The 113,756-nt window shown below is 69.8% G+C and carries 103 protein-coding genes and 3 tRNA genes (1 of these 106 running past the window's edge); 49 read left to right on the forward strand and 57 right to left on the reverse strand.

The features are described 5' to 3' along the window. Positions 1–45: 45 nt before the first annotated feature. From ACWGJ5_RS08195 to pdhA, 3 genes are read right to left on the reverse strand one after another with little or no spacing between them, the layout of a single operon-like run. Complete coding sequence (locus tag ACWGJ5_RS08195) at positions 46–1,431, reverse strand: dihydrolipoamide acetyltransferase family protein (protein WP_453308945.1); 1,386 nt, start codon at positions 1,429–1,431, stop codon at positions 46–48. Then, positions 1,431–2,435, reverse strand: a complete 1,005-nt coding sequence (locus ACWGJ5_RS08200; RefSeq protein WP_453308946.1) for an alpha-ketoacid dehydrogenase subunit beta — start codon at positions 2,433–2,435, stop codon at positions 1,431–1,433. Before ACWGJ5_RS08200 ends, ACWGJ5_RS08195 begins: the two co-directional genes overlap by 1 nt. Next, positions 2,432–3,586, reverse strand: coding sequence for a pyruvate dehydrogenase (acetyl-transferring) E1 component subunit alpha (gene pdhA, locus ACWGJ5_RS08205; RefSeq protein WP_453308947.1), 1,155 nt, complete (start codon positions 3,584–3,586; stop codon positions 2,432–2,434). Before pdhA ends, ACWGJ5_RS08200 begins: the two co-directional genes overlap by 4 nt. A 190-nt stretch (positions 3,587–3,776) precedes the next feature. Here pdhA and ACWGJ5_RS08210 point away from each other — a divergent pair, with 190 nt between their 5' ends. Continuing rightward, positions 3,777–4,295, forward strand: a complete 519-nt coding sequence (locus tag ACWGJ5_RS08210; RefSeq protein WP_453309170.1) for an Lrp/AsnC family transcriptional regulator — start codon at positions 3,777–3,779, stop codon at positions 4,293–4,295. A gap of 24 nt (positions 4,296–4,319) precedes the next feature. Here ACWGJ5_RS08210 and ACWGJ5_RS08215 read toward each other — a convergent pair whose 3' ends face one another. Together ACWGJ5_RS08215 and ACWGJ5_RS08220 are read right to left on the reverse strand one after the other, a co-directional pair. Then, positions 4,320–4,907, reverse strand: a complete 588-nt coding sequence (locus tag ACWGJ5_RS08215; RefSeq protein ID WP_453308948.1) for a TetR/AcrR family transcriptional regulator — start codon at positions 4,905–4,907, stop codon at positions 4,320–4,322. Next, a complete protein-coding gene (locus tag ACWGJ5_RS08220) occupies positions 4,904–6,421 on the reverse strand; it encodes a 3-hydroxyacyl-CoA dehydrogenase (RefSeq protein WP_453308949.1) in 1,518 nt (505 codons plus the stop codon). The genes ACWGJ5_RS08215 and ACWGJ5_RS08220 overlap by 4 nt, the downstream gene beginning before the upstream one ends. A 160-nt stretch (positions 6,422–6,581) precedes the next feature. Here ACWGJ5_RS08220 and paaN point away from each other — a divergent pair, with 160 nt between their 5' ends. Beyond that, entirely contained in the window at positions 6,582–8,273 is a 1,692-nt protein-coding gene (gene paaN / locus ACWGJ5_RS08225; protein WP_453308950.1) for a phenylacetic acid degradation protein PaaN, read from the forward strand. Here paaN and ACWGJ5_RS08230 read toward each other — a convergent pair. The 3 genes from ACWGJ5_RS08230 to ACWGJ5_RS08240 are packed head-to-tail and all read right to left on the reverse strand — an operon-like array spanning position 8,270 to position 11,177. Next, entirely contained in the window at positions 8,270–9,025 is a 756-nt protein-coding gene (locus ACWGJ5_RS08230) for a TrmH family RNA methyltransferase (RefSeq protein ID WP_453308951.1), read from the reverse strand. The genes paaN and ACWGJ5_RS08230 overlap by 4 nt on opposite strands. Then, the gene (locus ACWGJ5_RS08235; protein WP_453308952.1) at positions 9,022–10,251 is read right to left on the reverse strand and encodes an HTTM domain-containing protein; all 1,230 of its coding nucleotides are present in this window, start codon (positions 10,249–10,251) and stop codon (positions 9,022–9,024) included. Before ACWGJ5_RS08235 ends, ACWGJ5_RS08230 begins: the two co-directional genes overlap by 4 nt. After that, on the reverse strand, positions 10,248–11,177 hold the full coding sequence (locus ACWGJ5_RS08240; protein WP_453308953.1) for a DUF5819 family protein: 930 nt from the start codon (positions 11,175–11,177) through the stop codon (positions 10,248–10,250). Before ACWGJ5_RS08240 ends, ACWGJ5_RS08235 begins: the two co-directional genes overlap by 4 nt. A 359-nt stretch (positions 11,178–11,536) precedes the next feature. Between ACWGJ5_RS08240 and paaA the strand changes: the two genes are divergently transcribed. The 6 genes from paaA to ACWGJ5_RS08270 all read left to right on the forward strand — a co-directional run bounded on the left by paaA (position 11,537) and on the right by ACWGJ5_RS08270 (position 16,543). Beyond that, a complete protein-coding gene (gene paaA / locus ACWGJ5_RS08245; RefSeq protein WP_453308954.1) occupies positions 11,537–12,604 on the forward strand; it encodes a 1,2-phenylacetyl-CoA epoxidase subunit PaaA in 1,068 nt (355 codons plus the stop codon). Then, the gene (gene paaB, locus ACWGJ5_RS08250; RefSeq protein WP_014673816.1) at positions 12,601–12,888 is read left to right on the forward strand and encodes a 1,2-phenylacetyl-CoA epoxidase subunit PaaB; all 288 of its coding nucleotides are present in this window, start codon (positions 12,601–12,603) and stop codon (positions 12,886–12,888) included. The genes paaA and paaB overlap by 4 nt, the downstream gene beginning before the upstream one ends. Beyond that, positions 12,885–13,616, forward strand: coding sequence for a 1,2-phenylacetyl-CoA epoxidase subunit PaaC (paaC, locus tag ACWGJ5_RS08255; protein WP_453308955.1), 732 nt, complete (start codon positions 12,885–12,887; stop codon positions 13,614–13,616). The genes paaB and paaC overlap by 4 nt, the downstream gene beginning before the upstream one ends. Then, positions 13,610–14,161 carry a 1,2-phenylacetyl-CoA epoxidase subunit PaaD gene (gene paaD, locus ACWGJ5_RS08260; protein WP_453308956.1) on the forward strand — a complete coding sequence of 184 codons (552 nt, stop codon included), beginning with the start codon at positions 13,610–13,612 and terminating at the stop codon, positions 14,159–14,161. Before paaC ends, paaD begins: the two co-directional genes overlap by 7 nt. Continuing rightward, the gene (locus ACWGJ5_RS08265) at positions 14,161–15,225 is read left to right on the forward strand and encodes a 2Fe-2S iron-sulfur cluster-binding protein (protein ID WP_453308957.1); all 1,065 of its coding nucleotides are present in this window, start codon (positions 14,161–14,163) and stop codon (positions 15,223–15,225) included. The genes paaD and ACWGJ5_RS08265 overlap by 1 nt, the downstream gene beginning before the upstream one ends. A gap of 175 nt (positions 15,226–15,400) precedes the next feature. Next, on the forward strand, positions 15,401–16,543 hold the full coding sequence (locus ACWGJ5_RS08270; protein WP_453308958.1) for an acyl-CoA dehydrogenase family protein: 1,143 nt from the start codon (positions 15,401–15,403) through the stop codon (positions 16,541–16,543). Between the two features lie 30 nt (positions 16,544–16,573). Here ACWGJ5_RS08270 and ACWGJ5_RS08275 read toward each other — a convergent pair whose 3' ends face one another. The 3 genes from ACWGJ5_RS08275 to ACWGJ5_RS08285 form a co-directional block, all read right to left on the reverse strand. Then, entirely contained in the window at positions 16,574–16,903 is a 330-nt protein-coding gene (locus tag ACWGJ5_RS08275; protein ID WP_453309171.1) for a rhodanese-like domain-containing protein, read from the reverse strand. Between the two features lie 66 nt (positions 16,904–16,969). Further along, positions 16,970–17,776, reverse strand: a complete 807-nt coding sequence (locus ACWGJ5_RS08280) for a hypothetical protein (RefSeq protein WP_453308959.1) — start codon at positions 17,774–17,776, stop codon at positions 16,970–16,972. Positions 17,777–17,954: 178 nt separating this feature from the next. Further along, entirely contained in the window at positions 17,955–19,388 is a 1,434-nt protein-coding gene (locus tag ACWGJ5_RS08285) for a DUF2252 domain-containing protein (RefSeq protein WP_453308960.1), read from the reverse strand. A 412-nt stretch (positions 19,389–19,800) separates the two neighbouring features. On the opposite strand from ACWGJ5_RS08285, the gene ACWGJ5_RS08290 reads away from it, so the two are divergent. Beyond that, complete coding sequence (locus tag ACWGJ5_RS08290) at positions 19,801–20,589, forward strand: Fpg/Nei family DNA glycosylase (protein ID WP_453308961.1); 789 nt, start codon at positions 19,801–19,803, stop codon at positions 20,587–20,589. A gap of 611 nt (positions 20,590–21,200) precedes the next feature. Here the strand turns inward: ACWGJ5_RS08290 and ACWGJ5_RS08295 are convergent. Then, positions 21,201–21,284, reverse strand: a tRNA-Leu gene (locus tag ACWGJ5_RS08295). Positions 21,285–21,933: 649 nt separating this feature from the next. Here ACWGJ5_RS08295 and ACWGJ5_RS08300 point away from each other — a divergent pair. From ACWGJ5_RS08300 to pknB, 6 genes are all read left to right on the forward strand, one after another. Beyond that, on the forward strand, positions 21,934–22,812 hold the full coding sequence (locus ACWGJ5_RS08300; protein ID WP_453308962.1) for an FhaA domain-containing protein: 879 nt from the start codon (positions 21,934–21,936) through the stop codon (positions 22,810–22,812). A gap of 10 nt (positions 22,813–22,822) precedes the next feature. Next, positions 22,823–23,353, forward strand: a complete 531-nt coding sequence (locus tag ACWGJ5_RS08305) for an FHA domain-containing protein FhaB/FipA (protein ID WP_453308963.1) — start codon at positions 22,823–22,825, stop codon at positions 23,351–23,353. Between the two features lie 132 nt (positions 23,354–23,485). Further along, complete coding sequence (locus tag ACWGJ5_RS08310) at positions 23,486–25,033, forward strand: Stp1/IreP family PP2C-type Ser/Thr phosphatase (protein ID WP_453309172.1); 1,548 nt, start codon at positions 23,486–23,488, stop codon at positions 25,031–25,033. 27 nt (positions 25,034–25,060) lie between these two features. Further along, positions 25,061–26,512, forward strand: a complete 1,452-nt coding sequence (locus ACWGJ5_RS08315; protein ID WP_385318953.1) for an FtsW/RodA/SpoVE family cell cycle protein — start codon at positions 25,061–25,063, stop codon at positions 26,510–26,512. Next, on the forward strand, positions 26,509–27,987 hold the full coding sequence (locus ACWGJ5_RS08320; protein WP_453308964.1) for a peptidoglycan D,D-transpeptidase FtsI family protein: 1,479 nt from the start codon (positions 26,509–26,511) through the stop codon (positions 27,985–27,987). The genes ACWGJ5_RS08315 and ACWGJ5_RS08320 overlap by 4 nt, the downstream gene beginning before the upstream one ends. A 181-nt stretch (positions 27,988–28,168) precedes the next feature. Continuing rightward, positions 28,169–30,163: a Stk1 family PASTA domain-containing Ser/Thr kinase gene (gene pknB / locus ACWGJ5_RS08325; RefSeq protein ID WP_453308965.1), complete on the forward strand. Its 1,995-nt coding sequence runs from the start codon at positions 28,169–28,171 to the stop codon at positions 30,161–30,163. A 229-nt stretch (positions 30,164–30,392) separates the two neighbouring features. Here pknB and ACWGJ5_RS08330 read toward each other — a convergent pair whose 3' ends face one another. From ACWGJ5_RS08330 to ACWGJ5_RS08355, 6 genes are read right to left on the reverse strand one after another with little or no spacing between them, the layout of a single operon-like run. Beyond that, complete coding sequence (locus ACWGJ5_RS08330; protein WP_453308966.1) at positions 30,393–31,148, reverse strand: class E sortase; 756 nt, start codon at positions 31,146–31,148, stop codon at positions 30,393–30,395. A gap of 29 nt (positions 31,149–31,177) precedes the next feature. Next, positions 31,178–32,305 (reverse strand): class E sortase, encoded by a 1,128-nt coding sequence (locus tag ACWGJ5_RS08335; RefSeq protein WP_453308967.1) that lies wholly within the window; start codon positions 32,303–32,305, stop codon positions 31,178–31,180. Further along, complete coding sequence (locus tag ACWGJ5_RS08340; protein WP_228621612.1) at positions 32,302–32,940, reverse strand: aminodeoxychorismate/anthranilate synthase component II; 639 nt, start codon at positions 32,938–32,940, stop codon at positions 32,302–32,304. The genes ACWGJ5_RS08335 and ACWGJ5_RS08340 overlap by 4 nt, the downstream gene beginning before the upstream one ends. Further along, positions 32,937–33,098, reverse strand: a complete 162-nt coding sequence (locus ACWGJ5_RS08345; protein ID WP_453308968.1) for a hypothetical protein — start codon at positions 33,096–33,098, stop codon at positions 32,937–32,939. Before ACWGJ5_RS08345 ends, ACWGJ5_RS08340 begins: the two co-directional genes overlap by 4 nt. Positions 33,099–33,150: 52 nt before the next feature. Further along, positions 33,151–33,843, reverse strand: a complete 693-nt coding sequence (locus tag ACWGJ5_RS08350) for a class E sortase (protein WP_453308969.1) — start codon at positions 33,841–33,843, stop codon at positions 33,151–33,153. 36 nt (positions 33,844–33,879) lie between these two features. After that, a complete protein-coding gene (locus tag ACWGJ5_RS08355; protein ID WP_453308970.1) occupies positions 33,880–34,668 on the reverse strand; it encodes a DUF881 domain-containing protein in 789 nt (262 codons plus the stop codon). 153 nt (positions 34,669–34,821) lie between these two features. On the opposite strand from ACWGJ5_RS08355, the gene crgA reads away from it, so the two are divergent. Next, entirely contained in the window at positions 34,822–35,076 is a 255-nt protein-coding gene (crgA, locus tag ACWGJ5_RS08360; RefSeq protein ID WP_228621619.1) for a cell division protein CrgA, read from the forward strand. A 234-nt stretch (positions 35,077–35,310) separates the two neighbouring features. Here the strand turns inward: crgA and ACWGJ5_RS08365 are convergent, their stop codons facing one another. Both ACWGJ5_RS08365 and ACWGJ5_RS08370 read right to left on the reverse strand, forming a co-directional pair. After that, positions 35,311–36,201 carry a rhomboid family intramembrane serine protease gene (locus tag ACWGJ5_RS08365; RefSeq protein ID WP_453308971.1) on the reverse strand — a complete coding sequence of 297 codons (891 nt, stop codon included), beginning with the start codon at positions 36,199–36,201 and terminating at the stop codon, positions 35,311–35,313. 159 nt (positions 36,202–36,360) lie between these two features. Next, a complete protein-coding gene (locus ACWGJ5_RS08370) occupies positions 36,361–36,891 on the reverse strand; it encodes a peptidylprolyl isomerase (protein ID WP_453308972.1) in 531 nt (176 codons plus the stop codon). Positions 36,892–37,171: 280 nt separating this feature from the next. Between ACWGJ5_RS08370 and ACWGJ5_RS08375 the strand changes: the two genes are divergently transcribed. Beyond that, positions 37,172–37,900, forward strand: coding sequence for a DUF5324 family protein (locus ACWGJ5_RS08375; protein WP_453308973.1), 729 nt, complete (start codon positions 37,172–37,174; stop codon positions 37,898–37,900). Positions 37,901–38,372: 472 nt separating this feature from the next. On the opposite strand, the gene ACWGJ5_RS08380 is transcribed toward ACWGJ5_RS08375, so the two are convergent. Further along, positions 38,373–38,445 (reverse strand) — tRNA-Ala (locus tag ACWGJ5_RS08380). Between the two features lie 184 nt (positions 38,446–38,629). Between ACWGJ5_RS08380 and ACWGJ5_RS08385 the strand changes: the two genes are divergently transcribed. Both ACWGJ5_RS08385 and ACWGJ5_RS08390 read left to right on the forward strand, forming a co-directional pair. Then, entirely contained in the window at positions 38,630–39,178 is a 549-nt protein-coding gene (locus ACWGJ5_RS08385; RefSeq protein WP_385318966.1) for a helix-turn-helix domain-containing protein, read from the forward strand. A gap of 250 nt (positions 39,179–39,428) precedes the next feature. Continuing rightward, positions 39,429–41,036, forward strand: a complete 1,608-nt coding sequence (locus tag ACWGJ5_RS08390; RefSeq protein ID WP_453308974.1) for a serine/threonine-protein kinase — start codon at positions 39,429–39,431, stop codon at positions 41,034–41,036. Here ACWGJ5_RS08390 and ACWGJ5_RS08395 read toward each other — a convergent pair. Further along, on the reverse strand, positions 41,000–42,397 hold the full coding sequence (locus ACWGJ5_RS08395; protein ID WP_453308975.1) for a hypothetical protein: 1,398 nt from the start codon (positions 42,395–42,397) through the stop codon (positions 41,000–41,002). The two genes, ACWGJ5_RS08390 and ACWGJ5_RS08395, sit on opposite strands and share 37 nt — an antisense overlap. Positions 42,398–42,640: 243 nt before the next feature. Further along, positions 42,641–42,769 carry a DLW-39 family protein gene (locus ACWGJ5_RS08400; protein WP_003999697.1) on the reverse strand — a complete coding sequence of 43 codons (129 nt, stop codon included), beginning with the start codon at positions 42,767–42,769 and terminating at the stop codon, positions 42,641–42,643. A gap of 348 nt (positions 42,770–43,117) precedes the next feature. On the opposite strand from ACWGJ5_RS08400, the gene ACWGJ5_RS08405 reads away from it, so the two are divergent. After that, positions 43,118–43,465: a DUF6344 domain-containing protein gene (locus ACWGJ5_RS08405; RefSeq protein ID WP_453308976.1), complete on the forward strand. Its 348-nt coding sequence runs from the start codon at positions 43,118–43,120 to the stop codon at positions 43,463–43,465. A 153-nt stretch (positions 43,466–43,618) separates the two neighbouring features. After that, positions 43,619–44,437: a glycosyltransferase family 2 protein gene (locus ACWGJ5_RS08410; RefSeq protein WP_453308977.1), complete on the forward strand. Its 819-nt coding sequence runs from the start codon at positions 43,619–43,621 to the stop codon at positions 44,435–44,437. 1 nt (position 44,438) lies between these two features. On the opposite strand, the gene ACWGJ5_RS08415 is transcribed toward ACWGJ5_RS08410, so the two are convergent. Further along, on the reverse strand, positions 44,439–44,666 hold the full coding sequence (locus tag ACWGJ5_RS08415; protein WP_453308978.1) for a ferredoxin: 228 nt from the start codon (positions 44,664–44,666) through the stop codon (positions 44,439–44,441). Between the two features lie 215 nt (positions 44,667–44,881). Then, a complete protein-coding gene (locus ACWGJ5_RS08420) occupies positions 44,882–45,364 on the reverse strand; it encodes a hypothetical protein (RefSeq protein ID WP_453308979.1) in 483 nt (160 codons plus the stop codon). A 194-nt stretch (positions 45,365–45,558) separates the two neighbouring features. Between ACWGJ5_RS08420 and ACWGJ5_RS08425 the strand changes: the two genes are divergently transcribed. Beyond that, positions 45,559–46,128 carry a hypothetical protein gene (locus tag ACWGJ5_RS08425; RefSeq protein WP_453308980.1) on the forward strand — a complete coding sequence of 190 codons (570 nt, stop codon included), beginning with the start codon at positions 45,559–45,561 and terminating at the stop codon, positions 46,126–46,128. A 492-nt stretch (positions 46,129–46,620) separates the two neighbouring features. Continuing rightward, positions 46,621–50,700, forward strand: coding sequence for an nSTAND1 domain-containing NTPase (locus tag ACWGJ5_RS08430; RefSeq protein WP_453308981.1), 4,080 nt, complete (start codon positions 46,621–46,623; stop codon positions 50,698–50,700). Positions 50,701–50,899: 199 nt separating this feature from the next. Here the strand turns inward: ACWGJ5_RS08430 and ACWGJ5_RS08435 are convergent. The 9 genes from ACWGJ5_RS08435 to dnaA form a co-directional block, all read right to left on the reverse strand. Next, a tRNA-Ile gene (locus tag ACWGJ5_RS08435) sits at positions 50,900–50,976 on the reverse strand. Positions 50,977–51,109: 133 nt separating this feature from the next. Beyond that, complete coding sequence (locus tag ACWGJ5_RS08440) at positions 51,110–51,844, reverse strand: DUF3566 domain-containing protein (RefSeq protein WP_453308982.1); 735 nt, start codon at positions 51,842–51,844, stop codon at positions 51,110–51,112. An 18-nt stretch (positions 51,845–51,862) separates the two neighbouring features. Continuing rightward, a complete protein-coding gene (gene gyrA, locus ACWGJ5_RS08445) occupies positions 51,863–54,457 on the reverse strand; it encodes a DNA gyrase subunit A (protein ID WP_453308983.1) in 2,595 nt (864 codons plus the stop codon). Positions 54,458–54,499: 42 nt separating this feature from the next. Then, positions 54,500–56,608, reverse strand: coding sequence for a DNA topoisomerase (ATP-hydrolyzing) subunit B (gene gyrB, locus ACWGJ5_RS08450; RefSeq protein ID WP_453308984.1), 2,109 nt, complete (start codon positions 56,606–56,608; stop codon positions 54,500–54,502). 374 nt (positions 56,609–56,982) lie between these two features. Continuing rightward, a complete protein-coding gene (locus ACWGJ5_RS08455; RefSeq protein WP_228621644.1) occupies positions 56,983–57,531 on the reverse strand; it encodes a DUF721 domain-containing protein in 549 nt (182 codons plus the stop codon). After that, positions 57,528–58,649: a DNA replication/repair protein RecF gene (gene recF, locus ACWGJ5_RS08460; protein WP_453308985.1), complete on the reverse strand. Its 1,122-nt coding sequence runs from the start codon at positions 58,647–58,649 to the stop codon at positions 57,528–57,530. Before recF ends, ACWGJ5_RS08455 begins: the two co-directional genes overlap by 4 nt. Positions 58,650–58,739: 90 nt before the next feature. Beyond that, a complete protein-coding gene (gene gnd, locus ACWGJ5_RS08465; protein WP_453308986.1) occupies positions 58,740–59,615 on the reverse strand; it encodes a phosphogluconate dehydrogenase (NAD(+)-dependent, decarboxylating) in 876 nt (291 codons plus the stop codon). A 210-nt stretch (positions 59,616–59,825) separates the two neighbouring features. Then, complete coding sequence (gene dnaN / locus ACWGJ5_RS08470; RefSeq protein WP_228621647.1) at positions 59,826–60,956, reverse strand: DNA polymerase III subunit beta; 1,131 nt, start codon at positions 60,954–60,956, stop codon at positions 59,826–59,828. A 1,043-nt stretch (positions 60,957–61,999) separates the two neighbouring features. Further along, entirely contained in the window at positions 62,000–64,009 is a 2,010-nt protein-coding gene (dnaA, locus tag ACWGJ5_RS08475; protein ID WP_453308987.1) for a chromosomal replication initiator protein DnaA, read from the reverse strand. A gap of 396 nt (positions 64,010–64,405) precedes the next feature. Between dnaA and rpmH the strand changes: the two genes are divergently transcribed. From rpmH to ACWGJ5_RS08520, 9 genes are all read left to right on the forward strand, one after another. After that, positions 64,406–64,543: a 50S ribosomal protein L34 gene (rpmH, locus tag ACWGJ5_RS08480; protein WP_003956500.1), complete on the forward strand. Its 138-nt coding sequence runs from the start codon at positions 64,406–64,408 to the stop codon at positions 64,541–64,543. 21 nt (positions 64,544–64,564) lie between these two features. Beyond that, a complete protein-coding gene (rnpA, locus tag ACWGJ5_RS08485; RefSeq protein WP_079048889.1) occupies positions 64,565–64,936 on the forward strand; it encodes a ribonuclease P protein component in 372 nt (123 codons plus the stop codon). Next, positions 64,933–65,307: a membrane protein insertion efficiency factor YidD gene (yidD, locus tag ACWGJ5_RS08490; protein WP_228621650.1), complete on the forward strand. Its 375-nt coding sequence runs from the start codon at positions 64,933–64,935 to the stop codon at positions 65,305–65,307. The genes rnpA and yidD overlap by 4 nt, the downstream gene beginning before the upstream one ends. Positions 65,308–65,310: 3 nt before the next feature. Beyond that, entirely contained in the window at positions 65,311–66,591 is a 1,281-nt protein-coding gene (yidC, locus tag ACWGJ5_RS08495) for a membrane protein insertase YidC (protein WP_453308988.1), read from the forward strand. Positions 66,592–66,606: 15 nt separating this feature from the next. After that, positions 66,607–67,119 carry a Jag family protein gene (locus ACWGJ5_RS08500; RefSeq protein ID WP_453308989.1) on the forward strand — a complete coding sequence of 171 codons (513 nt, stop codon included), beginning with the start codon at positions 66,607–66,609 and terminating at the stop codon, positions 67,117–67,119. A 117-nt stretch (positions 67,120–67,236) separates the two neighbouring features. Further along, positions 67,237–67,953, forward strand: coding sequence for a 16S rRNA (guanine(527)-N(7))-methyltransferase RsmG (gene rsmG, locus ACWGJ5_RS08505; RefSeq protein WP_228621653.1), 717 nt, complete (start codon positions 67,237–67,239; stop codon positions 67,951–67,953). Positions 67,954–68,322: 369 nt separating this feature from the next. Next, the gene (locus tag ACWGJ5_RS08510) at positions 68,323–69,396 is read left to right on the forward strand and encodes a ParA family protein (RefSeq protein ID WP_453309173.1); all 1,074 of its coding nucleotides are present in this window, start codon (positions 68,323–68,325) and stop codon (positions 69,394–69,396) included. Beyond that, the gene (locus ACWGJ5_RS08515; protein ID WP_453308990.1) at positions 69,393–70,490 is read left to right on the forward strand and encodes a ParB/RepB/Spo0J family partition protein; all 1,098 of its coding nucleotides are present in this window, start codon (positions 69,393–69,395) and stop codon (positions 70,488–70,490) included. Before ACWGJ5_RS08510 ends, ACWGJ5_RS08515 begins: the two co-directional genes overlap by 4 nt. Positions 70,491–70,819: 329 nt before the next feature. After that, a complete protein-coding gene (locus ACWGJ5_RS08520) occupies positions 70,820–71,437 on the forward strand; it encodes a GNAT family N-acetyltransferase (protein ID WP_453308991.1) in 618 nt (205 codons plus the stop codon). Positions 71,438–71,566: 129 nt separating this feature from the next. Here ACWGJ5_RS08520 and trxA read toward each other — a convergent pair whose 3' ends face one another. The 7 genes from trxA to ACWGJ5_RS08555 form a co-directional block, all read right to left on the reverse strand. Then, positions 71,567–71,899, reverse strand: a complete 333-nt coding sequence (gene trxA, locus ACWGJ5_RS08525; RefSeq protein WP_228621656.1) for a thioredoxin — start codon at positions 71,897–71,899, stop codon at positions 71,567–71,569. A gap of 52 nt (positions 71,900–71,951) precedes the next feature. Beyond that, complete coding sequence (trxB, locus tag ACWGJ5_RS08530) at positions 71,952–72,923, reverse strand: thioredoxin-disulfide reductase (RefSeq protein WP_453308992.1); 972 nt, start codon at positions 72,921–72,923, stop codon at positions 71,952–71,954. Positions 72,924–73,084: 161 nt separating this feature from the next. Continuing rightward, positions 73,085–73,969, reverse strand: a complete 885-nt coding sequence (locus tag ACWGJ5_RS08535) for a hypothetical protein (RefSeq protein WP_453308993.1) — start codon at positions 73,967–73,969, stop codon at positions 73,085–73,087. Next, positions 73,966–74,691: an RNA polymerase sigma factor SigM gene (gene sigM / locus ACWGJ5_RS08540; RefSeq protein ID WP_453308994.1), complete on the reverse strand. Its 726-nt coding sequence runs from the start codon at positions 74,689–74,691 to the stop codon at positions 73,966–73,968. The genes ACWGJ5_RS08535 and sigM overlap by 4 nt, the downstream gene beginning before the upstream one ends. A 26-nt stretch (positions 74,692–74,717) precedes the next feature. Next, the gene (locus ACWGJ5_RS08545; protein ID WP_453308995.1) at positions 74,718–76,436 is read right to left on the reverse strand and encodes a protein kinase family protein; all 1,719 of its coding nucleotides are present in this window, start codon (positions 76,434–76,436) and stop codon (positions 74,718–74,720) included. 118 nt (positions 76,437–76,554) lie between these two features. Beyond that, the gene (murJ, locus tag ACWGJ5_RS08550) at positions 76,555–78,921 is read right to left on the reverse strand and encodes a murein biosynthesis integral membrane protein MurJ (RefSeq protein ID WP_453308996.1); all 2,367 of its coding nucleotides are present in this window, start codon (positions 78,919–78,921) and stop codon (positions 76,555–76,557) included. Positions 78,922–78,966: 45 nt separating this feature from the next. Further along, positions 78,967–81,348: a DUF6049 family protein gene (locus ACWGJ5_RS08555; protein WP_453308997.1), complete on the reverse strand. Its 2,382-nt coding sequence runs from the start codon at positions 81,346–81,348 to the stop codon at positions 78,967–78,969. 276 nt (positions 81,349–81,624) lie between these two features. On the opposite strand from ACWGJ5_RS08555, the gene ACWGJ5_RS08560 reads away from it, so the two are divergent. Next, positions 81,625–83,091: a CCA tRNA nucleotidyltransferase gene (locus tag ACWGJ5_RS08560; RefSeq protein WP_453308998.1), complete on the forward strand. Its 1,467-nt coding sequence runs from the start codon at positions 81,625–81,627 to the stop codon at positions 83,089–83,091. Positions 83,092–83,200: 109 nt separating this feature from the next. On the opposite strand, the gene ACWGJ5_RS08565 is transcribed toward ACWGJ5_RS08560, so the two are convergent. From ACWGJ5_RS08565 to ACWGJ5_RS08580, 4 genes are all read right to left on the reverse strand, one after another. Beyond that, complete coding sequence (locus tag ACWGJ5_RS08565) at positions 83,201–83,542, reverse strand: LppU/SCO3897 family protein (RefSeq protein WP_453308999.1); 342 nt, start codon at positions 83,540–83,542, stop codon at positions 83,201–83,203. Positions 83,543–83,818: 276 nt separating this feature from the next. Then, positions 83,819–85,081 carry an MFS transporter gene (locus tag ACWGJ5_RS08570; protein ID WP_453309000.1) on the reverse strand — a complete coding sequence of 421 codons (1,263 nt, stop codon included), beginning with the start codon at positions 85,079–85,081 and terminating at the stop codon, positions 83,819–83,821. Positions 85,082–85,235: 154 nt separating this feature from the next. After that, positions 85,236–86,318, reverse strand: a complete 1,083-nt coding sequence (locus ACWGJ5_RS08575; RefSeq protein WP_453309001.1) for an inositol-3-phosphate synthase — start codon at positions 86,316–86,318, stop codon at positions 85,236–85,238. A gap of 43 nt (positions 86,319–86,361) precedes the next feature. Further along, entirely contained in the window at positions 86,362–87,039 is a 678-nt protein-coding gene (locus tag ACWGJ5_RS08580) for a PadR family transcriptional regulator (protein WP_453309002.1), read from the reverse strand. A 786-nt stretch (positions 87,040–87,825) separates the two neighbouring features. Between ACWGJ5_RS08580 and ACWGJ5_RS08585 the strand changes: the two genes are divergently transcribed. Further along, positions 87,826–90,087 carry a transglycosylase domain-containing protein gene (locus ACWGJ5_RS08585; protein ID WP_453309003.1) on the forward strand — a complete coding sequence of 754 codons (2,262 nt, stop codon included), beginning with the start codon at positions 87,826–87,828 and terminating at the stop codon, positions 90,085–90,087. 129 nt (positions 90,088–90,216) lie between these two features. After that, on the forward strand, positions 90,217–91,761 hold the full coding sequence (locus ACWGJ5_RS08590) for a glycosyltransferase family 87 protein (protein ID WP_453309004.1): 1,545 nt from the start codon (positions 90,217–90,219) through the stop codon (positions 91,759–91,761). Positions 91,762–91,852: 91 nt separating this feature from the next. On the opposite strand, the gene ACWGJ5_RS08595 is transcribed toward ACWGJ5_RS08590, so the two are convergent. The 3 genes from ACWGJ5_RS08595 to ACWGJ5_RS08605 all read right to left on the reverse strand — a co-directional run bounded on the left by ACWGJ5_RS08595 (position 91,853) and on the right by ACWGJ5_RS08605 (position 94,503). Next, on the reverse strand, positions 91,853–92,884 hold the full coding sequence (locus ACWGJ5_RS08595; protein WP_228621671.1) for an alanine racemase: 1,032 nt from the start codon (positions 92,882–92,884) through the stop codon (positions 91,853–91,855). An 82-nt stretch (positions 92,885–92,966) separates the two neighbouring features. Next, a complete protein-coding gene (gene femX, locus ACWGJ5_RS08600; protein ID WP_453309005.1) occupies positions 92,967–94,088 on the reverse strand; it encodes a peptidoglycan bridge formation glycyltransferase FemX in 1,122 nt (373 codons plus the stop codon). Positions 94,089–94,191: 103 nt separating this feature from the next. Then, positions 94,192–94,503 (reverse strand): hypothetical protein, encoded by a 312-nt coding sequence (locus tag ACWGJ5_RS08605; protein WP_453309006.1) that lies wholly within the window; start codon positions 94,501–94,503, stop codon positions 94,192–94,194. Between the two features lie 272 nt (positions 94,504–94,775). Between ACWGJ5_RS08605 and rpsF the strand changes: the two genes are divergently transcribed. The 4 genes from rpsF (at position 94,776) to rplI (ending at position 96,518) form a co-directional block, all read left to right on the forward strand. Beyond that, positions 94,776–95,066 carry a 30S ribosomal protein S6 gene (rpsF, locus tag ACWGJ5_RS08610; protein ID WP_453309007.1) on the forward strand — a complete coding sequence of 97 codons (291 nt, stop codon included), beginning with the start codon at positions 94,776–94,778 and terminating at the stop codon, positions 95,064–95,066. A gap of 78 nt (positions 95,067–95,144) precedes the next feature. Beyond that, the gene (locus tag ACWGJ5_RS08615) at positions 95,145–95,735 is read left to right on the forward strand and encodes a single-stranded DNA-binding protein (RefSeq protein ID WP_351601012.1); all 591 of its coding nucleotides are present in this window, start codon (positions 95,145–95,147) and stop codon (positions 95,733–95,735) included. A gap of 81 nt (positions 95,736–95,816) precedes the next feature. Continuing rightward, entirely contained in the window at positions 95,817–96,053 is a 237-nt protein-coding gene (gene rpsR / locus ACWGJ5_RS08620) for a 30S ribosomal protein S18 (protein WP_003949403.1), read from the forward strand. Positions 96,054–96,071: 18 nt separating this feature from the next. Then, positions 96,072–96,518: a 50S ribosomal protein L9 gene (gene rplI / locus ACWGJ5_RS08625; RefSeq protein WP_189984877.1), complete on the forward strand. Its 447-nt coding sequence runs from the start codon at positions 96,072–96,074 to the stop codon at positions 96,516–96,518. A 138-nt stretch (positions 96,519–96,656) separates the two neighbouring features. Here the strand turns inward: rplI and ACWGJ5_RS08630 are convergent, their stop codons facing one another. Then, positions 96,657–97,994, reverse strand: a complete 1,338-nt coding sequence (locus tag ACWGJ5_RS08630) for an MATE family efflux transporter (protein ID WP_453309008.1) — start codon at positions 97,992–97,994, stop codon at positions 96,657–96,659. A gap of 481 nt (positions 97,995–98,475) precedes the next feature. Here ACWGJ5_RS08630 and dnaB point away from each other — a divergent pair, with 481 nt between their 5' ends. Both dnaB and ACWGJ5_RS08640 read left to right on the forward strand, forming a co-directional pair. Beyond that, positions 98,476–99,954 (forward strand): replicative DNA helicase, encoded by a 1,479-nt coding sequence (gene dnaB / locus ACWGJ5_RS08635; protein ID WP_453309009.1) that lies wholly within the window; start codon positions 98,476–98,478, stop codon positions 99,952–99,954. An 81-nt stretch (positions 99,955–100,035) separates the two neighbouring features. Next, positions 100,036–101,421, forward strand: coding sequence for a serine hydrolase domain-containing protein (locus tag ACWGJ5_RS08640; protein ID WP_453309010.1), 1,386 nt, complete (start codon positions 100,036–100,038; stop codon positions 101,419–101,421). 73 nt (positions 101,422–101,494) lie between these two features. Here the strand turns inward: ACWGJ5_RS08640 and ACWGJ5_RS08645 are convergent, their stop codons facing one another. Then, the gene (locus tag ACWGJ5_RS08645; protein ID WP_453309011.1) at positions 101,495–101,947 is read right to left on the reverse strand and encodes an N-acetyltransferase family protein; all 453 of its coding nucleotides are present in this window, start codon (positions 101,945–101,947) and stop codon (positions 101,495–101,497) included. Between the two features lie 9 nt (positions 101,948–101,956). Further along, positions 101,957–102,415, reverse strand: a complete 459-nt coding sequence (locus ACWGJ5_RS08650; RefSeq protein ID WP_453309012.1) for a MarR family winged helix-turn-helix transcriptional regulator — start codon at positions 102,413–102,415, stop codon at positions 101,957–101,959. Between the two features lie 139 nt (positions 102,416–102,554). Between ACWGJ5_RS08650 and ACWGJ5_RS08655 the strand changes: the two genes are divergently transcribed. Then, on the forward strand, positions 102,555–103,763 hold the full coding sequence (locus ACWGJ5_RS08655; RefSeq protein WP_453309013.1) for an MFS transporter: 1,209 nt from the start codon (positions 102,555–102,557) through the stop codon (positions 103,761–103,763). A gap of 99 nt (positions 103,764–103,862) precedes the next feature. Continuing rightward, positions 103,863–104,282 carry a GlcG/HbpS family heme-binding protein gene (locus ACWGJ5_RS08660; RefSeq protein WP_453309014.1) on the forward strand — a complete coding sequence of 140 codons (420 nt, stop codon included), beginning with the start codon at positions 103,863–103,865 and terminating at the stop codon, positions 104,280–104,282. 72 nt (positions 104,283–104,354) lie between these two features. Here ACWGJ5_RS08660 and ACWGJ5_RS08665 read toward each other — a convergent pair whose 3' ends face one another. Continuing rightward, positions 104,355–105,221 carry a GNAT family N-acetyltransferase gene (locus ACWGJ5_RS08665; protein ID WP_453309015.1) on the reverse strand — a complete coding sequence of 289 codons (867 nt, stop codon included), beginning with the start codon at positions 105,219–105,221 and terminating at the stop codon, positions 104,355–104,357. 151 nt (positions 105,222–105,372) lie between these two features. On the opposite strand from ACWGJ5_RS08665, the gene ACWGJ5_RS08670 reads away from it, so the two are divergent. Together ACWGJ5_RS08670 and ACWGJ5_RS08675 are read left to right on the forward strand one after the other, a co-directional pair. Continuing rightward, positions 105,373–106,005, forward strand: coding sequence for an HAD family hydrolase (locus tag ACWGJ5_RS08670; RefSeq protein ID WP_453309016.1), 633 nt, complete (start codon positions 105,373–105,375; stop codon positions 106,003–106,005). 321 nt (positions 106,006–106,326) lie between these two features. Then, the gene (locus tag ACWGJ5_RS08675) at positions 106,327–107,586 is read left to right on the forward strand and encodes a globin domain-containing protein (protein WP_453309017.1); all 1,260 of its coding nucleotides are present in this window, start codon (positions 106,327–106,329) and stop codon (positions 107,584–107,586) included. Between the two features lie 5 nt (positions 107,587–107,591). Here the strand turns inward: ACWGJ5_RS08675 and ACWGJ5_RS08680 are convergent, their stop codons facing one another. From ACWGJ5_RS08680 to ACWGJ5_RS08700, 5 genes are all read right to left on the reverse strand, one after another. Next, positions 107,592–108,074, reverse strand: coding sequence for an NUDIX domain-containing protein (locus ACWGJ5_RS08680; RefSeq protein ID WP_453309018.1), 483 nt, complete (start codon positions 108,072–108,074; stop codon positions 107,592–107,594). Between the two features lie 87 nt (positions 108,075–108,161). Next, positions 108,162–109,067, reverse strand: coding sequence for a LysR family transcriptional regulator (locus ACWGJ5_RS08685; RefSeq protein ID WP_453309019.1), 906 nt, complete (start codon positions 109,065–109,067; stop codon positions 108,162–108,164). A 214-nt stretch (positions 109,068–109,281) separates the two neighbouring features. After that, the gene (locus tag ACWGJ5_RS08690) at positions 109,282–110,439 is read right to left on the reverse strand and encodes a cystathionine gamma-lyase (RefSeq protein ID WP_453309020.1); all 1,158 of its coding nucleotides are present in this window, start codon (positions 110,437–110,439) and stop codon (positions 109,282–109,284) included. Further along, positions 110,436–110,927: a low molecular weight protein-tyrosine-phosphatase gene (locus ACWGJ5_RS08695; RefSeq protein ID WP_453309021.1), complete on the reverse strand. Its 492-nt coding sequence runs from the start codon at positions 110,925–110,927 to the stop codon at positions 110,436–110,438. The genes ACWGJ5_RS08690 and ACWGJ5_RS08695 overlap by 4 nt, the downstream gene beginning before the upstream one ends. A 7-nt stretch (positions 110,928–110,934) precedes the next feature. Continuing rightward, positions 110,935–111,312 (reverse strand): phage holin family protein, encoded by a 378-nt coding sequence (locus ACWGJ5_RS08700; RefSeq protein ID WP_453309022.1) that lies wholly within the window; start codon positions 111,310–111,312, stop codon positions 110,935–110,937. Positions 111,313–111,369: 57 nt separating this feature from the next. On the opposite strand from ACWGJ5_RS08700, the gene ACWGJ5_RS08705 reads away from it, so the two are divergent. The 4 genes from ACWGJ5_RS08705 to ACWGJ5_RS08720 form a co-directional block, all read left to right on the forward strand. Continuing rightward, complete coding sequence (locus tag ACWGJ5_RS08705; protein ID WP_453309023.1) at positions 111,370–111,687, forward strand: cupin domain-containing protein; 318 nt, start codon at positions 111,370–111,372, stop codon at positions 111,685–111,687. Between the two features lie 164 nt (positions 111,688–111,851). Then, positions 111,852–112,064 (forward strand): DUF5326 family protein, encoded by a 213-nt coding sequence (locus tag ACWGJ5_RS08710; protein ID WP_453309024.1) that lies wholly within the window; start codon positions 111,852–111,854, stop codon positions 112,062–112,064. 219 nt (positions 112,065–112,283) lie between these two features. Beyond that, the gene (locus ACWGJ5_RS08715) at positions 112,284–113,270 is read left to right on the forward strand and encodes a helix-turn-helix domain-containing protein (RefSeq protein ID WP_453309025.1); all 987 of its coding nucleotides are present in this window, start codon (positions 112,284–112,286) and stop codon (positions 113,268–113,270) included. 101 nt (positions 113,271–113,371) lie between these two features. After that, positions 113,372–113,756 carry the 5' portion of an SsgA family sporulation/cell division regulator gene (locus ACWGJ5_RS08720; protein ID WP_228621692.1) on the forward strand. The gene runs 53 nt beyond the window's last position, so the window shows 385 of its 438 coding nt (coding positions 1–385); it begins with the start codon at positions 113,372–113,374; the stop codon falls past the right edge of the window.

The following is a 113,756-nucleotide window of genomic DNA, read 5'->3' on the forward strand; positions in this document are numbered from 1 at the left end:
ACTCGTGTCTTCCGCGGGGGCCCTTCTTCGAGGGCCCCGTATGTGTCAGAGCGTGCGCAGAAGCACCGCCGGCTGTTCCACACAGTCCGCCACGTACCGCAGGAAGCCGCCCGCCGTGCCGCCGTCGCACACCCGGTGGTCGAAGGTGAGCGAGAGCTGTACGACCTGACGCACGGCCAGCTCGCCTTCGTGCACCCATGGTTTGGGGACGATCCGGCCGACGCCGAGCATGGCCGCCTCGGGGTGGTTGATGATCGGCGTGGAGCCGTCGACACCGAAGACGCCGTAGTTGTTCAACGTGAAGGTCCCGCCGGTGAGTTCCCCGGGTGTGAGCGTCCCGGTGCGGGCGGCCTCGGTGAGCCGGACGAACTCAGCGGTCAGCGCCTCGGCGTCGCGCGCGTGGGCGTCGCGGACGACCGGCACGACGAGCCCGCGTTCGGTCTGGGCGGCGAACCCGAGGTGGACCTGGTCGAGCTGGACGACCTCGCGGGCCTCTATGTCGACGTAGGAGTTCAGCTCGGGGAACCGGGCGAGCGCGGCCGTACAGATGCGGGCGAGCAGCGCGAGCAGGGAGATCTTCGGTCCGCCGGCCGCGTTCATCGCCGTACGCGCGCGCATGAGTTCGGTCGCGTCGGCGTCGACCCAGCAGGTGGCGTCCGGGATCTCCCGGCGGCTGCGGGAGAGCTTGTCGGCGACCGCGCCACGCACGCCCTTGAGGGGGACGCGGGTGCCCGCGACGCGCGTGCCCGAAGCGGCAGCGGCGGCTGCCGAGGGGATCGCGGCGGGGGCGTGTGCCGCCGTGGAGGGCGCCTCGGCCGTACGGCTGCCCACGACCGCCTTGGCCCGCAGGGCGCCCTCGACGTCCGCACGCAGGATCAGCCCGTCCGGGCCCGAGCCCGCCAGCTGCCGCAGGTCCACACCGCCCTCCCGGGCCAGTCGGCGGACCAGGGGGGAAATCACGGGCACCGGCCCTTCGGCGTGGAGCGCGTCCACGCGCGCGTGGGCCGTCCCGGCGTGCGCTGTTCCATTGAAGGCGAGCGTCCCGCTGTCCGCACCGGTGCTGCCGTTCGCGGCACCCGTCGTCATCGGCGTGGGCCGCACCCTCCGGCGCCGGGCCGGAGCCTGTGCGGTGCCGTATCCGACCAGGACGTTGCCCGATCCCTCGGTGTCCCCCGCCGGGGCCTGCGGTCCCACCGCCACCGTCAGCAGCGGCGCGCCGACCGGCAGTTCGGTGCCCTCCTCGCCGAAGCGGGCGGTGACCACGCCGCCGTACGGGCAGGGCACCTCGACCATCGCCTTGGCCGTCTCGACCTCGACGACCGGCTGGTCGACCGCGACGACGTCACCGACCTGGACCAGCCAGCGGACGATCTCCGCCTCGGTGAGTCCCTCACCGAGGTCGGGGAGCTTGAACTCCAGCACCTGTGCCATCAGCCCTCGGCCTCCCACTGCAGCCGGGCCACGGCGTCCAGGATGCGGTCGACGCCGGGCAGGTGGTGCCGTTCCAGCATGGGCGGCGGGTAGGGGATGTCGAAGCCGGCGACGCGCAGCACCGGAGCCTCCAGGTGGTGGAAGCAGCGCTCGGTGATCCGAGCCGCGATCTCGCCGCCCGGCCCGCCGAATCCGGTGGCCTCGTGGACGATGACCGCGCGTCCGGTGCGCCGTACGGCCGCGCAGACGGTCTCGTCGTCGAACGGCACCAGTGAGCGCAGGTCGATCACTTCCAGGTCCCAGCCCTCGGCCTGTGCGGCCTCGGCGGCCTCCAGGCAGACCGGGAGGGAGGGGCCGTAGGTGATCAGCGTGGCGCTGCTGCCCGGCCGGCGCACCGCCGCGCGGCCGATGGGCTCCACGTCGGTGGGGTGGTCGGGGTTCCAGGAGTCCTTCGACCAGTACAGCCGCTTGGGCTCCAGGAAGACGACCGGGTCGTCGGAGGCGATGGCCTGGCGCAGCAGGCCGTAGGCGTCGGCGACGGTCGCGGGCGTGACCACGTGCAGTCCGGGCGTGGCCATGTAGTAGGCCTCGGAGGAGTCGCTGTGGTGCTCGACGCCGCCGATGCCGCCGCCGTAGGGGACGCGGACGGTGATGGGCAGGGGCATCCGGCCGCGCGTGCGGTTGCGCATCCGGGAGACATGGCTGATGAGCTGCTCGAACGCCGGGTAGGCGAAGGCGTCGAACTGCATCTCCACCACCGGGCGCAGGCCGTACATGGCCATGCCGACGGCGGTGCCGAGGATGCCGGCCTCGGCGAGCGGGGTGTCGGTGCAGCGGTCCTCGCCGAACTCCTTGGCGAGGCCGTCGGTGACCCGGAAGACGCCGCCGAGGGTGCCGACGTCCTCACCCATGACGTGCACGGTCGGGTCGGCGGCCATCGCGTCGCGCATCGCGCGAGTGAGGGCCTGGGCCATGGTGGCGGGCTTGACGGCGACGGTGGTCATCGGGCGCCGCCTTCCTGCTCGCCGTGCCGCTCCTGCTCGGCTTCCAGCTCGGCCCGCAACAGGGCACGCTGTTCGCGCAGTTGGGCGGTGGTCTCGGCGTAGACGTGGTCGAAGAGGGCCATGGGGTCCAGTTCGGGGTCGCGGTTCATGCGTTCGCGCAGGGAGGCGGCCATCGTCTCGGCATCCTTCCGGGCGGCCTCGATACCGGCCTCGTCGAGCAGCCCGCGCTCGGTCAGCTCGTGCTCCAGCAGCTGGATCGGGTCGTGCGCACGCCAGGCCTCGACCTCGGCGTCACCCCGGTAGCGGGTGGCGTCGTCGGCGTTGGTGTGGGCGTCGATGCGGTACGTCACCGCCTCCACGAGGGTCGGTCCGCCGCCCGCGCGCGCGTGCCGTACCGCGTCACTGAGGACCTCGTGCACGGCCACCGCGTCGTTGCCGTCGACCAGCCGGCCCGGCATGCCGTACCCGACGGCCTTGTGGGCCAGGGAGGGCGCGGCGGTCTGCTTGGCGAGCGGGACGGAGATGGCGAAGCCGTTGTTCTGCACGAGGAAGACGACCGGCGCCTGCCAGACGGCGGCGAAGTTCAGCGCCTCGTGGAAGTCGCCCTCGCTGGTGCCGCCGTCGCCTACCAGGGCGAGCGCGACGACGTCGTCGCCCTTGAGGCGGGCGGCGTGCGCGAGGCCGACGGCGTGCGGCAGCTGGGTGGCCAGCGGGGTGCTGAGGGGGGCGACCCGGTGGGCGTGGGGGTCGTAGCCGTTGTGCCAGTCACCGCGCAGCAGGGTGAGGGCCTCGACGGGGTCCACGCCCCTGGCGACGACGGCGAGGGTGTCGCGGTAGCTGGGAAAGAGCCAGTCCCGCTCTTCCAGGGCCAGGGCGGCGGCGACCTCGCAGGCCTCCTGGCCGGTGCTGGAGGGGTAGACGGCGAGGCGGCCCTGCTTGGTGAGCGCGGTGGCCTGCGTGTTGTAGCGGCGGCCGCGCACCAGCTGGGCGTAGAGCCGGCGCAGCAGGTCCGGGTCGGCCTTGGCGGTCGCCTCGGTGCCGAGGACGCGGTAGGGCTCGGCGTCGGGCAGCAGCGGCGCGGGGTCCATACGGGGCTGCCAGGCGGGCGGCGGCGATGGCCGGTACGCGCCCCGCTGCTCCATGACCGTCATGACGGCACCTCCTCGTGGGAGCGGCTACGGGAGGCGCGTCGGCTGTGAGGCGCCTCACCAACCGATTGTTCGGTCGTTGGCACATTTTGGCTACAGGCCCCTCCAGGCTGTGGACAAACGGTTCTCCACAGCCTGGAATGAACGCAGGACGTCCACGGCGAGGGAGCGGGAGGCAATGGCAACTGAACAAATGGCCGACGGACCGCACGACGACACCACGCTCCCGCCCCCGCGCCCGCTGGACGGCGCCGCGCTGCCGCCGCCGCGCCCGCTCGACGCCATCGATCAGGACATCCTGAAAATCCTCCAGGCGGACGGCCGCGCCTCCATACGGTCCGTCGCCGAACGCGTCCACGTCTCGCGCGCCAACGCCTACGCGCGCATCAACCGGCTCGTCGAGGACGGGGTGATCCGGGGCTTCAGCGCGCGCGTGGACCACGAGCGGGCGGGGCACGGCACCTCGGCGTACATCACGCTGAACATCGTGCAGAACACCTGGCGCACGGTCCGCGAGCAGCTCAGGCAGCTGCCCGGCGCCTCCCACATCGCGCTGGTGGGCGGCGACTTCGACGTGCTGCTGCTGGTGCACACGCCCGACAACCGGGCGCTGCGCGAGCTGGTGCTCACCCGGCTCCAGGCGATCCCCGAGGTGCTCAGCACGCGCACGCTGCTGGTGTTCGAGGAGGAGGACCTGGAGCCGGAGGCGTGACCAGAGGCGTGCGGAGTCCTGACCTCAGCCCTGTTTGAGGCCCGCGAAGACCAGCCGGACCACCGCCTCGGACACCTCGCGTTCACCGGCGCCCCGCGGGTCCGGCCGGTACCACTCCACGATCGAGTTGATCATTCCGAAGACCAGCCGGGTGGCCAGCCGGACCTCGACGTCACCGCGTACGTCCCCGTCGGCCGCCGCGGCCTTCAGCAGTTCCGCAACCCGGTGGTCGAAGTCGCGCCGCTGCTCCAGCGCCCACCGTTCGGTGGCGGTGTTGCCGCGTACCCGCAGCAGCAGCGTCACGTACGGCAGCTCGCCTATGAGCACCTCGACCATGCGCCGTACGACGTGCTCCAGCCGGTCGACGGGCCGTCCCACGCGCGCGTGCTCCTCGTCCAGGATGGCGAACAGGCCGTCCAGGGCGCGGCTGACGGCCCGGCGCAGCAGCTCCTCCTTGCCGCTGACGTGGTGGTAGATCGACGACTTGGAGATGCCGGCCGCCTTGGACAGGTGCTCCATGGAGGTGCCGTCGTATCCGCGCTCGTTGAACACCTGGACGGCCACGGAGAGCAGCGTCTCGGGCGTGTACGTGTCGCGCTTGGCCGTGGTCATGACGTGCCCTCCCGCTTGTCGTCGATGGCGTACGCGTGGCGGTAGAGCGCGAGGGAGGGGGCGTAGCGTCCGGAGGGGTCGCGCTGGTGCATCTCGTCCAGGACGTCGAAGGCGAACTCGCGGCCGAGCCTGCGGTCCCACTCGAACGGGCCGAGCGGGTAGTTCACCCCGAGACGCATCGCCGTGTCGATGTCCTCCTGGGTGGCGACGCCCTTGGCGACGGCGTCGTGCGCGAGGTCGATGATCCGGGCGACCGTTCGCGCGACGATCATGCCGGGGACGTCGCCGATGATGCTGACGTTCTTGCCGAGGGCCTGGAAGAGGCCGGTGGCCTCGGCAAGGGTCTGCGGCGCGGTGTCCTGGGAGGCCGACAGGGCGACACGGGTGGCGGTGCGGTAGTCGAGGGCGAGGTCGAAGTAGACGACGTCGCGGAACTCCACGGACGTCTGGCCGTCGGCGAGCACCAGCTGGCCGCCGCCGGGCAGCACCAGGCGGGTGCCGTTGTCCTCGGCCTCCTCGCGGACCTGGATGCCCGCCGCGCGGATCAGCGTGAGCAGCTCGGCCGCCGGGCCGAGGCCGCCCTCGGCGACGACGTAGGCGGGCGGCTGCTCCTTGTCGGCTGTGTGCGGATCGGCCTTCTCGGCGCCCTCGGCGTGGTCGTACCAGCCCTGCCCGGTCTTGCGGCCGAGTCGGCCGGACTCCACCAGCCGCCGCTGGGCCAGGGACGGGGTGAAGCGCACGTCCTGGAAGAAGGACTGCCACACCGAGTGGGTGACGGACTCGTTGACGTCCTGTCCGATCAGGTCGGTCAGCTCGAAGGCGCCCATCCTGAACCCGCCGGACTCGCGCAGGACGGCGTCGATGGTGGCCGGGTCGGCGGCCTGGGCCTCGTAGACCGCGAAGGCCTCGGCGTAGAAGGGCCGGGCGAGCCGGTTGACGATGAAACCCGGGGTGTCGGCGCAGGCCACCGGGGTCTTGCCCCAGGCGCGAGCGGTCTCGTACGCGCGCGTGGCCGACGTGACGTCGGTGGCGAACCCGGAGACGACCTCGACCAGGGGCATGAGCGGTGCCGGGTTGAAGAAGTGCAGGCCCACGAAGCGGCCGGGCCGGCGCAGGGCACCGCCGATGGCCGTCACCGACAGCGAGGAGGTGTTGGTGGCGAGCAGGCAGTCCTCGGCGACGATGTCCTCCAGCTCGCCGAAGAGCTGCTGTTTGACGTCCAGCCGTTCCAGGACGGCCTCGACGACCAGCGTGCAGTCCGCCAGCTCGGTGAGGTTCTCCGCGGGCTTGAGGCGGGCGCGGGCCGCGTCCCGGTCGGCGGCGGCGAGCCTGCCCTTCTCCACGAGCCGGTCGAGGCGGGCGCCGATCGCCGCTGCCGCGTCCCGGGCACGCCCGGCGACGGCGTCGTAGAGCCGCACGGGGTGACCGGCGACCAGAGCGACCTGGGCGATGCCCTGGCCCATGGTGCCGGTGCCTACGACGGCCACAGGGCTGCTGAGGTCGAGTGCTGTCATGTGCGCGATCCTCCCGCACGGCGTTTTCCACAGATGCGGCAGGCCCCCTTGTCCCGACCGATCGTTCGGTTACTCTAGCTCTGACCGTCCCATCCCGCTGCTCTTTCTGCCAGGTCGATGGACTCGACGAAGAGTTCTCCAGACGAGGAGTTGGTCCCGTATGGCCGCCGAACTGACCGCGCACGAGCTGATCGCCAAGCACCGGCCCACGCTCGACCAGGCACTGGAAGCGATCCGCACGCGCGCGTACTGGTCCCCGCACCCCGAGCACCCGAAGGCCTACGGCGAGAACGGCAGCCTGGACGCGGCGGCGGGCAAGGCCGCCTTCGACGCCCTGCTGAACACCCGCCTCGACCTCGGCCAGCCCGGCACCGACGACTGGGTGGGCGACGAGGTCTCGCCGTACGGCATCGACCTGGGCGTCGGCTACCCGCACGCGGACGTGGACGTGCTGATCCCCGCGATGAAGGCCGGGCAGCGGGCCTGGCGCGACGCGGGCGCGGAGACCCGGGCACTGGTGTGCCTGGAGATCCTCAAGCGGATCAGCGACCGGACGCACGAGTTCGCGCACGCCGTCATGCACACCAGTGGCCAGGCCTTCATGATGGCGTTCCAGGCAGGCGGCCCGCACGCCCAGGACCGCGGCCTGGAGGCGGTGGCGTACGCGTACGCGGAGCAGGTCCGCACGCCGGAGACGGCCGAGTGGACCAAGCCGCAGGGCAAGCGTGACCCGCTGGCCCTCACCAAGCAGTTCACGCCGGTCCCGCGCGGCCTCGCCCTGCTCATCGGCTGCAACACCTTCCCGACATGGAACGGCTACCCGGGCCTGTTCGCCTCCCTGGCCACCGGCAACGCGGTCCTGGTCAAGCCCCACCCGCGCGCGGTGCTGCCGCTCGCGCTCACCGTGCAGGTCGCGCGCCAGGTGCTCACCGAGACGGGCTTCGACCCGAACCTGGTGGCGCTGGCCGCCGAGCGCCCCGGCGAGGGCATCGCCAAGACCCTCGCCACCCGCCCCGAGGTCCGGATCATCGACTACACCGGGTCGACGTCCTTCGGCGACTGGCTGGAGGCCAACGCCCGCCAGGCGCAGGTCTACACCGAGAAGGCCGGCGTCAACACGGTGATCGTGCACTCCGCCGGCGACTACAAGGGCATGCTGTCCAACCTGGCGTTCTCGCTGTCGCTGTACAGCGGCCAGATGTGCACCACCCCGCAGAACCTGCTCATCCCCCGGGACGGCATCCACACCGACGAGGGCCCCAAGACCTTCGACGAGGTCACCGCAGACCTCGCCCGCGCGGTCGCCGGCCTCCTCGGCGACGACGCCCGCGCGAACGCCCTGCTGGGCGCGATCGTCAACCCGGACGTCAAGGCCCGTCTGGAGGCCGCCGCCGGCCTCGGCGAAGTGGCCCTCGCCTCCCGGGAGATCAGCAACCCGGACTTCCCGGGCGCGGTCGTGCGCACCCCGGTCATCGTCAAGCTGGACGGCGCCAAGCCGGACGACGAGGCCGCCTACATGAGCGAGTGCTTCGGGCCGGTCTCCTTCGCCGTCGCGGTCGACTCTGCGCACGACGCGGTGGAGCTGCTGCGTCGCACGGTCCGCGAGAAGGGCGCGATGACGGTCGGCGCCTACACCACCGACAGCGAGGTGGAGCAGGCCGTCGAGGAGGCGTGCCTGGAGGAGGCGGCGCAGCTGTCGCTCAACCTGACCGGCGGGGTGTACGTGAACCAGACCGCCGCGTTCTCCGACTTCCACGGCTCGGGCGGCAACCCGGCGGCGAACGCCGCGCTGTGCGACGGGGCGTTCGTGGCCAACCGGTTCCGGGTGGTGGAGGTCCGCCGCGAGGCCTAGGAGACCGCAGGCGCGCCCCCGGTCGCGCTCCAGTGGTAGAGCGTCATCGCCACGCTGGTGGCGAGGTTGTAGCTGGAGACCTGGGGGCGCATCGGCAGCCGCAGCAGATGGTCGGCACGCGCGCGCAGCTGCGCCGACAGCCCGCTGCGCTCCGAGCCGAAGGCGAGGACGGCGTCGTCCGGGAGCTTCACGCCCCGGATGTCGTCGCCCTCGGGGTCCAGTGCGAACACCGGTCCCGGGGGCAGCTCGTCGACGCCCAGCCGCTCCACGGCCGTCGCGAAGTGCAGGCCGGCGCCGCCGCGTACCACTGTGGGATGCCAGGGGTCGAGGGTTCCCGTGGTGACGACTCCGGTCGCCCCGAAACCGGCGGCCAGCCGGATCACGGCGCCGGCGTTGCCCAGGTTGCGCGGGTTGTCCAGGACCACGACGGGCGCGGTGCGGGGCGTGTGGGCGAGCCTGCGCAGGTTGGCCTCGCGGGACGGCCGTACGGCGAGCGCGGCCGTGCCGGTCGGGTGGGGCCGCGGGACGAGCGAGGCGTACGTCTCCTCGGGCACCTGCGCCAGCAACGCGTCGAGCGCGTCGCGTACGTCCCCGGCCAGTTCCTCCGCGAGGGCGAGCGCCGCCTGCCGGTCGGTGGTGACCGCCACCGGGACCTCGGCCCCGAAGCGCAGCGCGTGCTTGAGGGCGTGGAAGCCGTCGAGCAGCACGGCGTCATCGGCGTGCTCGCGCCAGCGGGTCAGCGGGTCGGTCATGCGGTGAACCCTACGCGGCCCTGAGGACTCTCCTCGGGGCTCGCTTCGGGGGAGCGCGGCGCGGGCACCGTACGGCCGTCGGGCCTGCCCCGGCCGAGCCGTCCACGCGCGCGTGCGACCAGTGCGCCCAGCCGGCGCAGGAACGGCGTCGGCAGGAAGACCGCGTCCGCGGTGATCATCGCCAGCGAGAAGAACGGCAGGCCGAGCACGACCGCGATCACCGCGTGCTCGGTCATCATCAGCACCAGCAGGACGTTCTTGACCCGCCGGTTGAACAGGGTGAACGGGAAGGCGACCTGCACCATGACCGTGCCGTAGGCGACGGCCATCATGATCGTGCCGCTGGAGGACATCAGGTCCGCGAGTCCGGGCCAGGGCGAGAAGTAGTCCAGGTGGAGCGGGTAGTAGACGGCGGTGCCGTCCTGCCAGCGCGAGCCCTGGATCTTGTACCAGCCGGCCGTCGCGTAGATCAGGCAGGCCTCCGTCATGATCACGAACAGGGCGCCGTTGTGCAGGATGTTGGCGACGACGTCCAGCAGGATCCGCGGCTGCTGCGACTTCGCCCAGCGGCCCACGGCCCACCACAGGCCGAGCACGGTCCAGGCCGTCCACAGCAGCGCGGGAATCAGCCAGTCGTTGTCGAACCGGCCGGTGAACGCCGCCAGGAGCAGCGCCAGGCCGAACACCGCCCACAGGGCCGGACCCATGCGGTCGGCAGGGACCCGCTCGCCACGTGCGCGTGCCCTCTGCGCGTGCGCCGCCCGCCGCGCGTCCAGGGACCACACCTGTCCGCAGCGCGTGAACACGAGGTAGAAGGACATCAGGTGCAGGACGTTGTCGCCGCCGTCGCCCACGAAGACGCTGCGGTTCTGCAGCGACAGCACGCCCACCATGAACAGCACGGACGCCGTCCGGGTGCGCCAGCCGAGCAGCAGCGCCGCACTGGCGAGTATCGCCAGCAGGTAGAAGGACTCGAACCACAGCTGCCCGTCGGACCACAGCAGGGCCGTGAAGGCGTGGTTGTCGGCGGTCAGCTCCTTGGCGAGGTTCCAGCCCCAGGGCCCGGCCGGGCCGTACAGCTCCTGGCGGTGCGGGAACTCGCGCAGCAGGAACAGCAGCCAGGTCCCGGCGAACCCGATGCGGATCACGGCGCTCTGGTACGGCCCGAGAGCCGACTCGGTGACTCGGGCGATACCGCGCGAGAGGGTCAGGGAAAGCCTGTTCACCGCACACCTCCCGCTGCCTCGTCGGCCGTCACGGTCCACCAGGGCAGCACGCGGTAGACGGGCTTGTCGGACACGCGCTCATGGCTCCACTCGGGCGGCTGCACATTGCTGGTGCTCGAGCGGATCTGCACGCGCTGGATGACGCCGTCGCGGTCGGCCGGATAGGTGCGGTACAGGCGCATCACCACGATCCGGCGCAGGTACTGCTCGGAGAGGGACCCGCGCATACCCACGGCCCGGTTGTCGACGCTGTGCGTGGCGGTGAAGAAGTCCCAGGCGCGCCGCAGCTCGTTCTGCTGGGTGTGGCTCGGCACCGGGTTGCCGTCTATGGCGGCGCCGTCCTGGGCGGAGAGGTCGGTCCACCCGGTCGTGCGCAGCCCGCCCTCCTTCGCCCGCACCACGGCGCGCACCTGGACGGCGATGTTCTGCTGGAGCGGGTTGGGCGCGAACAGCTTCCAGTTCTGCTCGAACTCCGGGAACACCCACTCCTCGACGGCCTTGCCGTGCTGTTTGGTCACCGTGTTCGCGGGGGCGAGGCTGAGGAACACCATCAGCAGATGCACACAGGCGGCGACACCGATCACGGCAAGCGCCAGCGCCGCGGCGACCTGGTAGCGGGGGGAGAGGGCGGCCACGCCGGTGCGAGGCGCGGGGGGCGGCACGGGGGCCTCGGCCCCGGAGGCCGCGGCACCAGGACCGCCGACGGCAGCCGCGCCCGTCCGGGAATCCACGTCGGCTCGAGAACGCACATCAGCCGGGGAGTCCGCGCCAGACCGGCAATCCGTGTCGGCAGGGGAGCCGGTGTCGGCAGGGGAGCCTGCGTCGGTCGGGGAGCCTGCGTCGGTCGGGGAACCCTCCGTCAGACGCGCCCTGGCCGACCCACCGGGGTCGGGTCGGCCCCCCGGGTCCTCGTCGTACGCGTCCATTCCGCCCCGTCCCCCGTTTCGGATCAGTCGTTCGGTTCAGTGGTCCACCTCAGTGATGCTGCGCCTGCCACGAGCGCCCCACCCCTCACGTACGCCACTCCTCGGCGTCAGCACGAAACGGTACTCAGCCCAGGCTGCCGGGCGCAGCCCCGGGTACGAGCCACGGCCGTGGTCCTCGCCACGCGGTACGGCTCGGCACCCCGCTCCACCTGCCCTCCCGCACGTTGTCCACAGGCGGCCCGCCCGAGTTTTCCACAGCGGTTGACACCCCACGGCGGCCCGGCACACCATTGATGTCGCACGGACCGAACGATCGGTCGGGACAGTTCCACGGCAGAGCCCGAGGTCAGGGGGACCGCATGGCCACAGCAGCCGCGCAGCACACGGCCCGCACAGACGCGCACGGCGCACCGGACACCGCCGACACGACGGCCTTCCAGCACGCCTTCGACGCGGCCGTGGCCGCCGACGAACGCATCGAACCGCGCGACTGGATGCCCGACGCCTACCGCGCCACCCTGGTCCGGCAGATCGCCCAGCACGCGCACTCCGAGATCATCGGCATGCAGCCGGAGGCCAACTGGATCACCCGCGCGCCCTCCCTGCGCCGCAAGGCGATCCTCATGGCCAAGGTCCAGGACGAGGCCGGCCACGGCCTGTACCTGTACAGCGCGGCCGAGACCCTCGGCACCGGCCGTGACGAGCTGCTCGACAAGCTGCACAGCGGACGCCAGAAGTACTCCTCGATCTTCAACTACCCGACCCTGACCTGGGCCGACGTCGGCGCGATCGGCTGGCTCGTGGACGGCGCCGCGATCACCAACCAGGTTCCGCTGTGCCGCTGCTCCTACGGCCCCTACGCCCGCGCGATGGTGCGGATCTGCAAGGAGGAGTCCTTCCACCAGCGCCAGGGCTACGAACTGCTGCTGGCCCTCAGCAAGGGCACACCCGAGCAGCACGCGATGGCGCAGGACGCGGTCGACCGCTGGTGGTGGCCATCGCTGATGATGTTCGGGCCGCCCGACGACGAGTCCCAGCACTCCGCGCAGTCGATGGAATGGAAGATCAAACGCCACTCCAACGACGAGCTGCGCCAGCGCTTCGTCGACATCTGCGTCCCCCAGGCCGAGTCCCTGGGCCTCACCCTCCCCGACCCGGACCTGCGGTGGAACGAGGCTCGCGGGCACTACGACTTCGGCCCGATCGACTGGACGGAGTTCTGGGAGGTCCTCAAGGGCAACGGTCCGTGCAACGAACAGCGGATCAGCCAGCGCAGGCGCGCCCACGACGAGGGCGCGTGGGTGCGGGAAGCGGCCGCCGCCTACGCGGCCAAGCACACCGGTGGCACCACCGACACCACCGACACCACCGACATTGGTGAGACGGCACACGAGACAGGCCACGAGACAGAAGCGGAGCGAGCATGAGCACCACCGACTGGCCCCTGTGGGAGGTCTTCGTGCGCTCCCGGCGCGGCCTCTCCCACACCCACGCCGGCAGCCTGCACGCCCCCGACGCCGAACTGGCCCTGCGCAACGCCCGCGACCTGTACACCCGCCGCGGCGAGGGCGTATCCATCTGGGTCGTCCCGGCCGCCGCGATCACCGCGTCCTCACCGGACGAGAAGGACCCCTTCTTCGAACCGGCCGCCGACAAGCCCTACCGGCATCCGACCTTCTACGAGATCCCGGAAGGGGTGAAGCACCTGTGACCGCCACCGGCCCCGCCACCGTCCCGGTGACCGCCGCCCTCGCCCTCGGCGACGACGCCCTGGTGCTCTCCCACCGGCTGGGGGAGTGGGCCGGGCACGCCCCCGTCCTGGAGGAGGAGGTCGCCCTCGCCAACATCGCCCTCGACCTGCTCGGCCAGGCCCGGCTGCTGCTGTCCATGGCCGGCGACGAGGACGAACTGGCCTACCTGCGCGAGGAGCGGGCCTTCCGCAACCTCCAGCTGGTGGAGCAGCCGAACGGCGACTTCGCCCACACGATCGTCCGCCAGCTGTACTTCTCCACCTACCAGCAGCTGCTCTATACCGAACTGGCCGCAGGCGACGGCCCGTTCGCACCCCTCGCCGCGAAGGCGGTCAAGGAGGTCGCCTACCACCGCGACCACGCAGAGCAGTGGACGCTCCGCCTCGGCGACGGTACGGAGACCAGCCACGAACGGATGCGCCGCGCCTGCGGGGCCCTGTGGAAGTTCACCGGGCAGATGTTCCAGCCGGTGGAGGGCCTCGACGCCGACTGGACCCGCCTGGACGAACAGTGGCAGGACTCCGTCCAGGACGTCCTCGGCCGGGCCACGCTCCCCCTCCCCGAGGGACCGCGCACCGGCGCGTGGTCGGCCGGCGCCGGCCGACAGGGCCTGCACACCGAACCCTTCGGCCGGATGCTCGCCGAGATGCAGCATCTGCACCGCAGCCACCCGGGGGCGACATGGTGACCGCCACGGCCCTGGAGACGGAGCTGCTGGAGCTGGCGGGCTCGGTGCCCGACCCCGAACTGCCGGTGCTCACGCTCCAGGAGCTGGGCGTGGTGCGCGCGGTGCGGCTCCAGGGCCCCGGCACGGTCGAGGTCGACCTGACCCCCACCTACACCGGCTGCCCCGCCATCGAGGCGATGAGCGTGGACATCGAACGGGTGCTGCGCGCCCACGGCATGCACGAGGTGACGGTCCGCACGGTGCTCAGCCCCGCCTGGACCACCGACGACATCAGCACCGAAGGGCGGCGCAAACTCCGGGAGTTCGGCATCGCTCCCCCGCGCGTGCACACAGCCTCCGGCCCGGTCCCGCTGACCCTCGGCCCGACCCGGGCCGCCTCCGAGGCCGCGAGCCGCACCGAGGACGCATCCACCGAGCCCGTCCGCTGCCCGCACTGCGGCTCCGCCGACACCGAGCTGCTCAGCAGGTTCTCCTCCACCGCGTGCAAGGCACTGCGCCGTTGCCTCGCCTGCCGTGAACCGTTCGACCACTTCAAGGAGTTGTGATGGCGCGCTTCCACCCGCTCCCGGTGGCCGAGGTCGACCGGATCACCGACGATGCCGTCGCCCTCACCTTCGCCGTCCCGCCCGAGCTGCGCGAGGAGTACCGGCACGCACCGGGCCAGCACCTCGCGCTGCGCCGGCAGGTCGACGGCACCGAGATACGGCGCACCTACTCGATCTGCTCCCCCGCGCCCGACCCGGCCGGCGCGGGCCCCGACACCCTGCGGGTGGGCGTGCGTCTGGTGGAGGGCGGAGCCTTCTCCGCGTACGCGCTGAAGGAGATCAACGTCGGCGACGTGCTGGAGGTGATGACCCCGGCCGGCCGCTTCACCCTGGAACCGGCACCGGGGCTGTACGCGGCGGTCGTCGGCGGCAGCGGCATCACCCCCGTGCTGTCCATCGTCTCCACGCTGCTGGCCCGCGAGCCGGCGGCCCGGTTCTGCCTGATACGCAGCGACCGCACCGCCGCCTCGACGATGTTCCTGGAGGAGGTCGCCGACCTGAAGGACCGCTATCCCGAGCGGCTTCAGCTGGTGACCGTGCTCTCCCGCGAGGAGCAGCAGGCGGGCCTGCCGTCCGGCCGGCTCGACCGTGAGCGGCTCACCGGGCTGCTGCCCGCGCTGCTGCCGGTCGGCGAGGTCGCGGGCTGGCTCCTGTGCGGCCCGTACGGGCTGGTGCAGGGCTCGGAGCAGGCGCTGCGCGAGCTGGGCGTGGACCGGTCCCGTATCCACCAGGAGATCTTCCATGTGGACGCGGGCTCGCCCCCGGCCGCGACCGCCCAGGCCCCCGCGCACAGCTCGGTCACCGCCCGGCTCGACGGACGTGGCGGCACCTGGCCGGTGCGCGACGGCGAGACGCTGCTGGAGACCGTCCTGCGCAACCGCCCCGACGCGCCCTACGCCTGCAAGGGCGGCGTCTGCGGGACGTGCCGTGCCTTCCTGGTCTCCGGCGAGGTCCGCATGGACCGCAACTTCGCCCTGGAGACGGAGGAGACGGAAGCCGGCTATGTGCTGGCCTGCCAGTCGCACCCGCTGACCGAGCAGGTGGAACTGGACTTCGACCGCTGAGGGCTGGGTGGGGCAGCTCAGCGAGGAGACCAATGCGGCGGGGGCGGGGGTGGGGAGGGGGAGGAGGGGGAAGGGGGAGCCCCGGAAGACCGGAAGTCCGTGCCATTCCCTTCTTCTAGAACCTGTTCTATCTTGACGCACCGTCAGATCACCGACCGCGTCGGAGGGACAGACCGTGGACTTCACCTTCACCGAGGAGCAGCGGGCGGCGGCCGAGGCGGCGCGCGGGGTGTTCGGCGACGTCGTACCGGACGCGGTGCCCAGCCCGGCGCTCACCACCGGTGCCGTGGCCGAGGGCTTCGACCGGGAGCTGTGGTCCCAACTGGCCGACGCGGACCTGCTGAGCCTGCTGCTGGATGAGGCGCACGGCGGTTCCGGTCTGGACGCGATCGCGCTGTGCCTGGTGCTGCGGGAGTCCGCCAAGGTGCTCGCCCGGGTGCCGCTGCTGGAGCACAGCGCGGCGACAGCGGCCGTACAGGCATACGGCGGCCGGGAGTTGGCGGGCCGCGTGCTGGCGCCGGCCGGACGGGGTGAGCTGGTGCTGACCGTCGCGGCGAACGGCCGTACCGGCCACGACCCGGCCGAACTGGCCGTCGGCGCACGGCGGGACGGTCCAATCTGGGTGCTGGACGGGGTGCAGACGGCGGTGCCGTGGGCGTACGACGCGGACCTCGTCGTCGTACCGGCGCATCTCGATGGCACGGCAGCCGAGCGGACCGTGCTCGCGCTGGTACCGCGCGAGCAGGACGGGGTGGTGCTCGCCGAGCAGGTGTCGACCAGCGGGGAGCGGCTGGCCGAGGTGCGGCTCACGTCCGTGCGGATCGACGCGGGCGACGTCATCGAGGCCGACGGCGCCTGGGAGTGGCTGCACGCGCTGCTCGTCACCGGCAGCTGCGCACAGGCGCTCGGGCTGGGCGAGCGGGTGCTGACGATGACCGCCGAGTACACCGGGAAGCGGGAGCAGTTCGGGTTTCCGATCGCGACCTTCCAGGCGGTGGCCGTGCAGGCCGCGGACCGGTACATCGATCTGCGCGCCATGGAGGCCACCCTCTGGCAGGCCGCCTGGCGGATCGCCTCGGGGGCGCCGGGGGTGCTGCCCGCCGCCGGGGATGTCGCGGTGGCGAAGATCTGGGCGGCGGAGGGGGTGCGTCGGGTGGTGCAGACGGCACAGCATCTGCACGGTGGGTTCGGCGCCGACACCGACTACCCGCTGCACCGCTATCACGCCTGGGCCAAGCACCTGGAGCTGGCGCTCGGCCCGGCGGCGGCGTACGAGGAGCGGCTCGGAGATCTGCTGGCCGCCCATCCGCTGGGCTGACCGCGCGGCCCCCGGGGCAGCAGGAGCGAGCTACAGGACGAAGCCGGGCCGGCCGTCGTCGGTGATCACCGGGCGGCCCGCGGCCTGCCAGACCTGCATGCCGCCGTCGACGTTCACCGCGTCGATGCCCTGCTGGACCAGGTACATGGTGACCTGCGCCGAGCGGCCGCCGGAGCGGCAGATGACGTGGACACGGCCGTCCTGCGGGGCGGCCTCGGTCAGCTCGCCGTAGCGGGCGACGAACTCGCTGATGGGGATGTGCAGCGCCCCCTCGACATGGCCCGCCTGCCACTCGTCGTCCTCGCGGACGTCCAGCAGGAAGTCGTCGTCCTTGAGGTCCGTGACCTCGACCGTGGGCACACCAGCTCCAAAACTCATGTCCCCGACGCTACCCCGTCGCCGAAGCCGGCCGAAACGAGCCGCGGCTCAGCCCTGCCCCAGCAGGGCCGCCAGCTCCGCCTCCCGCTGGGCGATGTCGGAGCGCAGCCTGGCGGCGATCTCCTCGAGCAGCCGGTCGGGGTCGTCCGGGGCGAGCCGGAGCATGCCGGCGATCGCACCCTCCTCCAGTTCACGGGCGACGAGGGTGAGCAGTTCCTTGCGCTGGGCGAGCCATTCGAGGCGGGCGTACAGCTCCTCGGCCGGGCTGGGGCGCCTCTCGGGCGGCACCGGGCCGGCCGCCCACTCCTCGGCCAGTTCCTTCAGGAGGGTCTCGTCGCCGCGGGCGTAGGCGGCGTTGACGCGACTGAGGAACTCCTCACGCCGCTTCCGCTCCTCTTCCTCCTGTACCAGGTCGGGGTGCGCCTTGCGGGCCAGCTCACGGTAGAGCCTGCGGGCCTCCTCGCTGGGCCGCACCCGCTCCGGGGGACGTACGGCCTGTTCGGTCAGCATGGCGGCGGCCTCCGGGAAGAGGCCGTGGCCGTCCATCCATCCGTGCAGCAGCTCCTCCACACCAGGGATCGGCATGACCCGCGCGCGGGCCTCCTCGGCGCGGCGGATGTCCTCCGGGTCGCCGGTGCAGGCGGCCCTGGCCTCGGCGATCTCGGCGTCCAGCACCTCGATGCGGGCGTAGAGCGGGCCGAGGCGCTGTTCGTGCAGCCGGGAGAAGTTCTCGACCTCGACGCGGAACGTCTCCACGGCGATCTCGTACTCGATCAACGCCTGCTCGGCGGCCCGCACGGCCTGCTCGAGCCGCTCCTCGGGGCGCGGGGACTGTTCGGCATCCGGGGTCGTCACGCGAACAGGGTAGGCGGTAGGGATGCGGCCCGGCGCCGTAGGGCGCCGTACGGCTCCCGGTCGTCTGCCGATGGCGAGCCTGTCGTGTTGCTCGCGCCCACGCGGCGGAGCGCATATCGACAGAGCTCCGCGCCCCTTGGCGGCGCTGCAGTTCCGCCTTGGAAAGCCCCGCCCCGCCTCACACGCCCAGCTCCGCCGCGATCCGTCCCGACCGGATCCCCGTGAGCAGTTCGGCGTGGTCGGCCTCGGTGCGGTCGGCGTAGGTGACGGCGAAGGCGGCCATCGCCTCGTCCAGTTCCTCGTTCTTGCCGCAGTAACCGGCGATCAGGCGGGGGTCGGCGCTGTGGGAGTGGGCGCGGGCCAGCAGGGCGCCGGTCATGCGGCCGTAGTCGTCTATCTGGTCGGCGGCGAGGGCGGCGGGGTCGACGCTGCCCTTGCGGTTGCGGAACTGGCGGACCTGGAAGGGACGGCCGTCGACGGTGGTCCAGCCGAGGAGGATGTCGCTGACCACCTGCATCCGCTTCTGACCGAGGACGACCCGGCGGCCCTCGTGTTCCACCGGCGGCGCCTCGAAGCCGGCCGTGGCCAGGTGCGGGACGAGCGCGGAGGGACGGGCCTCCTTCACCTGGAGGACCAGCGGCTGCTCACGGTGGTCGAGGAGGAGGACGACGTAGGACCGGGTGCCGACGCTGCCGGTGCCGACCACTCGGAAGGCCACGTCGTGGACGGCGTGCCGGGCGAGCAGGGGGTGCCGGTCCTCGGACAGCGTCGTCAGGTACTCCTCCAGGGACGCCGCGACCGCCGTCGCCTCGGCGTCCGGGATGCGGCGCAGGACGGGTGAGGCGTCCACGAAGCGGCGTCCGCCGTCCGCCGCCGTCTCGGTCGACTTCGCCGCGAACCGGCCGCTGGTGTTGGCGCGGGCCTTCTCCGAGACCCGCTGCAGGGTGCCGAGCAGATCGTGGGCGTCGGTGTGGGAGACCAGTTCCTCGTCCGCGATGGCGTTCCACGCGTCCAGCACCGGCAGCTTGGCGAGCAGGCGCATGGTGCGGCGGTAGGCGCCGACCGCGTCCTGCGCGGCGGCACGGCAGGTGTCCTCGTCGGCGCCGGCCTCCCGCCCGGCGAGCACCAGCGACGCGGCGAGCCGCTTCAGATCCCACTCCCAGGGGCCGTGCACGGTCTCGTCGAAGTCGTTGAGGTCGATGACCAGGTCGCCGCGGTGGTCGCCGTACAGGCCGAAGTTGGCCGCGTGCGCGTCTCCGCACATCTGGGTGCCGATCCTGGTCATGGGGGTGCGGGCCAGGTCGTACGCCATGAGCCCGGCCGAGCCGCGCAGGAAGGCGAAGGGGGTCGCGGCCATCCGTCCGACGCGGATGGGGGTCAGCTCCGCTATACGGCCGGCGTTGGACTCGATGACCGCGCTCACCGGGTCGGGGCGGGCGGCGTCCAGGTCGAGCGTGCGATGCGTGCTGCGCGGCACGCTCCTGCGCAGCGCCTTGCCCTCCTCCCTGGGCGAGCCCTGCCGCGGCCACTGGGCGAACCCGCGCACCCGCGGCAGCCGAAGCGTCTCCCGGTCCACCGCGTCCGCCAGCACTTCCCGACCGGTTCCGGTCACCGCGACCGCCTCCCCCGAACGCCCTTGGGCACGAACACCGACACGAACATCAACTCGTGCAGACCGTACAGCCGACGCCCGGAACGCGTCAGACCCTGTGGACAACGCCCTGTGGACAACCTGCGCCGCACAGCGAGCCGCCCAGCGGCATGTGAGGAAGCTCTCGTCGGGCGGAGCGGGGGAGGCGAACGGTACGAAAGGCAACGGGCAGGGCACTCGGGAGGACGGCCGCCGGTATCGCCATCGGCATCGCGATCGGCTTCGGCACCGGCACCGGCACCGGCACCGGCCGAGCGCAGCTAGGAGGTCGCCGTGGACCTGAGGCAGGAGCGAGTGTCGACGACCCCGTCCGCGGCGGCGCCGACTCCGGCTCCAACGGCTTCCCCCCATCACGCGCCGGGCGGCGTCCGCCGTGCCTGAGCTGCCGGACGTCGAGGGTTTCCGCAGGGTGCTCGAGTCCTGCGCGAAAGGCAGGGAAATCCGCCGCGTCGACGTGCGCGACGCGGGCGTACTGCACGGGGTGGGTGCACGACGGCTGCGCGACGCGCTGGAGGGCCGGCGGTTCACCGAGCCGGAGCGGCACGGCAAGTGGCTGCTCGCCCACACCGGCGGTCCCACCGTCCTGCTGCACTTCGGCATGACCGGCCGACTGCTCTGTGCCCGTCCCGACGACGCCGTGGAGGCCCACGACCGCGTCCTGTTCGGCCTGAGCGGCGACCGCCAGCTCCGGTACCGCGACCAGCGCAAGCTCCAGGGCCTCTGGCTGGCCGACGACGACCCCGCCATCGCCCGGCTGCTGGACCGTCAGGGTCCCGACGCGCTGGCAGTGGACCGTGAGGACTTCGAGGCCGCGCTCCGCACACGTCGGGGTCACATCAAGACCGCGCTGACCGACCAGTCCGTGCTGGCCGGTCTCGGCAATCTGCTCGCCGACGAGATCCTGTGGCGTGCCGGGCTGCACCCCCGCACCCGGGCCGGCGAGCTGACGCAGAGCGAACGCCGGCACCTGTACACCCACATGCGGCGCACGCTGCGTTCCGCGGTCGCCGCCGGCTGCGTCCCACCGCGCGATGCGTGGCTCACCGGCCACCGCGACGACCCCGACCCGATCTGCCCCCGCTGCCGCACCCACCTGCGCCGCTCCCGCCTGGCAGGCCGCGGCACGGTGTGGTGCCCGCGGTGCCAGCCGGGCGGGGCCTGAACCCCGGGAGAACGAAGACCCGGCCCCTGCCCGGTCAGCTCGCCCTACACGGCACCGTCGGCCGTTGCCCGGTCACGCACCACCTCCGCACGGCCGACCGGCGCCCGCTCACGGACCCCGCAGCACGCCGGCCGCCGACGACCAACACACCCCGCGACACCGCCGACCACCGCCCATTCACGCGCCCCCTCCGCACCGCCGGTCCCGACCGGTCACCCGCGCCCGCCACATGGCAGCCCCGCCCGGTCAACACGCCCTGCGCACAACTGGCACCCGCGGCCCGCGCCCGCACAAGACCGGCACCCCCGACCCCGCGCCCCACGCACACGGCCCCAACCGCCCAACCGACCAGAGACCTAACCGACCCCAGACCCCAACCGCCCCAACGCCCCAGATGCCCAGCCGCCCAGCCGACCCCCGCCATCCTCAGTGAGATAGCTCACCGTCAGACCGACGTATCGGTGGACCGCCCCCGCGCACCCCGCCCATCCACACCCTGTGCGATCCCTCACGTCCGCCACGTAGGCCACCTCGGCCACGTCCGCGAGCACAACGCGAAACGGGCCCCTGCCGGTGACTTCCGTCACTGGCAGAGACCCGTCTCGTCTCTGTGCGCGAGGGGGGAGTTGAACCCCCACGCCCTTGCGGGCACTGGAACCTGAATCCAGCGCGTCTGCCTATTCCGCCACCCGCGCATTGGGTGTGTCTTCCGGCTCCTGCCCTTTCGGGCCGGCCCCTTCCGACACCCAGAACATTAGCACGTCGTACGGGGTGGATTCACATCCCTTCCCCCGGCCCGAGACCGCCCCGGACCCGGGACTGCGCGCCCCCGGAACACCCCGGCCCCGCCGCGCCCCGCCCCGCTCCCACCCGCCGGCCGAGGCCGCTCTCTGTAGTCCGGCCCAGCCGTCCTCACCCCAGCCCGACCCAGCTCAGCCCACCCCTCCCCCCGCTCGACCCGGCCCGCCCGTGCCCAACCGACAACCCCGACCACCCCAAGCAACAAGCCACTCACTCCAAACCCACGTCCCACCCCCGCCCCCTCCCTCCCCCACGTATCAAGCAGACTCGCTTCACGTATCAACCTCGTACCGGTCCCCGGCATCTCCCCAGGAGGGGGTCCGGGTCCACAGCCAGGTGCGGGACACTGGTCTTCGCCCCCCTCTACGATCCATGGCAGCAGGAGTGCGCACCGGGAGTTCGAAGGGGAGCCGCTGGGGGAACCGGCTGATTGCCGGGCGCGTAGATACGATCAGTGAGCAGTAACCAGCGGAACCGGCAGAACAGGCAAGACAGCGACCGCACAGCAGGGCAAGGCAACGGCAGGAACGGAGGAGGTGCCCCATGGGAGTCCTGAAGAAGTTCGAGCAGCGTCTCGAAGGTCTGGTGAACGGCACCTTCGCCAAGGTCTTCAAGTCCGAGGTCCAGCCCGTGGAGATCGCCGGCGCGCTCCAGCGTGAGTGCGACAACAACGCCACGATCTGGAACCGCGACCGGACCGTCGTACCGAACGACTTCATCGTGGAGCTGAGCGCGCCGGACCACGAGCGCCTCAGCCCCTACTCCGGGCAGCTCGGCGACGAGCTGGCCGGCATGGTGCGCGACTACGCCAAGCAGCAGCGCTACACCTTCATGGGACCGATCAAGGTCAACCTGGAGAAGGCCGACGACCTCGACACGGGTCTGTACCGGGTGCGCTCGCGCACCCTCGCCTCCTCCAGCAGCCAGCCGGGACAGCAGGCGCCGCAGGCCGCCGCGGCCCCGGCCCCCGGCCGTCCCGGTGCCGGGCAGGGCGCCCCGGGCGGGTACGGCTACCCGCCCGCCACGCCCGCAGGCGCGCCCCCGATGCCGTCCGCGCCGCCGCCCGGCGCCCGGCCCGGCGGCTACGGTTATCCCCAGCCCGCCACCCAGCGGCCGTCGGCCGCCCCGATGAGCGGGGGGCGCACCCGCTACTGGATCGAGATCAACGGCACCCGCCACCAGATCTCCCGCGCGACACTGGTGCTGGGCCGCAGCACCGACGCCGACGTGCGGATCGACGACCCCGGCGTCTCCCGCCGGCACTGCGAGATCCGGACCGGAACGCCCTCGACGATCCAGGATCTCGGTTCCACCAACGGCATCGTGGTGGACGGGCAGCACACCACCCGCGCTACGCTCCGCGACGGCTCGCGGATCGTCGTGGGCAGCACCACCGTTATCTATAGGCAAGCCGAAGGGTGAAGCGGGGGCAATGTCAGAGCTGACCCTCACGGTCATGCGGCTGGGTTTCCTGGCCGTACTGTGGCTGTTCGTGATCGTGGCCGTGCAGGTCATCCGGAGCGACCTGTTCGGTACGCGCGTCACCCAGCGCGGATCGCGTAGGGAGGCCGGGCGTGCCCAGCAACAGGGCCGGCAACAGGCGGCCCGGCAGCAGTCCGCGCCGCCGCAGCAGCGCGGCCAGCAGGGCGGCGGCCGGCGTGGCCGCAACGCACCCGCCAAGCTGGTGGTGACCGAGGGCACACTGACGGGCACCACGGTCGCACTTCAGGGCCAGACGATCACGCTGGGCCGGGCGCACGACTCCACGATCGTGCTGGACGACGACTACGCCTCCAGCCGCCATGCCAGGATCTACCCGGACCGCGACGGTCAGTGGATCGTCGAGGACCTCGGCTCCACCAACGGCACCTACCTGGACCGGTCCCGGCTGACGACCCCCACGCCGATCCCGCTGGGCGCGCCGATCCGCATCGGCAAGACCGTCATCGAGCTGCGGAAGTAGTACGACAATGAGCGAGCGGAGCGAGCACGCAGCGGCAGGCCGCCACCCGGCCGCCGGCGCGCTCCCGACCGGAGGGTGGGCAGTGTGGCTCGACACGACCGGCTGTACCCGGAGCCGATGGGCGAGGTGGGCATGAGTCTGTCACTGCGCTTCGCCGCCGGATCGCACAAGGGCATGATCCGCGAGGGCAACGAGGACTCCGGCTACGCCGGTCCCCGCCTGCTCGCCATCGCCGACGGCATGGGCGGACAGGCGGCCGGCGAGGTCGCCTCCTCCGAGGTGATCTCCACCCTGGTCACGCTCGACGACGACGTGCCCGGCTCCGACATCCTCACCTCGCTCGGCACGGCCGTGCAGCGCGCCAACGACCAGCTGCGTGCCATGGTCGAGGAGGATCCCCAGCTCGAGGGCATGGGCACCACGCTGACCGCCCTGCTGTGGACCGGGCAGCGGCTCGGTCTCGTGCACGTCGGCGACTCGCGCGCCTATCTGCTGCGTGACGGAGTTCTCACGCAGATCACCCAGGACCACACCTGGGTGCAGCGGCTCGTGGACGAGGGCCGGATCACCGAAGAGGAAGCCACCACCCACCCGCAGCGCTCCCTGCTGATGCGCGCCCTCGGCAGCGCCGAGCACGTCGAGCCCGATCTGTCGATCCGCGAGGTGCGGGCCGGCGACCGCTATCTGATCTGCTCCGACGGGTTGTCCGGGGTGGTCTCCCACCAGACGCTGGAGGAGACCCTCGCCAGCTACCAGGGCCCGCAGGAGACCGTGCAGGAGCTGATCCAGCTCGCGCTGCGCGGCGGCGGCCCCGACAACATCACCGTCATCGTCGCCGACGTCCTGGACCTCGACACCAATGACACGCTCGCCGCGCAGCTGTCCGACCAGCCGGTCGTGGTCGGCGCGGTCGCCGAGAATCAGCACCATCTGCACGACAACGGCATCATGCAGACCCCGGCCGGCCGCGCCTCCCACCTGGGCCGCCGGGCGCCCGGGCACGGCGGCGGCGAGTTCGGCCCGCCCGGCTCCGGCGACACCACCGGTTACATCCCGGCGGGCAGCTTCGACGACTACGCCGACGGCGACTTCACCAAGCCGCGCGGCGGACGCAAGTGGCTGAAGAGATCCCTCTACAGCGCCCTCGCCCTCGCCGTCATCGGCGGCGGCCTCTACGGCGGCTACCGGTGGACGCAGACGCAGTACTACGTCGGCGCCAACGACGAGCACGTGGCGCTGTACCGCGGGATCAGCCAGGACCTGGCCTGGGTGTCGCTGTCGAAGGTGGAGAAGGACCACCCCGAGATCGAACTCAAGTACCTGCCGCCGTACCAGCAGAAGCAGGTCAAGAACACGATCACGGCGGGCGGTCTGCAGCAGGCCCAGGCGAAGATCGAGGCACTGTCGGTGCAGGCCTCCGCGTGCCGGAAGCAGGCGGAGCGCCAGGCCGCCGAGTCCACGCGGAACGCCAAGACGGGTCAGGGCCAGGCCGGGGGCACCACGGGAACCACCGCCACCGCCTTCACGTCCAAGGCATCACCGACGCCGAACCCGTCGACGTCGAAGAAGCCGACATCGCCCTCGAAGTCCCCGTCCCCGTCCGCGACCGCCACTCCGAACCCCGGCCCGAGCCTCTCCGAGGATGAGCAGAAGGTCGTCGATCAGTGCGGCAAGCAGTAGCGAAGCCGCGAGAGGCCCTGTCACACGATGAGCAGTACGACTAACTCGCCGACGCACCACACGTCCACGATCGGCGCGATCGGCGCGCCGAGCCGCCGCAACACCGAGCTGGCCCTGCTCGTCTTCGCCGTGGCCATCCCGGTGTTCGCCTACGCCAACGTGGGCCTGGCCATCAACAACTCGGTGCCCGCCGGGCTGTTGTCCTACGGCCTCGGTCTCGGTCTGCTGGCCGGCGTCGCCCATCTCGCCGTACGGAAGTTCGCCCCGTACGCCGACCCGCTGCTGCTGCCGCTGGCCACGCTGCTCAACGGGCTCGGGCTGGTCGTCATCTGGCGGCTGGACCAGTCGAAACTGCTGCAGTCGCTGCCCCACTTCGCCGCGGCCGCGCCCCGCCAGTTGCTGTACACGGCGCTGGCCATCGCCGTGTTCGCGGCGGTGCTGATCTTCCTGAAGGATCACCGGGTCCTGCAGCGCTACACCTACATCTCGATGTTCTGCGCTCTGGTCCTGCTCATCCTGCCGCTGGTGCCGGGCCTCGGGGCCAACATCTACGGCGCCAAGATCTGGATCAGGATCCCCGGCCTGGGCTCCCTCCAGCCCGGTGAGTTCGCGAAGATCATCCTCGCGGTCTTCTTCGCCGGTTACCTGATGGTCAAGCGCGACGCCCTGGCCCTCGCGAGCCGCCGCTTCATGGGCCTGTACCTGCCGCGCGGCCGCGACCTCGGCCCGATCCTGGTCGTCTGGGCGATCTCGATCCTCATCCTGGTCTTCGAGACCGACCTCGGCACCTCGCTGCTGTTCTTCGGAATGTTCGTCATCATGCTGTACGTCGCCACCGAGCGGACCAGCTGGATTGTCTTCGGTCTGCTGATGTCCGCGGTCGGCGCCGTCGGCGTGGCGAGCTTCGAACCACACATCCAGACGCGTGTGCAGGCCTGGCTCGACCCGATGCGCGAGTACCAGCTCAGCCGCCAGGTCACCCACGACGGCATCCTCCACTCCGACCAGCTTCAGCAGTCTCTGTGGGCGTTCGGCTCCGGTGGCACTCTCGGCACCGGCTGGGGCCAGGGCCACTCGGACCTGATCAAGTTCGCCGCCAACTCCGACTTCGTCCTCGCGACCTTCGGCGAGGAGCTGGGCCTCGCGGGCATCATGGCGATCCTGCTGATCTACGGCCTGATCGTGGAGCGCGGCGTGCGCACCGCCCTCGCCGCCCGCGACCCGTTCGGCAAGCTGCTGGCCGTCGGCCTGTCCGGGGCCTTCGCCCTCCAGGTCTTCGTGGTGGCCGGCGGTGTCATGGGACTCATCCCGCTGACCGGTATGACCATGCCGTTCCTGGCCTCCGGTGGCTCCTCCGTGCTGGCCAACTGGGCACTGATCGGCATCCTGATCCGCATCAGCGACACCGCCCGGCGCCCGGCGCCCGCCCCCGCCACGAACCCCGATGCCGAGATGACCCAGGTGGTCCGCCCGTCATGAACAAGCCCCTGCGCCGGATCGCGATCTTCTGTGGCCTCCTCATCCTGGCCCTGCTGATCCGCGACAACTACCTGCAGTACCTCAAGGCCGACCAGCTGGCGACCGAGAAGGACAACCGCCGGGTCTCCATCGAGCGGTACGCCAACCCGCGCGGCGACATCATCGTCGACGGCAACCCGATAACCGGATCCGTCGTGTCCAAGAGCGGCGACTTCAAGTACAAGCGCACCTACAAGGACGGGGCCATGTGGTCCCCGGTGACCGGCTACTCCTCGCAGGCGTTCGGCGCCAGCCAGCTGGAGAACATCGACGACGGCATCCTCACCGGCAACGACGACCGGCTCTTCTTCCGCAACACCCTCGACATGGTGACGGGCAAGCCGAAGCAGGGCGGCAACGTCGTCACCACGCTGAACGCGGCCGCGCAGAAGGCGGCGTTCAGCGGGCTGAAGGCGCAGGGCGGCAAGGGCGCGGTCGTCGCCCTGGAGCCGTCCACCGGCAAGATCCTCGCGCTGGCCTCCTACCCGTCGTACGACCCGTCGTCCTTCGCGGGGAACTCCACCGGCACGGACTCCGAGAACTGGAACAAGCTCCAGAAGAAGAACGACCCCTCCGACCCGATGCTGAACCGGGCGCTGCGCGAGACCTACCCGCCGGGCTCCACGTTCAAGCTGGTCACCGCGGCGGCGGCGCTGGAGAACGGGCTGTACAAGTCGGCGGACCAGGCCACCGACTCCCCGCAGCCCTACATGCTGCCGGACACCACGCGCGAGCTGAAGAACGAGGGCAGCATCCAGTGCAAGAACGTGCCCCTGCGGGAGGCGCTGCGCATCTCCTGCAACACGGTCTTCGGTCACATCGGTGCCCAGCTCGGCAAGGACAAGATGCTGGCCGAGGCCGAGAAGTTCGGCTTCAACGCCGAGCAGTTCACCCCGGTGCGGTCGAGCGCATCCGTCTTCCCCAAGGAGATGGACCGCCCGCAGACGGCGCTCAGCTCGATCGGCCAGTTCGACACCGCCGCGACCCCGCTGCAGATGGCCATGGTCGCCTCGGCGGTCGCCGACGACGGCAAGCTGATGAAGCCGTACATGGTTGACGAGCTGCAGTCCTCCAACCTCGACCCGGTCGAGAAGACCCAGCCGCAGGAGATGAGCCAGCCCCTGTCGCCGGCCAACGCTCAGGTCCTGCAGTCCATGATGGAGACGGTCGTCAAGCAGGGCACCGGTACGAAGGCGCAGATCCCCGGCGTCACCGTGGGCGGCAAGACCGGTACCGCGCAGCACGGTGTGGCGAACAGCGCCAACCCGTACGCGTGGTTCGTCTCCTACGCCAAGCTGCCCGACGGCAGCTCGCCGGTCGCCGTGGCCGTGGTCATCGAGGACGAGAGCGCCAACCGCGACGACATCTCCGGCGGCGGCCTGGCCGCGCCGATCGCCAAGAACGTCATGGAGGCGGTCATCCAGTCCAAGAAGTGACGGAAGTGACCCCCATCACATCCCCTTCACATCGCCGCACGTTGCGATACCGGTCCTGTATCGGGTTACGGGCTTGGCCAGGTCACACAAAGCGAGCCGGGTACGGTAGGCCCGGACGGCAGCCTCCGGCCGTGCACGTGGGTGCGCGGCCGAGACCGACGGAGAGGGCTGGTAGGTAGCTATGGAAGAGCCGCGTCGCCTCGGCGGCCGGTACGAGCTGGGCCAGGTGCTCGGCCGTGGTGGCATGGCGGAGGTCTACCTCGCGCATGACACCCGCCTGGGCCGCACCGTGGCAGTGAAGACCCTGCGCGCCGACCTGGCACGCGACCCTTCCTTCCAGGCCCGGTTCCGCCGGGAGGCCCAGTCGGCCGCCTCGCTCAACCATCCCGCGATCGTCGCGGTCTACGACACGGGCGAGGACTACATCGACGGGGTCTCGATCCCGTACATCGTCATGGAGTACGTAGACGGCTCAACGCTGCGTGAGCTTCTTCACTCCGGGCGCAAGCTCCTGCCCGAGCGTGCGATGGAGATGACCATCGGCATCCTCCAGGGTCTGGAGTACGCCCACCGCAACGGCATCGTTCACCGCGACATCAAGCCGGCCAACGTCATGCTGACCCGCAACGGCCAGGTCAAGGTGATGGACTTCGGTATCGCCCGCGCCATGGGCGACTCCGGCATGACCATGACCCAGACCGCCGCGGTGATCGGTACGGCCCAGTACCTCTCGCCGGAGCAGGCGAAGGGCGAGCAGGTCGACGCGCGGTCGGACCTGTACTCGACCGGCTGCCTGCTCTACGAGCTGCTGACGGTCAGGCCCCCCTTCGTCGGCGACTCTCCCGTCGCCGTGGCGTACCAGCACGTCCGCGAGGAACCCCAGCCCCCGTCGGTCTTCGACCCCGAGATCACGCCCGAGATGGACGCGATCGTCCTGAAGGCGCTGGTCAAGGATCCGGACTACCGCTACCAGTCGGCCGACGAGATGCGCGCCGACATCGAGGCCTGCCTCGACGGCCAGCCGGTCGCGGCGACGGCCGCGATGGGCGCGGTGGGCTACGGCGGCTACCCCGACGACCAGCCGACGACGGCCCTGCGCCCGGACGCCGGCGCGGGAGCGACCACCATGCTCCCGCCGATGAACCCGGACGACGGCGGCTACGGCTACGACGAACCCACCAGCCGTCGCCGCCAGCCGCAGAAGAAGTCCAACACCTCCACGATCCTGCTGGTGGTCGCGGGCGTCCTGGTCCTGATCGGCGCGATCCTGATCGGGAAGTGGGTGGCCGACGGGAAGAACACCGACCAGACCTTCCCGGCCCCGAACTTCGTCGACAACAGCTATGCCACGGCCCAGAAGATGGCCGCCAACTCGGACCTGAAACTGGCGGCCCCCGTCCGCAAGCCGTGCGACAACCAGCCGAAGGGCAACGTCTGCTCCCAGGACCCCAAGGCGGGTGCGGACGTCAAGAAGGGCGACACGATCACCCTGGTGGTGTCGACGGGCGCGCCGAAGGTCGACGTGCCGGATGTCCAGGGCCTGCAGTACGACCAGGCCGAGGCCCAGCTCAAGGCGAAGGGCTTCCAGGTCGAGAAGCAGACCGAGGTGTCGGACCGGACGGCCGGCGTGGTCATCAAGCAGGACCCGCAGGGTGGCACGCAGAAGCAGAAGGGCTCGACGATCACCCTCACGGTCGCCAAGCCCGAGGACAAGGTCACCATTCCCAGCGACGTCATCGGCAAGTCCTGTGACGACGCGAAGGCCGAGCTGTCGGGGATGGGCCTCGTGCCCACCTGCACCGACCAGGTCACCCCCAACCAGGACGACGACGGCAAGGTCCTCTCGACCAACCCGGCGGCGAACCAGCAGGTCGCCAAGAACACCAACATCGTGATCAACGTCGGCAAGTTCCAGGGCGGCCAGACGCAGGGCCAGGTGCCGAACGTCTTCGGCAAGACCCTGAAGGAAGCCCAGCAGCTCCTGCAGCAGAGCGGCTACACGCAGATCCAGGTCCAGGGCCCGACCGACGACAAGGCGCGGGTCATCAACCAGACCCCGCCCGCGGGCACCCAGGGCGACCCAGGCACCACCCAGATCGTCCTGACCACCCAGGACTTCGGCGGCGGTGGCGGAGGCAACAACGGGGGCAACATCTTCGGCGGCATAACGGGCTAGCGCACGGAGACTGAATCCGACTCAGCCGGAGGGCCCTTGGCACCGCACGATGGTGCCAAGGGCCCTTTGGTCTGGGGACGCGATGTCTCGAAGACCCTGGGCCCCAGCCGCTCCTCGACCGGCGGGAAGCTTCCGTCGGGCAAGTGGACGACCGACGGCCAGGTGATCTACGACACCTGCCGCCACACACCGGGTCCCGGCTCCCCCGACGGGTGCCGGGACCCGGCTGTCAGCCCAGCAGTTCCTTGGGCGGCGTCCGCTTGCTGTCCACCTTCTCCACCCGGACCAATTCGCCCCAGACCACGTAGCGGTACTCCGAGGTGTACACGGGCGTGCAGGTCGTCAGGGTGATGTAGTGCCCCGGCTTCTTCTTGCCGGACTCCTTCGGGACCTGGTCGATGACCTTGACGTTGTACTTCGAGGTCTCCGGGAGGATCGAGTAGACCTTGTAGACGTACCAGTTGTCCCGCGTCTCGAAGACGATCGGGTCGCCCTTCTCCACCTTGTCGATGTTGTGGAACTTCGCACCGTGCCCGTCCCGGTGGGCGGCGAGGGTGAAGTTGCCGTCCTTGCCGCTCGTGGGGAGCGTGGCCTTGACCGGGTCCGTGTAGTAGCCGGCCACGCCGTCGTTCAGGACGTCCGTGCCCGTGCCCTTCTCCACCAGGACCTCGCCGTTCTTCATGGTCGGCACGTGCAGGAAGCCGATGCCGTCCTTGGTGTCCAGTGCGCCGGGACCGGAGTCCGTGGCATGCGCCCAGTGCTGGCGCACCTTTTCAGCCTGCTTGTCCGCCTTGCGGTCCGCTATTACGTTCGTCCACCAGAGGGAGTAGACGACGAAGAGGGCGAGCAACAGACCTGCGGTGATGAGGATTTCACCGAGGACGCTGACCGCCGTCGCTATGCGGCCCGGACGCCGGCCCCGCCGGGCGGGACTCGAATCGGACGCGTCCGTGTGTTCTTCGGTGTCGTCGGCGGTCGCTGCCACAGTGTCCTCTGCCTCTGCCCTTACTCGCGTCAGCCCTGTTCGATGAGCGCGTCCGGCTTGCCCTTGCTGCGCGGGCGTTCCTCGACCATCTTGCCCCAGACGATCAGCCGGTACTTGCTGGTGAACTCCGGCGTGCAGGTGGTGAGGGTGATGTAGCGGCCCGGCTTGGTGAAGCCCGAGCCCTTCGGGATGGGGTCCAGCACGCTCGTGTTGGTCGGCGAGGTCACCGGCAGCGTCGAGGTCACCTTGTACACGAAGTACGAGTCCTGCGTCTCGACCACGACCGCGTCCCCCGGCCGGAGCCTGTTGATGTACCGGAACGGTTCGCCGTGCGTGTTGCGATGGGCGGCGAGACCGAAGTTGCCGGTCTTCGCATCGGGCATCGCCGTCTTCAGCGGGGGCTCACCGTAATGCCCGACCATGCCCTTGTTGAGCACCCTCTCGGTGCTCACGCCCTCCGCGATCGGCGCGACCACGTCCAGCTTGGGGATGTGCAGGATGGCGAAACCCTGCCCGGGCGCGAAGACCCCCGGGTTGCGCTTGCCGCTCGCCCAGTCGTTCTGGAGCTGGTGCGTCTCGCTGCCCGCCTGCGCGTTGGCGCGGACGTTGGTCCACCACAGCTGGTAGGTGACGAACAGCAGCATCAGCACGCCGGTGGTGATGAACACCTCACCGATCGCCCGGCTCGCGACGACGCCCGGGCTGGGCTTGCGCAGCCGCTGCTGCCGCCGCGCCTCGACCCGGGACAGCGGCCGGCCGGGCTCCCCGATCTCCGGCGTCTCCGCGGGTCCCGTCTCCCGGCCGCCGCCATGACGCCCGCCACGGCGCTTGGCGGCCCTTCTGCGGGCCGCACGGCCACCGACCGCAGGACCGGTGGCATAGGAGGCGGAAGGGGCCGCAGAGGCGCGGAGGGGCCCGCTCTCCGAGCCCGTCAGCGGATCGGGGACCCGCAGCGCCATCGTCTCGTCGTCCAGCGCAGGCCGGTACGGCTGCTCCTGCGGCGCCCGCTCGTACTCCTGCTCGTATGCCCGCTCGTACGGCTCCCCGTACGGCTCCTGGTACGCCCCCGCGTCCCAGTCCCCAAGCGCACCGGAAGCCTCGTACGACTGATCCCCGTACGAGGCATCGGTCTCGCGCTCCGGGCGCAGGGCGGTCACGCCGTGGCCCTGCCCACCACCGGGGCCAGCCCCGTCGACCTCGCCACGGCACCCTGGTCGCCGCATTCCACCAGCCAGTTGGCCAGCATCCGGTGCCCGTGCTCGGTCAGCACCGACTCGGGATGGAACTGCACGCCCTCGACCAGGAGTTCACGGTGCCGCAGACCCATGATGATGCCGTCGTGGGTGCGGGCGGTCACCTCCAGCTCGGCCGGGACCGTCGCCGGCTCGGCGGCCAGGGAGTGGTAGCGGGTCGCCGTGAAGGGCGAGGGCAGGCCCGCGAAGACGCCCTTGCCCTCGTGCTCCACCAGCGAGGTCTTGCCGTGCAGCAGCTCCGGCGCCCGGTCCACCACCCCGCCGTACGCCACCTGCATCGACTGCATGCCGAGGCACACCCCGAAGACCGGCACCCCGGTGGCCGCGCAGTGGCGGACCATGTCCACGCACACCCCGGCCTCCTCCGGCGTCCCCGGCCCGGGCGAGAGCAGCACCCCGTCGAAGCCGTCCTGGGCATGCGCCGTCGACACCTCGTCGTTGCGCAGCACCTCGCACTCGGCACCCAGCTGGTACAGGTACTGGACCAGGTTGAAGACGAAGCTGTCGTAGTTGTCGACGACGAGAATCCGCGCACTCACTGGTTGTCCACCGTCACATCGTTGAAGGGCATCAGCGGTTCGGCCCACGGAAAGACGTACTGGAAGAGGATGTAGACCACGGCCAGGATCAGTAGGAGTGAGATGAGCGCCTTCACCCACGCGTTCCCCGGCAGATGCCGCCAGATCCAGCCGTACATGCCGTTCCTTCCGTATCCCCACGGCACCTGACTCACGCCGTACGCCACCAGACTAACGGCGCAGGGCCTCCGGTTCGCCTGCCTCCACAGACTGTGTGGAATCCAGGTGCGCCCAGACGATCAGCCGGTGACTGTGCCCCCATTCCGGATCGCACGTGGTCAGCGTCAGATACCGGCCCGGACGCGTGTACCCGGACTTACGTGGCACAGCGTCGATGACCTCAACGTCCGTCGGTACGGTTTTGTAGGGCCCTTTGTCGATCCGATACGTGAACCAGGTCGTCCCGTCCGTGAGGACGACGGCGTCGCCCGGGCGCAGCTCGGGGAAGTCCTTGAACGGGTCGCCGTACGTGCGCCGGTGACCGGCCACCGCGAAGTTCCCCTCCTGGCCGAGCTGCGCGGTGCCCGCGTAGTGGGCGAGTCCCTTCGCCAGTACGTCCCGGCCGGTGCCCTCCAGGACCGGCTTGTTCCACGTGAAACCGAGCCGCGGGATGTACATGATCGCGAAAGCCTTGCCGTAGTGGTAGGGCGGCGGTCTCGTCGCGGTGACCGTCTGCTCGCCCGGCGCGGCGGCCGCCGGCCGCACACTCCCCTTCGACCACTGCCGGTGCAGCTGGTCGATCTGCGCGTTCATGGCACCGTCGGCCCGCACTCCCGTCCAGAACAGCACATAGGCGACGAAGAGCACGATCAGAGTGCCGACGGTGATGCACAGCTCGCTGACGGTCCGGACGATCACGCGCACCGGCGCCTCCGGGACGGATGGCTGGCGGGTGTCTGGCTACTGCACGGGCTTGGCGTAGTGCAGATCCACTGTGCCCGAGTAGCCGGGAAGAGTCACCGTCCCGTCGTCGGTGACTTTCCAGCCGAGTCCGTAGACGTTGACGTAGACCATGTAGGTCTGGATCGCCTTGCTCGCCGCGAGCGCCTGCTGCAGCTTGTCCGGATCGCCGACTGCGGTGATCTTGTACGGCGGTGAGTACACCCGGCCCTGGAGGATCAGGGTGTTGCCGACGCAGCGCACCGCGCTGGTGGAGATCAGCCGCTGGTCCATGACCTTGATGCCCCGGGCGCCGCCCTGCCACAGCGCGTTCACCACGGCCTGCAGGTCCTGCTGGTGGATGACCAGATAGTCGGGCTGCGGCTCGGGATAGCCGGGGAGCTTGGCGGTGGCGTTGGGCGGGGCGTCATTGAGGGTGACGGTGATGGCGTGCCCGGTGAGCTTCTGGGTGCCGGCACTCTGCTCCAGCCCGCTCAGCCTGTGGTCCTGCGCCTTGCTGCTGCCGTCGTCACTCTCGGCGAGGGACTCCACGCTCCCGCGCAGGGCCGCGTCGGACTCGTCGAGCTCCTTGTTCTTGCGGCTGCGCTGCTGGATCAGGTCGGACAGCTTCAGCAGGGAGCCGTCCTGGCGGATGTCGGTGCCCTTGGCCGTGTTGAAGCTGGTGAAGAAGATCAGTCCCGCGAGCGCGAAGACGGCCGCGGTGAGCATCCGCACGGGGCGGACACGCAGGCGGCGGCCAGGGCCGGAGCCCGTTGATTGCGTCCCGGTGGAGTCGGCAGAATTGCTCAACGTACCCTTATCTCCTTCGGCGCCACGGAAGCACTACGCTAACGGACGCCCGGGGGAGCACACAGAGTCGTCATCTCGACCCCTTGTACGCTGCCCCGAGCCCCGAACCGGTTATCTGCGCGGCCACGCAGCGCATCGACAGGAGAGACCCTCGTGCCGAAGTCACGTATCCGCAAGAAGGCCGACTACACGCCACCGGCGGCGAAGCAGGCACAGGCGATCAAGCTGAACAGCCGTGGCTGGGTCGCGCCTGTCATGCTGGCCATGTTCGTCATCGGCCTGGCCTGGATCGTCGTCTTTTACGTGACGGACGGCTCGCTGCCCATCGACGCGCTGGACAACTGGAACATCGTGGTCGGCTTCGGCTTCATCGCCGCCGGCTTCGGTGTCTCCACGCAGTGGAAGTAGCTCTGCCCAGGGCTATCCACTGAGTTATCCACAGGCGTTTTCCACATGGGGAAAAGAACGACGATCTGTGGATAACCCATCGAGCGTTGACGCTTGTATGACTGGCCGACCACCCTCCATACGCCTGTTTGCCCCCTGTCTGACCTGCGGGAACACATCCGAGCGACAGGGGGCACAGCTGTGCCCGCACACGGTGCACAAGATCCGGCACACCCTGTGGACAACGGTTCGGTATCAGGTGAGCTGAGTGGTCCTGACCAGCGTGAGCACCACCACGACGGCGAGTACGACCGCACAGGTGCCGTACTGGACGAGCGTCCTCCGCCGGCGCGGGGCGTGGACCATGGCGTACCCGGTGACGACACCGGCGACCAGGCCGCCGATGTGGGCCTGCCAGGCGATGTTCGCCCAGGTGAAGGTGATGATGAGGTTGATCACCAGCAGGGCGATGAGCGGGCGCATGTCGTAGTTGAGCCGGCGCATCAGTACGGCGGTCGCGCCGAAGAGGCCGAAGATCGCTCCGGAGGCGCCGAGGGAGGGCTGGTTGGGTGCGGCGAGCAGATAGGTGAGGGCGCTGCCGGCGAGACCCGAGACGAAGTAGAGGGCGAGATAGCGGGCGCGGCCGAGGGCGGCTTCCAGGGGGCCGCCGATCCACCACAGGCTGAGCATGTTGAAGAGGATGTGGGCGTAGCCGCCGTGCAGGAACATCGCGGTCAGCAGGCGGTAGTACTGGCCCTGAGCGATGCCCTGCACCCCGGGGAGCAGGGGGGCGTAGGCCTGTCCGATCAGTTCGAACCGGTTGGTGAAGCGATCACCTACGGCGATCTGCACCAGGAACACGGCGAGGTTGATGCCGATCAGCACCTTGGTGAGCAGCCGCGGGTCGGCCGTGACCGTGCCGCCGGCGACCGTGCGGGGCCGGGACGCCGTCGGCGCGTGGCCGGTGCCGCTGCCGCCGCGCACGCATTCGGGGCACTGGAAGCCGACCGAGGCGCTGACCATGCACTCGGGGCAGATGGGGCGCTCGCAGCGGGTGCAGCGCACACCGGTCTCACGGTCCGGGTGCCGGTAGCACACGGGCACGCGGTGGGCGGCGTTCTGCGTGCTGCCTTCGGCGTGGTCCATCGGTTCCCCTTGTTCGTCGTGGGACTGCCCCCGGCAATGCCCCGCCCCACTCATCCTTGGTACGGACGAGCGGGGCGATTGGTTCCCTGCGGGACGTTCCGGTGTGCCCCGGTGGGACGTGACGGCGTTTCCCTGCGGGGTGTCCGGGAAGCGGTGGGCTCAGCCCTCGCGCTTCTCGACGACGACCTCGTTGATCACGACGTCGTTCGCCGGACGGTCGTTGCGGCCGGTGGGCAGGGCGGCGATGGCGTCGACGACCTTCTGGCTGGCCGGGTCGGTGACCTCGCCGAAGATGGTGTGCTTGCGGTTCAGCCACGTCGTCGGGGCGACGGTGATGAAGAACTGCGAGCCGTTGGTGCCGGGGCCGGCGTTGGCCATGGCCAGCAGGTACGGCTTGTTGAAGGACAGATCCGGGTGGAACTCGTCCCCGAACTTGTAGCCGGGGCCGCCGATGCCGCTGCCCAGCGGGTCGCCGCCCTGGATCATGAAGCCGCTGATGACACGGTGGAAGATCGTGCCGTTGTAGAGCGGCGCCTTGCCCTTCTGACCCGTGCCGGGGTGGGTCCACTCGCGCTCACCCTGCGCCAGCTCGACGAAGTTCCTGACCGTTTCCGGCGCGTGGTTCGGGAAAAGCTGGACCACGATGTCGCCGTGGTTGGTCTTCAGGGTGGCGTAAAGCTGCTCAGCCACGATCTGCCTTCCGTTGTCTTTCTGTGACTCCCCGATCCTCGCACGGTCGGACCCGTACGTCGCCCGGCAGGCATGAGTTCCGCCCGGAAGGCAGCGCTCGGCGGCAATTCGTGGCAGTGTCGACGACAGGATCGAGTTGTCGGGATTACCCAGAATCGCGCCGAAGGGAGGAATCGGCACCCATATGCCCGCCCGCGCATGCCGCGCGGGCCGTTGGCAGGCATGATCCGTAAAAGGGTGGAAAGTCGAAATACCGTACGCCACCGAGGAGGAGGAACCCGTGACCCGCATCGACAGCGTGCGCGCCGCGACCGGCTCGGCGAAGGACAGCGTGCTGCACGCCGCGGAAGTGGTGGCGCCCTACGCCGACACGGCCAAGGAGCGTGCCGCGCTCTATGCGCAGGAGGCACGCGTACGGCTGGCGCCCGTGGTGTCGCAGGCCGCCGAACAGGCCCGTGTGCAGTACGACGCCCGGCTCGCCCCGCGTCTGGAGCAGGCTCGTGCGCATGTACCGCCGAGGGTGGACCTGGCCGCGCAGGAGGCGGCCGTCCGCGCCCGTAAGGCTGCCCGGCAGGCTGCCGAGTACTCACGCCAGGCTGCCGAGTACTCGCGTCCGAGGATCGAGCAGGCCGTGGCAGCGACCGCTCCGGTCCGCGAGGAGGTCGCCGCGCGTGGCGCAGCCGCCCTGGCCGCACTGCGTGGCCAGGTCTCGGCGGAGGAGATCCAGAAGCTGGCCCGCCGGCACGAGCGTCGGTGCCGGGCAGGCCGCGCCATGAAGGCGCTGGCGCTGCTGACCGTGCTGGCCGGTGGTGCCTTCGCGGCCTGGAAGTGGTGGGACAAGCAGGCCAACCCCGACTGGCTGGTCGAACCGCCGGCCGCGACGGAGGTACCGGAGTCGGGCGGCCGGCTCAGCTCGGTGGATGGCAGCGGCACCTCACCCCTGGACCCCGAGGTCCAGGCGAAGCAGGCCGAGGAGGACGCCGCGGACGAGGACGAGGACGACCAGTAGTAGCCCGGCCGGAGGGCAGCAGCAGACACGATCACCTACCGTCGGCCGTCAAACGGGCCGTGGGTCAGCCGGGTTGACCGCCCGCTGCCCACGGCCCGTTTCACGTGAAACCACCCGGCCGTCCGTGGGCGAGGCCCAACAAGGCAGGGGACAACCGGACTTCGTCCTCCGTCAACCCGGTGGCCGGACAGGAGACGCCGGCGTCGCCCCCCACCTCGCCGACGACAACCTGCCCGCTACCGTCCGGGGGAGGCCCCCTCCGCACCGGGTCCGGCCGGCATCCGGCCGGGCCCTTGTCCGGCCGGGCCCATGTCCGCCGCGATCGCCGACCCGAGCCCTCACTCGTCGAACCGGTCGAGCAGCGCCCCCCTTCCCCGTGTGACCGCCCCGCCACTGTGCGTACGAACAGCGGCCTGAGCATGAAGAATGCCTCCCGGCCTTGCGTTTCCGCAGGTCGGGAGGCATTTCGGGGTGGAGCCTAGGGGAGTCGAACCCCTGACATCCGCCATGCAAAGACGGCGCTCTACCAACTGAGCTAAGGCCCCGGGAAGCAGCGGCCCGTCCGGAGGAACCGCGTTCCGGTGGGTGCCGCAGACCAGAGTACCGGGTCACCCCCGGTATCCCGCAAAAAGATTGGGGGTCCCCGCGAATGACCACGCTCCGTAAGATGCTCGACGTGGTTCGCTACAGCGAACCACGCGGTTTTAGGGGAAGCGATGGGGAGACGCAATGGACGCCGCACAGCAGGAAGCCACCGCGAGAGCGCGGGAGCTGCAGCGGAACTGGTACGGGGAGCCGTTGGGGGCGCTCTTCCGTAAGCTCATCGACGATCTCGGGCTCAACCAGGCCCGTCTCGCGGCGGTCCTGGGGCTGTCCGCTCCGATGCTCTCGCAGCTGATGAGCGGGCAGCGCGCGAAGATCGGCAATCCTGCCGTGGTCCAGCGGGTGCAGCTGCTGCAGGAACTGGCGGCGCAGGTCGCGGACGGCAGTGTGAGCGCCGCCGAGGCGACCGAGCGCATGGACGAGATCAAGAAGTCTCAGGGGGGCTCCGTGCTCAGCAACACCACCCAGACCACGAGCAATTCTGGGGCGCCGACGGTCAAGCGGGTGGTCCGCGAGATCCAGTCCCTGCTGCGCTCGGTGGCCGCCGCGGGCGACATCATCGACGCCGCGGACAGCCTCGCGCCGAGCCATCCGGAGCTGGCGGAGTTCCTCCGCGTCTACGGCGCCGGCCGCACCTCCGACGCCGTCGCGCACTACCAGTCCCACCAGAACTAGGTTCCACGGCCGGGTCCGGTTCACGGAGGGGGTCCGTGGGCCGGGCCGGCCCCGAGCCCGGCGAGGGGGGCGCCCGTGCGCGGGGGGCCGGGTGTCGGTCCAGGGGGGTGGACCGTCCTCGACGTGGAGCGGGGTCGTATCGCTCGTCACGGGGGAGACCAGGGGGGAACCTGGCGGGAAAGCGGGGGGAATCGGGGAACAAGGGGCAGGGGGACCGGCACCGGTCCCGGGGGAGGAGCGATGGGCTGCCATGGGTGAGGTGTTCGCCGGCCGGTACGAGCTGGCCGACCCGATCGGACGCGGGGGCGTGGGCGCCGTATGGCGTGCCTGGGACCACCGCCGACGGCGCTATGTGGCCGCCAAGGTGCTCCAGCAGCGTGACGCCCACTCCCTGCTGCGCTTCGTGCGGGAGCAGGCCCTGCGGATCGACCACCCCCATGTCCTCGCTCCGGCCAGCTGGGCCGCCGACGACGACAAGGTGCTCTTCACCATGGACCTGGTGGCCGGCGGCTCCCTGGTCCACCTCGTCGGCGACTACGGCCCGCTGCCGCCGGCGTTCGTGTGCACCCTCCTCGACCAGCTGCTGTCCGGTCTCGCCGCCGTGCACGCCGAGGGCGTCATCCACCGGGACATCAAGCCCGCCAACGTCCTTCTCGAGGCCACCGGGACCGGCCGGCCGCGGCTGCGGCTGTCCGACTTCGGCATCGCCATGCGGCTGGGCGAGCCCCGGCTGACGGAGACCAACCTCGTGGTGGGGACGCCCGGTTACCTCGCCCCCGAGCAGATGCTCGGCGCCGAACCCGACTTTCCCGCCGACCTGTTCGCCGTGGGTCTGGTCGCGCTGTATCTGCTCGAAGGCGCCAAGCCTGACGCCAAGGCGCTCGTGCAGTACTTCGTGGAGCATGGGACGCCCGGCCCGCCCAAGGGCATCCCGGAACCGCTCTGGCAGGTCGTGTCCGGTCTGCTCCAGCCCGACCCGGCCGCGCGTTTCCGCACCGCCACGGGTGCGCGCAAGGCGCTCGCCTCGGCAGTGGAACTCCTGCCGGAGCCCGAACCCGACGACGAGCTGATCGAGGTCTTCGACCAACTCGGCGCGCTCCCTCCGGAGTTCGGCCCCGACGGTCCCCTCAGGAGGGCCTCCGGAGTCGCCGCGGAACCGACCGAGGACCCGGATACGCGCCCGGCCACGGCTGCAGGCGCCGATGTGGGTGGCGGTGCAGCCGGTGGTGGCAGTGCCGGTGGCGGTACGGAATCGGGTGCCGACGCGGGCACCGGCTCGCTCTCGGACACCGGCAGTTTCCGTCTGCCGCCGCCGCTGGATCCCCCGGCGTCCGTCCAGGATCCCCGGGCCCCCTCCCAAGACCCCCCGGCCTCCGAGCCGTACGCATGGCAGGCACCCCGACATGCCGACGAGCAGGGACCGTACAGCGCGCAGCACGGACCACAGGCCGTGGATCCCTCCCCGTACCCCTCATACACCCAACAGCTCCCGCCCCCCTCGCTCCCTCCTCAACTCCCCTTCCACGAGCCGTACATCGGCCCCCAGGTCCACAGCCCCCACGCCCATCACGCTCCCCGAGCTCCGCACGCCCCCGCCCCCGCCCCCTGGAGCGGCGTACCGTCCCCCGGCGCGAGGGCGGGCGATCCCGTCGATGCCTCCACCGCCGCGTACACCGCTCGGAACGCGCAGGTTCCCGCTCCGGCCCAGCCGATCTCAGGCGCGCCCGTACAAGGGCGGAGAGCACGCCGGGCCAGGCGGAACCGGCGGCCCGGGCCGCCGGCCAAGGTCGCGATCCCGATCGTTCTGCTTGCCCTGGCCTGCTACGCCGTGGGTTTCTGGGCGTTGACCCGCGTCTGAGCCGGCTGGGTCCGCTGGGCCCGCCGTGCCGTCACCGTCCAGCCGGCGAGCACCAGCAGCAGCGCCGTCCCCAGGCCGATTCCGCCGATCGCGACGAGCCTCATCACCGGGTCGTCCCCGCCCCCGGTGCTCCCGGTGAGCGCCGCCTGCCGGTCCAGCTCCGTGACCGTGAACACCTCCCCCGGCACGGGCCGGCCGGCGTACTCCGGGCCGGCGTGCGCCCGCCCGGCCACCCGGACCCGCAGGGTCACCCCGAAGGGTCCCCGCCCGAACGTGCCGGCCAGCTGCTCGCTGAGATGCAGCACCAGGTAGTAGTCGCCGGCGAAGCGGACGGAGGTCACCCCGGCGGGGACGGCGTAGCGGTTGGCGTACTCCACCGGCGGGAGCGGGGCGAGTACGGCGGGCTTCTGCGTGCCGGTGTAGCCGAGGGCGGCGTCCTCGACATAGCCGCGGACGGGGTTGTAGAGGGAGACGTTCAGGGCGCCGCCGACATAGCCGTGCCCGGTGGCGCTGCCCAGTTCGGCGGAGGCGTGGAGCTGTCGCCCCCAGTCGACCGGCACCTTGTAGAACCGTGTCTCGCCGGGCACGAGGGACGTCCGCCAGACCCCTTGGCCCAGCGGGCTCGCGGAGGCGAAACCGGCGCCGCCGGAACGGTCGCGGGGCTCACCGGTGAGCGGCTCGGGCGTGGCGGAGTCCCAGGCCTGCGGCGCCGTGGTGGACCCGGCCCGCGCCGTACGCGGTTCCGTGGCGGGCGCGATCTCCAGGTCCCAGCGCTGCGTGGGGGCGGCCGTACCGGCGCCCTGGGCGTCGAGGCGCCGGACGACCACGTAGTACGTCCCCCTGCCCTGGCACACCGACTTGCCGGACTCCCGCTGTCCCAGCGCGGTGACCGGGCGCGGGCTGAGCCCGGCGCCGAAGCGGGCGCCGGCGAAGGAGCAGGGCGTGCCGGTGGCGTCCTGGACCGACACGCTGATGCCGTCGGTGGCGGAGACCGTGGCGTCGGCCGGGGGTACGGCGGTGACGGGGACGTAGGCCGTGTCGGTGGCCCCGAGTTCGAGGCGGTAGTAGAGCCTGCCGTTCCTCGGGAGGGAGCTGCGGTAGGTACGGCCCGCGTCCAGCCGTGGTGCCGTCGCGGTGCCCGTCGCACCCTCGACGCTCCGGGCGCCGGGCGAGAAGGCGTACGGCTCCGGCGGCCCGCTCCCGGCGGTGGTCGCGTTCCCGTACGCGGACGCGGGTGCCGTTCCGCCCGTCAGGACCAGCAGCGCGCACAGCCCCGGCAGCAGGGCCGTCCGCAGGGCGCCGGAGACCGCCCGGCGACCGTACCGCCGCCACCACGCCGTACGCCGCCCTCGCTCCCGCACGTGCCGTCCTCCCCTAGTCGTACCGGCCCGCGCTCCATCCTGCCCCGTGCGCCCCTGCGCCATCCGGGCAATGCGGACGGCCGTCCGAAACGCCCGGCAACGCCCGGCAAGGCCCGGTGGCGCACGGTCCGGCGGCTACAGCACCCCGCGAGCCCCCGCAACACGACAGGCGGGATCGCGGACAGCACAAAGCCCCGACCGCGAAGGGCGGTCGGGGCCTGTTTCAGATTCTGGTATCGGCACTCACGAACCCGTGGGCACGGAGTCAGTCGCCTCCGTCCACAGATCCTGCTCGGCGCGATCCGCCTGGATCTGGCGGTACACGAGGAGCCCGCCGATGGCGGCCAGTGCGACCAGGAGCAGCTTCTTCACCGCGCGACCTCGTCTTTCCTTGACGTAGGGGACCTCTGGCGCCCGACTATACACACCGACCGATACCGATCGGTGACCTGCGTGAGGCCCCAACTCCCGCCTCCGGCAGCGCAATATGCCAGGTCCGGCGCCATTCCGATCGGAGGGTGATCACACCCCCACGGACGGTTAGTTTGCTCCCCCTTCGCTCACTCTCACCTGGTTTTGTGGTTTTCCGACCCTCTTACGGCCATCCGAGTGGTGTTCATCGGAACATCGACGCGCCACGGGCGTCGGTCCAACACTTCGCGGCCCACATACACATCATGAGCAAAGTACGCAAATCGCCCAACCCGAAAGTGAGGGGCCATGACCCAGAACAAGGTCATGAAGCTGTGGACCGCTCTCGTCACCGCTTTTCTCGCGCTGTGCACGGCGCTCGGACTCGTCGCCACCACGACCGCCACGACCGCGGCGGCCGCACCCCGGCCCGAGGGCCCCAGCACCGGCACCGCGCACAGGACCATCCCGACGATCCCGGCACCACGGCACTGGGCCTGGTCCCATGCCAGCGCCCTGCCCCCCACGATGAAACAGCGCATCCGGGCCGAGGCCCACGGTAAGTCCCCCAGCTGCCGGCACCGTCCCCTCACCGACACCCAGGCGGAGACCACGACCACCCCCGAAGGGCCCTCGGCCGCTCAGCTCGACTGCTGAGCTCCCGCTCCCACGCAGCACCGCAACGTCTCGACCGCACGGCGACTTGCGTACGCACCAGTCGACACGAAAAGACCCCCGGCCGGGTTCGGCCGGGGGTCTCGCGCTGTTGTCGGAGGTATGCCGGGTGTAGGGGGTGTATGACCTGGGAGGATGACCCGACGACACCCCGGAAAGGTGGTGAGTGCTGCCGTGACCCGGCGCGTCACCGTTGTCACCGCTGTCCACGGCCCGTCCGCGCGCTTCCTGCCGGACGCCTACGCGTCCCTGGGCGAGCAGCGGCTTCCCGGTGGCTGGGAGTGGGAGTGGGTGATCCAGCAGGACGGTACGACGGACGAGGTCCGCCCGTACGTCCCGCACGACACGCGCGTGAGCTTCGCCCAGGGCCGGCCGGGCGGCCCGGGAATCGCCCGCACGATCGCGCTGGCGCGCGCCGGGGGCGCGTACGTCAAGGTCCTGGACGCCGACGACCGGCTCACACCGGGCGCGCTGGGCCGCGATGTGGCCGTTCTGGAGGCTCAGCGCAGCGTCGGCTGGACGACGTCCCGGGCCCTCGACCTGCTGCCGGACGGCTCGACGGTGGGCTTCCCCGGCGATCCGGACGACGGCCCGCTCGAACGCGGTGTGGTGCTCGATCACTGGAAGCGGAACGACTTCCGCGCACCGGTCCATCCGGCGACCCTGTGCGTCCGGCGCGAGCTGCTTCTCGCGCTCGGCGGCTGGATGGCCCTGCCGGCGTCCGAGGACACGGGCCTGCTGCTGGCGCTGGACGCGGTGAGCCGCGGCTGGTTCTCCGCGGAGGCCGGCCTGCTGTACCGCAAGTGGGAGGGCCAGGTCACGGGCCGGGCGTCCCACGTCGACCCCGTCGAGCGCACGGCCCGGATGGCGGTCGCCGAGGCCCGGGCCCGGGCACTGGCCGACTTCGAGTGGTCCTACCCGGCCGGGCCGACCGCCACGCCGTCCACCGCGTGAGTCACGTCCTGAGGGCTGACCGGGTCCCTGCTCCGGGTCCCCGCTCCGTGAGCACGATCGCCTGCGAGGGGCACCTCTCGGCCGCCTCCTGGACCTGCGGGTCGTCGGCGGACCCCTCCCGGCCGGGCCGTACGACGCCGTAGCCGTCCTCGAACGCGAACACGCCCGGCGCCCGGTGTGCGCACTCGGCAGAGCCGTAGCACAGGGCACGGTCGACGGAGACCTTCATGTGTCCTCCAGCTCTGGACGGTGGCTTCCTGGACGTCAATGCCCGGCGAACCGCTCACTGAATCAGCCCTGTTCACGCCATCGCCTGCCGGATCAGCCCCATTCCCGTGGACCGGCCCCCGGTGCGCGCGGCCGCTCGCTGAACTGGTCCTGCTGCCACCGCCGATCGCGCACCGGCCTGTGCGCCCGGCCGCTCGCCGAACCGGTCCGTTCCCGCTACCGCTCCCCGCCCGCTACCGAGAGCCAGTGGGCCACCCGGCGGACCGTGGGTTCGTCGAGCAGGTCGGCCATCGTCCGCACCGCCTCGCCGTCCTCGGTGCTCAGGTCGTACAGGCCCGCCTTGCTCAGGCCGGCCATGAGCACCTGGTGCCGGCGGTCCGTCATGCGTTCCGCGAGCTTGGCCGGTTCACCGGTGCCCGGCGCGGACCGGCCGGCCACCTCGGCCGGAGCGGGAGCGGACACCTTGCCGGCCGGGGTGTCGAAGAGGTGCCAGGCGCCGTCCCTGGGCCCCCACAGCGCGACCGTCACCTCCTCGCCGCGCGCCCGCACGGTCTGGGTCATGTCTCCGACGGCGTACTGCACGGGAGCCCGGTCGGGGGACTCCGCGCCTACCGTCCAGGAGTCCTGGGACGGCATGTGGAACATCGCGACCCAGCGCGGAGCACCGGGCGGTTGCGGGCACGGGGGACGTTTGTGCATGTCACTCACCCCTTCGGGAACGGGACGCTCACCTTCGGGAACAGCCACCGACGGGCACCGTATCTGACGGTCAGTCAGATATCCAGGGCATGCCGGGCCCGCAGCCGCGCTTCTGGCCTCTTCACGGCCGACGTGACACCCTGCCCGCACCCAGGACCAGGGTGCGATGTCGTCCCGGACGAGGGAGGCCGAGGATGAGCGAACGGGAAGAAGCGGCGGCCGGAGCGGTCACGGAGGAGGCCGAGGCGCCGCACAGCCTCCGGGCCGAGGTACTGCGCAGGCTCCACGGGGCCCGCGCGCACAGCGCCAACGACCGTGCGGTAGCCGCGTGCCGGTACGCCGGTGTCGGCCAGGACGCGGCCGAGATCGTCCCGAGGGACCCCGTCGGCCGGGCCGCCAACGCGCTGCGACTGTCGGCCGACTCGCTCGCCGCGCTCACCGCGTCCGCCCCCGACCCCGCCGCGGACGCCCGCTGCGCCCGCAATGCCGCCGCCACCGCGGCGCTGGCCGCCCAGGTGGCCGCGGCACGGGGCAACCGCGGCGCGACCGCAGCCACGGGCTCACTCGCATCCGGCATGACCTCCTTGGCCTCCGCCGCCCTGCGCGCGGCGCTGGCGGCGTCCCAGGCCGCCGCTCTCGCGGCCGGAGGCAGTGCGCGAGGGCAGGACGCGGCTCTGAACGCCTCCGCCGAGGAGGCCGAACGCCACGCCGTGGCCACGGCCCGCGCGGCCGGATGGCTCGAGGTGAACACAGCGGCCGACTGAAACAGGGCCGCGGCGCCCACGTGTCCGACATCGCCCGCTGTTTCGCCTGAGCGGTGTTTCACGTGAAACGTCACCCGGCCCACTCGGCACACACCACCCCCTGCCCGTCCGGCACCGGTCCCTCCCCTCGTGGGGACCGGTGCCGGACGGTGCAGAGGTGTCGATCGGTGCCGCGTCGGCTCGGTACCGATCGAAGAATGGAACCGGTTCTCAAGGCTCACGGGCTCATGCGACCGTCTCGTCGCCGCTCCCTGCCTTCGATCGAAGTTGGCCGAGATCCTTCGGCACCGAAGCCTGTCTGTCCGCGCACAGGGCCGTGGCCTGTCCGGACGGTGTGTGACGGGTTCACTACCGGGTCCGGATCCTGCCATCTGTTATCCATGGCGAGGAGACCGTTGCCTCCGGTCCGGCACTTATCCGCAGGTCAGGCGTATAGGGTGGGTTTTCCGGTCCGGACGTCCAGACGCGGGGGGAACGTAAAGGGGTGGGACCTTGAGTTCCGACTCAGGGACACGCACAGCTTTCGCCGAGCGCCTCGCGCTGCTGTACAAGGAGGCTGGAAACCCTCCCCTCAAGAGCGTCGCCGAGGCGGTCGTACGGCTGCAGCGGGTCGACGAACGCGGGCGGCCCGTGCGCGTGTCCGCGCAGCGGATCAGCGACTGGCGCCGGGCCAGGAACGTACCGGCCCAGTTCGCCGCCCTCGCGGCGGTGCTGCACATCCTGATTCCGGAGGCACGACGGCTGCGGCCCTCGCCGGTGTCCACGGGCCTGTACGACCTCGCACACTGGCAGCGGCTGTGGGAGCGCGCACTGGCCGACCCGGTGGGCGACCGACCCGCACCGCCCGCCGAGGAGAACCGGCCTCCTCCGGCCCAGGCCTCGCCCCTCACCGGAGGCGTCTGCCCCTACCGGGGGCTCGCCCCCTACCGGCAGGAGGATGCCCGGTGGTTCTTCGGCCGGGAACGGAGCACGAGCGCACTCATCACCCAGCTCCGCGCCGCCGAGCGGACAGGCGGTCTGGTGATGCTGGTGGGCGCCTCGGGAGCGGGGAAGTCCTCCCTGCTGAACGCCGGCCTGGTCCCCGCCGTACGAGGCGGCGCGCTGCACGACGGACGCGGCACCGGCATACCGCACACGAGCGCCACCTCCCAGGATCCGCAGGAAACCACCGCCGACTGTGTCCTGCACCTGGTCCCGGGTGCCGATCCCCTCGGTGAGCTGGTCCGCCTTGTCCCCGATCTCGGCACTGTCGCCGCCGACGCGCGTCGGGCCGAACACGAGGCCACGGAGAACCCGGCGGTTCCCGGCTCCGACTCGCCCCGGGTGGCCCAGGCGGCCCGCGAGGCCGTGTCGGAGTGGGCCCGCCGGGAGGCGTCCGCCGGGTGCCGACCGGTCGTCGTCGTGGACCAGTTCGAAGAAGCCTTCACCCTCTGCGCCGACGAGACGGACCGGCGTACGTTCATCCAGCTCCTGCACGCCGCCTGCACCCCGCCCGCCGACTCGGGCGAGCCCGCACCGGTGCTCGTCGTCCTCGGCATCCGCGCCGACTTCTACGAGCAGTGCCTCGGCTACCCGGAACTGGCCGACGCCCTCCAGCACCGGCACATGGTGCTCGGTCCGCTGACCAGTACCGAGCTGCGCGAGGCGGTGACCGGTCCGGCCAAGGCGGTGGGTCTGGAGCTGGAACCGGGGCTCGCCGAGCTGATCGTCCGCGAGGTCAGCGCCGACGGGCCGCGCGGCGCCCACGACGCGGGCGTGCTCCCGCTGCTCTCGCACGCCCTGCTCGCCACCTGGCAGCGCCGCAAGGCCGGACGGCTGACGCTGGCCGGCTATCGCGCGGCGGGCGGCATCCAGGGGGCCGTCGCGGCGACCGCCGAGCGCGCCTGGTCGGGGCTCGATCCCGCGGCCCGTACGGCAGCCCGGCTGCTCCTGCTGCGGCTGGTCCGGCTGGGCGAGGACACCCAGGCTACGCGGCGGCGGGGCACCCGGCGGCAGCTGGCGGAGGAGTCGGCGGACCCCGGCAAGACGGAGGAGTCCCTCGAGGCCCTCGTACGGGCCCGGCTGGTGACGCTGGACGCGGACACCGTGGAGATCACCCATGAGGCGCTGCTGCACGCCTGGCCCCGGCTGCGGCACTGGATCGACGACGACCGCAACGACCATCTGCTGCGCCAGCGGCTGGAGGAGGACGGCCGGGCCTGGGAGGACTCGGGCCGGGACAGCTCACTGCTCTACCGCGGCTCCCGGCTGGAGCAGGCGCGCAGCTGGGCGCGGTCGGCCGGGGACACGTATCTGACCCGCAGCGCGGTGGAGTTCCTGGCCGCGGCGGTCCGGCTGCGCAAGCGCTCGGTGTTGCTCAGCCGGGCCGCGGTGGCGGCACTGGTGGTGCTGGCCCTGGTCGCGGGCGGTTCGGCGGTGATCGCCCGACAGCAACGGGACGACGCCGTCTTCGAGCAGGTGCTCGCCGAGGCCGACCGGGTCCAGCGCACCGATCCGTCCCTGGCCGCCCAGCTCGACCTGGTCGCCCACCATCTGCGCCCGGGCGACGAGGGCACGTACAGCAGGCTGATCTCGATCGTGAACGCGCCGCTGGCCACGCCCCTGTCCGGCCACACCGGTGCGGTCTATCTGACCTCCTTCAGCCCCGACGGCAGGACGCTGGCCACGGCCAGCTACGACCGGACCGTCCGGCTGTGGAACGTGGCCGACGCGCGCCACCCCAAGCCGCTCGGCAGGCCGCTGACCGGCCACACCAGCTGGGTGAGCAGCGCCGTCTTCAGCCCGGACGGGCACACCCTCGCCAGCGCCGGGGACGACGGGACGATCCGGCTGTGGGACGTGACCGACCCCGCCCGCCCGAAGCCGCTCGGCAAGCCGCTCGCCGGCCACCGGGGCACGATCTACCTGATCACGTTCAGCCCCGACGGACGCACGCTGGCCTCGGCCGGCGAGGACCACACGGTACGGCTGTGGAACGTGTCCGACCCGCACCGGCCGAGTGAGCTCGGCGCTCTGCGCGGACACAGCGCCGCGGTGCGCAGCGTCGCGTTCAGTCCCGACGGGCGCACCCTCGCGGCGGGCGGTGACGACGACACGATCATGCTGTGGAACACGGCCGACCCGCGTCACCCCAAGCCGTACCGCACTGCGCTGAGGGGCCACACGGACCTCGTGCACTCGGTGGCGTTCAGCCCCGACGGGCACACCCTGGCCAGCGGCAGCGCGGACGACACGATCCGGCTGTGGAACGTCACCGACCCCGCCCACCCGTCCGCGCTCGGCTCACCGCTGGCCGGGCACACCGGGCCGATCTGGTCGGTGGCCTTCAGCCCGGACGGCAGCAGGCTGGCCGCCGCGAGCGCGGACAGCACGGCGAGCCTGTGGAACGTCAGCGACCCCTCGTCCCCGTCGCAGGTAGGGGAGCCGCTCGCGGGCAGCAGCGGGGAGATGTACGCCCTCGGGTTCAGCCCCGACGGGCAGACCCTGGCCACGGGCAGCGGTGACAGCACGGTGCGTCTGTGGTCGCTGCCGACCTCGGACATCGTCGGCCGCACCAGCGCGTTCCGGCCGGACGGACGGGTGCTGGTCACGGCGGCCCGGGACGGCAGGCTCCGGCTGTGGAACGTGGCGCGGCCCGCGCGGCCCGTACCGCTGGGGAAACCGTTCATGGGCGCGGACGGCGGCCATCGTGCGCCGCTGTTCTCCCCCGACGGCCGCATCCTCGCCGTCCTCACCAACAACCAGTCCGTGTATCTGTGGAACGTCGGCGATCCGTCCCACCCGGTCACCGCTGGCTCGCCCCTGCGTCTGCGGACGCGCTTCGCGGGGCCCGACACGCTCGCCTTCAGCCCGGACGGCCGCACCCTGGCCACCGCCTACGACGACGCCACCATCCAGCTGTGGAACATCGCCGACCCCGCGCACCCCGTGGCGCTCGGCAGGCCGCTGACGGGCCACCGGGGCTATGTCAACGCGCTCGCGTTCAGCCCCGACGGCCACACCCTGGCCTCCGGCAGCGCGGACAGCACGATCCGCCTCTGGAACGTCACCGACCCGGCCCGCCCGACCGGGCTCGGCCGGCTCACCAAGCACTCCGGCCCGGTCAACGCGATCGCCTTCAGCCCGGACGGGCGTGTTCTGGCCAGCGGCAGCGACGACGACACCGTCCGGCTGTGGAACGTCACCGACCCCGCCTCGACGACCGCGCTGGGCGCGCCGCTCACCGGTCACACCGAGGCGGTCAAGCTGCTGACGTTCAGCCCGGACGGGCGTGTTCTGGCCAGCGGCGGCAATGACAACACGGTCCGGCTGTGGAACGTCGGCAACCCCGCCTCGGCGAGCCCCATCGGCCAGTCGATGAGCCCCAACGCCAGGTCGGGCACCTTCCTGTCCTTCAGCCCCAAGAGCCGTGTTCTCGGGGTCTCCAGCGGCACGGACACGGTCCGTCTGTGGAGCCTGGACGCCGACGCGGCGATCGAGTACATCTGCTCGGTCACCCGGAGCGTACTGAGCCCGCAGAGGTGGGACGAGTACCTTCCCCGGCTCTCCTACGACCCTCCGTGCGGTCATTGATCGGCCAACCTGACTTAATTTCGATCGACTTGCCCCCACGAGGCCCCTGAGCTTGTTACCCTTGGCCACAGCCCGATCGCTGGTGCATCCCCCGTCGCCAGCGGTCGGGCCTTTTTGTTCCACTGGGCGTGTTCCGCCCGGTGGATGTCTGCGTAGACGCCGAAGACCCCCGATCCATCCGGACCGGGGGTCTTCGTGCTGGTGGGGCTAACAGGATTTGAACCTGTGGCCTCATCCTTATCAGGGATGCGCTCTAACCAACTGAGCTATAGCCCCGCCGCGCTTTGCGGTGTGTGTCCCGCGCGCTGACTCCTGAAGATTAGCGCACGACCACGTCAGTCCCAAAATCGGTTGTCGGGGGACCGTCAGGTCAGGGGCGCGCAGGGTGTCCGGAGGGCCTCCGCGGGGCCTATTCGTCCTCCGCCAGGGTCAGCTCGATGCCGCCCACGAAGCCCGCGGAGAGGTTGTAGATGAACGCGCCGAGCGTCGCGAGCGCCGTGGCGAGGACCACGTCGATGACCGCGATGATCGTCGTGAACGTCAGGACGTGGGGGAGCGACAGGAATGCCTGGAGGTCGAAGCCGTTCGCCTCGTTCGAGCCGGTCGCCTCCGAGATCGTGCCGCCCACCGTCGAGAACACGCCCATCGCGTCCAGGACCATCCACAGCAACGCCGAGGCGACGATGGTGCAGATGCCGAGCGCGATGGAGAGCAGGAAGCTGACCTTCATCACCGACCACGGGTCGGCCTTGGCCACCCGCAGCCGCGCCTTGCGGGTGCGCGGCTCCGTACGGGCGCCCGTACGCGGCCGTCGTACGGCACCGGCCGGGGGCTGGGCCGGATAGGCCTGCGGCGGGTGGTACGGCCCGGAGGGCTGCTCCGGGCTCCGCTCCCCGGGGAGCGGAGACGACGACTGTGCCTCGCCGGCCGCGGCGGGGCCTCGGGTGTCCGTCACAGTTCCCCCCTGGGATCCAGACGAGCCGGAGGAGTCCTTCCCGGACACCTTCACCGGCTTCAGGTTGGTGGTGTGCGGGTCGGTCGCGCTCCCCGCACCCGCCGCGTGCGCGGCGGAGCCACGGCCGCCGCCGTCCGTGTCAGTACCCGTGGAGGTACCGGCCGATCCGGCGCCCGTGGCTCCGCTCACGATGACTCACTCCTCGTGCTACTCGGCCGAGGGCGCCTCACCCTCGTCCGTGCCGGCGGCCTGGGCACCCTCGACGGCGTCGACGGCGTCCTCGCCATCGACCTCCTCCGCCTCGCGCCCCGCCTCGGCGTTACGTGCGATGCCCACCACGGCATCGCGCTTGCCCAGGTTGATCAGTTGGACGCCCATGGTGTCACGGCCCGTCTCCCTGATCTCATTGACTCGCGTACGAATCACACCGCCGGAGAGGGTGATCGCGAGGATCTCGTCGGTCTCCTCGACGACCAGCGCCCCGACGAGCGAACCACGGTCCTCCACGATCTTGGCGGCCTTGATACCGAGGCCGCCGCGGCCCTGGACGCGGTACTCGTCGACGACAGTCCGCTTCGCGTACCCGCCGTCGGTGGCAGTGAACACGAACGTACCCGGTCGAACAACATTCATCGACAGAAGTTCATCGCCTTCACGGAAACTCATGCCCTTCACGCCGGAGGTGGCACGGCCCATCGGGCGCAGGGAGTCGTCGGAGGCGGTGAACCTGATCGACTGCGCCTTCTTGCTGATCAGAAGCAGATCGTCGTCGGCCGAGACCAGTTCGGCACCGATCAGCTCGTCGTCCGTTCCGTCCTCGCGCTCGCGCAGATTGATCGCGATCACGCCGCCGGAGCGGGGCGAATCGTAATCCTTCAGAGGCGTCTTCTTGACCAAGCCGGACTTGGTGGCCAGCACCAGGTACGGCGCCGCCTCGTAGTCACGGATCGCCAGGATCTCGGCGATCGCCTCGTCCGGCTGGAAGGCGAGCAGGTTCGCCACGTGCTGACCGCGCGCGTCCCGGCCGGCTTCGGGCAACTCGTACGCCTTCGCCCGGTAGACCCGGCCCTTGTTGGTGAAGAACAGCAGCCAGTGGTGCGTGGTGGAGACGAAGAAGTGGTCGACGATGTCGTCTTCCTTCAGCTTCGTGCCGCGTACGCCCTTGCCGCCGCGCTTCTGCGCCCGGTAGTCGTCCGTCTTGGTCCGCTTGACGTAGCCGCCGCGCGTGACCGTGACGACGATGTCCTCCTCGGCGATCAGGTCCTCGATGGACATGTCGCCCTCGTACGGGATCAGCTTGGTCTGGCGGTCGTCGCCGTACTTCTCGACGATCGCGGCCAGTTCCTCGCTGACGATCCCGCGCTGGCGGACCGGGGAGGCGAGGATCTCGTTGTACTCGTTGATCTTCGCCTGGAGTTCGTCGTGCTCCTGGACGATCTTCTGCCGCTCCAGGGCCGCCAGGCGCCGCAGCTGCATCTCGAGGATCGCGTTGGCCTGGATCTCGTCGATCTCCAGCAGGCCCATCAGGCCCGTACGCGCGATCTCGACGGTGTCGCTGCGCCGGATCAACGCGATGACCTCGTCGATGGCGTCCAGGGCCTTCAGCAGACCGCGCAGGATGTGCGCGCGCTCCTCGGCCTTGCGCAGCCGGAAGCGGGTACGGCGGACGATGACCTCGATCTGGTGCGTCACCCAGTGGCGGATGAACGCGTCCAGGGACAGGGTGCGCGGCACGCCGTCGACCAGTGCCAGCATGTTGGCGCCGAAGTTCGTCTGCAGGTCGGTGTGCTTGTACAGGTTGTTCAGCACGACCTTGGCGACCGCGTCCCGCTTGAGGACGATGACCAGGCGCTGGCCCGTACGGGAGCTGGTCTCGTCGCGGACGTCGGCGATACCGCCGATCTTGCCGTCCTTGACCAGGTCGGCAATCTTCTGCGCCAGGTTGTCCGGGTTGACCTGGTACGGCAGCTCGGTCACCACCAGGCACTGGCGACCCTGGATCTCCTCGACCTCGACCACCGCGCGCATCGTGATCGAGCCGCGCCCGGTGCGGTACGCCTCCTCGATGCCCTTGCGGCCCACCACCAGGGCACCGGTCGGGAAGTCCGGGCCCTTGATGCGCTCCATGAGCGCGTCCAGCAGCTCCTCGTGGGAGACCTCGGGGTTCTCCAGGTACCACTGGGCGCCGGCCGCGACCTCGCGCAGGTTGTGCGGCGGGATGTTGGTCGCCATGCCGACCGCGATGCCGGCCGAGCCGTTGATCAGCAGGTTCGGGAAGCGGGCCGGCAGGACGGTCGGCTCCTGGGAGCGGCCGTCGTAGTTGTCCGTGAAGTCGACGGTCTCCTCGTCGATGTCGCGGACCATCTCCATCGACAGCGGCGCCATCTTGCACTCGGTGTACCGCATGGCGGCCGCCGGGTCGTTGCCCGGGGAGCCGAAGTTGCCGTTGGAGTCCACCAGCGGCATCCGCATCGACCACGGCTGCGCGAGGCGCACCAGGGCGTCGTAGATCGAACTGTCGCCGTGCGGGTGGTAGTTGCCCATGACGTCGCCGACGACACGGGCGCACTTGTAGAAGCCGCGGTCGGGGCGGTAGCCGCCGTCGTACATCGCGTACAGCACGCGCCGGTGGACGGGCTTGAGGCCGTCCCGGACGTCGGGCAGCGCACGGGACACGATGACGGACATCGCGTAGTCCAGGTACGAGCGCTGCATCTCCGTCTCGAGCCCGACGGGCTCGACGCGCATCACGAGCTCGCCGCCCTCGGTCTCAGGGGTTTGCGGAGTGTTCTCGTCGGCCATTGCTGGTGAAGATCCTTCCTGGTGCGGTCAGCTGAGACCGACTCAGATGTCGAGGAAGCGGACGTCCTTGGCGTTGCGCTGGATGAACTGGCGGCGGGCCTCGACGTCCTCGCCCATGAGGACCGAGAACAGGTCGTCGGCCTGGGCGGCGTCGTCGAGGGTGACCTGGCCGAGGACCCGGTGCTCCTGGTCCATCGTGGTCACGCGCAGCTCCTCGGCGTTCATCTCGCCGAGGCCCTTGAAGCGCTGGATCGAGTCCTCGCGGACGCGCTTGCCGCGCTGGCGGCCCATCTCGATCAGTGCGTCGCGTTCGCGGTCGGAGTAGGCGTACTCCACGTCGTCCCGGCCCCACTTGATCTTGTACAGCGGGGGACGGGACAGGTACACGTGACCGGCCTCGACGAGTGGCCGCATGAAGCGGAACAGGAAGGTCAGCAGCAGGGTGCTGATGTGCTGGCCGTCGACGTCGGCGTCCGCCATCAGAATGATCTTGTGATAGCGGAGCTTCTCGATGTCGAAGTCCTCGTGCACACCCGTGCCGAAGGCCGAGATCAGCGCCTGGATCTCCTGGTTCTGCAGGATCTTGTCGATCCTGGCCTTCTCCACGTTGAGGATCTTGCCGCGGATCGGGAGGATCGCCTGGTACTGCGGGTTCCGGCCGGACTTGGCCGAGCCGCCGGCGGAGTCACCCTCGACGATGAAGATCTCGCACTTGGTGGGGTCGTTCGACTGGCAGTCGGAGAGCTTGCCCGGCAGGGACGCCGACTCCAGCAGGCCCTTGCGGCGGGTCAGGTCGCGGGCCTTGCGGGCCGCCACGCGCGCGGTGGCCGCCTGGATGCCCTTGCGGATGATGTCCGCGGCCTCGACCGGGTTGCGGTCCAGCCAGTCGTTGAGGTGCTCGTAGACCGCCTTCTGTACGAAGGTCTTGGCCTCCGTGTTGCCCAGCTTGGTCTTCGTCTGGCCCTCGAACTGCGGCTCGCTCAGCTTCACCGAGATGATCGCGGTCAGACCCTCACGGATGTCGTCACCGGTGAGGTTGTCGTCCTTCTCGCGCAGCAGCTTCTTGTCGCGCGCGTACTTGTTGATCAGCGACGTCAGCGCGGCGCGGAAGCCCTCTTCGTGGGTACCGCCCTCGTGGGTGTGGATGATGTTCGCGAAGGAGTACACGCCCTCGGTGTAGCCGCTGTTCCACTGCATCGCGACCTCGAGGGACAGGCTCTTGTCCTTGTCCTCCGCCTCCAGGTCGATGACGGTGGGGTGCACCGCCTCTCCCTTGCGGGAGTTGAGGTACTTCACGAAGTCGACGATGCCGCCCTCGTAGTAGTACGTGACGGCCTTGACCTCGGCCTTCTCGTCCGCACCCGCCTCGTCCGCACCGCTGGTGGCCTTCGCCGACTCGCGCTCATCAGTGAGTTTGATCGTCAAACCCTTGTTGAGGAACGCCATCTCCTGGAAACGCCGCGACAGCGTCTCGAAGGAGTACTCGGTGGTCTCGAAGATCTCCGGGTCGGCCCAGAAGGTGACCGACGTGCCGGTCTCCTCCGTGGCCTCGTGCTTGACCAGCGGGGCCGTGGGGACGCCCATCTTGTAGTCCTGCGTCCACCGGTGGCCGTCGGTCCTGACCTCGACGGAGACCTTCGTGGACAGCGCGTTGACGACGGACACGCCCACACCGTGCAGACCGCCGGAGACGGCGTAACCGCCACCGCCGAACTTGCCGCCCGCGTGCAGCACGGTCAGCACGACCTCGAGCGCCGGCTTGCCCTCGGAGGGCACGATGCCCACGGGGATGCCACGGCCGTTGTCGACGACCCGGACGCCGCCGTCGGCGAGGATCGTGACGTCGATCGTGTCCGCGTACCCGGCCAGCGCCTCGTCGACCGAGTTGTCGACGACCTCGTACACCAGGTGGTGCAGACCGCGCTCGCCCGTGGAACCGATGTACATGCCGGGCCGCTTGCGGACCGCGTCCAGCCCTTCGAGCACGGTGATGGCGCTGGCGTCGTAGGAGGCGGAGGCTGCGCCAGAATCTGCGGCCCCGCCGTTCACGGGGGCCTCGGTGGGCTCGCCGTTCACGCCGGCGTCGGTGGACGGGTTGTTCTCGTTGGGGTTGCCGGAATCGGCCACGAAGCGCCCTTTCTGGCACAGCACGAGCCGGGCTCGTCGGCAGGTTGCCGGAGCGGCTGCGGCATGTTGCGGTGGTAAGCCTTGATCAGCGTTGCTCAGCTTTTCCCGGGCGGTCCCCACATTGGGGCGGGATTGTCTTCCAGTCTACCGGTAGCTCTGACATCGATGGGGGTTTGCCGGTACCTGAGTCCCCATGTGCCGCCCTGAACCGGGCTCGACCGGGTCCCGATATGTGGATGGGGGCTCCAAGGGGCTCACAGCGGCATTCAGCGCTTCGAGGCGTCAACCCTTGGCTACTGGGGGGTCAGATGGCGCTCCGACCGTGCCGCAGCTGCTCTCCACACCCGTGATACGGCGCCACTCCGAGGGCACCGTCCAACTTTTCGACGTGACGTACGTCACCCGTACGTATCGCCGGGACCGGAGCTGCCGGGCGCCCTCAGCGGACCGTAGCGGCGAGCCGGGCCACCCGGATTGAGCACCTTGATCATCCGTACGGTGCCGTGCCCCAGGTCCTCGTTGAGGCGGGCTACCAGCGCGGGCGCGAGGTGGCGCAGCTGGGTCGCCCAGGCCGTGGAGTCGCAGCTCACGATCAGCACGCGCTCGTCCTCGTCGTACCGCTGCGGCACGCAGTGCTTGGCCAGGTCCTCGCCGACGATCTGCGGCCAGCGGCCCATCACCCCGCCCACCGCCGCGGGGGTCTCCCAGCCGCGCTCGGTCAGCAGCCGGTTGATCGCGGCGCCCAGCGCCATCGGGTCCCGGCCGTCGGCGCGCGCGCCGGAGCGCAGCCCGCCGCCACGCCTGGCCTGCTTCTTCTGCCGCGCCGCGTCTCCACGCGCGCGTGCCTGCTCCTTCGCCGCGCGCAACGCCACGCGCGCGAGGTCGACGCCGGAGGGTTCGTTCCCGCTCTTCTTCGGGTCCTGGGGGGTGGGTTCGCCGGTGCTCATACGCGCTCCACCGTCCCGCCCGACACGGCGTACCGCGCCCCGGCCAGTACATCCGGTACGTCGTCGTCCACGGCGGCGGTGACCAGCACCTGCTCGCCCGGCGCGACCAGCTCGGCCAGCCGCTCCCGCCGGCGCGTGTCCAGCTCGGCGAAGACGTCGTCCAGGACCAGCACCGGTTCGTTGCCCTCGGCCCGCAGCAGGTCGTAGGAAGCCAGGCGCAGGGCGAGCGCGTAGGACCAGGACTCGCCGTGGGAGGCGTACCCCTTGGCGGGCAGCTGACCGAGTTTGAGAATCAAATCGTCCCGGTGCGGGCCAACGAGGGTGACACCGCGCTCGATCTCCTGCTTGCGCGCCTCCGCCAGGGCCGTCATCAGCTGGGCGTAGAGATCCTCGCGCGCGTGGGCCTCGCCGGGCGCGGACGGCTTGTACTCCAGCGCCAGCGGCCCGCCGCCGGGAGCCAGTTGCTCGTAGGCCTTGTCGGCCAGCGGCTGCAGCGCGGCGATCAGGTCGAGGCGCTGGGCGAGCAACTCGGCGCCCGCACGCGCCAGATGCTGGTCCCACACGTCGAGCGTGGACAGATCCATGGACCGCCCACCGTGCCGGCGCGCCAGGGCGGCGGTCTTGAGCAGGGTGTTCCGCTGCTTCAGCACACGCTCGTAGTCGGAGCGCACCCCGGCCATGCGCGGGGAACGGGCCGTGATCAGCTCGTCGAGGAACCGCCGACGTTCACCCGGGTCGCCTTTGACGAGGGCGAGATCCTCGGGCGCGAACAGCACGGTCCGTACGATCCCCAGCACGTCCCTCGGCCTGACCTGCGAGGACCGGTTGATGCGGGCCCGGTTGGCCCTGCCGGGGTTCAGCTCCAGCTCCACCAGCTGCTGCCGCTCGCCCTGCCGGACCTGCGCCCGGATCACGGCCCGCTCGGCCCCCATCCGGACCAGGGGCGCGTCGGAAGAGACCCGGTGGCTGCCGAGGGTGGCGAGGTATCCGACCGCTTCCACCAGGTTGGTCTTGCCCTGCCCGTTGGGCCCGACGAAGGCGGTGACGCCCGGGTCGAGCGGAACCTCGGCCCGGGCGTACGAGCGGAAGTCGGCCAGCGAAAGATGCGTGACGTGCATGGTCGTTTCGCCGGCCTTCCCCAGAGTGCTGATGGACTGTGGATCACGGGGCTCGTGGGGCCCCTGTGGATCTCTGTGGATCCCTGTGGATTACTTCTTCTCTACGGCGTGACCGCCGAACTGGTTGCGCAGCGCGGCGATCATCTTCATCTGCGGCGAGTCCTCCTGACGGGAGGCGAACCGCGCGAACAGCGACGCGGTGATCGCCGGCAGCGGCACCGCGTTGTCGATCGCGGCCTCCACAGTCCAGCGTCCCTCACCGGAGTCCTGTGCATAACCGCGCAGGCCCTCCAGGTGCTCGTCGTCGTCCAGCGCGTTGACCGCGAGGTCGAGCAGCCAGGAGCGGATGACGGTGCCCTCCTGCCAGGAGCGGAAGACCTCGCGGACGTTCTCCACGGAGTCGACCTTCTCCAGCAGCTCCCAGCCCTCGGCGTAGGCCTGCATCATCGCGTACTCGATGCCGTTGTGGACCATCTTCGCGAAGTGGCCCGCGCCGACCTTGCCGGCGTGCACCGAGCCGAAGTCGCCCTCCGGCTTCAGCGCGTCGAAGACCGGCTGCACCTTGGCGACGTGCTCGACGTCGCCGCCGTACATCAGCGCGTACCCGTTCTCCAGGCCCCAGACGCCGCCGGAGACGCCGCAGTCGACGAAGCCTATGCCCTTGGCCGCCAGTTCCCCGGCGTGCTTCTCGTCGTCCGTCCAGCGGGAGTTTCCGCCGTCCACGACCACGTCACCGGGCTCCAGCAGCTCGGCCAGCTGGTCGACGGTCGACTGGGTGGGCTCGCCGGCCGGGACCATCACCCAGACCACGCGCGGTCCGCTGAGCTTGCCCACAAGCTCTTCCAGGCTGTGGACATCCGCGAGGTCCGCGTTGCGGTCGTATCCGATGACGGTGTGGCCCGCGCGGCGGATCCGCTCGCGCATGTTGCCGCCCATCTTGCCGAGGCCGACGAGACCGAGCTCCATCAGTTGTGTTCCTTAGGTCGCTGTGGCGGGACAGGCACCTTGGTGCCGAGCCGAGCCTAAACCGCCCTCTTCACGCACAGTTGTGGGCATACGCGCTCATGCGTAGGCCCTGCGACCTGTACTTTTTCCACAGACGCTGCCGAGCCGCAGGCACCGGGTGCCGGGCACCCACAAAGGCACCCGGCGCCGTGCACAGCTGTGGACAAACAATCAGCCGCTGAGGCGCACCGGCATGATCAGGTACTTGTACGCGTCGTCGGCCTCGGCATCCACCGCTGGCTTCCCGCTGAGCAGCGCCGGCTTCGTGGAGGTCGTGAACGACAGCTGAGCCACCGGGGAGTCGATCGCGCTCAGGCCGTCCAGCAGGAACGTCGGGTTGAAGGCGATGGAGATGTCGTCGCCTTCCAGCTGGGCGTCGACCCTTTCCACAGCCTGTGCGTCGTCGCTGGACCCGGCCTCCAGGATCAGCACGCCCTGCTCGAAGCTCAGGCGCACCGGGGTGTTCCGCTCGGCCACCAGCGCCACACGCTTGACGGCCTCGACGAACGGCGCGGTCTCGATCACGGCAACGGAGTTGAACTCGGTCGGGAACAGCGTGCGGTACTTCGGCAGGTCACCCTCGAGCAGCCGGGTGGTCGTACGACGACCCGCGCCCTCGAAACCGATCAGACCCTCGCCCGCGCCCGACCCGGACAGCGCCAGGGTCACGCTGTCACCGGCGCCGAGCGACTTGGCGGTGTCCAGGAGCGTCTTGGCCGGGACCAGGGCGACCGCGGAGGCGTCCGGGTTCTCCGGCTTCCACAGGAACTCGCGGACGGCGAAGCGGTAGCGGTCGGTGGAGGCCAGGGTGACCGTGTCGCCCTCGATCTCGATGCGCACACCGGTGAGGACGGGCAGCGTGTCGTCACGGCCGGCGGCGATCGCCACCTGGGACACGGCGGCCGCGAAGACCTCGCCGGGGACGGTGCCCGTGGCGTTCGGCATCTGCGGCAGCGACGGGTACTCCTCCACAGGCAGGGTGTGCAGGGTGAACCGGGAGGACCCACAGACCACCGTCGCCCGTACACCGTCTGTGGAAATCTCCACCGGCCGGTTGGGGAGAGCGCGGGAGATGTCGGCGAGCAGCCGGCCGGAGACGAGGACGGTGCCCTCCTCCTCGACCTCGGCTTCCACGGACACGCGCGCGGAGACCTCGTAGTCGAAGCTCGACAGGCTCAGCTGGCCGTCCTCGGCCTTGAGGAGGAGGCCGGCGAGGACAGGCGCCGGCGGACGGGCCGGGAGGCTGCGTGCCGCCCACGCCACTGCCTCCGCGAGTACGTCGCGTTCCACCCGGATCTTCACCGTAAGCCGCCTCCTGCTGTTGCTACTGAGTCCTCCGACTCGGTGTCACCGCCCACTGCGAAGGGAAGGACACCGGGGACCAGTCTGACGCACCGCACTGACAGTAGGTGCCCGTCGGGGTCAAGTCGCTCCGGGAGGCAGCCGGGCACGAGACAGCGAGTTGTGCACAGGCCCCGCTTCCAAACGATTGCCGAGCTCTCTCTAGTCGGGAGTAGTAGTAGGGCCTGTGGATACCGTGGATAACCACGTTTTCCCAGCTCAGAGCCAAGATTTTGTCCACGGGGCCTGTGGGTGACGGCGGTGGACAACCGGGGTCATCTGTGGAGAACAGAAAGTTCTGCACACCCCGCCCACAGCCCGAGGGCAGTTCTCCCCAGCTGCGTCCCCAGGTTTACCCACGTTTCCCACACCCCAATCCGGCACCTTCGTGTGACGGCTTTCACTCGACGCGGTGAGTGGGTGCGTCGCGTTGCCGAACAGTGGACAGCCATGTGGAGAAGCCCGGGATCACTGGGGACAACGGGCTCCAGCCTGTGGGTCGGCAGTGGAAAACTTCGTACACAGGCTGTGGATCTTCGCTCGGTCCACAGCCTGTGGAGATCGTTCGTCCACGATTCCACAGGCAGCTGAGCTGGGCGAATGCCGTATGGACAGGCTCCCTGTGGACGCTGCTCGGGACAACTCCACAGTCCCCAGCATGTGGACGGAAGAAACCCAGCGAATCTGTGGAGGATGGCCGTAACCCGGCACTTAATCGAACACCCGGCGGCGAACGAGGAACACTCCACAGCCAGCGGCCGTGCCCACGCGGCTGCGCCCACCCGTGCCGGTCCGGCGTCACGACTGCCCGCAGCCGCGTGGGCACGGGTGGGCGCAGCGTCACCCCGCGGACGCGGGCAAGCGCCCCAGCCCCGGTCGGCCACAGCACCGGGCACCCACGCCAGGCACCCGCCACTGCGGGCGGCGACCATGCCGAAGGGCGCCCTCGGGAGTCGTATCCCGAAGGCGCCCTCGATGTCGGCGCCAGGCAGGCGCAGCCGCCGTCAGCCGTTCTTGATCCGGTTCGTCAGCTCGGTCACCTGGTTGTAGATGGACCGCCGCTCGGCCATCAGCGCACGGATCTTGCGGTCGGCGTGCATGACGGTGGTGTGGTCACGGCCGCCGAACTGCGCCCCGATCTTCGGCAGCGACAGATCGGTCAGCTCCCTGCACAGGTACATGGCGATCTGCCGCGCGGTGACCAGCGCGCGCCCGCGCGAGGTGCCGCACAGGTCCTCCACCGTCAGCCCGAAGTAGTCGGCGGTGGCCCCCATGATCGCCGTGGCCGTGATCTCCGGGGCGCTGTCCTCGCCGCCGGGGATCAGGTCCTTCAGGACGATCTCGGTCAGGCCGAGGTCCACCGGCTGCCGGTTCAGCGAGGCGAACGCCGTCACCCGGATCAGCGCGCCCTCCAGCTCACGGATGTTCCGTGAGATCCGGGAGGCGATGAACTCCAGCACCTCCGGCGGGGCGTTGAGCTGCTCCTGCACCGCCTTCTTGCGCAGGATCGCGATACGCGTCTCCAGCTCGGGCGGCTGGACGTCTGTGATCAGACCCCACTCGAAACGGTTCCGCAGCCGGTCCTCCAGCGTGACCAGCTGCTTCGGCGGCCGGTCGGAGGAGAGCACGATCTGCTTGTTCGCGTTGTGGAGCGTGTTGAAGGTGTGGAAGAACTCCTCCTGCGTCGACTCCTTGTCCGCGAGGAACTGGATGTCGTCGACGAGCAGGATGTCCATCTCGCGGTAGCGCTTGCGGAAGCTGTCGCCCTTGCCGTCGCGGATGGAGTTGATGAACTCGTTGGTGAACTCCTCCGAGCTCACGTACCGCACGCGCGTGCCCGGGTAGAGGCTCCGCGCGTAGTGCCCGATGGCGTGCAGCAGATGCGTCTTGCCGAGCCCCGACTCCCCGTAGATGAAAAGGGGGTTGTAGGCCTTCGCGGGAGCCTCGGCGACGGCGACCGCGGCCGCGTGAGCGAACCGGTTGGAGGCGCCGATCACGAACGTGTCGAACAGGTACTTCGGGTTCAGCCGGGCCGTCGGCTCGCCGGGACCGCTCGCCGGCGCGGGCTGTGCGCCCAGCGGTCCGGTGGTACCGCTCGTGGGCAGGTCCGGGCGGCCGGGGCCGCCGCGACGCGCGGGGCCGCCGACCGCCGGCTGCTCGGGCAGCTCACGGCGGACGGGGTCGCGCTGGTCGTACTCGGTGCGGGACGGGTCGTACTCGGGGCGCGCGGATTCGTAGTCAGAGCGCCCCGAGTCGTAGTCGGCGCGGGGTTTGTCGTAGTCGCCGCGCTGCTGCTCGTACGACGGCCGGTCCCTGCCCTGCGAGCGGTAGTCCGAGGACGGCGGGCCGTAGGTGTCCGGGCCGGAGCCGTAGCCCTCGGGTCCGGAGCCGTAGGCGTCCTGGGACGACGGCGACGCGTACGGGTCGCGCTCGGGGAAGCCGAGCCGCGGCTGCTGCCAGCCGTACTCGTCCTGTGCGGGCCGCGGCCAGGCGCCGGGCTCACGGCGCTGGTACTCGGAGGGGTACGCCGGGCGCACGACGGGCAGCTGGTCCGCGCGGCCGGTGGGCAGCTGGTCGGCGCGGGGCTGCTGCTCGGCCGGCTGCTGCTCGGCGGCGCGATGGCGGCCGTAGCCCTCGTACGGCCGTTCCTCGTACGACGGGCCGGACGGCAGCTCGGTCTCTTCGTAGCGTGGCTTGGGCGGCTGCTGCACCGGCGCCGCGGGGGCGGGCGGCTCGCCCGCGGAGTCGTCCACGGTGATCGCGATACGGATGGGGCGGCCGCACTCGCGGCTCAGCGTCTCGCTGACGACCGGCGCGAGACGGCCCTCCAGTACGCCCTTCGCAAATTCGTTCGGTACGGCGAGCAGGGCGGTGTCCGCGACCAGCGCGAGCGGCTGGCAGCGCCGGATCCAGTGCTCGTCCTTCGCCTCGACACCCTGTCCGCGGCCCTCCCCGAGGAGCTGCTCCAGTACTCGCGGCCACACTGCGGCAAGATCGGCGGGTACGTCAGCCACAGGGCACGCTCTCTCACAGGTCCCACGAACGTGTGATCGCGAGACGGGTCGGGGTGTACTTCGGGTGGTCGGTGGGTCAAACCCGCCGGGGCGGGGGACAAAAGAACGAATCGGAGTTCAGCCACGGTAGTCAGCGCGGCGGGTGCGGTTCAAGTTGTTGTCCCCAGCCTGTGGATAGTGTCTCTCCGTGACCCTCGGTTTGACCGGATGGCGCCGTCCCGCGTACCGTAACCAGGTCGAGTTGTCGATGGCTGCTGCCGCCTGCCTCCGATGGGCACAGGTCACGTCAGGTGATCGGGAAGCGGTGCACTCGGGCGTGACGCGAGCTACTCGTGGGCGCACGGTGACAGCCAAGACGGCACCCCGCAACTACCGATTTCTTTCTGGAGCCCCCGAGTGAGCAAGCGCACCTTCCAGCCGAACAACCGTCGTCGCGCGAAGACCCACGGCTTCCGGCTGCGTATGCGCACCCGTGCCGGCCGCGCGATTCTCGCGTCCCGCCGTAGCAAGGGTCGCGCCCGTCTGTCCGCCTGATTCCGATCAGGTCATGACGTCGTGCTGCCCACCGAGAACCGGCTGAGGCGGCGCGAGGACTTCGCGACCGCGGTCCGACGAGGACGCCGGGCAGGACGCCCGACTCTCGTCGTCCACCTTCGTAGCGGTGCCACGGACCCGCACGCGCCTGGGGAGAGCGCTCCCCCGACGCGTGCGGGTTTCGTCGTCAGCAAGGCCGTGGGTGGCGCGGTCGTGCGCAACAAAGTGAAGCGCAGACTGCGTCATCTGATGCGTGACCGAGTCGCCCTGTTTCCCCCCGGTAGCCTGGTAGTCGTACGAGCGCTGCCCGGAGCGGGCGACGCAGACCATGCACAGCTGGCCCGAGACCTGGACGCCGCCGTTCAGCGGCTGCTGGGAGGGGGCGCGCGATGAAGTACCCGCTGCTGGCTCTGATCAAGCTGTACCAGTGGACGATCAGTCCACTGCTGGGGCCGGTGTGCAAGTACTACCCGTCGTGCTCCCACTACGGCTACACGGCCATCGACCGGCATGGTGCGATCAAGGGCACGGCACTCACCGCCTGGCGCATCCTCCGGTGCAATCCGTGGTCGCTGGGTGGTGTGGACCATGTCCCGCCGCGCAAGCGCCCGCGGTGGCACGAAATGCTGCGCAACGCCTGGCGCGCACGCAAGGGCGGGCCCTCCGCCGCCGAACCGGCCACCGAAGCGAAGCCCGGGAGCCCGTCTTCCGAGCTTCCTGCGAGCCCGGCCGCAGAGACCTCGTCCCATGCCCAAGGAGCATGATTAGTGGACACGATTGCCAGCCTCTTCAGCTTCATCACAACACCCGTTTCATGGGTCATCGTCCAGTTCCACAAGATGTACGGCGCGATCTTCGGCGCCGACACCGGGTGGGCCTGGGGCCTGTCCATCGTGTCCCTGGTGATCCTGATCCGCATCTGCCTGATCCCGCTCTTCGTGAAGCAGATCAAGTCGACGCGTGCGATGCAGACGCTCCAGCCGGAGATGAAGAAGATCCAGGAGCGCTACAAGAACGACCGGCAGCGTCAGTCCGAAGAGATGATGAAGCTGTACAAGGAGACGGGTACCAACCCGCTCTCCTCGTGCCTTCCCATCCTGGCGCAGTCTCCGTTCTTCTTCGCCCTGTACCACGTGCTCAACGCGATCGCGACGGGCAAGACGATCGGCGTCCTCGACGAGTCGCTGCTCGCCAGCGCCCGTAAGGCGCACATCTTCGGCGCCCCGCTTGCGGCGAAGTTCACGGACAGCGCGGACAAGGTCGCCGCGCTCGGCGCCACGCTGACCGATGTCCGGGTCGTCACCGCGATCATGATCGTCCTGATGTCGGCGTCGCAGTTCTACACGCAGCGACAGCTGATGACGAAGAACGTCGACACCACGGTGAAGACGCCGTTCATGCAGCAGCAGAAGATGCTGATGTACGTCTTCCCGGTCATGTTCGCCGTCTTCGGTATCAACTTCCCGGTCGGTGTCCTCGTCTACTGGCTGACCACCAACGTGTGGACCATGGGTCAGCAGATGTACGTCATCCGCAACAACCCGACCCCGGGTTCCAAGGCCCAGGCCGCCTACCTGGAGCGCCTGACCAAGCACGTCACGCACGTCGGCAAGGTCCGCCGCCGCAGCGAGAAGACCATCGTCAAGGCGATCGTCGCCAAGGGCCGCGAGCGCAACGAGTTCGAGCGCAAGTTCGTCAACGCCCTGAACAAGGCCGGTCTGGCCGCCCAGGCCGACGGCACCGTGGTGAAGAGCACGGCCCAGGCCGCGACGCAGACCGCGGACGGCGTGGAGACCACCACCGAGGCCGGCACCGGCACCGCGGCCCGGCGCCAGCAGCCCAAGCGCCAGTCCAAGTCCCAGCGTCAGTCCGGCGGGCCCAAGCAAGCGGGCGGGTCCACCTCGCTGGAGAAGTCCGACGAGCCGCAGGACGCCAAGCCCGCCGCTGCCCAGCAGGCCCAGAAGCCCGGCTCCGGCACCCGCAGCAAGGCCCAGTCCGGCCAGCGCAAGGGTGGCCCGCAGCGGCCCAAGTCCCCGTCCAAGAAGTAAGAAGGAGCCCATCCCGTGACGGAAGGCACCACCTCCGCCGCTGCCGAGGGGGCAGACGCCCTGACCCGCCTGGAGCAGGAGGGTGAGATCGCGGCGGACTACCTGGAGGGTCTGCTGGACATCGCCGACCTCGACGGCGACATCGACATGGACGTCGAGGCCGACCGCGCCTCCGTGTCGATCATCAGCGACACCGGCGGCCGTGACCTGCACAAGCTGGTCGGCCGGGACGGCGAGGTGCTGGAGGCACTGCAGGAGCTGACGCGCCTGGCCGTGCACCGGGAGACCGGCGACCGCAGTCGGCTCATGCTCGACATCGCGGGTTACCGGGCCAAGAAGCGGGCGGAGCTGTCCGAGATCGGTGCCAAGGCCGCCGCTGAGGCGAAGAACACCGGCGAGCCCGTCAAGCTCAAGCCGATGACCCCGTTCGAGCGCAAGGTCGTGCACGACGCGGTCAAGGCCGCGGGACTGAGCAGCGAGTCCGAGGGCGAGGAGCCGCAGCGGTTCGTCGTCGTACTGCCCGCCTGATCGGCCCCCACGTTTCACCGGCCCCGTCTGTTGAGCAGACGGGGCCGAACTTTGTCAGCCTGGTAGTTCTGGTGGCCGGTGCGCGAAGCACCGGCGCTGTACGGAAGGACGGTCCCCGTGACGGAGGCAGCGGAGCTTCCCCCCGCGCCCGAGCAGGCGCGGGAAGTGTTTGGTGATCGCTTCGCCGATGCGGTCCGCTACGCGGAGCTGCTCGCCGAGGCGGGCGTACAGCGTGGCCTGATCGGCCCGCGGGAAGTGCCCCGCCTGTGGGAGCGGCATCTGCTGAACTGCGCGGTGCTCTCCGAGGCCGTCCCCGAGGGAGTGACGGTCTGCGATGTCGGCTCCGGCGCCGGCCTGCCCGGCATCCCGCTGGCGCTGGTCCGGAACGACCTCAACATCACACTGCTGGAGCCGCTGCTGCGGCGCACCAATTTCCTCACCGAGGTCGTCGAGCTGCTCGGCCTGGATCACGTCACCGTGGTGCGGGGCCGCGCCGAGGAGGTCCTGGGCAAGCTGCCGCCGGTCCATGTGGTGACCGCGCGGGCCGTGGCCCCGCTGGACCGACTGGCCACCTGGGGCATCCCGCTGCTGCGTCCCTATGGCGAGATGCTCGCGCTGAAGGGTGACACCGCCGAGGAGGAGCTGAAGGCCGCTGCCACGGCTCTCAGTAAGCTGGGCGCGGTGGAGACGTCGATCCTGCATGTGGGTGAGGGCATCGTGGACCCCATGTCCACCGTGGTGCGGGTCGAGGTCGGGGAGAGCCCGGGTGGTGTGCGGTTCGCGGCCAAGCGCGCCAAGGCGGCCCGGACGGGTCGGGTCCGCCGTCGCCGCTGAGCAGGAGTAGCAGCAGGGGCATGGGTCGGAGAAGGGGGCGGCTCTGATCCGTCCTGACGACGAGACGTACTCCACACAAGCTGCCAAACCTACGCAGGCCGGAGTGTCGCGAAGGTCCGGTCGCCGCTGCTGTGCATCGTGTTTCACGTGAAACGTCGCTCACTGCTCCACGGCATCATCAGTCGCGGCCGCGCTGCGGCCGAACCTCGCGACCGCAAGCCCCTCGGTTCCCTGGGCGAGGATCCCGTTCCCCAGGGAACTCCATCCCTGTCACGGGGTACTCCGCCCCTCTCCAGGGGCACGGAGTTGTCCACAGAGGTGGATTTCTCCACAGAACACCAGGCCTCACTGGTTCACGACCCCGAAGACATGGGAGGCTCTGTTCATTGCGAGCCTGAAGTCGAGGAGAGTGAATCCTTGCGGTCCGACGCCAACATCGCGGGACCGATGACCGATCCGGTCCCCGGTCCCCGTACCGAGTCGATGGGGGCGGATGTTTCACGTGAAACACCGCCTCCGATGGACGACACTCCGATCGGTCGTGCGGCCCAACTGGCGGTAGAGGCTCTGGGCCGCGCCGGCGAAGGCCTGCCACGGCCGGAGCAGACCAGAGTCATCGTGGTCGCCAACCAGAAGGGCGGCGTGGGCAAGACGACGACCACCGTCAACCTTGCTGCTTCGCTGGCTCTGCATGGCGGCCGGGTCCTGGTGATCGACCTCGACCCGCAGGGCAACGCGTCCACCGCCCTCGGGATCGACCACCACGCAGACGTCCCCTCGATCTACGACGTGTTGGTGGAGAGCAAGCCTCTCGCCGAGGTCGTCCAGCCGGTCCCCGACGTGGAGGGTCTCTTCTGTGCCCCCGCCACCATCGATCTCGCCGGTGCGGAGATCGAGTTGGTGTCCTTGGTGGCCCGTGAGAGCCGACTGCAGCGGGCGATCCAGGCATACGAACAGCCGCTGGACTACATCCTCATCGACTGCCCGCCCTCGCTCGGCCTGTTGACGGTCAACGCGCTGGTGGCGGGCCAGGAGGTCCTCATCCCGATCCAGTGCGAGTACTACGCACTCGAGGGCCTGGGGCAGCTGCTGCGCAACGTCGACCTGGTGCGGGGGCACCTCAACCCCACGCTGCATGTGTCGACCATCCTGCTCACCATGTACGACGGCCGGACGCGTCTCGCTTCCCAGGTCGCGGAAGAGGTGCGCACCCACTTCGGCGACGAGGTGCTGCGGACAAGCATTCCCCGCTCGGTCCGTATCTCCGAGGCGCCGAGTTACGGGCAGACGGTGCTGACTTACGATCCTGGATCGAGCGGTGCCCTCTCGTATCTTGAGGCGGCCCGAGAAATCGCGCTGAAGGGCATCGGCATCAGCTATGACGCGAGCCAGGCCCACATCGGCGTCCAGAACGATCCAAGCATGGTGGAGGGGATCCAGTGAGTGAGCGACGGAGGGGGCTGGGACGTGGTCTCGGCGCACTGATCCCCGCTGCCCCGACGGAGAAGACCCCGGCTCCGGCCGCGCTGGGGGGCGGTGCCTCCGCTTCCCCCGCAGCCGTCCCGGTGCTGACGACCGACCGCGGGGTTGCCGCGGCGAAGGTGGCTACGCTGCCGCCTGTTTCACATGAAACCGAGGAGCCCGCGGCGGGCCCCGTCGTGGAGGCCCCGGCTCCTCCTATGGGCGCGCACTTCGCCGAGATTCCTCTCGACGCGATCTCGCCCAACCCGCGCCAGCCGCGTGATGTCTTCGACGAGGACGCGCTTCAGGAGCTGGTCACCTCGATCAGGGAGGTCGGTCTCCTCCAGCCTGTCGTCGTACGGCAGCTGGGGCCCGCCCGCTATGAGCTGATCATGGGCGAGCGCCGCTGGCGGGCCTGCCGCGAGGCCGGCCTTGAGGCCATCCCGGCGATCGTCCGGGCCACGGAGGACGAGAAGCTCCTCCTGGACGCGCTGCTGGAGAACCTGCACCGTGCGCAGCTGAACCCGCTGGAAGAGGCGGCCGCCTACGACCAGCTGCTGAAGGACTTCAACTGCACGCACGACCAGCTGGCCGACCGGATCGGGCGCTCTCGGCCCCAGGTCTCCAACACACTCCGTCTGCTGAAGCTCTCGCCGGCCGTCCAGAAGCGCGTGGCTGCCGGTGTCCTGTCCGCCGGGCACGCCCGGGCACTGTTGTCCATCGAGGACTCCGAGGAGCAGGACCGGCTGGCTCACCGCATCGTGGCCGAGGGGCTCTCGGTGCGAGCCGTCGAGGAGATCGTGACCCTCATGGGTTCGCGGCCCCAGAAGCCTCAGCGTCCCAAGGGGCCGCGTGCCGGCTCTCGGCTCTCCCCGGCCCTGAACGAGCTGGCGACCCGCCTGTCGGACCGCTTCGAGACAAGGGTGAAGGTCGACCTCGGCCAGAAGAAGGGGAAGATCACCGTCGAGTTCGCCTCGGTGGACGATCTCCGGCGGATTCTGAGCACGCTCGCTCCGGGCGAGGGGCCGGTGCTGCCGCAGGAGCTTCAGGACGCGACGGACGACCAGGACGACTGATCCTGGCCCGACCCACTCGGCTGTATGCCGTATCAAGAGCGGGCCGTGTCTGGTGTGCACCGGAACACGGCCCGCTCTTTGCTTTGAGGCGCTATCGAGTGAATCGCATCGTGGATACGATGCGAACGGGTATGGCGCATCCACCGGACAGCAACTGCATCTCTGAGTGGGGAGATGGGGGCCATGCGATCGATGAGCCGCACCGGACTGGTGAGCGCGGGCCTGAGCCTTGGAGCGGTCGGCGGATTCGTCGGCAGCTTGCTCAGGGAGCGAAGCGCTCTGGCAGCCGCTCGTGATGCGGCGGGCGAAGGAAGCGAGGAACAGCCTTCATGGGGCGTCGGCTCGTGCCGCTCACGCTGGACAACCTTCAGGACCTTCCCCAACGCTGTCGGTCGTGTGTCTTCTGGGAGCTGGACCCGGTCAGCGGAGAAGCAGCCGTAAGGGCGGGGACCTCGGCACTGGAGAAGGAAGCCTGGATCTCCGCCGTCCTGCTGGACTGGGGATCGTGCGGCCGGGTGGTGTACGTCGACGACGTACCGGTGGGCTTCGTTCTCTACGCCCCTCCGGCCTATGTCCCGCGCTCGACGGCCTTCCCCACGAGTCCCATCTCGCCGGACGCCGTGCAGTTGATGACGGCGTTCATCATGCCCGGTTACCAGGGGCAGGGGCTGGGGCGCGTGCTCGTGCAGGCGGTCGCCAAGGATCTGCTGCGCCGAGGCTTCAAAGCGATCGAGGCCTTCGGTGACGCCCGCTGGAAGGAACCCGCCTGCCTTCTGCCGGCGGATCACCTTCTGGCCGTGGGCTTCAAGACGGTCCGGCAGCATCCCACGCACCCCCGGCTCAGGCTGGAGCTGCGGTCGACGCTCTCCTGGAAGGAAGACGTGGAGATGGCTCTCGACCGGCTCCTCGGAGCGGTTCAGAAGGAACCGGCGCTGAGGCCGTTGTAGGAACGCCGTCACAGGAGTCGGCATCCGCTGGGGACTGCATACGAATGGGCCAACCCTCAAGGGTTGGCCCATTCGTGTTTCACGTGAAACATGCGCCGTCGCTCGGACAGCACCGCTCGGTTCTTCGCCTTACTCGGCGATGAACTCCTCGAGGTCGCGAACGATCGCAGCCTTCGGCTTGGCACCGACGATGGTCTTGGCGACCTCGCCGCCCTGGTAGACGTTCAGGGTCGGGATGGACATGACGCCGTACTTGGCGGCCGTATCCGGGTTCTCGTCGATGTTCAGCTTGACGATCTCGATCTTGTCGCCGTACTCCGCAGCAATCGCCTCCAGGGACGGGGCGATCTGACGGCACGGACCGCACCAGGCGGCCCAGAAGTCCACCAGGACGGGCTTGTCGTTCTTGAGGACGTCCTGCTCGAAGGAAGCGTCGGTCACATTCTTCAGGGTGCCGGCCACAGCGGGCTCCTTAACTCGGTCGTGCGGTGAGGCGGGGAGGGGAAGGGGAAGGTCAGACAGCGGCGGTCTTCTCGGGCTCCGCCTTGTCCTCGTCCGCGAGCGCGGCGAGGAAGCGCTCGGCGTCCAGGGCGGCGGAGCAGCCGGTTCCGGCCGCGGTGATCGCCTGACGGTAGGTGTGGTCGACCACGTCGCCGGCGGCGAAGACACCGGTCACATTGGTGCGGGTGGTCGGGGAGGCGACCTTCAGGTAGCCCTCCTCGTCCAGGTCCAGCTGACCCTTGAACAGCTCGGTGCGCGGGTCGTGGCCGATCGCGATGAACAGACCGGTCACGGGCAGCTCCGACAGTTCGCCGGTCTTGACGTTGCGCAGCTTCAGACCGGAGAGCTTCTGCTCGCCCTGGACCTCGGCGACTTCGCTGTCCCACACGAACTTGATCTTCGGGTCGCCGAAGGCGCGTTCCTGCATCGCCTTGGAGGCGCGCAGCGTGTCCCTGCGGTGGACGATCGTCACGGACTTGGCGAACCGCGAGAGGAAGGTGGCCTCCTCCATCGCGGTGTCACCACCGCCGATCACGGCGATGTCCTGGTCCTTGAAGAAGAACCCGTCGCAGGTCGCGCACCAGGAGACACCGCGACCGGACAGGGCGTCCTCGTTCGGCAGACCGAGCTTGCGGTGCTGGGAACCGGTGGTGACGATGACGGCCTTCGCCTTGTGGACCGTGCCTGCGGTGTCGGTGACGGTCTTGATCTCACCCGTGAGCTCGACGGAGACGACATCGTCCGGGACGAGCTCGGCGCCGAAGCGCTCGGCCTGCGCCCGCATGTTGTCCATGAGCTCGGGACCCATGATGCCGTCGCGGAAGCCCGGGAAGTTCTCGACCTCGGTGGTGTTCATCAACGCGCCACCGGCGGTGACGGCTCCCTCGAACACCAGGGGCTTCAGCGACGCGCGCGCCGTGTAGAGCGCCGCCGTATAGCCTGCGGGCCCGGAGCCGATGATGATCACGTTACGGACGTCGCTCACGGCTTGATTCCTCGTCTCTGGTCTACGTCGGTCGACCGGTGGGAGCCCGTTTCCGGGCTCTCACCCCACCCAACGGATCCTACGGGGCCCGCATTCCCGGTGTGTCGGGGCACACGCATGCGCCAGGGCAACTGACGGAGCGACCGCGGTGGCCGGTAGGTTCAGGGACGGGGATAGGACTCTTTCGCCAGGACCTTGCCCGCAGATGTGGGATCTTGACGCACGCAGGCCGCGTCGACGACATAGGCCGTGACCTGGGCACCGTCATGGCTATCGGGCAGGACGACGAGATAGGCGCTCTTCCCGGCGTAGGTGCCTACCTTCGAGGCCAGGGCGCGGTCACCCTCGGAGATCGCCCGCCGGACACAGTCGGGTACCGGAACCTCCGTCTGAATCAGCGTGTTCGCGCTCTCCGTGGTTCCTGGGGTGTTCTGCCCGGAGTCGGTGCCGGACCGCGGTCGCTGACTGGTGTGTCCCCGCTGGGTGCCCTTCTTGGAAGCCAGCAGGTCCTGCACCTGGCTTTGGACACTGGCACCGGAGAAGGCGCTGATGGACGGGCTCGGCTTGCCATGAGCCGTCATGGTCGATGGACCCCTGTCGAACACCTGGAGCACCACTGCCCCGGCTCCCAGCACGGCCGCGGTCAGGACACTGCCGAGAACGATGGTCCTGCGGCGGCTGCGCGCGTTCTTCTTCCGCCCTGGCCCGGTCGCCGCACGGGGGCGCCCCGCCGGACGATCGGTCGCAGCCGATGTTTCACGTGAAACATGGCTCGCGCTTTCCTCTCCGGATGCGCTGAGCAACGCCTCGGCGGCAAGCGCGGCATCGATCCGGCCGGTCACGTCGGCAGGCATGCGAACCGCTGTCGATGCGGATCCCAGCAGCCCTCGGATCTCCTCCAACGAGCTATGGACGTCCGCGCACAGCTCACAGGTCTCCAGGTGGCGCTGTATGTCCGCGCTGCGGCCAGGAGACAGAAGGCCTTCGGTGAGGTCGGAGATCTCTTCGACGTCCGGGTGCCCGGCCGTGTCTGTCGTCGAAGTCACGCTCGCCCACCTCCGCCCTTCACTACGGCTGAATCGCTCGGTCCCGTGCCCTCGGGGCCCTCGCTCGGAGACCCCGTTGCAGGTGGGACGGATGTCCCCTCCACCCGGTTCCGTCCCTCGCCGGGTTCTTTTCCGCTTCCTGAACCTTCGGGCCGTAGATGGGTGAGCAGAGGCAGCAGTCTCGCTCTGCCCCGGGCGCACCGGCTCTTCACCGTGCCCGTCGGCACGTCGAGAATCCTGGCGGCCTCGGCCACCGGATACCCCTGCATGTCCACGAGGACCAGCGCGGCCCTCTGGTCGTGCGGGAGGGTGCCGAGCGCTTCGAGGAGCTGGCGCTGGACGTCGTTCCGCTCGGCCGGGGCCGAGGCCGACTCGTGCGGCTCCAGCAGCTGCTCCAGCCGTTCCGTGTCGTCGACGGGAGAGGTCTTCCGTGAGGCCGCTTTGCGGGCGCGGTCCAGGCAGGCGTTCACCGTGATTCGGTGCAGCCAGGTCGTGACGGCCGACTGGCCCCGGAAGGTATGGGCGGCCCGGTAGGCCGACACCAGGGCGTCCTGGACCGCGTCGGCGGCTTCCTCGCGGTCCCCCAGCGTCCGCAGCGCGACCGCCCAGAGCCGATCCCGATGCCGCCGCACGATCTCGCTGAAGGCATCGCGGTCGCCTTCCACATGGCGGGCGAGCAGATCCTTGTCGCTCGCTCCGTCGTATCCGGCGCCCTCCGCCATCTGCCCCCTCCGGTCCGGGTGAGACGTCAGCCCGTGAACTTCACTTCGCCGATGGCCTGCTTGTAGCCGGCGCCGGCGTACAGCGTGGAGTCATACCCCGATTTCGGCACGGCCGTCAGCCAGACGAGGACATACCGCGTCTTCACCGACTTGGTGACCTTCACGGTAGCGGTATTGGTCGTCGTCGTGACCTTACCGAGCTGCTGCATCGAGTCCAGCGACGGCGGTGTCAGGGAGTCGGCCGCGTACAGCTCGACGGTCGTGTGGTCCCCGCCGTAACGCATGTCGAGGGTGGCAGTGCCGAGTCTCGTGGGCGAGCCGAGGTCGTAGACGATGCCGACGCCCGGCTTGAGCGGAGCGATGGCCGGTCCCTCGTTGAAGCTCCTGGTCCGCCAGTACGACGAGGGGTCGCCGTCATAGGTCTTCTGGACGTCGCCCGGGTGCTGGGCGTCTCCCTCGGCGATGAACTCCTGGCTTCCCTGGATCTTTATCGCCGTCGGCTTGTGGTTCGCGGCGCCCTTGTCGCCGTCACCTGTCGTCTGGCTTCTGTTGGTGTCGTCGGACTTGCCGCCCTGGCCCATCAGGGCGTCCGCCAACTGCCAGCTGCCCAGGCCCAGGGCGGCGATGAGAAGCGCCGAGACCGCCCACTTCAGGGCCTTGCCGGTACGGCTCTGCAGCGGGGGCGGCGGAGTCGTGAGCGGCTGGGTGGCGCCGGGACGCGGCGCCGGGCGGCCGTACGTGCCCTGCTGGTAGGTCGTGCGCTGGTACTCCGGCGGGGCCGTGAACGCCGGCTCGGGCGGGCGGATGCGCGGCATCTCGCCGATCGCCTTCACCAGCTCCTCCGGCGTGGTGCACGGGGCCTCGTGACGGGAGGCGGTGGCACCGTCGTTGACGAGTGCACGCATGGCCAGTTCGGACAGGCCCCGGTGGATACCGGCCCGCACCTGGTCCGGAGCGATGAGGCCGACGCCCTTGGGAAGTCCGGACAGGCCGTACGCGTCGCTCTCGTACGGCCAGCGCTGGGTCAGCGCCGCGTACAGCAGGGCGCCGATTGCCTCGGTGTCGGTGCGCTGAGGGGTGTCGGAGCTGATGCCGCGCAGCGCGGCGTTCACGGCGAGGCCCCGGATGCGCCACTGACCGGTCGAGGCGCGCAGCACGGCGTTGGGGTTGAGCCGGAGATGAGCGAGGCCCTCGCGGTGCGCGGCGGCCATGGCCGAGGCGACCTGACTGGCCATCTGGTAGGCGTCGTGCGGTTCCAGCGGGCCGTTCGTGAGGAGCGTGGTCAGCTCGGTGGCGTCGGGCAGCCACTCGTGCACGACGTACACGAGGTCGTTCTCCTCGACGGCGTCGAGGACCTGGACGAAACGGGGGTCGCCGAGCAGCGCGGAAGAACGGGCGGCCGCGAGGACGGAACGGGCCCGTACGTGCTCCGCGGGCAGGATGTGGACGCCGACGGCACGGCGGAGTTTCTCGTCGACCGCACGCCAGCTGCTGAATCCGTCCAGACGGGTGACGCACTCCTCCAGTCGGTAGCGTCTGGCGAGCTTGTGACCACTGTGCAGTTCCGGAGGCGAGGCCTTCTGCCCGGAATCCTTGCTCACGCTCCCCTGCGCCTTTTCGCTGTCCGTGTCCCGCTCCGGGTTCATGGCCACCCCGTCGGCCGTGGACTGGTCCGCCTTGGCGGTCAGCGGCTGCTCACCGCTGTTGTCTGCCACGTCGACGGCAGCCGTGCTCCGTTCCGCCACCGTCGTCCCTGCCTCCCCATCCGTTGCACGCTGTCCGACGCCGAAACCAATTGTGCCCACAGTCCGCCGCTATGCACGACACACGACGGCGGACGATGGTTGTGCGCCTACCCCCGCCTCAGCGGCCCAGACGCCCGCGGACCATGCCCACGAGCGAGTTGAGTTCCTCGATGCGCATCCGGCGGGCGGCGACGAAGAAGATGCCAAGCAGTACGGCCCCGCCGGCGATCAGGGCCGCGAAGGAGCCGATGACGCCCTGGCCGAGGGTGTGCCCGATGCCGTAGCAGGCCGCGCCGCTGAGCAGGGCCGCCGGCACCGAGGCGATGCACAGACGCGCGTACGTCCGCATCACCCGGGCGCCGTCCAGGTCACCGCCGAGCCGCTTGCGCAGCCGGCGCCAGGCGACACCCACACCGATCGCGTAGGCCACGCCGTACGCGGCCGCCATGCCGGCCACCGCCCAGCGGGCGGGCAGCAGGAAGTAGCAGAGCGCCGAGGCGCCCGCGTTGACGGCGGCGACGATGACGGTGTTGTAGAAGGGCGTGCGGGTGTCTTCGTAGGCGTAGAAGGCGCGCAGCACGACGTACTGCACCGAGTACGGGATCAGGCCGAGGGCGAAGGCCATCAGCATGTAGCCCATGTTCGTGGCCTCGCTGGTGCCCGAGGAGCCGAAGATCAGCGTGCACATCGGGATGCCGAGCGCCAGGAACCCGAAGGCGATGGGGACGATGGCCACGGCCGTGGTCCGCAGGCCCTGGGAGATGTCGTCACGGACCGCGCCGCCGTCGCCCTCGGCGGCCGAGCGCGAGATGCGCGGCAGCAGAGCGGCCATGAGGGACACCGTGATGATGGCCTGCGGCAGGCCCCAGATCAGCTGGGCGTTGGCGTAGGCGGCGAAGCCGGTGCCCGCGATGCCGGAGTCCTTGGCGGCCGCCGTGGACAGCTGGGTGACGATCATGGCGCCGGCCTGGTTGGCGAGCACGAACAGGACCGTCCACTTGGCGAGCATCGCGGCCTTGCCCAGGCCGTGGCCGCGCCAGTCGAACCGCAGCCGGATCCGGAAGCCCGTCTCGCGCAGGTACGGGATCATCGCCAGCGCCTGGACGACCAGACCGAGCAGCACACCGATGCCGAGCAGGCGCTGGCCCTCCGGCGGGATGTTCGTGACGGTCATGTGGGAGTTGGCGGCGGTGCCGTAGACCCAGATGAACATGCCGAGCGTCACGATGATGACGATGTTGTTCAGGACCGGTGTCCACATCATCGCGCCGAACTTCCCGCGGGCGTTGAGGATCTGGCCCATCACCACATGGATGCCCATGAAGAAGATCGAGGGCAGGAAGTAGCGGGTGAAGGTGACCGCCACGTCATTGGCCGCGGGGTTGGAGGCGACCGGGTTGGACAGCATGCGCACCAGCAGCGGCGCCGCGAACATCGCGAGGGCGGTCAGCGCGGCCAGGGCCACCATCACCAGGGTCAGCAGACGGTTGGCGAAGGCCTCGCCGCCGTCGTCGTCCTCCTTCATCGCCCGTACCAGCTGCGGCACGAAGACGGAGTTGAGGCCACCACCGACGGTGAGGATGTAGATCATCGTCGGCAGCTGGTAGGCGACCTGGAAGGAGTCGCCGAGAAAGCCGAGGCCGAGCGCCGAGACGATCAGCGCCGAGCGGACGAAGCCGGTGAGGCGGGAGACCATCGTGCCCGCCGCCATCACGGCACTGGACTTCAGCAGCCCGGTTGCCTTGCCGCCCTTCTTCGCGGGTGCGGCGGAGGCTGCGGAAGCCGCTGCCGGCTCGGGTTCCGCATCCCTGTACGGCCCGGCGGGATCCGGCGCTGCGGCCGGAGCGGGCACGGGCGGCTGCGCCGGGTTCCCCGGGGCAGCCGGGTAGGAGGCCGCGGCGTACGGGTTGCCCTGCTGGGGGCCCTGGCCGGGCGCCGGCCGGTACTGGCCGGCGGGATCGTAGCCGGTGCCCGGAGCGGTGGCCGGCTGGGAGTAGCCGGGCGGATCCATGGGCGCGTGCCCGCCGCTCTGCTGCTGGTCCTTGAAGAGATGAGCGAAGGCGTCCGGTTCGTGGTACTCCTCGCCCGAGTGCGCGACCAGGTCGTCCACGCCCACGTACTGTGTCGTGCGCGGGTCGTCGCCGTACGGCAGGTACGGGGTCCCGCCCTCCGGCTCCGGCGCCGGCGTCTGTGCCCACACCCGCGGGTCGGGCGCGTACGGCGACTGGGCGGGCTGTCCGTAGAGCGGCTGCTGCCCGTGGCTGCCCTGAGGGGGCGGCGGGTGCGCGGCGCGGTCGTAGAGCGCCTCGGCGACCGGGTCCTGGGCGGCGAGGTCGTGCCCCCGGTAGGGGTCCTGGTCGTAGGCATCCTGGAGGTACATGTCGGCCGCTTGCTGCGGCGGCACCTGACCGGGCTCCGGCGGCGTCTCGGGGTAGCCCGAGCCGGCCGCGCCCTGGCCGCGATCACCGTCGTACGGCGCGTTCATGCTTACCCCACCTCATCGTCCCTGGCCCACCGGCCACGACATCGCTCAACGGTCCACTCTCTCACCCGTCCCGGACGGGTCGGGGCTTTCCGGTGCGGTGTCCGGCGCAGGGTCACTCCGGTGCTCCGGGTCGTCTGCCCCGGTCGGCGAGGCGGAATCCTCCGGTTCCTCCGGGAGACGGTCTGCAGGGGCGTCTGGGTTCCCGGGCTCGTCGGCGGCCTGCTCGTCCGCGTCGGGGCCGTTCTCGTCCGTCTGGCGGGCGGATGCGCGCTTGCGCTGGGTGTACATCCGGAATCCGGCGAGGACGAGGAGGAGCACGCCGCCGCCGATGACCAGCATCACGGTGGGCGTGATCTCGGTGACCTTCACGTCGAAGGTGACGGCGTCGCCGTACTTCTGGCCGTCCTCGGTGTACAGCTGGGCGATCACCGTGACCCGGCCGTTGGCGTTGGCCGACGTGGTGAACTTCACGGACTGGCTGTGCCCGCCGGAGATCTCCACCGGCTGCTCGGAGTAGGGCTTGCCGCCGATCTTCAGACGCGTCGGCATGGTCGAGGTGAGACGCAGGATGAGATGGCCGACCGGCTGGACGAGGTTGTTCTGGACGGTCACCGGGATGGTGGCGCTGCGTCCGGAGAGCTTGGTCTCCGACTTGTCGATCAGCTTGACCTGGTCGGCCAGCTCGTCGAGCCACCCCTCCACGCCGTTGCGGTAGCTCTGCGCGTGCCAGTTGCCGCCGCGCCACGACGTGGACATCTCACGGCTTATGGCCAGTCCGAACGGCGTGACGACGCGGGACTGGTCGGAGAGGATCACCTGGAAGCCGTTGAGCTTGTCCTGGGTGCGCGCGATCTGCTCGAAGGCCGCCCGCGGCAGCTCCTGCGAGCGCAGCGAGGAGGGGTAGGAGGAACCCGACGGGATACGCGTGGTGGCGTTCGGGTCCGGCTTGTCCTTGGTCGCCGCGGAGAGGTCCTGGGACTGGGACCAGTTCCCTTCCTGGAGCGCCTTCAGCGCCGCCGCCATCGCCTGGGCCTGGCCCGCGGTGGGCATGCGCTGCGGGGCGACCACGATGCTGCGCTGCTTGTCCGTCTGCGCGTTCACCTCCAGGCTCTGCGCCAGGAACTCCTGCACGGCGAGCGTGGCGGAGTCCGCCCTCGTCAGGTCGCCCTCGAAGGCCGTGGACAGCCGGGCGTCGGAGACCACCGCCGTGGTGCCACCGCCGATCGGACGGGCGGCGGAGGGCGTGTACGGCAGCCCGGCGGTCTCCTGGAGGCTGTCGCTGCGGGCGATCACGCGGTCGGCCCCCGCGGAGGTGGCGACCTTCATGATCGCCGGGTCGACGGCGCCCTCCTCCGGCCAGGCGAAGTCGGTGCTCGGCGTGACGTGGAGCACGGTCTTGACGGTGGTGGCGGCGACGTCGGTGGCGTCCTTGAGGTGGCTGAGCGAGCCGGTGACGCTGGTGCCGTTGTGCGCGAGGGAGGCCAGGTCCGGGTCTGCGAAGGGCAGCGCGACGACCTCCTTGCCGGTCACCGCGGACTGCAGGTTCGCCAGCCATTGCTTGGCGAGCGCCTGGTGCTCCTTCGGGCCGGGCGTGGTCGTGTCCCCCTTGCCGGGCAGCCGGTAGTTGCCGGTCGCCATCGCGTCCACCGAGGCCAGCAGGTCCGGGTCGATCACCCAGGTGACGTCGAGGTCCTTGCCCAGGTCCACCATCTGCGCCAGCCGACCGCCCGGCGCGAGTTCCTTGGCCAGGCTGTCGTTGAGGAACACCCGCGTCTGGAGCTCGCCGGGGCCCGTCTTGGCCATCATGTGGACCGTGGAGATCAGCGGCCAGAGGTACGTCGTCTTCGTCTTGGTGTCGGCGTCGGACGGCTGCCACGGCAGGAACGTGCGCTGGATGCCGAGCACCTGGTCCCAGGGCTGGGCGGCGGTCTTGCCGGACAGGGAGACACCGAACTCGTAGACGCCGTCGTCGCCGAGGTCGAGCTTGTCCACGGGGACGGAGATGCTGAAGTGCTCGGCGACGCCCGGGGTCAGCTTGGCGAACTTCTCCACGTACTTGCCGCCGACCTCGGAGCCGATTTCGCCCGGCAGGTCGTCGGAGTGCTCGGCGACGGAATCGATCGCCGAGCGGGTGCTCAGCATGGGGCCCACCTGCAGGTCCACGTGAGCGCCGGTGACGGTCTGCTTGCCGTTGTTGGTCACGGTGCCCGACACGGTCAGCGTGTCCCCGTCGGTGGGGGCGCTGGGGGCCAGTGAGTCCAGTGCGACGGACACCGTGTCCGAGGAGGCGGCCTGGGCGGGCGCCGCGGCGGGCAGCTGGAGCAGCCCGGCCAGCAGCGGCGCACCAGCGAGCAGCGCGCCGGTGCGTCGCAGCCACCGGCGGGCAGGTGAGGCACTGGTCCCCTGGAATTCAGCCGCCTCGGCCACGCGCTCGCCCGTCCCTCGTCGTCAGTGGTCGTCGGAATGTGCGTCCACGCATGGTAACGATGCGCGCGGAGGGGAAGTGCCGCGGTCTCCGTCACAAGATCGGGGAACACCCGCGTCCCGTCCTCTATATCCAGTATCGGGGGAGAGCTTCCGTACGCCTCGAGGGCAGTGCTTGCGACGGGTATGAAGGGAGCTGTCCGCGGCCCCTGCGGTCCGGCCGCCCTTCGGGCAAATGGAGGGCGTCCCTGGTCGCCGGGGCACGTACCCTTTTCTGTTGTGCCGAACCCCAACGAAGACACTCCCTCTGCCCTGAGCCAGGCGCAGCACCGTGCGGTCGCCGAGCTGCTGCGGGTGGCCCCCGTCGCCGACGATCTCGCCCGCCGATTCCAGGAGGCCGGGTTCTCCCTCGCCCTGGTCGGAGGGTCGGTGCGCGACGCGCTGCTCGGCCGGCTCGGCAACGACCTGGACTTCACGACCGACGCCCGCCCCGAGGACGTTCTGAAGATCGTCCGTCCCTGGGCGGACGCCGTCTGGGAGGTCGGTATCGCCTTCGGCACCGTCGGCGCGCACAAGGGTGCCCGTGTCGGAGACACTGAGGTGAACTTCCAGATCGAGGTCACCACCTATCGGTCGGAGGCCTACGACCGCACCTCCCGCAAGCCCGAGGTGTCGTACGGCGACTCCATCGAGGAGGATCTGGTCCGCCGGGACTTCACGGTCAACGCGATGGCCGTGGCACTGCCGGAGAAGGAGTTCATCGACCCGCACGGGGGCCTGGAGGATCTCGCGGCGCGCGTGCTGCGGACGCCGGGCACGCCCGAGGAGTCCTTCTCGGACGATCCGCTGCGGATGATGCGGGCCGCCCGGTTCGCGGCCCAGCTGGACTTCGCGGTCGCCCCCGACGTCGTCACCGCGATGACGGAGATGGCCGGACGCATCGAGATCGTCTCGGCCGAGCGGGTCCGGGACGAGCTGAACAAGCTGATCCTGTCCGCCCACCCGCGCAAGGGGCTGGGCCTGCTCGTCGATACCGGGCTCGCCGACCATGTGCTGCCCGAGCTGCCGACGCTGCACCTGGAGCGTGACGAGCACCACCGGCACAAGGACGTCTACGAGCACACGCTGATCGTCCTGGAGCAGGCGATCGCCCTGGAGCAGGAAGGTCCCGACCTCACGCTGCGGCTGGCCGCACTGCTGCACGACATCGGCAAGCCGCGCACGCGCCGCTTCGAGGAGGACGGCCGGGTCTCGTTCCACCACCACGAGGTGGTCGGCGCCAAGATGACCAAGAAGCGCATGACCGCCTTGAAGTACTCCAATGAGCTGGTGAAAGACGTCTCACGCCTGGTCGAACTTCACCTGCGCTTCCACGGCTATGGCACCGGGGAGTGGACGGACTCGGCGGTGCGCCGCTACGTCCGTGATGCGGGCCCGCTACTGGACCGCCTGCACAAGCTGACCCGCTCCGACTGCACCACGCGGAACAAGCGCAAGGCCGCCGCGCTGTCCCGGGCCTACGACGGCTTGGAGGAGCGCATCGCCCAGTTGCAGGAGCAGGAGGAGCTGGACGCGATCCGACCGGACCTCGACGGCAACCAGATCATGGAGATCCTGGGCGTGGGCCCCGGCCCTGTCGTCGGCAAGGCGTACAAGCACATGCTGGAGCTGCGTCTGGAGAACGGGCCGATGGAGCACGACGTGGCGGTGAGGGCTCTCAAGGAGTGGTGGGCGGAGCAGGGCTGATCTCTGCTGAGTCAAGCTCGGCGATGTTTCACGTGAAACACCGGCCGGACCGAGCGAGCCCGAGGGGCGATGTTTCACGTGAAACATCGCCCCTCGGCACGTCCGACCGCTACTTGTTGTCCCCCAGGCAGAGGACGAACGAGTCGCTGCCTTCCTTCCATTCGAGGGCAGCGGTCGTTCCCTTGACCGACTGGCAGGCGAGCATGGCGATGCTGGTGCTGCCATCCTTCTTGAGCACCTTGTAGTCCGCCTTCGAGTCGCTGCAGTCCAGCTGCTCGATGTTCGGATCCTTGTCGGTTCCCTTGTTCGTCAGGCAGTCACCGACAGCCAGCTTCTTGGAGTCGTCCTCATGGTTGAAGTACCAGCCGCCGACCAGGACGATGAGGCCGAGGATGCCGCCGGCTATGCGCAGGTACCACCTGACGCCGCGCTTCGGCCGCTGAGGAGGCACCGGTGCATACGGTGCCGTGCCCTGCTGGGGGAACCCAGGCTGGCCCGGCTGCTGCGGGTAGCCGCCCTGCGGAGGGTACGGAGCCTGGGGCTGGCCGTATGCCTGCTGGCCCTGTGCGAATGGGTTCTGGCCCTGGGGCGGCGGAGTCGTCACTTGGGGTCCCCCTAGGAGAGTTGGTGAGCAGCGCACATAAGCGGCGCGTAAGACGCACGTAAGTTACCGGGCTCCACTGACAGTTCTGTAACCCAGGGGGACTCTGTGGCTTTGATGTGACACTCACCGACGATCAAAGCGGGCCATAGCCCCAGCAACTGCCGCGTAGATGACGGCAACTGTGACGACCAGCGTTGCCGAGCGTCCGTCCGGGGGCAGCATCAAGGCCGCCACTCCGGCCGCTCCCACGAAGGCCACATTGAACAGCACGTCGTACACGGAGAAGATCCGGCCGCGGAAGCTGTCGTCGACGCAGGCCTGGACGATCGTGTCCGTGGCGATCTTCGCGCCCTGGGTGATCAGTCCCAGGACGAAGGACGCGATCAAGAGGGGCCCGGTGGCGAACGGGAGGCCGAGGGCGGGCTCCAGTACGGCGCCGGCGCCGGAACACACCACGATCCAGCGCCCGGGCCTGAGGCGTCCCGCCGCCCACGGCGTCACCGCGGCTGCCGCGAAGAATCCCGCACCCGACAGGGCCAGCGCGAGGCCGAGCAGCCGGAGCCCGTCCTCGGGAGTCGCGGAGAGCGCGTACCGGCACAGCATCAGCAGAAGAACGAGGAGCGCGCCGTAGCAGAAGCGCATCAGCGTCATCGCTGCCAGCGCCCACGCTGCCTCCCTGCGCCTCGGCTCGGTCAGATGGCGGACGGCTGCCAGGAGTTCGCGTGCCGTCGTGGCGAGGGCGGTGGCCATGTGCGGCCGTGTCGGCTGCCGGTCGGGACCGAGGAGCGCGGGAGGCATGGTCAGCGATGCCAGGCCGGCGCACAGATAGAGGAAGGCGCCGAGGAGTACCACTGCCGCGTCGGAGTCGGATGCCAGAAGCCGTACGGCGAAGGCGAGGCCGCCGCCCGCGGTCGCGGCCAGTGTTCCGGCCGTCGGGGACAGGGAGTTGGCGAGCAGCAGACGCTCGGCGTCGACCACCCGGGGCAGGGACGCGGACAGCCCGGCGAGGACGAAGCGGTTGACGGCCGTGACGCACAGCGCCGAGACGTAGAAGAGCCAGTCCGGGACCTGGCTGACCATCAGCACGGCGGTGGCCGCGGCCAGCAGAGCGCGCAGCAGGTTGCCGTAGAAGAAGATCTGCCGACGGCGCCAGCGGTCCAGCAGGACGCCCGCGAACGGGCCGACCAGTGAATAGGGGAGCAGCAGGACCGCCATGGCCGCGGCGATGGCGGTGGCCGAGGTCTGTTTCTCCGGGGAGAAGACGACGTACGCGGCGAGCGCGACCTGGTAGACGCCGTCGGCGCCCTGGGACAGGAGGCGGATGGCGAGCAGGCGTCGGAAGTACCGCAGGCGCAACAGGACGCGCAGGTCACGGACGACGGGCATGGGGCACAGCCTCACACATGCGGAAGGTCCCCGGGTCAGGGAAACCCGGGGACCTTCACCGCCCTGGCAGGAGCGTTCTGGTGCAAGCGATAGCCCTCAGCGGGCGTCGTGGCGCGCCGCGCCGTGTCGAGCTAGCGCGTGGCGCCGTGTCGAGCTAGCGCTCGACCTCGCCGCGGATGAACTTCTCGACGTTCTCGCGGGCCTGGTCGTCGAAGTACTGGACCGGCGGGGACTTCATGAAGTAGGAGGACGCCGACAGGATCGGGCCGCCGATGCCGCGGTCCTTGGCGATCTTGGCGGCGCGGAGGGCGTCGATGATGACACCCGCGGAGTTCGGGGAGTCCCAGACCTCGAGCTTGTACTCCAGGTTCAGCGGGACGTCACCGAAGGCGCGGCCCTCGAGGCGGACGTAGGCCCACTTGCGGTCGTCCAGCCAGGCCACGTAGTCGGACGGGCCGATGTGGACGTTCTTCTCGCCGAGGTCCCGGTCGGGGATCTGGGAGGTGACGGCCTGCGTCTTGGAGATCTTCTTGGACTCCAGGCGCTCGCGCTCGAGCATGTTCTTGAAGTCCATGTTGCCGCCGACGTTCAGCTGCATCGTGCGGTCGAGGATGACACCGCGGTCCTCGAACAGCTTCGCCATGACGCGGTGCGTGATGGTGGCGCCGACCTGGGACTTGATGTCGTCACCGACGATCGGCACACCGGCCTCGGTGAACTTGTCCGCCCACTCCTTGGTGCCGGCGATGAAGACCGGGAGGGCGTTGACGAAGGCGACCTTGGCGTCGATGGCGCACTGGGCGTAGAACTTCGCCGCATCCTCGGAGCCGACCGGCAGGTAGCAGACCAGGACGTCGACCTGCTTGTCCTTCAGGACCTGGACGACGTCGACCGGCTCGTCCGCGGACTCCTCGATGGTGGCGCGGTAGTACTTGCCGAGGCCGTCGAGGGTGTGGCCGCGCTGCACGGTGACACCGGTGCTGGGCACGTCGCAGATCTTGATGGTGTTGTTCTCGGAGGCGCCGATCGCGTCCGCGAGGTCGAGGCCGACCTTCTTGGCGTCGACGTCGAACGCGGCGACGAACTCGACGTCGCGCACGTGGTACTCACCGAACTGCACGTGCATCAGGCCGGGGACCTTCGACGCCGGGTCGGCGTCCTTGTAGTACTCGACTCCCTGCACCAGCGACGCGGCGCAGTTGCCCACGCCGACGATGGCTACGCGAACCGAACCCATTCCGGTTGCTCCCTGTGTGTACGAGTGAGGCCCTGAGTGGGTCTCACGTGGCGGTGTCGCCGGGCGTATCCGTGCGGGGGGTGTCCCCGCGACGGGGCAGGCCGCCCGTCGATCCATTGGTGGTGTCCTGCTGAGCGGACCCCCCGGACGCGGAACCCTTCAGGTCCCGCCCGGCCCGCTCGCTCTCGATGAGCTCGTTCAGCCAGCGCACTTCGCGCTCCACGGACTCCATCCCGTGGCGCTGGAGCTCAAGTGTGTAGTCGTCGAGGCGCTCCCGTGTGCGCGCCAGGGAGGCGTGCATCTTCTCCAGGCGCTCCTCCAGGCGGCTGCGCCGGCCCTCCAGTACGCGCATGCGAACATCCCGCGACGTCTGTCCGAAGAAGGCGAAGCGCGCGGCGAAATGTTCGTCCTCGTACGCGTCGGGGCCGGTCTGCGAGAGCAGCTGCTCGAAGTGCTCCTTACCTTCTGCCGTCAATCGGTACACGATCTTCGCCCGGCGGCCGGCAAGAGGAGCGGCGTCCTCATGGGTGCTGCCCGGTTCCTCGATCAACCAGCCGTAGGCGACCAGCGTCTTGAGGCAGGGATACAAGGTCCCGTAGCTGAACGCCCGGAACACACCCAAGGACGTGTTGAGTCGTTTGCGCAGCTCATAGCCGTGCATCGGGGACTCGCGCAGCAGGCCGAGCACGGCGAACTCGAGGATGCCGGAACGTCGGCTCATCGTCGCCTCCCCTCGGTCCCGCTGATCGCTCACGCGGGTCTCGCAGTACCTCTCAGCGTCTTTATCTCGCGCTGATGTATCGACTCGATACATCAAGACGATAGAACGGCCTTGCGCAGGCGACAAGAGGGACGGTGGTGAACGGGGTCACATCCCCGATTCATGTGGTGCAGGTTGCCTGTTTTGGGGTGAACTTCTGGGCTCGGCAGGTTTTGGCGGTGCGTAGTCTGTGCGGCATGCAATCCACCGGGAACCAAGTGACGCCCGGGGAGCGTCGTCGTCCCCGGTGCAGTACGGGTGAATGCAGAACCGACCACATCCGTACTTCGGGGGGACCGGAAACCAGCCGCCGTTCCAGGCGCGCACGGGTGCGCCTGCCCGAGGAGTAATCGTTCGATGAGCGAGCACCGTCGCAAACCGCCGCAGCCGCAGGGAGGCGGACGTGCCGCGGCCCGACGCGGCCAGTCCGGCTCGTCCTCCGGTCGCCGTGCGGCACCGCGAGGCGCCACCGGATCTCCAGCCGACTCCTATGGGTCCAGTTCCTATGGGTCGGGTTCCAGCGGTCCGGAAGGTGAAGAGCGTCCCTACGGCGGCCGAGCCGAGGCCCGCCGGGCGGCGCAGAGAGACAGCCGCCGCAGAGGCGCCGACGCGGGCCCGGGCGGCCGGCGCGGTGCTCCTGGCGGCCCGACCGGTCCCGGGCGCGGCAGAGGCCGTGCGTCGACCGCTCCCGGCAAGAAACGGCTGATCGACTATCCCCGAGCCGGGAAGTACGGCTGGCGCCGCTGGATGCCCTCCTGGAAGCTCGTCTCCGGGCTGTTCATCGGCTTCGTCGGCAGCCTGGTGGTGCTGGTCGGCGTCAGCTACGCGATGGTCTCGATCCCCAACGAGAACGACGCGGCCAAGTCCCAGAACAACGTCTACTACTGGGCCGACGGCAAGCAGATGGTGGCCACCGGCACGGGCATCAACCGGCAGAACATCGACATCTCCCAGATCCCCGACGCCATGCAATGGGCCGTGATCTCGGCCGAGAACAAGAGCTTCTACCAGGACTCGGGCGTCGACCCCATGGGCATCCTGCGCGCCGTGGCCAACATGGCGCGGGGCGGTCAGACCCAGGGTGGTTCGACGATCACCCAGCAGTACGTGAAGAACACGTACCTGAGCCAGCAGCAGACCCTCACCCGTAAGTTCAAGGAGATGTTCATCTCCATCAAGGTGGGGACGAAGCTCAACAAGAAGCAGATCCTGCAGGGCTACCTGAACACCTCCTACTTCGGCCGGGGCGCGTACGGCATCCAGGCCGCCGCGCAGACGTACTACGGCAAGAACGCCGTGGACCTCACACCGAGCCAGTGCGCCGTGCTCGCGGCGTTGCTCAAGGGCCCGACGTACTTCGACCCGGCGGGCAACGCGGATCTCGACCCTTCGGCGACCCCCGAGGCCAACAAGCAGCGCTCGACGGAACGCTGGGGGTGGATCCTCGAGCAGATGCACAACGATCACCATCTGAGCGACTCCCAGTACCAGGAAGCCAAAGCGCATTACCCCATGCCCGACGGCCGCAAGGCGACCAGGGGCATGACCGGCCAGATCAGCTACTTGGTGGACACGGCCAAGAAGTACGTCCTCGCGCACTCCGACATCACGGAGGCGCAGTTCGACCAGGGCGGCTACCAGATCAAGACGACCTTCCAGAAGGACAAGGTCAACAATCTGGCCGCGGCCGTGAAGAAGGTCCAGAAGGACCGCCTGGATCCAAAGCGCCGTGACCTGGACAAGTACGTCCAGTTCGGCGCGGCGTCGGTGGTGCCCAAGGACGGGGCGATCGTGGCCCTCTACGGCGGCGACGGATACGAGAACGGTCACTTCACGAACAACGCCGACACCTCCGGTGTCCCGGTCGGTTCGACATGGAAGCCGTTCGTGCTCGCCGCGGCCATGGAGTACGGGACCTACAGGTCCGACGGGCAGGGCATCTCCCCGCTGAGCAAGTACAACGGCAACGACCATCTCAAGGTGCTCAACCAGGACGGCAGCCCGGTTCTGAAGAAGGACGGCTCGGTCTTCTACCAGCGCAACGAGAGCGACCACAAGTGGGGCTACATCACGCTGCGCAAGGCGATGGAGCAGTCCATCAACACGCCGTTCGTCCAGCTCGGCATGGATGTGGGGATGTCGAAGGTCCGGGACGTCGCCCAGGCGTCGGGCATCCTCAAGGACAGCTTCTCCACGCTCAATCCGTCTTTCGCCATCGGTACCTCGACCCCGAGCGCGATCCGTATGGCCGACGCGTACGCCACCTTCGCCGGGGCCGGTCAGCACGCGGACCCGTACTCGGTGACCGAGGTGAAGAAGAACGGCGAGCAGGTGCCCGGCTTCGACAAGCCGAAGGTCACCACGGCGTTGCCGGACAACGTGGCGAACAACGTCACGGACGTCCTGCAGAACGTGATCCAGAACGGTACGGGTCAGAACGCCAAGGCCCTGGGCCGTACGGCGGCCGGCAAGACCGGTACCACCGACAGCAACAAGTCGGCCTGGTTCGTCGGCTACACCCAGCAGCTGTCCACCTCGGTGGCGATGTTCCGCGAGAACCCGAAGGACCACGAGCTGCTGTCCATGAACGGCACGGCCGGTGTCCCCTCCATCCACGGTGGTGACATTCCGACATCGGTGTGGACCGAATACATGGAGGCCGCGCTGAAGGGCAAGAACGACCCCGGCTTCCCGGAAGCCACCGAGATCGGCAAGGCCCAGGACGAGGCCGGTGCCCCGTCTCCGACCCCGACCGTCAGCATCACGCCGAGCCAGACGCCGAGTGACTCGCCGAGCCCGTCGGCCAGCGAGCCGTCCACGTCGCCCTCGCCGTCGCCGAGCCAGACGTGCAACGGCTGGAACTGGAAGTGCGGCACCACCGGAGGCACCGACACGGGCGGCACCACCGGAGGCACCTCGCCGTCGCCCTCCGTCACGGATACGTCCGGGACCGGAGGCAACACCCGCGGTAACGGCAACGGAGGCATCTTCGCCGGTCCCACCGGTTAGCCATCGAGCCTGACCGGTTGGCGGCCATATGGCCCGCCAAGGGTGTTTCACGTGAAACATGGGCCGCCGCACCCACCAGGTGCGGCGGCCCTCGGCGTTTTCCCAGACAGGTACGGCAGGATGTGCCCCATGCCCAGTGCAGAGATGACGCCCGCGAGCATGCACGAGCCCGAGCCCGTGCGGCCCGCCACCGCAGAGCCGGTGAGGCCGACCAGTGAGGACGAGATCGCCCGGGCCGGCAGCGAGCTGATCGGCGGGCCCCTGGGGCGCCGTGCCCTGCTCGGGACCTCCTGGTGGACCCCCGTTCGGGTTGTCGCGCTCGTGGCGATCGGCATGTTCGCCCTCGGCCTGGTCCAGAAGGCGCCCTGCTACCACACCGCCTGGTTCTTCGGCGCGAGCAGCCAGTACACGAAGGCCTGCTACTCGGACATCCCGCACCTCTACCAGGGCCGCGGGTTCGCCGACCACCTCGTGCCGTACTTCGACAGACTCCCGGACGACATGTCCGGGGGCATGGGCTACCTCGAATACCCGGTGCTGACCGGTGTGTTCATGGAGGTGGCGTCCTGGCTGACCCCGCACAGCGGCAGCATCCAGCACCAGGAGCAGTGGTACTGGTTCGTCAACGCCGGGATGTTGTTGGTGTGCGCGGCCGTCATCGCCGTCTGTGTGGCCCGCACCCACCGCCGGCGCCCCTGGGACGGCCTGCTGGTTGCCCTGTCGCCCGCCTTCCTGCTCACCGCGACCATCAACTGGGATCTGCTGGCGGTGGCTCTCACGGCCGCCGCGATGCTGATGTGGTCCCGGAGCCGTCCCGTCGCCTTCGGTGTCCTCCTGGGCCTCGCCACGGCGGCCAAGCTCTACCCCGTGTTCCTGCTGGGCCCGCTGCTCGTGTTGTGCTGGCGGGCCGGCAAGTGGCGTGAGTTCGCCCAGGCCGTGGGCAGCGCGGTGATCGCCTGGTTCGTGGTGAACCTGCCGGTGATGCTCTTCGCCTTCCAGGGCTGGTCGAAGTTCTACACGTTCAGCCAGGAACGGGGCGTCGACTTCGGTTCGTTCTGGCTGATCTGGGCACAGAACTCCAGCAACCCGCCGGGCACGGGTTTTGTGAACGCCGTCGCGATGGTGCTGGTGGTGCTGTCCTTCCTGGGTATCGCCGCTCTGGCGTTCACCGCGCCGCGCCGGCCGCGCTTCGCCCAGCTGGCCTTCCTGCTGGTGGCGGCCTTCATCCTCACCAACAAGGTCTACTCACCGCAGTACGTCCTGTGGCTCGTGCCGCTGGCGGTCCTCGCCCGGCCCAAGTGGCGCGACTTCCTGATCTGGCAGGCCTGCGAGGTGGCGTACTTCATGGGCATCTGGATGTACCTCGCGTACACGACCAGCGGGGACGCCCACAAGGGTCTGCCGACGCTCGGCTATCACTGGACGATCGTGCTGCACCTGGTGGGCACGCTGTACCTGTGCGCCGTCGTCGTACGGGACATCCTCATGCCGGAGCGGGACGTGGTGCGCCGGTCGGGCGACGACGATCCCTCGGGCGGGGTGCTCGACGGCGCGCAGGACGTCTTCGTGCTCGGCGCGGCAGCTCATCCGCCGCGGCACGCCGCGCACTTCGAGGGGCCTCAGGTGGACTGGGGGAGGCCGGAGCCACCTTCTCCCGGAGGCAGTTCGCTCTGAGCGAACACACCGTCGGAAGGCCATGAACAAGCATGAGGAAGGCCGTACACGCGGGGAGCGTGTACGGCCTTCTCGCTGTCCTGAGCCGGGCTCAGCGGTCCACGATCCGGTCGAACTGCGTGGTGGTGTGCCGCAGATGGGCCACCAGCTCGTCGCCGACGTGCGGCTCCGGGGCATCCGCGGGGACGAACAGGATCGACACCTGCATGTGCGGCGGCTCGGCGAACCAGCGCTGCTTGCCGCCCCAGACGAACGGAGAAAGGTTCCGGTTGACCGTGGCGAGGCCGGCCCGTGCGACGCCCTTGGCGCGCGGCATGACGCCGTGGAGGGCCTTCGGGGCCTCCAGGCCCACCCCGTGCGACGTACCGCCCGCCACGACCACCAGGAAGCCGTCGGAGGCCGCCTTCTGCTGCCGGTAGCCGAACCGGTCGCCCTTGGACACGCGTGTGACGTCCAGGACGGCACCGCGGTACTCGGTGGCCTCGTGGTCCCCCAGCCACAGCCGCGTGCCGATGCGGGCACGGAACCGGGTCTGCGGGAACTGCTGCTGGAGCCGGATCAGGTCATCGGCCTTGAGGTGGCTGACGAACATGGTGTGCAGCGGAAGGCGGGCCGCGCGCAGCCGGTCCATCCAGCCGATGACCTCCTCGACGGCGTCCGAGCCGTCGGTGCGGTCCAGCGGCAGATGGATGGCGAACCCCTCCAGCCGGACGTTCTCTATGGCCTGGTGCAGCTGGGGCAGGTCCTGCTCGCTGATGCCGTGCCGCTTCATCGAGGACATCACCTCGATGACGACACGGGCGCCGACGAGGCCGTACACCCCGTCGATGGACGACACCGAGCGCACCACCCGGTCGGGCAGCGGCACGGGCTCCTCGCCGCGCCGGTACGGCGTCAGCACCAGCAGGTCACCGCCGAAGAAGTCCTTGATGCGCGCGGCCTCGTACGTCGTGCCGACCGCGAGCAGGTCCGCGCCCAGCCGCGTGGCCTCCTCCGCCAGCCGTTCGTGCCCGAAGCCGTAGCCGTTGCCCTTGCAGACCGGGACCAGGCCCGGGAACTGCTCCTGCACGTGCTTGTGGTGCGCACGCCAGCGCGCGGTGTCGACGTAGAGCGTGAGCGCCATGGCCGGACCCGGAACCTTTCTCGTCGCTGTGTGTGTCAGAGGTGGGAAAGCTGTGACCCCTATGGAATCAAACGCCCGTGGTTCAACGGCGCGACATGTAGATGTCGAGCGCCTTGTGGAGCAGCTTGTTCAGCGGGAAGTCCCACTCACCCAGGTACTCGGCGGCCTGACCGCCGGTGCCGACCTTGAACTGGATCAGACCGAACAGGTGGTCCGTCTCGTCCAGGGAGTCGGAGATGCCGCGCAGGTCGTAGACGGTGGCGCCGAGCGCGTAGGCGTCGCGCAGCATCCGCCACTGCATCGCGTTCGAGGGCCGGACCTCACGGCCGATGTTGTCGGAGGCGCCGTAGGAGTACCAGACGTGTCCGCCGACGATCAGCATCGTCGCCGCGGACAGGTTCACGCCGTTGTGCCGCGCGAAGTACAGCCGCATCCGGTTCGGGTCCTCGGTGTTGAGGGCCGTCCACATGCGCTGGAAGTACGACAGCGGGCGGGGCCGGAAGTGGTCGCGCACAGCGGTGATCTCGTACAGCCGCTGCCACTCGGCCAGATCCTGGTAGCCGCCCTGGACGACCTCGACGCCGGCCTTCTCGGCCTTCTTGATGTTGCGTCGCCACAGCTGGTTGAAGTTCTTGTGGACCTCTTCCAGGGAGCGGTTCGCCAGCGGCACCTGGTAGACGTAGCGGGGCTGTACGTCGCCGAAGCCGGCGCCGCCGTCCTCGCCCTGCTGCCAGCCCATGCGGCGCAGCTTGTCGGCCACCTCGAAGGCGCGCGGCTCGATGAAGTCGGCCTCCAGGTCGCGCAGGCGCTTGACGTCCTGGTCCTGGATGCCCTTCTTGATGGTCTCGGCGTTCCAGCGCCGGATGATCACCGGCGGGCCCATCTTCACGGAGAAGGCGCCCTGCTGCTTCAGGTGCGCCAGCATCGGCTGGATCCAGTCGTCCAGATTCGGCGCGTACCAGTTGATGACCGGGCCCTCGGGAAGGTAGGCGAGGTAGCGCTTGATCTTGGGCAGCTGGCGGTAGAGGACCAGGCCCGCACCGACCAGCTCGCCGGTGCGGTCGTCGAACCAGCCGAGGTTCTCCGAGCGCCACTCAGCCTTCACGTCGGCCCAGGCCGGGACCTGCATGTGGCTCGCCGACGGCAGGCTCTGGATGTAGGCCAGATGTTGCTCGCGGCTGATGGTCCTCAGGGTCAGGCTCATGTCGGGGCGCTCCTCGGGCTGGTGTGTCCCCATGGGTACAGGGGCTCCGGCTCTCGCGCCGAAGCCTACTGCGCCGTGCGAGCGCCCCGACTGGGCGTACGGCTTAGAAGAGGCCGCCGAACAATCCGCCGTTGGCCATGCTGATGAGGAAACCGACTCCCGAGGCGCCCATACCCACGACGAGGCCGAAGCGCTCCCGTGTGGTCACCGAGATCCACTGTCCGTAGACACCGACGAGCAGCCCCACCAGCCCCGTCCACGAGGACAGCAGGTGCAGGCCGGGGAAGAAGGACGTGATGAAGGCCAGCACGCCAAGGACGAGCGTGCCCGCCGTCAGCGCGTCCTGGAGCGGACGGCGCTTGCCGTCCGTGGCGAAGAGGGAACCGGCGACGTTGGGATGCAATGCCTGTGCCATGGGCACCTCCTGCGGAAGACGGCGCACAGTAGCGCCGTACACACCCGACGTATACAGGGTGACGGTCTTCACGGGCGGATTTCAACCGGAAGCGGGTGTGCGGGTAGTCTGTACCGTCTGCACTGGTGTCTGCCCACGCCTGCCCAGGTAACACTGCGGGATCCCTCAGAGGCCCCCGATTGTCAGTGGTGGCCGATACCGTTGCGTACGCATCACAACCCTCCTGCCACGGAACGACCGTGGCCGCTGAGTCCAAAGGAGGTGGGTTCCACATGCGTCACTACGAGCTGATGGTCATCCTCGACCCCGATCTCGAGGAGCGTGCTGTCTCCCCGCTGATCGAGAACTTCCTGTCCGTCGTCCGTGACGGCGGCGGCAAGGTTGAGAAGGTCGACACCTGGGGCCGTCGTCGTCTCGCCTACGAGATCAAGAAGAAGCCCGAGGGCATCTACTCGGTCATCGACCTGCAGGCCGAGCCTGCGGTCGTCAAGGAGCTCGACCGCCAGATGAACCTGAACGAGTCGGTCCTCCGGACCAAGGTCCTCCGCCCCGAGATGCACTGAGCCTTCGCGCTCAGCTGATCTCGGGATTCGAGTAGCAGCACCAAGCAGCCAGCAGCAAACCCGCCGAGAGGTTCCCCCATGGCAGGCGAGACCGTCATCACGGTCATCGGCAATCTTGTCGACGACCCCGAGCTGCGCTTCACCCCGTCCGGTGCGGCGGTCGCGAAGTTCCGCGTCGCGTCCACTCCCCGCACCTTCGACCGCCAGACGAACGAGTGGAAGGACGGCGAGAGCCTGTTCCTGACCTGCTCGGTCTGGCGTCAGGCGGCGGAGAACGTCGCCGAGTCGCTCCAGCGAGGCATGCGCGTCATCGTGCAGGGCCGGCTGAAGCAGCGGTCCTACGAGGACCGCGAGGGCGTCAAGCGCACGGTCTACGAGCTGGACGTCGAGGAAGTCGGCCCCAGCCTGCGCAACGCCACGGCCAAGGTCACCAAGACCGCCGGTGGCGCTCGCGGTGGCCAGGGTGGTTACGGCGGCGGTGGCGGCCAGGGTGGCGGCGGCTGGGGCGGAGGCCCCGGTGGCGGCCAGCAGGGCGGCGGCGCTCCGGCCGACGACCCGTGGGCGACCGGCGCTCCCGCCGGTGGCAACCAGGGCGGCGGCCAGGCCGGCGGTGGCTGGGGCGGAGGCTCCGGCGGCGGTGGCGGCTACTCGGACGAGCCCCCCTTCTAGGCCTTGGGCCCGGTCCTGCGGGACCGGCCTGGTCGAGGGTGGGTCGTACCCCAAACTTCTTGATCACACAGGAGAAACACCATGGCGAAGCCGCCTGTGCGCAAGCCGAAGAAGAAGGTCTGCGCTTTCTGCAAGGACAAGGTCACGTACGTGGACTACAAGGACACGAACATGCTGCGGAAGTTCATTTCCGACCGCGGCAAGATCCGTGCCCGCCGCGTGACCGGCAACTGCACGCAGCACCAGCGTGACGTCGCCACGGCCGTCAAGAACAGCCGTGAGATGGCGCTGCTGCCCTACACGTCCACCGCGCGCTAAGGGAAGGGTGACCGACTCATGAAGATCATCCTCACCCACGAGGTCTCCGGCCTCGGTGCCGCTGGCGACGTCGTCGACGTCAAGGACGGTTACGCTCGCAACTACCTGATCCCGCGGAAGTTCGCTATCCGTTGGACCAAGGGTGGCGAGAAGGACGTCGAGCAGATCCGCCGCGCTCGCAAGATCCACGAGATCCAGACCATCGAGCAGGCCAACCAGGTCAAGGCCCAGCTCGAGGGTGTCAAGGTCCGTCTGGCTGTCCGCTCCGGCGACGCCGGTCGTCTCTTCGGTTCTGTCACCCCGGCCGACATCGCTTCCGCGATCAAGGCTTCCGGTGGCCCCGAGGTCGACAAGCGCCGCATCGAGCTGTCCGCCCCGATCAAGACCCTGGGCGCCCACGAGACGTCCGTGCGTCTGCACCCCGAGGTTGCCGCCAAGGTCAACATCGAGGTCGTCGCGGCCTGACGCTGCGCTCGGTTTGAGCAGGTGAGAGGGGTCGCCCCCGCGGGGGCGACCCCTCTTCGCGTGCGGTGCCGGAATTCTCTGCGCGCCGACGCGGCATGTTTCACGTGAAACCGGGACGGTGTGTCCCTGGCGATCCGGTCAGCGGATGGCGCCGGTGACGATCCAGCGACCCGAGCGCATGCGCAGCCACAGGGTCAGCATGCGCATGGTCATCATCAGCGTCATCGCGGCCCACAGCGCGGTGAGCCCTCCGCCGAGGGCGGGGATGAGCAGGGCGACCGGAGCGAACACCGCGAGCGTGATGACCATGGCCCCGGCCAGGTACGGCCCGTCGCCGGCGCCCATCAGGATTCCGTCCAGCACGAAGACGATCCCGCAGATGGGTTGCGAGAGCGCCACCATCAGCAGTGCGGGCACCGCCGCGTCCTTGACCACGGAGTCACTGGAGAACAACGGCAGGAACAGCGGACGGGCGGCCACCACGAGCAGACCGAGGACCACACCGGTCGCGATGCCCCACTGGACCATGCGACGGCAGGCCTCACGCGCTCCTCGCGCGTCGTTCGCACCGAGATAGCGCCCGATGATGGCCTGTCCCGCGATCGCTATCGCGTCGAGAGCGAAGGCAAGCAGGTTCCACAGGGACAGGATGATCTGGTGGGCGGCGATATCCGCGTCGCCCATATGCGCCGCGACCGCCGTCGCGATCATCAGGATCGACCGCAGTGACAGCGTGCGGACCAGGAGCGGAACGCCTGCCTGGGCCGAGGCACGGATTCCGGCGGCGTCCGGGCGCAGGGAGGCCCTGTGCCGACGGGCTCCGCGTACGACCACGGTCAGATAGACGGCCGCCATGCCGCACTGGGCTATGACCGTGCCCCAGGCCGATCCGGCGATGCCGAGCCCGGCGCCGTAGACGAGTCCCGCATTCAGCGCGCCGTTGACGACGAAGCCCGCGACGGCGACATAGAGCGGGGTTCTGGTGTTCTGCAGTCCGCGCAGCACGCCCGTCGCGGCGAGGACGACCAGCATGGCCGGGATGCCCAGCGAGGAGATGCGCAGATACGTCGTGGCGTAGGGGGCCGCGGTCGTGGAGGCGCCGAAGAGGTGCACGACGCCGGGGGCCAGCGGAAGGACGACGGCGATCACGGCGATGCCGAGCAGCAGTGCCAGCCAGATACCGTCCATGCCCTGGCGGATCGCGGACTGCAGATCGCCGGCGCCGACGCGCCGGGCCACGGCGGCGGTGGTGGCGTAGGCGAGAAAGACGAAGACGCTCACCGCAGTGGTGAGCAGGGCCGAGGCGACACCGAGGCCGGCGAGTTGGGCGGTCCCGAGATGGCCGACGATGGCACTGTCCGCCATGACGAAGAGAGGCTCGGCGACGAGTGCGCCGAAGGCCGGGACGGCCAGCGCGACGATCTCTCTGTCGTGACGCTGTCGGGTGGCCTCGGGTATCGCGGGAGCCTGTGTCATGTGCACTAATCTAATCGTCCACAGGTAAGTGATGCAATGCATGAGTGGTCCTTACTCCCGCTCTCTCGATGTGTCCTTTCGCGCACCGTTCGAAGCGATCTCGGCCCGACTGGAGAAGTTTTTCTTCTGCACAGCCGGTGGATGGCAATGATGCAGGTCAGAGCGATCTTGTGCGCGGATGGGAGGGCTTGTTCACAGGGCTGTCCACCGGGTCGTGCACAGGTTTCGGCGAGTTCTCCACAGCATCCGGGCCGTCGTCCACATGGCCTGTGGATAACCAGATTGGCTGACGGTGCCGACGGGCCTACCGTTGTCCGGCGCCCGCTCCTTCCCTCGGCCTGGAAAGCGTCCTTTCCTCGGCCCGGGAATCGTCGCAAATCCGACGCGTCGGAACCGGAGTTGGGCCTCTCATTTGTCAGTGTCGTGCCGTACAAAAGAGGACACGGCGAGGTCCGCCGTGCGGACGGGAGGAGGTGGCTCGGTGAGCATTTCCGAGCCCTTGGACGATCCGTGGGCCGATGCCGGACCCAGTGATCGTCTGCCGGCCTCCCGCAGACGCGGTGACGACGGCCGGGGTCGTGACGAACGACACGACCGGGGCCAGGAGAACGCCTCCTGGGACGGCGGAGGTTCCTCCTTCGAGCGGGTGCCACCGCAGGACCTGGACGCCGAACAGTCGGTGCTGGGCGGCATGCTGCTGTCCAAGGACGCCATCGCCGACGTCGTCGAGATCCTCAAGGGCCACGACTTCTACAAGCCCGCGCACGAGACGATCTACCAGGCGATCCTGGACGTCTACGCGAAGGGCGAGCCGGCCGACCCGATCACCATCGCCGCCGAACTCACCAAGCGCGGCGAGATCAACAAGGTCGGCGGGGCCGCGTATCTGCACAGCCTCGTCCAGACCGTGCCGACGGCGGCCAACGCCGAGTACTACGCGGAGATCGTCCATGAGCGGGCGGTGCTGCGCCGCCTGGTCGAAGCGGGCACGCGCATCACGCAGATGGGATACGCGGCCGACGGCGATGTGGACGAGATCGTCAACAGCGCCCAGGCCGAGATCTATGCCGTCACCGAGCAGCGCACCAGTGAGGACTATCTGCCGCTCGGCGACATCATGGAAGGCGCTCTCGACGAGATCGAGGCGATCGGCTCACGCAGCGGTGAGATGACCGGTGTGCCGACCGGCTTCACCGACTTCGACTCGCTGACCAACGGTCTGCACCCCGGCCAGATGATCGTCATCGCCGCCCGACCCGCCATGGGTAAGTCCACGCTCGCGCTGGACTTCGCGAGGGCCGCCTCGATCAAGCACAACCTGCCGAGCGTCATCTTCTCCCTCGAGATGGGCCGCAACGAGATCGCGATGCGTCTGCTGTCCGCCGAGGCCCGGGTCGCCCTGCACCACATGCGGTCCGGCACGATGACCGACGAGGACTGGACCAGGCTCGCCCGTCGTATGCCGGACGTCTCGGCCGCGCCGCTCTACATCGACGACTCCCCCAACCTGTCGATGATGGAGATCCGTGCCAAGTGCCGGCGCCTGAAGCAGCGCAACGACCTGAAGCTGGTCGTCATCGACTACCTCCAGCTGATGCAGTCCGGCGGCTCCAAGCGTGCCGAGAGCCGTCAGCAGGAGGTCTCGGACATGTCCCGTAACCTCAAGCTGCTCGCCAAGGAGCTGGAGGTCCCGGTCATCGCGCTCTCCCAGCTCAACCGTGGCCCCGAGCAGCGCACGGACAAGAAGCCGATGGTCTCCGACCTGCGTGAGTCGGGCTCCATCGAGCAGGACGCCGACATGGTCATCCTCCTGCACCGCGAGGACGCCTACGAGAAGGAGTCCCCGCGCGCGGGCGAGGCCGACCTGATCGTGGCCAAGCACCGTAACGGCCCCACGGCCACCATCACGGTTGCCTTCCAGGGGCACTACTCCCGCTTCGTGGACATGGCCCAGACCTGATCCGGAAGCCGGCCCGGGGGGACGGCTTCCGCTCGGGCAAATGAACTCGACGTCCGCCGCCCGAGCAGATGAACTTGGCGCATGACGTCATCTCAGGAAGAGCTGCTTCCCGGAACGCGCCGCGCCCTGCTGCACCGGATCGTCGTCGCCCAGGCCGAAGGGCGGGCGCCGTCGCTGGTCGCGGCCGTGGTGCGGGGCGGACGGGCCGTGTGGCACGGGGCGCGGACCTCGGTGGACGGGCACGGGCCGGACGAGAACGTGCAGTACAGGATCGGGTCCATCACCAAGACCTTCACCGCCGTCCTGGTGATGCGGCTGCGCGACGAGGGCCTGCTCGACCTCGGTGACCCGCTGGAGAAGCACCTGCCCGGTACCGGCGCGGGCGAGGCGACGATCGCCGAACTGCTCGCGCACACCGCGGGGTTGGCGGCCGAGTCGCCCGGGCTCTGGTGGGAGCGGACCCCGGGCGCCCTGCGCCCGGAGCTGAGCGATGTGCTCGGCGAGCAGCCCCTTCTGCACCCCGTCGGCCGACGGCACCACTACTCCAACCCCGGCTACACCGTGCTCGGCGCGCTGGTGGCGGAACTGCGAGGCGCTCCCTGGGAGGAGGTGCTGCGCAGCGAGATCCTCGAGCCGCTCGGACTGCACCGCACGAGCGCGCAGCCGCAGGCTCCGCATGCCGGCGGATGGGCCGTGCATCCGTGGGCGGACGCGATGCTGCCGGAGCCGCTGGAGGATCTGGGCAGGATGGCACCGGCCGGCCAACTGTGGTCGACCACGGGGGACCTGGCGCGGTTCGCCGCGTTTCTGGCCGCGGGTGACGAGCGGGTGCTGAGCGCGGCGTCGGTGCGGGAGATGCGCACACCTGCGGCGCCCGCCGAGGCGGCGGACGTGCTGGACGGGGCCACGTACGGACTCGGTCTGCAGATCCAACGCCGTGACGGCCGGCTCCTGGTCGGCCACTCCGGTTCACTGCCGGGCTTCCTGGCGAACCTCACCCTCAGCGTGGAGGACGACGTGGCCGCGGTGGTGCTCGCCAACTGCACCAGCGGACCGCTGCTCGGAGCGGCGGGCGCCGACCTGGTGCGCATCGTCGCCGAGGCGGAACCGCGGATCCCGGAGCCGTGGCGGCCGCTGCGCGAGGTGGACCCGGTCGTCCTGGAGCTTGCGGGGCAGTGGTACTGGGGGACCAACGCCTTCGGTCTCAGGGTGACCGCTGACGGCCTGCTCGCGCTCGGTCCGCTGACCGGCAGCGGCCGGCGCTCCCGCTTCTGCTCCAACGGTGACGGCACCTGGACGGGACTGGAGGGCTATTTCGCCGGAGAACTGCTGCACCCCGTACGGCGCACGGACGGGTCACTGAGCCATCTCGACCTCGGCTCGTTCGTGTTCACCCGGCAGCCGTACGACCCTGAGGCGCCGGTCCCCGGCGGCGTGGATCCGGAGGGGTGGCGGGGCATCGGCTAGCCATCCTCGGCACAGGGGGGGGTGTTTCACGTGAAACACACTCCCCTGTGGCGTTCCTGGTCCGGCGGCGCTGTCAGAGCGGCAGTTTGAAGCCCTCGTGCGTGGCGCTGAAACCGAGCCGTTCGTAGAAACGGTGGGCGTCGGTGCGTGCCTTGTCGGACGTCAGCTGCACCATCCGGCACCCGAGTCGGCGAGCGGTGTCGATCGCCCACTCGATCAGCAGGCTGCCGAGGCCGCTGCCTCGTTCATCCGCGTGGATGCGGACGGCCTCGATGAGTGCGCGGGTCGTGCCCTTGTGGGAGAGCCCTGGAATGAGCGTGAGCTGGAGCGTCCCGATCACGCGGTCTCCGCGGACGGCGACGACGAGGTGCTGGTTCGGGTCCGCCTCCAGGCGTGCCAGCGCGACCCGGTACGGGGTCATGTCGTCGGGGGACTCGCGCTGGGCACCGAGTGGATCGTCGGCGAGCATCGCGACGATCGCCGGAAGGTCGTCGGCGGTCGCACGTCGTATTTCAAGATCTCCCATGCACGCACCCTATGCAGGCACGTTCAAGGACTCCACGGCCCGTACCAGCGGGGCCAGTTCGGGGTTCCTGGAGGCTTCGTCCAGGGCCTCGCGAAGGGCGGTGTCGTTGGTGGGGCGCGCCTCCTCCAGCAGTCGCAGGCCCGCCTCGGTGACGTTGGTGTAGATGCCGCGCCGGTCGGTGGGGCACAGGTAGCGCTCCAGCAGGCCGCGGTTCTCCAGTCGGGTCACCAGGCGTGTGGTGGCGCTCTGGCTGAGCACGACCGCGTCGGCGACCTGCTTCATCTGCAGATGGCCGCCCTCGCCGTCGTGCTGGCGGCTCAGTACATCGAGCAGTGAGTACTCACGCACGCTCAGGTCGTGCTTCGCCTGCAGGGCGCGTTCGATGTGCGCCTCGATCCTTCCGTGCAGGGCGGAGAGGGCGCACCAGCCCTGTGCGAGGGCGGTGAGCGCGGGGTCCGTCGCTGTCATTGGCGTTCTCCTCCGTCCCGGAGCGGCTGCATCCAGAGTAGAGCAAGTCCGCAATAGTGCGCGGTTGCATGTAGCCCGCGTCTACAACTATTGTTGGCGCACGCAAAGCGCACCTGCAATCGTTTGGGAAGGTACCCCCATGCCTCTCGCGCTCCTGGCCCTTGCCATCGGGGCCTTCGGAATCGGAACGACCGAATTCGTGATCATGGGCTTGCTGCCCGAAGTCGCGGGCGACTTCGGGGTCTCCATCCCCACGGCGGGCCTGCTCGTGACGGGCTACGCGCTCGGTGTGGTCATCGGCGCCCCACTGATGACCGTGCTCGGCACCAAGGTCTCGCGCAAGCGCATGCTGATGCTGCTGATGGGCCTCTTCATCGCCGGAAACCTGCTCGCCGCGGTCGCCCCCACCTTCGCGATCATGCTGATAGGACGCGTGGTCGCCTCGCTCGCGCACGGCGCCTTCTTCGGCATCGGCTCCGTCGTGGCGGCCGAGCTGGTGGCGCCCCACAAGAAGGCCAGCGCCATCGCCATGATGTTCACCGGCCTGACTGTCGCCAACGTCATCGGCGTCCCGTTGGGCACACTTGTCGGCCAGCATGTCGGCTGGCGCGTCACCTTCGCCATCGTCGCCGTGCTGGGGGTCGTCGGCCTTGCCGGCATCGCCAAGCTGGTACCTGAGATGCCGAGGCCCGAGGGTGTGCACCTGCGGCACGAGCTGGCCGCCTTCAAGAACGCCCAGGTCCTGCTCGCCATGGCGATGACCGTCCTCGGCTTCGGCGGCGTCTTCGCGGCCATCACGTACATCGCGCCGATGATGACCCACGTCGCGGGCTTCGCCGACGGCTCGGTGACCTGGCTGCTGGTCCTGTTCGGCCTCGGCATGGTCGGCGGCAACCTCATCGGCGGCAAGTTCGCCGACCGCGCCCTCATGCCGATGCTGTACGTGTCGCTGGGCGCCCTCGCCCTCGTCCTGGCGGTCTTCACGCTCACCGCGCACAACAAGATCGCGGCGGCCGTGACCATCGCCCTGATCGGTGCTCTGGGCTTCGCGACCGTACCGCCGCTGCAGAAGCGCGTGCTCGACCAGGCGCACGGGGCCCCGACGCTGGCGTCAGCCGTGAACATCGGCGCCTTCAACCTGGGCAACGCGTTGTCCGCCTGGCTCGGCGGCATCGTGATCGCGGCCGGCTTCGGCTACACGGCCCCCAACTGGGTCGGCGCCGCCCTCGCCGCGGCCGCCCTGGCCCTGGCCGCCCTGTCGGCGGCGCTGGAGCGCCGCGACGGCGCTCGCGGCACCGTGGTCGCCTCCGCGACGCCCGCCGATCGGCAGACGCCGGTCCACCACTGAGTCCCTCGCATCACAGAGCCCACACCCCGCATCCCAAAGACCTCCGTGCCGGGGCCCTCCTCCCCGGCACTGCAAGCACCCCCTGAGGAGAGAACCTCCGTGAGCACCATCGCCGTCGCCCCGCTGTCCATCGAGGACGCCGAACTTCTCGTCGCCACCGCCCGCAGCGCGGCCGAGGACGCCGGGGTCACCGTCAGTGTCACTGTCCTGGACGCGGGCGGCCACCTGCTCGCCTTCCGCCGGGACGACCGGGCCGTGCTGATCTCCGGCGAGACCAGCACCCGCAAGGCCTACACGGCACTCCAGCTGAACACCCCCACCGCCGACCTGGTCGAGGCCGTGCAGCCGGGCGGCCTCTTCCACACGCTGCCCACGGCCCTCGACCGGCCCCTGCTGTTCATCGCGGGCGGAGTGCCGATCCACCGGGACGGACGACTGATCGGCGCGATCGGCGTCGGCGGCGGTGCACCGGAGCAGGACCACGGCTTCGCCACCGCGGCCGTACGGGCGCTCGCCTGAGCCGCGACCCCACAGGGACAACGCCGGTCCCGCCGCATGACGCGGCGGGACCGGCATTCGTCGTACGAGGGCTCAGCCCGCGGCCACGGTCAGCGGTGCGAACCGGCGGGCCCAGGCCCCCGGGAGATCCGTGATGCCATACGTCATGACGGCGTTGAAGGCCACGGAGGCCAGCCCCCGCGCCTTCGCCCATGTCAGCAGTTCCTCATGGCGCACATCGATGTCGGTGCGCAGAGGACGGTCTGTGTGGGCCGCCAGCGAGGTGATCAGGGCCTTGGCGGTCTCCGTGTCCCGGGCTACCAGGGGACCGACGACATGGGTGTCCATGTTGGGCCACGCGGCCGTGTAGCCGATGATCCGGCCGTCCTCCTCGGCCACCCGCAGCTGGTCGGCGAAGGCCGGCAGGCGGGTGATCAGGGGAGTGCGGTCGGCGCCGAACACCTCCTCGTCGAGACGCAGGATCGCGGGCAGATCCTCCGCGGTGGCGGCGCGGGTGAACACGCGGGATTCCGGTCCGCCGGGAGTGAAGCGGCCCCTCAGCATCTCCGCCCGGCCCGTCACCTTGAAGCCCAGCTCCTCGTACAGGGGGCGGCCGTTGGGCGTGGCGTGCAGGGTGAGCGGTGTGGTCCCCATGGTCGACACGACATGGCGCATCAGGCGGCGCCCCACGCCCTGGCGGGCTTGGCGTGCGGCCACCAGGACCATGCCGATGGCACCGAGATCCGGACGCCCCCACGGGCCGTACTCCGTGACGACGCATGCGGCGACGAGACCACCCTGAGGGTCGTCGATACCGAAGCCCTTTCCGGCGGTGAGGAGGAACCCCCACTTGTGTTCCTCACGTGGCCACCCCCGGTCCTCGGACAAGTCGGCGCAGTCGGTGAGATCACGAAGCGTCAGACGGCGGATGGGCAGAGCGGCGAGGGAAGGAGTCGACACGCAGGTCAGGCTGTCCGACGGGCACCCTCGACGTCCACCCGTTTCCCTGCAGACACACGTGCTTTTGGTCATGTCGTGGTCCTGTGCACGGCCGGCGGACAGCTGGGCGTGTTTCACGTGAAACATCGGCGGCCGGTTGGCCTCGGGGGCCATGGCGAGACTTCATCTCTTCGATCTTGACGGCACATTGCTGCACGGCACTACGGCTCCGGTGGAGATTTCTCGCCAGTTGGGCCTGGAAGAGGAGGCCGTGGCGCTGGACCGGGCGATCGCGGAGGGGCGGATCGGTCCGCCGGAGTATGCGGCGCAGGTGTACGACCTGTGGTCCGGTCTGACCCAGGAGCATGTGAGCGCCGCGTTCGAGGCGGCTCCCTGGCTGGCCCGCATCCGTGAGGTCTGGGCGGAGATCACAGACACGGGCGGATACTGCGCGGTGGTGTCGCTCTCGCCGTCCTTCTTCGTGGAACGCCTTCTTGACTGGGGCGCTCACGCGGCGCATGGATCCCGCTTCCCGGCCGTTCCGTTCACCGAGCCCGTGGATCCGTCCGGGGTGCTCAGTGCCGCGGCCAAGGTGACCGTTGCCGACCGGCTCTGCGAGGAGTTCGGCGTGGCACGGGCGGACTGTGTGGCGTACGGCGACTCGATGTCGGACAAGGACCTGTTTGCTGTCGTACCGGTTTCCGTGGCGGTCAATGGGGACGCCCACCTGGCAGGACTCGCTACGCACTCCTACACGGGGCGGGATCTGTGGGACGCCTATGAATTGGTTCGTCCTGCCCTGTAGTTGTCGGACTGCATGGTTCGCACCCTTGCTGGATTCGTGAGGAAGGAAGGGGGGACTTGTGTGCGCGGCGATCGCCGGTAGGGTCGACCCCGGTTCACGTCCGGGATGGGGTCCACGGTCCCGTGCGGGCCGAGAGCAGGGCAAGCAGCCTAACGGGACGGAAAGCGCGAGACCCGCGTTTCCGGGTATGCGACCGCGGCATCCGATCGGGATGCAACGCTGCGGGGTGCTACGGCAGGCCGCCCGCCGGGGGAAAGCATGCACCTCCTTCGAGGAGGGGGTGCGCAGACCGACCGCAAAACGTTCGAGGCGAGGCACACCATGGACACTCCGACCACCACGTCGGGGGAGAACGGCATGTCGGGCGGGTCCGGCTGGTTCACTCCGCGCTCGGCACCGTCGGCTCCGCCGCCGGACAGCCCAGAGCTCGTGCCTGCTCAGCGGCCGGCGCCGGCCGTCGAGGAGGGGTCTGCGGACGCCATCCTCATACGCCGCACGATGGCCGAGATAGGCCCGATCGCCGACAAGGTCACCTCCTACTTCTACGCGCTGCTCTTCGTCCGCCATCCCGAGCTGCGGGCACTGTTCCCGGCCGCGATGGACAGCCAGCGGGAGCGCCTGCTGAAGGCGCTGCTCACCGCGGCCGAGCACCTGGACAACACCTCGGTCCTCGTCGACTACCTGCAGGGCCTGGGCCGTGGACACCGCAAGTACGGGACGCGCGCCGAGCACTATCCGGCCGTCGGGGAATGCCTGATCGGCGCGTTGAGCAGGTACGCCGCCACGGTCTGGAGCCCTGAGGCCGAGGCGGCCTGGGTGCGGGCGTACACGACGATCTCCCAGGTCATGATTGACGCCGCGGCGGCGGACGAACTGCGGACTCCGGCCTGGTGGCAGGCCGAGATCGTCACCCACGACCTCAGAACCCCCGATGTCGCGGTCCTCACCGTCCGCCCCGACCAGCCCTATCACTTCCTCGCAGGCCAGTACGCGAGCGTGGAGACGCCCTGGTGGCCACGGGTGTGGCGGCACTACTCGTTCGCGTCTGCGCCCCGCTCGGACGGTCTGCTGACGTTCCATGTGAAGGCCGTACCGGCCGGCTGGGTCTCCAATGCGCTGGTGCACCGTGCGCGGCCCGGGGACGTCCTACGCCTCGGGCCGCCGACCGGTTCCATGACCGTCGACCATACGACCGACAGCGGACTGCTCTGTCTGGGCGGCGGCACCGGCATAGCGCCCATCAAGGCCCTGGTCGAGGACGTCGCCGAGCGTGGGGCGCGTCGGCCTGTCGAGGTGTTCTACGGCGCCCGCACCGACCACGACCTCTACGACATCGACACCATGCTCCGGCTCCAGCAGAGTCACCCCTGGCTGTCCGTCCGGGCGGTCATCGACCAGCTGGCCCACATCCAGCTCCCTGATGCCCTGCGCGAGTACGGCCCCTGGAACGAGTACGACGCCTATCTCTCGGGCCCGCCCGGAATGATCCGCAGCGGTATCGACACGCTCCGGGACATCGGGGTCCCGTCGGGCCGCATACGGCATGACTCGGTGGAGGAACTTCTCGTCGTCGGGAACTGAGCGCGCTAACCGAGGTCGGGAGCGTGCATGGCGCGCACACCTTCGATGTTGCCGTCCAGATAGTGGCGCAGCGACAGCGGGACCAGGTGGACGGAGGCGATGCCGACCCGGGTGAAGGGGACGCGGACGATCTCGTACTCACCGGCCGGCTCGTCCACTTCGGGGCCGTGCCGCCGGGTCGGGTCCATGGATTCCAGTCGGCAGACGAAGAAATGCTGCACCTTAACGCCGGTTGCGCCGCCGTCCTCGCCGATGTGCTCGACGGTGTCGACGAAGCACGGCACCACATCTGTGATCTTGGCGCCGAGTTCCTCGGACACCTCCCGGTGCAGGGCATCCACAACGGTCGGGTCCTCGGCCTCGACCCCACCACCGGGAGTGACCCAGTAGGGATCGACACCGGGCTTGGTGCGCTTGATCAGGATCAGGTCGTCACCGTCGAGGAGAATGGCACGGGCGGTGCGCTTGACCACGGGTCGGACGGTCATGGGAGAAATGTGGCCCGGCTGGTTCCACGTGAAACATCGCAAGGAGTCACCTCGTGATCGCCTTCCGTGGAAGCTGCGCTGGAGGTCTCAGTACCAAGCCGTGGCCGCCCGCTGAAGCCACTCATGGGCGCGCGCGATGTGAGGCATGGCGAGGGTGCCGGTGCGCACCACCAGGAAGTAGGTGCGCAGGGGCGGTATGGCCGGATCGTGCAGCATCGAGATCGTGCCGTCGTCGAGGGCCGAGGTACACAGATAGCGGGGCAGCACCGCGAGTCCGGCACCCGCGATCGCGCAGGCGAGCACCGCGCGTAGATCCGGAACGATGACCGTGCCCGAGGCGGCTGGGCGTGAGTCGAAGACTGAGCCCCAGTAGCGCGAGACGAAGGGCAGCGACTCGTGGACCTCGACGACGGGAAGATTCTCCAGTGCGGGCGCCCCTTTCAGTCGCAGCGCCTCCGCACCGATCTGCTCCAGCCAGCGAGGGGCGGCGACCAGCACGTGTTCTTCGTCGCAGAGCGGAGTCGCGGTGAGCAGAGCCCCGCGCGGACGTGCCGTGCTGATGGCCAGATCATGATGTCCGGCGGCCAGTCCCTCCAGCGTTTCCTCCGCTGTGCCGAAGGAGGCGCGGAGCGCGAATCCCTGGCCGTCGTCACCGGTGAGCTCCGTCAGGGCGGGCAGGGCGCGTTCGGCGGTGAACTCGGGCGGGCCGGCGAGGTGGAGGGTTCTGAGCGAGGACTCGTCGTCCAGGCCGCTCTCGGCTATCTCGACCAGGGCGTCGAGATGGGGAGCGGCCTTGTGCGCGAGCTCGTCGCCGATGGTCGTCGGGGTCACCCCGCGCGCCTGACGGAGGAAGAGAGGCCTGCCGAGCTGTCGTTCCAGTGTGCGGATCTGCGAGGTGACGGCGGGCTGGGAGAGGCCGAGCAGGGCGGCGGCGCGGGTGAAGGAACCAGCCCGGTGCACCGTGACGAAAGTGCGCAGCAAGGCCAGGTCCATGGCGTGTCCTCCCCTGTCTCTGCCCTCCTCCGGCCCCCAGGCAGACCCCAACTATAAATAAGTCGATAGGTCTCTGTCGCTAGCGTGATTGGACACTGACAGAGAGTCAACTAGCCTTGTTCGCGCGGTTCTTCGCGCGCAGGAACCGAAGACGGTCCGAGCCACGAGGGGGGAGGCTCGGACCGTCGTGCGCCGTCGGCCGGACGGCCACGGCTCACTCGGTGGACTTGGCGGACTCGTCCAGGGCCCGCAGCACGTCGGCGATCAGATCCTCGGGGTCCTCGGCGCCGACGGACATACGGATGAAGCCTTCCGCGACCGCGTCCCCGCCCCAGCGGCGCCGCCGCTCGGCCGTGGAACGCACCCCGCCGAAGCTCGTGGCGTCCTCCACCAGGCGCAGGGCTTCGAGGAAGCGTTCGGCACGCGCGCGTGTGGGCAGCGTGAAGGAGACCACGCAGCCGTAGCGGCGCATCTGCTGCGCGGCGGTCTTGTGCGAGGGGTCGTCGGGCAGTCCGGGGTATCGCAGGCCGGACACCTCCGGCCGCTGTCTCAGCGCCTCGGCGACCGCGAGGGCGGTGGCGTTCTGCCGGTCGACGCGCAGCTGGAGCGTGGCGATGGACCGGTGCGCGAGCCAGGCCTCCATGGGCCCGGAGATCGCCCCGACGATCTTGCGCCAGCGCCGTACGGCGGCCATCGCCTCGGTGTTACGGCCGGCGACATAGCCCAGCAGCACGTCACCGTGGCCGGTGAGCTGCTTGGTGCCGCTGGCCACGGAGAAGTCGGCGCCCAGCTCCAGCGGACGCTGCCCGAGCGGGGTGGCGAGGGTGTTGTCGACGGCCACCAGGGCGCCCCGCGCGTGGGCCGCCTGCACCAGCCGCCGGATGTCGCACACGTCGAGTCCCGGGTTCGACGGGGACTCGATCCACAGCAGCCGGGCGCCGTCGAGAACCTCCAGCTGGGCGTCGCCGCCGGTGGGGGCGGTACGCACCTCGACGCCGTACGCCTCCAGCTGGGCGCGGACCAGCGGCAGCACCTGATAGCCGTCGGAGGGCAGCACGACGGTGTCCCCGGCGCGCAGCTGGGAGAACAGCACCGAGGAGATCGCCGCCATGCCGGAGGCGAAGACCAGCGTCTCGACGTCGTCCCGCCCGGGTGCCTCGAGCTCGCCGATGGCCCGCTCCAGCAGCGTCCAGGTCGGGTTGTCGTCACGGCCGTACGAGTACGGGCCCGTCACCTCGCCGGGCAGATGGAAGTGCGCCGCGAACACCGGTCCGGGCAGGGTCGGCTCGTGCTTGACCGGTTCGGGCAGTCCGGCGCGTACCGCGCGCGTGCCGTCTCCGGTACGGCCCTGGTCCTTGGGGATGTCGCTCATGCGGCCCGCCCTTCCAGCTGCTCGCGTACGGCGGCGAGCAGACCGACGCTCGCCGCCTCGACCATCTCGAGGCACTCCTCGAAGCCGTCCCGGTGTCTGTAGTACGGGTCCGGCACGTCGAGGTCGTCACCGGCGGCGGGATCGTACGAGCGCAGCAGGCGGACCTTGCGCGCGTCGTCCTCGGAGGGTGCGAGGCGGCGCAGGGCCTTGACATGACCGGCGTCGAGGGCGATCACCAGGTCGAGGCGGGAGAACCACGACGACTGGAACTGGCGCGCGACGTGATCGCTGTCGTAGGCGTGCTCCTCCAGGACCGCGACGGTCCGCGGGTCGGCGGGCTCGCCCTCGTGCCAGCCGCCGGTGCCGGCGCTGTCGACCTCCACACGGTCATCCAGGCCGGCCTCCGCCACGCGCGCGTGGAAGACGGATGCGGCCATCGGGGAGCGGCAGATGTTGCCGGTGCACACGAAGCAGACGCGGTAGGTCATGGTGCGCTCAGTCCTCGTCGGGCAGGACGACGTGCAGCGCCCAGGAGACGATGGAGATGATCAGACCGCCGATGACGGCCGTCCAGAAGCCCTGCACATGGAAGCTCAGGTCGAGCTTGCCGCACACCCAGGAGGTCAGCAGCAGCATCAGCGCGTTCACGACCAGGGTGATCAGGCCCAGGGTCAGGATGAACAGGGGGAAGGTGAGGACCTTCACGATCGGCTTGACCAGCCAGTTCACCAGGCCGAAGATCAACGCGACGACGATCAGCGTGCCGGCCTTCTTGGCCGTGCTGTCACCCGTCAGAGTGATCTTGTCCAACAGCCACACCGCGACCGCCAGGGCGCCCGCGTTGGCGATCGTCTTGACTACGAAATTCTTCATGTGTCTGATCGTGGCAGACCGGATCGGAACAGAGCAGAGGCGAGGGCGAGTGCGGCGATGAAGGTATTCCGGCTGGACGAACTGGAGGCGGAGCGCGCCGCCAACGAGGGGGCGTACCTTCAGTTCCTGCGGGAGCGGAACATGTCCGTCGGCCTGTACGCCCTCAACGCGGGCGAGCACGACCCCCAGAAGCCGCACAACCAGGACGAGGTGTACTTCGTCGTCAGCGGCCGGGCGTCGATCACGGTGGGACTGGAGACCACCGAGGTGGCGCGGGGCAGCGTGGTGTACGTGCCGGCCGGGGTCGCCCACAAGTTCCACCACATCAGCGAGGACCTGAGGGTTCTGGTCGTCTTCTCTCCGCCCGAGGCGTGAGTCGGGGCCCCAGGATTCCCTAGGGGACCGGTCAGGGGAGGACAAGGGGTGCGAGGCCCCCGCGGGACCCCTCGCCGGCCCTAGCATCGAGTGCAGAACATCCAGGCCGTACGTGAAAAGGCGTACGAGCACTCAGACGTACGAGAATGCAAAGGACGAGGGCGATGCGAGAGATCTTCGCGGGACTGCCGTGGTGGGTGAAGTGGGTCGCGGTGCCGGTCATCGCCCTGGCCGTGTTCGGCGGCCTGATAGTGACGGTGCTCAGCATCGTGATCGGCCTGCTCTTCAAGGCGCTGGTCTTCGTCGCCCTGGTCGGCGGGCTCATCTACATCGTGCGCAAGTTCTTGTCGAACTCCTCGTCACACAGCGACTGGTGACGGACCCGGGGGACTGGTGACCCGTGACGGCATCACCGGTTCCCGGCAAGGCGATCACCGGTTTCCCTCGGGCGAGGGAAGTTTCCCCGTGGGGCCGTCTGCGTGCGGCGGCGGACGATTAGAGTCCGGACTCCCGCGGGGTGCGGCCCCGCGGGCGGCGCAGATCCCCTCCGTGCTCTTCCCCTGCACGGGCTGCCCCTCGCGCTCCGGGAGTGACCCTTGGCCACGGTTGACACCGCACCGGCAGAACCGCACGCACCCTCCACCCCACCGCGCTCCTGCGCGCCCCCCTCCCAGCGGCCGCCCTCCGTCGTGGTCCCCGGACAACCGCAGCCCACCGCCTCTTCACCGCACCCGATCGACGTCCCCGGAGTACCCCACCGCACGGACGCCTCCGGGCCGCCACATCCGACGGACCATGCCGCGACGCACCCCGCCGACGCCCCCGGCTCGCCGGCCGCCGCGACGCTCATCGGATCCGTCCAGCGCGCCATGCGCCTGCTGGAGGCCGTCGCCACACATGTGTACGGCGCCCCCGCCAAACAACTCGCCCGCGAGACCGGACTGGCCCTCCCGACGACCTACCACCTGCTGCGCACCCTGGTGCACGAGGGCTATCTGCGGCGCGAGAAGGGGCTGTTCTTCCTCGGCGAAGCGGCCGAACGGCTGGGCAGCAGCGGAGCACAGCAGAAACGTCGCAGCGCGGTGGCGGACACGCTCGCGCACTGGCGCGATTCCATCGGAGTGCCGGTGTACTACGCGATGTACCGGGACGGCGAGATCGAGGTCATCTGCGTCTCCGACTCCCCCGAGGCGCCGGCGGTCGAGGAGTGGGCCGACTTCCGCGAGACCGGTCACGCGCATGCCATCGGGCAGTGTCTGCTCTCCCAGCTGGACGAGGATGCCCGCCGCGACCATCTCGCGCGCTATCCCGTGCAGTCCATCACTCCGTACACGGTGCGTGACAGCGACGCCCTGTTGCGCCGGCTCGCCCGGGTGCCGCGCATGGAGCCGGTGGTGGAGCGTCAGGAGTACGCGCTCGGGACGGTCTGCGCGGCGGTCCCGATCACGGTCGGCGCCACGGTGGCCACGATGGCCATGTCGCTGCCCGCCCACCAGGCCGACCGGCTGTTGCCCGCGGCGCGTCGGCTGCAGACGGAGATCGGACGGCATCTGGGCGCACTCACCCTCTCTATCAGTATCTGAAAACTTACTCCTTGTGATCTGCTGTGTACGTTCAGCAAGATTTGACCACGGTTTAGAGGGATCAGTCCCGGCCAGTCGACGTCCATACGACGGGGTAGACGATGCGCGAGTCCGTACAGGCAGAAGTCATGATGAGCTTTCTCGTGTCGGAGGAGCTCTCCTTCCGCATTCCGGTGGAGTTGCGCTACGAGACCAGTGATCCCTATGCCGTCCGGCTCACCTTCCATCTGCCCGGTGACGCACCGGTGACCTGGGCGTTCGGGCGCGAACTGCTGATCGACGGCGTCGGCCGGCCGTGCGGCGAAGGGGATGTGCACATCGCACCCGCCGACTGCGAGGTGCTGGGCGAGGTGCTGATCAGGCTTCAGGTCGGCAGCGACCAGGCCCTGTTCCGTTCCTCCGCGCCGCCGCTGGTGGCTTTCCTGGACCGGACGGACAAACTCGTGCCGCTCGGTCAGGAGGGCGCGCTGGCCGACTTCGACGCCC

The organism is Streptomyces sp. NPDC054783 (assembly GCF_053611725.1).

Excerpts from the sequence above, each read along its gene's own strand:
- ACWGJ5_RS08195 (WP_453308945.1), bottom strand. The coding sequence starts at position 1,431 with ATGGCACAGGTGCTGGAGTTCAAGCTCCCCGACCTCGGTGAGGGACTC.
- ACWGJ5_RS08200 (WP_453308946.1), bottom strand. The coding sequence starts at position 2,435 with ATGACCACCGTCGCCGTCAAGCCCGCCACCATGGCCCAGGCCCTCACT.
- pdhA (WP_453308947.1), bottom strand. The coding sequence starts at position 3,586 with ATGACGGTCATGGAGCAGCGGGGCGCGTACCGGCCATCGCCGCCGCCC.
- ACWGJ5_RS08210 (WP_453309170.1), top strand. The coding sequence starts at position 3,777 with ATGGCCGACGGACCGCACGACGACACCACGCTCCCGCCCCCGCGCCCG.
- ACWGJ5_RS08215 (WP_453308948.1), bottom strand. The coding sequence starts at position 4,907 with ATGACCACGGCCAAGCGCGACACGTACACGCCCGAGACGCTGCTCTCC.
- ACWGJ5_RS08220 (WP_453308949.1), bottom strand. The coding sequence starts at position 6,421 with ATGACAGCACTCGACCTCAGCAGCCCTGTGGCCGTCGTAGGCACCGGC.
- paaN (WP_453308950.1), top strand. The coding sequence starts at position 6,582 with ATGGCCGCCGAACTGACCGCGCACGAGCTGATCGCCAAGCACCGGCCC.
- ACWGJ5_RS08230 (WP_453308951.1), bottom strand. The coding sequence starts at position 9,025 with ATGACCGACCCGCTGACCCGCTGGCGCGAGCACGCCGATGACGCCGTG.
- ACWGJ5_RS08240 (WP_453308953.1), bottom strand. The coding sequence starts at position 11,177 with ATGGACGCGTACGACGAGGACCCGGGGGGCCGACCCGACCCCGGTGGG.
- paaA (WP_453308954.1), top strand. The coding sequence starts at position 11,537 with ATGGCCACAGCAGCCGCGCAGCACACGGCCCGCACAGACGCGCACGGC.
- paaB (WP_014673816.1), top strand. The coding sequence starts at position 12,601 with ATGAGCACCACCGACTGGCCCCTGTGGGAGGTCTTCGTGCGCTCCCGG.
- paaD (WP_453308956.1), top strand. The coding sequence starts at position 13,610 with ATGGTGACCGCCACGGCCCTGGAGACGGAGCTGCTGGAGCTGGCGGGC.
- ACWGJ5_RS08265 (WP_453308957.1), top strand. The coding sequence starts at position 14,161 with ATGGCGCGCTTCCACCCGCTCCCGGTGGCCGAGGTCGACCGGATCACC.
- ACWGJ5_RS08300 (WP_453308962.1), top strand. The coding sequence starts at position 21,934 with ATGGGAGTCCTGAAGAAGTTCGAGCAGCGTCTCGAAGGTCTGGTGAAC.
- ACWGJ5_RS08305 (WP_453308963.1), top strand. The coding sequence starts at position 22,823 with ATGTCAGAGCTGACCCTCACGGTCATGCGGCTGGGTTTCCTGGCCGTA.
- ACWGJ5_RS08310 (WP_453309172.1), top strand. The coding sequence starts at position 23,486 with ATGAGTCTGTCACTGCGCTTCGCCGCCGGATCGCACAAGGGCATGATC.
- ACWGJ5_RS08315 (WP_385318953.1), top strand. The coding sequence starts at position 25,061 with ATGAGCAGTACGACTAACTCGCCGACGCACCACACGTCCACGATCGGC.
- ACWGJ5_RS08320 (WP_453308964.1), top strand. The coding sequence starts at position 26,509 with ATGAACAAGCCCCTGCGCCGGATCGCGATCTTCTGTGGCCTCCTCATC.
- pknB (WP_453308965.1), top strand. The coding sequence starts at position 28,169 with ATGGAAGAGCCGCGTCGCCTCGGCGGCCGGTACGAGCTGGGCCAGGTG.
- ACWGJ5_RS08345 (WP_453308968.1), bottom strand. The coding sequence starts at position 33,098 with ATGTACGGCTGGATCTGGCGGCATCTGCCGGGGAACGCGTGGGTGAAG.
- ACWGJ5_RS08365 (WP_453308971.1), bottom strand. The coding sequence starts at position 36,201 with ATGGACCACGCCGAAGGCAGCACGCAGAACGCCGCCCACCGCGTGCCC.
- ACWGJ5_RS08385 (WP_385318966.1), top strand. The coding sequence starts at position 38,630 with ATGGACGCCGCACAGCAGGAAGCCACCGCGAGAGCGCGGGAGCTGCAG.
- ACWGJ5_RS08390 (WP_453308974.1), top strand. The coding sequence starts at position 39,429 with ATGGGTGAGGTGTTCGCCGGCCGGTACGAGCTGGCCGACCCGATCGGA.
- ACWGJ5_RS08405 (WP_453308976.1), top strand. The coding sequence starts at position 43,118 with ATGACCCAGAACAAGGTCATGAAGCTGTGGACCGCTCTCGTCACCGCT.
- ACWGJ5_RS08410 (WP_453308977.1), top strand. The coding sequence starts at position 43,619 with ATGACCCGACGACACCCCGGAAAGGTGGTGAGTGCTGCCGTGACCCGG.
- ACWGJ5_RS08415 (WP_453308978.1), bottom strand. The coding sequence starts at position 44,666 with ATGAAGGTCTCCGTCGACCGTGCCCTGTGCTACGGCTCTGCCGAGTGC.
- ACWGJ5_RS08420 (WP_453308979.1), bottom strand. The coding sequence starts at position 45,364 with ATGCACAAACGTCCCCCGTGCCCGCAACCGCCCGGTGCTCCGCGCTGG.
- ACWGJ5_RS08425 (WP_453308980.1), top strand. The coding sequence starts at position 45,559 with ATGAGCGAACGGGAAGAAGCGGCGGCCGGAGCGGTCACGGAGGAGGCC.
- gyrA (WP_453308983.1), bottom strand. The coding sequence starts at position 54,457 with ATGGCCGACGAGAACACTCCGCAAACCCCTGAGACCGAGGGCGGCGAG.
- ACWGJ5_RS08455 (WP_228621644.1), bottom strand. The coding sequence starts at position 57,531 with ATGAGCACCGGCGAACCCACCCCCCAGGACCCGAAGAAGAGCGGGAAC.
- recF (WP_453308985.1), bottom strand. The coding sequence starts at position 58,649 with ATGCACGTCACGCATCTTTCGCTGGCCGACTTCCGCTCGTACGCCCGG.
- gnd (WP_453308986.1), bottom strand. The coding sequence starts at position 59,615 with ATGGAGCTCGGTCTCGTCGGCCTCGGCAAGATGGGCGGCAACATGCGC.
- yidD (WP_228621650.1), top strand. The coding sequence starts at position 64,933 with ATGAAGTACCCGCTGCTGGCTCTGATCAAGCTGTACCAGTGGACGATC.
- ACWGJ5_RS08510 (WP_453309173.1), top strand. The coding sequence starts at position 68,323 with ATGGGAGGCTCTGTTCATTGCGAGCCTGAAGTCGAGGAGAGTGAATCC.
- ACWGJ5_RS08520 (WP_453308991.1), top strand. The coding sequence starts at position 70,820 with ATGGGGCGTCGGCTCGTGCCGCTCACGCTGGACAACCTTCAGGACCTT.
- sigM (WP_453308994.1), bottom strand. The coding sequence starts at position 74,691 with ATGGCGGAGGGCGCCGGATACGACGGAGCGAGCGACAAGGATCTGCTC.
- murJ (WP_453308996.1), bottom strand. The coding sequence starts at position 78,921 with ATGAACGCGCCGTACGACGGTGATCGCGGCCAGGGCGCGGCCGGCTCG.
- ACWGJ5_RS08570 (WP_453309000.1), bottom strand. The coding sequence starts at position 85,081 with ATGCCCGTCGTCCGTGACCTGCGCGTCCTGTTGCGCCTGCGGTACTTC.
- ACWGJ5_RS08575 (WP_453309001.1), bottom strand. The coding sequence starts at position 86,318 with ATGGGTTCGGTTCGCGTAGCCATCGTCGGCGTGGGCAACTGCGCCGCG.
- ACWGJ5_RS08580 (WP_453309002.1), bottom strand. The coding sequence starts at position 87,039 with ATGAGCCGACGTTCCGGCATCCTCGAGTTCGCCGTGCTCGGCCTGCTG.
- ACWGJ5_RS08585 (WP_453309003.1), top strand. The coding sequence starts at position 87,826 with ATGCCCTCCTGGAAGCTCGTCTCCGGGCTGTTCATCGGCTTCGTCGGC.
- ACWGJ5_RS08590 (WP_453309004.1), top strand. The coding sequence starts at position 90,217 with ATGCCCAGTGCAGAGATGACGCCCGCGAGCATGCACGAGCCCGAGCCC.
- ACWGJ5_RS08595 (WP_228621671.1), bottom strand. The coding sequence starts at position 92,884 with ATGGCGCTCACGCTCTACGTCGACACCGCGCGCTGGCGTGCGCACCAC.
- femX (WP_453309005.1), bottom strand. The coding sequence starts at position 94,088 with ATGAGCCTGACCCTGAGGACCATCAGCCGCGAGCAACATCTGGCCTAC.
- ACWGJ5_RS08605 (WP_453309006.1), bottom strand. The coding sequence starts at position 94,503 with ATGGCACAGGCATTGCATCCCAACGTCGCCGGTTCCCTCTTCGCCACG.
- rpsF (WP_453309007.1), top strand. The coding sequence starts at position 94,776 with ATGCGTCACTACGAGCTGATGGTCATCCTCGACCCCGATCTCGAGGAG.
- ACWGJ5_RS08615 (WP_351601012.1), top strand. The coding sequence starts at position 95,145 with ATGGCAGGCGAGACCGTCATCACGGTCATCGGCAATCTTGTCGACGAC.
- rpsR (WP_003949403.1), top strand. The coding sequence starts at position 95,817 with ATGGCGAAGCCGCCTGTGCGCAAGCCGAAGAAGAAGGTCTGCGCTTTC.
- rplI (WP_189984877.1), top strand. The coding sequence starts at position 96,072 with ATGAAGATCATCCTCACCCACGAGGTCTCCGGCCTCGGTGCCGCTGGC.
- ACWGJ5_RS08630 (WP_453309008.1), bottom strand. The coding sequence starts at position 97,994 with ATGACACAGGCTCCCGCGATACCCGAGGCCACCCGACAGCGTCACGAC.
- ACWGJ5_RS08640 (WP_453309010.1), top strand. The coding sequence starts at position 100,036 with ATGACGTCATCTCAGGAAGAGCTGCTTCCCGGAACGCGCCGCGCCCTG.
- ACWGJ5_RS08645 (WP_453309011.1), bottom strand. The coding sequence starts at position 101,947 with ATGGGAGATCTTGAAATACGACGTGCGACCGCCGACGACCTTCCGGCG.
- ACWGJ5_RS08650 (WP_453309012.1), bottom strand. The coding sequence starts at position 102,415 with ATGACAGCGACGGACCCCGCGCTCACCGCCCTCGCACAGGGCTGGTGC.
- ACWGJ5_RS08655 (WP_453309013.1), top strand. The coding sequence starts at position 102,555 with ATGCCTCTCGCGCTCCTGGCCCTTGCCATCGGGGCCTTCGGAATCGGA.
- ACWGJ5_RS08670 (WP_453309016.1), top strand. The coding sequence starts at position 105,373 with ATGGCGAGACTTCATCTCTTCGATCTTGACGGCACATTGCTGCACGGC.
- ACWGJ5_RS08675 (WP_453309017.1), top strand. The coding sequence starts at position 106,327 with ATGGACACTCCGACCACCACGTCGGGGGAGAACGGCATGTCGGGCGGG.
- ACWGJ5_RS08680 (WP_453309018.1), bottom strand. The coding sequence starts at position 108,074 with ATGACCGTCCGACCCGTGGTCAAGCGCACCGCCCGTGCCATTCTCCTC.
- ACWGJ5_RS08685 (WP_453309019.1), bottom strand. The coding sequence starts at position 109,067 with ATGGACCTGGCCTTGCTGCGCACTTTCGTCACGGTGCACCGGGCTGGT.
- ACWGJ5_RS08690 (WP_453309020.1), bottom strand. The coding sequence starts at position 110,439 with ATGAGCGACATCCCCAAGGACCAGGGCCGTACCGGAGACGGCACGCGC.
- ACWGJ5_RS08695 (WP_453309021.1), bottom strand. The coding sequence starts at position 110,927 with ATGACCTACCGCGTCTGCTTCGTGTGCACCGGCAACATCTGCCGCTCC.
- ACWGJ5_RS08700 (WP_453309022.1), bottom strand. The coding sequence starts at position 111,312 with ATGAAGAATTTCGTAGTCAAGACGATCGCCAACGCGGGCGCCCTGGCG.
- ACWGJ5_RS08705 (WP_453309023.1), top strand. The coding sequence starts at position 111,370 with ATGAAGGTATTCCGGCTGGACGAACTGGAGGCGGAGCGCGCCGCCAAC.
- ACWGJ5_RS08710 (WP_453309024.1), top strand. The coding sequence starts at position 111,852 with ATGCGAGAGATCTTCGCGGGACTGCCGTGGTGGGTGAAGTGGGTCGCG.